General features: G+C 60.6%; 118 protein-coding genes and 1 tRNA gene (2 of these 119 running past the window's edge). 57 read left to right on the top strand and 62 right to left on the bottom strand.

The features are described from left to right. On the bottom strand, positions 1-67 hold the beginning of the coding sequence (locus K3166_RS03915) for an MBL fold metallo-hydrolase (RefSeq protein ID WP_221423949.1). Its footprint begins 575 nt before the window's first position; the window shows 67 of its 642 coding nt (coding positions 1-67); its start codon is at positions 65-67; its stop codon lies beyond the left edge, outside the window. 120 nt (positions 68-187) lie between these two features. Here K3166_RS03915 and K3166_RS03910 point away from each other — a divergent pair, with 120 nt between their 5' ends. Next, the gene (locus K3166_RS03910) at positions 188-559 is read left to right on the top strand and encodes a c-type cytochrome (RefSeq protein WP_221423384.1); all 372 of its coding nucleotides are present in this window, start codon (positions 188-190) and stop codon (positions 557-559) included. Positions 560-571: 12 nt separating this feature from the next. Here K3166_RS03910 and K3166_RS03905 read toward each other — a convergent pair whose 3' ends face one another. Further along, positions 572-1,213, bottom strand: coding sequence for a S24 family peptidase (locus K3166_RS03905; RefSeq protein ID WP_247714722.1), 642 nt, complete (start codon positions 1,211-1,213; stop codon positions 572-574). A 178-nt stretch (positions 1,214-1,391) separates the two neighbouring features. Between K3166_RS03905 and K3166_RS03900 the strand changes: the two genes are divergently transcribed. Beyond that, positions 1,392-1,604: a hypothetical protein gene (locus K3166_RS03900; RefSeq protein WP_221423382.1), complete on the top strand. Its 213-nt coding sequence runs from the start codon at positions 1,392-1,394 to the stop codon at positions 1,602-1,604. Between the two features lie 103 nt (positions 1,605-1,707). Next, entirely contained in the window at positions 1,708-1,959 is a 252-nt protein-coding gene (locus K3166_RS03895; RefSeq protein WP_247714721.1) for a hypothetical protein, read from the top strand. Here K3166_RS03895 and K3166_RS03890 read toward each other — a convergent pair whose 3' ends face one another. Further along, on the bottom strand, positions 1,960-2,898 hold the full coding sequence (locus K3166_RS03890) for a D-2-hydroxyacid dehydrogenase (protein WP_221423381.1): 939 nt from the start codon (positions 2,896-2,898) through the stop codon (positions 1,960-1,962). Between the two features lie 40 nt (positions 2,899-2,938). Further along, positions 2,939-4,384, bottom strand: coding sequence for a cysteine--tRNA ligase (cysS, locus tag K3166_RS03885; RefSeq protein ID WP_221423380.1), 1,446 nt, complete (start codon positions 4,382-4,384; stop codon positions 2,939-2,941). 47 nt (positions 4,385-4,431) lie between these two features. On the opposite strand from cysS, the gene K3166_RS03880 reads away from it, so the two are divergent. Continuing rightward, on the top strand, positions 4,432-4,803 hold the full coding sequence (locus K3166_RS03880; RefSeq protein ID WP_221423379.1) for a hypothetical protein: 372 nt from the start codon (positions 4,432-4,434) through the stop codon (positions 4,801-4,803). Between the two features lie 4 nt (positions 4,804-4,807). On the opposite strand, the gene K3166_RS03875 is transcribed toward K3166_RS03880, so the two are convergent. The 4 genes from K3166_RS03875 to ubiA all read right to left on the bottom strand — a co-directional run bounded on the left by K3166_RS03875 (position 4,808) and on the right by ubiA (position 9,253). Further along, positions 4,808-5,482: a nitroreductase gene (locus K3166_RS03875; protein WP_221423378.1), complete on the bottom strand. Its 675-nt coding sequence runs from the start codon at positions 5,480-5,482 to the stop codon at positions 4,808-4,810. Positions 5,483-5,753: 271 nt separating this feature from the next. Continuing rightward, a complete protein-coding gene (gene cobT / locus K3166_RS03870) occupies positions 5,754-7,580 on the bottom strand; it encodes a cobaltochelatase subunit CobT (RefSeq protein WP_221423377.1) in 1,827 nt (608 codons plus the stop codon). 10 nt (positions 7,581-7,590) lie between these two features. After that, a complete protein-coding gene (fsa, locus tag K3166_RS03865) occupies positions 7,591-8,250 on the bottom strand; it encodes a fructose-6-phosphate aldolase (protein WP_221423376.1) in 660 nt (219 codons plus the stop codon). Positions 8,251-8,335: 85 nt separating this feature from the next. Continuing rightward, complete coding sequence (ubiA, locus tag K3166_RS03860; RefSeq protein WP_221423375.1) at positions 8,336-9,253, bottom strand: 4-hydroxybenzoate octaprenyltransferase; 918 nt, start codon at positions 9,251-9,253, stop codon at positions 8,336-8,338. Between the two features lie 39 nt (positions 9,254-9,292). Here ubiA and K3166_RS03855 point away from each other — a divergent pair, with 39 nt between their 5' ends. From K3166_RS03855 to K3166_RS03845, 3 genes are read left to right on the top strand one after another with little or no spacing between them, the layout of a single operon-like run. Beyond that, positions 9,293-10,048, top strand: coding sequence for a 16S rRNA (uracil(1498)-N(3))-methyltransferase (locus K3166_RS03855; protein WP_221423374.1), 756 nt, complete (start codon positions 9,293-9,295; stop codon positions 10,046-10,048). 41 nt (positions 10,049-10,089) lie between these two features. Continuing rightward, positions 10,090-11,460: a glutamate--cysteine ligase gene (locus K3166_RS03850; protein WP_221423373.1), complete on the top strand. Its 1,371-nt coding sequence runs from the start codon at positions 10,090-10,092 to the stop codon at positions 11,458-11,460. A 12-nt stretch (positions 11,461-11,472) separates the two neighbouring features. Beyond that, entirely contained in the window at positions 11,473-11,775 is a 303-nt protein-coding gene (locus K3166_RS03845; protein ID WP_100260878.1) for a putative quinol monooxygenase, read from the top strand. Position 11,776: 1 nt separating this feature from the next. Here the strand turns inward: K3166_RS03845 and K3166_RS03840 are convergent, their stop codons facing one another. The 5 genes from K3166_RS03840 to K3166_RS03820 form a co-directional block, all read right to left on the bottom strand. Further along, positions 11,777-13,132 carry a methyltransferase family protein gene (locus K3166_RS03840; RefSeq protein WP_221423372.1) on the bottom strand — a complete coding sequence of 452 codons (1,356 nt, stop codon included), beginning with the start codon at positions 13,130-13,132 and terminating at the stop codon, positions 11,777-11,779. A gap of 52 nt (positions 13,133-13,184) precedes the next feature. Next, positions 13,185-14,537: an outer membrane protein assembly factor BamB family protein gene (locus tag K3166_RS03835; protein WP_221423371.1), complete on the bottom strand. Its 1,353-nt coding sequence runs from the start codon at positions 14,535-14,537 to the stop codon at positions 13,185-13,187. Between the two features lie 21 nt (positions 14,538-14,558). After that, entirely contained in the window at positions 14,559-15,338 is a 780-nt protein-coding gene (locus K3166_RS03830) for a tetratricopeptide repeat protein (RefSeq protein ID WP_221423370.1), read from the bottom strand. Positions 15,339-15,476: 138 nt separating this feature from the next. Beyond that, positions 15,477-16,625: a glycosyltransferase family 4 protein gene (locus K3166_RS03825; RefSeq protein WP_221423369.1), complete on the bottom strand. Its 1,149-nt coding sequence runs from the start codon at positions 16,623-16,625 to the stop codon at positions 15,477-15,479. Beyond that, positions 16,622-17,488, bottom strand: a complete 867-nt coding sequence (locus tag K3166_RS03820; protein ID WP_221423368.1) for an alpha/beta fold hydrolase — start codon at positions 17,486-17,488, stop codon at positions 16,622-16,624. Before K3166_RS03820 ends, K3166_RS03825 begins: the two co-directional genes overlap by 4 nt. A gap of 78 nt (positions 17,489-17,566) precedes the next feature. On the opposite strand from K3166_RS03820, the gene K3166_RS03815 reads away from it, so the two are divergent. Both K3166_RS03815 and astD read left to right on the top strand, forming a co-directional pair. Beyond that, positions 17,567-18,970 carry a protein adenylyltransferase SelO family protein gene (locus K3166_RS03815; RefSeq protein ID WP_221423367.1) on the top strand — a complete coding sequence of 468 codons (1,404 nt, stop codon included), beginning with the start codon at positions 17,567-17,569 and terminating at the stop codon, positions 18,968-18,970. A gap of 82 nt (positions 18,971-19,052) precedes the next feature. Next, positions 19,053-20,468 (top strand): succinylglutamate-semialdehyde dehydrogenase, encoded by a 1,416-nt coding sequence (gene astD / locus K3166_RS03810; RefSeq protein ID WP_345719140.1) that lies wholly within the window; start codon positions 19,053-19,055, stop codon positions 20,466-20,468. A 25-nt stretch (positions 20,469-20,493) separates the two neighbouring features. Here the strand turns inward: astD and K3166_RS03805 are convergent, their stop codons facing one another. Both K3166_RS03805 and K3166_RS03800 read right to left on the bottom strand, forming a co-directional pair. After that, positions 20,494-21,207 (bottom strand): hypothetical protein, encoded by a 714-nt coding sequence (locus K3166_RS03805; protein WP_221423365.1) that lies wholly within the window; start codon positions 21,205-21,207, stop codon positions 20,494-20,496. Positions 21,208-21,421: 214 nt separating this feature from the next. Further along, positions 21,422-21,943, bottom strand: coding sequence for a glycine zipper 2TM domain-containing protein (locus tag K3166_RS03800; protein ID WP_221423364.1), 522 nt, complete (start codon positions 21,941-21,943; stop codon positions 21,422-21,424). A gap of 180 nt (positions 21,944-22,123) precedes the next feature. Between K3166_RS03800 and rarD the strand changes: the two genes are divergently transcribed. Beyond that, positions 22,124-23,026 (top strand): EamA family transporter RarD, encoded by a 903-nt coding sequence (rarD, locus tag K3166_RS03795; RefSeq protein WP_221423363.1) that lies wholly within the window; start codon positions 22,124-22,126, stop codon positions 23,024-23,026. Here rarD and pyrC read toward each other — a convergent pair. Beyond that, positions 23,004-24,041, bottom strand: a complete 1,038-nt coding sequence (gene pyrC / locus K3166_RS03790) for a dihydroorotase (protein WP_221423362.1) — start codon at positions 24,039-24,041, stop codon at positions 23,004-23,006. The genes rarD and pyrC overlap by 23 nt on opposite strands. A gap of 13 nt (positions 24,042-24,054) precedes the next feature. Continuing rightward, a complete protein-coding gene (locus K3166_RS03785) occupies positions 24,055-24,879 on the bottom strand; it encodes a patatin-like phospholipase family protein (RefSeq protein WP_221423361.1) in 825 nt (274 codons plus the stop codon). A 38-nt stretch (positions 24,880-24,917) separates the two neighbouring features. Between K3166_RS03785 and ygfZ the strand changes: the two genes are divergently transcribed. Continuing rightward, positions 24,918-25,658 carry a CAF17-like 4Fe-4S cluster assembly/insertion protein YgfZ gene (gene ygfZ, locus K3166_RS03780; protein WP_221423360.1) on the top strand — a complete coding sequence of 247 codons (741 nt, stop codon included), beginning with the start codon at positions 24,918-24,920 and terminating at the stop codon, positions 25,656-25,658. On the opposite strand, the gene K3166_RS03775 is transcribed toward ygfZ, so the two are convergent. Continuing rightward, positions 25,642-26,241: a TetR/AcrR family transcriptional regulator gene (locus K3166_RS03775; protein ID WP_221423359.1), complete on the bottom strand. Its 600-nt coding sequence runs from the start codon at positions 26,239-26,241 to the stop codon at positions 25,642-25,644. The genes ygfZ and K3166_RS03775 overlap by 17 nt on opposite strands. Positions 26,242-26,355: 114 nt before the next feature. On the opposite strand from K3166_RS03775, the gene K3166_RS03770 reads away from it, so the two are divergent. Further along, a complete protein-coding gene (locus K3166_RS03770) occupies positions 26,356-27,234 on the top strand; it encodes a metal-dependent hydrolase (protein WP_221423358.1) in 879 nt (292 codons plus the stop codon). Positions 27,235-27,286: 52 nt separating this feature from the next. On the opposite strand, the gene K3166_RS03765 is transcribed toward K3166_RS03770, so the two are convergent. The 3 genes from K3166_RS03765 to rplU form a co-directional block, all read right to left on the bottom strand. Continuing rightward, positions 27,287-27,826 (bottom strand): GNAT family N-acetyltransferase, encoded by a 540-nt coding sequence (locus K3166_RS03765; RefSeq protein WP_221423357.1) that lies wholly within the window; start codon positions 27,824-27,826, stop codon positions 27,287-27,289. Between the two features lie 211 nt (positions 27,827-28,037). Beyond that, on the bottom strand, positions 28,038-28,307 hold the full coding sequence (gene rpmA / locus K3166_RS03760; protein ID WP_221423356.1) for a 50S ribosomal protein L27: 270 nt from the start codon (positions 28,305-28,307) through the stop codon (positions 28,038-28,040). Between the two features lie 12 nt (positions 28,308-28,319). After that, complete coding sequence (gene rplU / locus K3166_RS03755) at positions 28,320-28,829, bottom strand: 50S ribosomal protein L21 (protein ID WP_221423355.1); 510 nt, start codon at positions 28,827-28,829, stop codon at positions 28,320-28,322. Between the two features lie 190 nt (positions 28,830-29,019). Between rplU and K3166_RS03750 the strand changes: the two genes are divergently transcribed. Beyond that, positions 29,020-29,532 carry a hypothetical protein gene (locus K3166_RS03750; RefSeq protein ID WP_221423354.1) on the top strand — a complete coding sequence of 171 codons (513 nt, stop codon included), beginning with the start codon at positions 29,020-29,022 and terminating at the stop codon, positions 29,530-29,532. Positions 29,533-29,588: 56 nt separating this feature from the next. Here K3166_RS03750 and K3166_RS03745 read toward each other — a convergent pair whose 3' ends face one another. The 15 genes from K3166_RS03745 to coxB all read right to left on the bottom strand — a co-directional run bounded on the left by K3166_RS03745 (position 29,589) and on the right by coxB (position 41,188). Beyond that, positions 29,589-30,014, bottom strand: a complete 426-nt coding sequence (locus K3166_RS03745; protein ID WP_221423353.1) for a hypothetical protein — start codon at positions 30,012-30,014, stop codon at positions 29,589-29,591. Positions 30,015-30,089: 75 nt separating this feature from the next. After that, a complete protein-coding gene (locus tag K3166_RS03740; protein ID WP_247714720.1) occupies positions 30,090-30,557 on the bottom strand; it encodes a molybdenum cofactor biosynthesis protein MoaE in 468 nt (155 codons plus the stop codon). Then, the gene (locus tag K3166_RS03735; RefSeq protein ID WP_221423352.1) at positions 30,550-30,792 is read right to left on the bottom strand and encodes a MoaD/ThiS family protein; all 243 of its coding nucleotides are present in this window, start codon (positions 30,790-30,792) and stop codon (positions 30,550-30,552) included. Before K3166_RS03735 ends, K3166_RS03740 begins: the two co-directional genes overlap by 8 nt. Continuing rightward, a complete protein-coding gene (locus K3166_RS03730) occupies positions 30,792-31,094 on the bottom strand; it encodes a Rossmann fold domain-containing protein (protein WP_221423351.1) in 303 nt (100 codons plus the stop codon). The genes K3166_RS03735 and K3166_RS03730 overlap by 1 nt, the downstream gene beginning before the upstream one ends. Further along, the gene (locus K3166_RS03725) at positions 31,091-31,465 is read right to left on the bottom strand and encodes a dihydroneopterin aldolase (RefSeq protein ID WP_221423350.1); all 375 of its coding nucleotides are present in this window, start codon (positions 31,463-31,465) and stop codon (positions 31,091-31,093) included. The genes K3166_RS03730 and K3166_RS03725 overlap by 4 nt, the downstream gene beginning before the upstream one ends. Positions 31,466-31,473: 8 nt before the next feature. Beyond that, the gene (locus tag K3166_RS03720) at positions 31,474-32,367 is read right to left on the bottom strand and encodes an RsmD family RNA methyltransferase (protein ID WP_221423349.1); all 894 of its coding nucleotides are present in this window, start codon (positions 32,365-32,367) and stop codon (positions 31,474-31,476) included. Next, entirely contained in the window at positions 32,367-33,758 is a 1,392-nt protein-coding gene (gene thrC / locus K3166_RS03715) for a threonine synthase (RefSeq protein ID WP_221423348.1), read from the bottom strand. Before thrC ends, K3166_RS03720 begins: the two co-directional genes overlap by 1 nt. A 51-nt stretch (positions 33,759-33,809) precedes the next feature. After that, the gene (locus K3166_RS03710; RefSeq protein ID WP_247714719.1) at positions 33,810-34,385 is read right to left on the bottom strand and encodes an SURF1 family protein; all 576 of its coding nucleotides are present in this window, start codon (positions 34,383-34,385) and stop codon (positions 33,810-33,812) included. Continuing rightward, a complete protein-coding gene (locus K3166_RS03705; protein WP_221423347.1) occupies positions 34,382-34,771 on the bottom strand; it encodes a DUF983 domain-containing protein in 390 nt (129 codons plus the stop codon). The genes K3166_RS03710 and K3166_RS03705 overlap by 4 nt, the downstream gene beginning before the upstream one ends. Then, entirely contained in the window at positions 34,771-35,592 is an 822-nt protein-coding gene (locus tag K3166_RS03700) for a cytochrome c oxidase subunit 3 (protein ID WP_221423346.1), read from the bottom strand. The genes K3166_RS03705 and K3166_RS03700 overlap by 1 nt, the downstream gene beginning before the upstream one ends. Positions 35,593-35,658: 66 nt before the next feature. Continuing rightward, positions 35,659-36,231, bottom strand: a complete 573-nt coding sequence (locus K3166_RS03695; RefSeq protein WP_221423345.1) for a cytochrome c oxidase assembly protein — start codon at positions 36,229-36,231, stop codon at positions 35,659-35,661. 124 nt (positions 36,232-36,355) lie between these two features. Further along, a complete protein-coding gene (locus K3166_RS03690) occupies positions 36,356-37,273 on the bottom strand; it encodes a heme o synthase (protein ID WP_221423344.1) in 918 nt (305 codons plus the stop codon). A 47-nt stretch (positions 37,274-37,320) separates the two neighbouring features. After that, on the bottom strand, positions 37,321-38,280 hold the full coding sequence (locus K3166_RS03685) for an alpha/beta fold hydrolase (protein ID WP_247714718.1): 960 nt from the start codon (positions 38,278-38,280) through the stop codon (positions 37,321-37,323). A gap of 79 nt (positions 38,281-38,359) precedes the next feature. Next, positions 38,360-40,078 carry a cytochrome c oxidase subunit I gene (gene ctaD / locus K3166_RS03680; RefSeq protein ID WP_221423343.1) on the bottom strand — a complete coding sequence of 573 codons (1,719 nt, stop codon included), beginning with the start codon at positions 40,076-40,078 and terminating at the stop codon, positions 38,360-38,362. Positions 40,079-40,132: 54 nt separating this feature from the next. Continuing rightward, a complete protein-coding gene (coxB, locus tag K3166_RS03675; protein ID WP_247714717.1) occupies positions 40,133-41,188 on the bottom strand; it encodes a cytochrome c oxidase subunit II in 1,056 nt (351 codons plus the stop codon). A 224-nt stretch (positions 41,189-41,412) separates the two neighbouring features. Between coxB and pyrE the strand changes: the two genes are divergently transcribed. From pyrE to ruvX, 8 genes are read left to right on the top strand one after another with little or no spacing between them, the layout of a single operon-like run. Continuing rightward, a complete protein-coding gene (gene pyrE / locus K3166_RS03670) occupies positions 41,413-41,994 on the top strand; it encodes an orotate phosphoribosyltransferase (protein WP_221423342.1) in 582 nt (193 codons plus the stop codon). After that, a complete protein-coding gene (locus K3166_RS03665; protein ID WP_247714716.1) occupies positions 41,991-42,746 on the top strand; it encodes a pyridoxine 5'-phosphate synthase in 756 nt (251 codons plus the stop codon). Before pyrE ends, K3166_RS03665 begins: the two co-directional genes overlap by 4 nt. After that, positions 42,743-43,015, top strand: coding sequence for a pyridoxal phosphate biosynthetic protein (locus tag K3166_RS03660; RefSeq protein WP_221423341.1), 273 nt, complete (start codon positions 42,743-42,745; stop codon positions 43,013-43,015). Before K3166_RS03665 ends, K3166_RS03660 begins: the two co-directional genes overlap by 4 nt. Then, positions 43,012-43,413, top strand: coding sequence for a holo-ACP synthase (gene acpS / locus K3166_RS03655; RefSeq protein WP_221423340.1), 402 nt, complete (start codon positions 43,012-43,014; stop codon positions 43,411-43,413). Before K3166_RS03660 ends, acpS begins: the two co-directional genes overlap by 4 nt. Further along, positions 43,410-44,282 carry a signal peptidase I gene (gene lepB / locus K3166_RS03650; protein ID WP_247714715.1) on the top strand — a complete coding sequence of 291 codons (873 nt, stop codon included), beginning with the start codon at positions 43,410-43,412 and terminating at the stop codon, positions 44,280-44,282. Before acpS ends, lepB begins: the two co-directional genes overlap by 4 nt. Next, on the top strand, positions 44,283-45,410 hold the full coding sequence (locus tag K3166_RS03645) for an AI-2E family transporter (protein ID WP_221423338.1): 1,128 nt from the start codon (positions 44,283-44,285) through the stop codon (positions 45,408-45,410). Between the two features lies 1 nt (position 45,411). Then, positions 45,412-46,653: a DUF3089 domain-containing protein gene (locus K3166_RS03640; protein ID WP_221423337.1), complete on the top strand. Its 1,242-nt coding sequence runs from the start codon at positions 45,412-45,414 to the stop codon at positions 46,651-46,653. Continuing rightward, positions 46,632-47,117, top strand: a complete 486-nt coding sequence (ruvX, locus tag K3166_RS03635) for a Holliday junction resolvase RuvX (RefSeq protein WP_221423336.1) — start codon at positions 46,632-46,634, stop codon at positions 47,115-47,117. Before K3166_RS03640 ends, ruvX begins: the two co-directional genes overlap by 22 nt. A gap of 163 nt (positions 47,118-47,280) precedes the next feature. On the opposite strand, the gene K3166_RS03630 is transcribed toward ruvX, so the two are convergent. Genes K3166_RS03630 through K3166_RS03620 form a run of 3 tightly spaced genes read right to left on the bottom strand, consistent with a single transcriptional unit; the run spans position 47,281 to position 49,295 of the window. Next, positions 47,281-48,168, bottom strand: a complete 888-nt coding sequence (locus tag K3166_RS03630; protein ID WP_221423335.1) for a transposase — start codon at positions 48,166-48,168, stop codon at positions 47,281-47,283. Further along, entirely contained in the window at positions 48,156-49,118 is a 963-nt protein-coding gene (locus K3166_RS03625) for a hypothetical protein (RefSeq protein ID WP_221423334.1), read from the bottom strand. The genes K3166_RS03630 and K3166_RS03625 overlap by 13 nt, the downstream gene beginning before the upstream one ends. A 15-nt stretch (positions 49,119-49,133) precedes the next feature. Then, positions 49,134-49,295, bottom strand: coding sequence for a hypothetical protein (locus tag K3166_RS03620; protein WP_221423333.1), 162 nt, complete (start codon positions 49,293-49,295; stop codon positions 49,134-49,136). Positions 49,296-49,434: 139 nt separating this feature from the next. Between K3166_RS03620 and K3166_RS03615 the strand changes: the two genes are divergently transcribed. Together K3166_RS03615 and K3166_RS03610 are read left to right on the top strand one after the other, a co-directional pair. Further along, entirely contained in the window at positions 49,435-49,893 is a 459-nt protein-coding gene (locus K3166_RS03615) for a PaaI family thioesterase (RefSeq protein WP_221423332.1), read from the top strand. Beyond that, positions 49,886-50,302 carry a PaaI family thioesterase gene (locus K3166_RS03610; RefSeq protein ID WP_247714714.1) on the top strand — a complete coding sequence of 139 codons (417 nt, stop codon included), beginning with the start codon at positions 49,886-49,888 and terminating at the stop codon, positions 50,300-50,302. The genes K3166_RS03615 and K3166_RS03610 overlap by 8 nt, the downstream gene beginning before the upstream one ends. Here the strand turns inward: K3166_RS03610 and K3166_RS03605 are convergent. Continuing rightward, a complete protein-coding gene (locus K3166_RS03605; RefSeq protein ID WP_221423331.1) occupies positions 50,299-52,485 on the bottom strand; it encodes a transglycosylase domain-containing protein in 2,187 nt (728 codons plus the stop codon). The two genes, K3166_RS03610 and K3166_RS03605, sit on opposite strands and share 4 nt — an antisense overlap. 50 nt (positions 52,486-52,535) lie before the next feature. Next, positions 52,536-53,528, bottom strand: a complete 993-nt coding sequence (cobS, locus tag K3166_RS03600) for a cobaltochelatase subunit CobS (protein ID WP_221423330.1) — start codon at positions 53,526-53,528, stop codon at positions 52,536-52,538. 55 nt (positions 53,529-53,583) lie between these two features. Between cobS and K3166_RS03595 the strand changes: the two genes are divergently transcribed. The 4 genes from K3166_RS03595 (at position 53,584) to K3166_RS03580 (ending at position 55,953) form a co-directional block, all read left to right on the top strand. Further along, entirely contained in the window at positions 53,584-54,441 is an 858-nt protein-coding gene (locus K3166_RS03595) for an oxygenase MpaB family protein (protein WP_221423329.1), read from the top strand. Between the two features lie 52 nt (positions 54,442-54,493). Then, positions 54,494-54,850 carry a DUF1428 domain-containing protein gene (locus tag K3166_RS03590; protein WP_221423328.1) on the top strand — a complete coding sequence of 119 codons (357 nt, stop codon included), beginning with the start codon at positions 54,494-54,496 and terminating at the stop codon, positions 54,848-54,850. A 12-nt stretch (positions 54,851-54,862) separates the two neighbouring features. Then, the gene (locus K3166_RS03585; RefSeq protein ID WP_221423327.1) at positions 54,863-55,498 is read left to right on the top strand and encodes a glutathione S-transferase family protein; all 636 of its coding nucleotides are present in this window, start codon (positions 54,863-54,865) and stop codon (positions 55,496-55,498) included. Between the two features lie 62 nt (positions 55,499-55,560). Then, positions 55,561-55,953: a DUF302 domain-containing protein gene (locus K3166_RS03580; RefSeq protein ID WP_221423326.1), complete on the top strand. Its 393-nt coding sequence runs from the start codon at positions 55,561-55,563 to the stop codon at positions 55,951-55,953. Here the strand turns inward: K3166_RS03580 and K3166_RS03575 are convergent. After that, positions 55,950-56,543, bottom strand: a complete 594-nt coding sequence (locus tag K3166_RS03575) for a J domain-containing protein (RefSeq protein WP_221423325.1) — start codon at positions 56,541-56,543, stop codon at positions 55,950-55,952. The two genes, K3166_RS03580 and K3166_RS03575, sit on opposite strands and share 4 nt — an antisense overlap. Before the next feature lie 60 nt (positions 56,544-56,603). Here K3166_RS03575 and K3166_RS03570 point away from each other — a divergent pair, with 60 nt between their 5' ends. From K3166_RS03570 to K3166_RS03555, 4 genes are read left to right on the top strand one after another with little or no spacing between them, the layout of a single operon-like run. Continuing rightward, positions 56,604-56,876: a BolA family protein gene (locus tag K3166_RS03570; RefSeq protein WP_221423324.1), complete on the top strand. Its 273-nt coding sequence runs from the start codon at positions 56,604-56,606 to the stop codon at positions 56,874-56,876. A 10-nt stretch (positions 56,877-56,886) separates the two neighbouring features. Beyond that, entirely contained in the window at positions 56,887-57,777 is an 891-nt protein-coding gene (locus tag K3166_RS03565; RefSeq protein ID WP_221423323.1) for a pirin family protein, read from the top strand. A 12-nt stretch (positions 57,778-57,789) separates the two neighbouring features. Further along, positions 57,790-58,605: an SDR family NAD(P)-dependent oxidoreductase gene (locus tag K3166_RS03560; protein ID WP_221423322.1), complete on the top strand. Its 816-nt coding sequence runs from the start codon at positions 57,790-57,792 to the stop codon at positions 58,603-58,605. Next, positions 58,605-59,507: an alpha/beta fold hydrolase gene (locus K3166_RS03555; RefSeq protein WP_221423321.1), complete on the top strand. Its 903-nt coding sequence runs from the start codon at positions 58,605-58,607 to the stop codon at positions 59,505-59,507. The genes K3166_RS03560 and K3166_RS03555 overlap by 1 nt, the downstream gene beginning before the upstream one ends. Here K3166_RS03555 and K3166_RS03550 read toward each other — a convergent pair. Continuing rightward, positions 59,504-60,571: a DUF2332 domain-containing protein gene (locus tag K3166_RS03550; RefSeq protein WP_221423320.1), complete on the bottom strand. Its 1,068-nt coding sequence runs from the start codon at positions 60,569-60,571 to the stop codon at positions 59,504-59,506. The genes K3166_RS03555 and K3166_RS03550 overlap by 4 nt on opposite strands. A 44-nt stretch (positions 60,572-60,615) precedes the next feature. On the opposite strand from K3166_RS03550, the gene hisG reads away from it, so the two are divergent. The 7 genes from hisG (at position 60,616) to K3166_RS03515 (ending at position 69,286) form a co-directional block, all read left to right on the top strand. Further along, positions 60,616-61,269: an ATP phosphoribosyltransferase gene (hisG, locus tag K3166_RS03545; protein ID WP_221423319.1), complete on the top strand. Its 654-nt coding sequence runs from the start codon at positions 60,616-60,618 to the stop codon at positions 61,267-61,269. Continuing rightward, positions 61,269-62,558 carry a histidinol dehydrogenase gene (hisD, locus tag K3166_RS03540; RefSeq protein ID WP_221423318.1) on the top strand — a complete coding sequence of 430 codons (1,290 nt, stop codon included), beginning with the start codon at positions 61,269-61,271 and terminating at the stop codon, positions 62,556-62,558. Before hisG ends, hisD begins: the two co-directional genes overlap by 1 nt. Further along, the gene (gene nusB / locus K3166_RS03535; protein WP_221423317.1) at positions 62,555-63,007 is read left to right on the top strand and encodes a transcription antitermination factor NusB; all 453 of its coding nucleotides are present in this window, start codon (positions 62,555-62,557) and stop codon (positions 63,005-63,007) included. The genes hisD and nusB overlap by 4 nt, the downstream gene beginning before the upstream one ends. Beyond that, positions 63,004-63,867, top strand: a complete 864-nt coding sequence (thiL, locus tag K3166_RS03530; RefSeq protein ID WP_221423941.1) for a thiamine-phosphate kinase — start codon at positions 63,004-63,006, stop codon at positions 63,865-63,867. The genes nusB and thiL overlap by 4 nt, the downstream gene beginning before the upstream one ends. A gap of 146 nt (positions 63,868-64,013) precedes the next feature. Then, the gene (locus K3166_RS03525) at positions 64,014-66,125 is read left to right on the top strand and encodes a sodium-translocating pyrophosphatase (RefSeq protein ID WP_221423316.1); all 2,112 of its coding nucleotides are present in this window, start codon (positions 64,014-64,016) and stop codon (positions 66,123-66,125) included. A gap of 143 nt (positions 66,126-66,268) precedes the next feature. Beyond that, positions 66,269-67,186 carry an acyl-CoA thioesterase gene (locus K3166_RS03520; RefSeq protein WP_221423315.1) on the top strand — a complete coding sequence of 306 codons (918 nt, stop codon included), beginning with the start codon at positions 66,269-66,271 and terminating at the stop codon, positions 67,184-67,186. Between the two features lie 270 nt (positions 67,187-67,456). Next, the gene (locus K3166_RS03515) at positions 67,457-69,286 is read left to right on the top strand and encodes a DEAD/DEAH box helicase (RefSeq protein WP_221423314.1); all 1,830 of its coding nucleotides are present in this window, start codon (positions 67,457-67,459) and stop codon (positions 69,284-69,286) included. Positions 69,287-69,348: 62 nt separating this feature from the next. Here the strand turns inward: K3166_RS03515 and K3166_RS03510 are convergent, their stop codons facing one another. Together K3166_RS03510 and uvrC are read right to left on the bottom strand one after the other, a co-directional pair. Then, the gene (locus K3166_RS03510; RefSeq protein WP_221423313.1) at positions 69,349-70,167 is read right to left on the bottom strand and encodes a universal stress protein; all 819 of its coding nucleotides are present in this window, start codon (positions 70,165-70,167) and stop codon (positions 69,349-69,351) included. A gap of 119 nt (positions 70,168-70,286) precedes the next feature. Beyond that, positions 70,287-72,230 (bottom strand): excinuclease ABC subunit UvrC, encoded by a 1,944-nt coding sequence (gene uvrC, locus K3166_RS03505; RefSeq protein WP_221423940.1) that lies wholly within the window; start codon positions 72,228-72,230, stop codon positions 70,287-70,289. 63 nt (positions 72,231-72,293) lie between these two features. Here uvrC and K3166_RS03500 point away from each other — a divergent pair, with 63 nt between their 5' ends. The 4 genes from K3166_RS03500 (at position 72,294) to K3166_RS03485 (ending at position 77,322) form a co-directional block, all read left to right on the top strand. Beyond that, complete coding sequence (locus K3166_RS03500; RefSeq protein ID WP_221423312.1) at positions 72,294-73,574, top strand: APC family permease; 1,281 nt, start codon at positions 72,294-72,296, stop codon at positions 73,572-73,574. A gap of 51 nt (positions 73,575-73,625) precedes the next feature. Then, the gene (locus K3166_RS03495; protein WP_247714772.1) at positions 73,626-74,747 is read left to right on the top strand and encodes a BaiN/RdsA family NAD(P)/FAD-dependent oxidoreductase; all 1,122 of its coding nucleotides are present in this window, start codon (positions 73,626-73,628) and stop codon (positions 74,745-74,747) included. 122 nt (positions 74,748-74,869) lie between these two features. Continuing rightward, positions 74,870-76,537, top strand: a complete 1,668-nt coding sequence (locus K3166_RS03490) for a WS/DGAT/MGAT family O-acyltransferase (protein WP_247714713.1) — start codon at positions 74,870-74,872, stop codon at positions 76,535-76,537. Next, positions 76,534-77,322 carry an esterase/lipase family protein gene (locus K3166_RS03485; protein ID WP_221423310.1) on the top strand — a complete coding sequence of 263 codons (789 nt, stop codon included), beginning with the start codon at positions 76,534-76,536 and terminating at the stop codon, positions 77,320-77,322. The genes K3166_RS03490 and K3166_RS03485 overlap by 4 nt, the downstream gene beginning before the upstream one ends. A gap of 16 nt (positions 77,323-77,338) precedes the next feature. Here K3166_RS03485 and K3166_RS03480 read toward each other — a convergent pair whose 3' ends face one another. Continuing rightward, a complete protein-coding gene (locus tag K3166_RS03480; RefSeq protein WP_221423309.1) occupies positions 77,339-80,083 on the bottom strand; it encodes a TonB-dependent receptor in 2,745 nt (914 codons plus the stop codon). Between the two features lie 203 nt (positions 80,084-80,286). On the opposite strand from K3166_RS03480, the gene infA reads away from it, so the two are divergent. From infA to K3166_RS03455, 5 genes are all read left to right on the top strand, one after another. Then, a complete protein-coding gene (gene infA, locus K3166_RS03475; protein WP_006833527.1) occupies positions 80,287-80,544 on the top strand; it encodes a translation initiation factor IF-1 in 258 nt (85 codons plus the stop codon). Between the two features lie 6 nt (positions 80,545-80,550). Then, positions 80,551-81,126: a Maf family protein gene (locus K3166_RS03470; protein ID WP_221423308.1), complete on the top strand. Its 576-nt coding sequence runs from the start codon at positions 80,551-80,553 to the stop codon at positions 81,124-81,126. Between the two features lie 4 nt (positions 81,127-81,130). After that, positions 81,131-82,069: an Rne/Rng family ribonuclease gene (locus K3166_RS03465; protein ID WP_345719139.1), complete on the top strand. Its 939-nt coding sequence runs from the start codon at positions 81,131-81,133 to the stop codon at positions 82,067-82,069. Then, positions 82,062-82,250, top strand: a complete 189-nt coding sequence (yacG, locus tag K3166_RS03460; RefSeq protein WP_221423306.1) for a DNA gyrase inhibitor YacG — start codon at positions 82,062-82,064, stop codon at positions 82,248-82,250. The genes K3166_RS03465 and yacG overlap by 8 nt, the downstream gene beginning before the upstream one ends. 88 nt (positions 82,251-82,338) lie before the next feature. Then, positions 82,339-82,414: transfer RNA gene (locus tag K3166_RS03455), tRNA-Phe, on the top strand. 10 nt (positions 82,415-82,424) lie between these two features. Here K3166_RS03455 and K3166_RS03450 read toward each other — a convergent pair. Next, complete coding sequence (locus K3166_RS03450) at positions 82,425-83,321, bottom strand: phosphoenolpyruvate carboxykinase (ATP) (protein WP_221423305.1); 897 nt, start codon at positions 83,319-83,321, stop codon at positions 82,425-82,427. Between the two features lie 60 nt (positions 83,322-83,381). Here K3166_RS03450 and wrbA point away from each other — a divergent pair, with 60 nt between their 5' ends. The 3 genes from wrbA to purC all read left to right on the top strand — a co-directional run bounded on the left by wrbA (position 83,382) and on the right by purC (position 86,263). Beyond that, positions 83,382-83,984, top strand: a complete 603-nt coding sequence (wrbA, locus tag K3166_RS03445) for an NAD(P)H:quinone oxidoreductase (RefSeq protein ID WP_221423304.1) — start codon at positions 83,382-83,384, stop codon at positions 83,982-83,984. Between the two features lie 42 nt (positions 83,985-84,026). Next, entirely contained in the window at positions 84,027-85,343 is a 1,317-nt protein-coding gene (locus K3166_RS03440) for a cation:proton antiporter (RefSeq protein ID WP_221423303.1), read from the top strand. Between the two features lie 113 nt (positions 85,344-85,456). After that, entirely contained in the window at positions 85,457-86,263 is an 807-nt protein-coding gene (gene purC, locus K3166_RS03435; RefSeq protein ID WP_221423302.1) for a phosphoribosylaminoimidazolesuccinocarboxamide synthase, read from the top strand. Positions 86,264-86,266: 3 nt separating this feature from the next. Here the strand turns inward: purC and K3166_RS03430 are convergent, their stop codons facing one another. Both K3166_RS03430 and K3166_RS03425 read right to left on the bottom strand, forming a co-directional pair. Continuing rightward, the gene (locus K3166_RS03430; protein WP_221423301.1) at positions 86,267-87,148 is read right to left on the bottom strand and encodes a diacylglycerol/lipid kinase family protein; all 882 of its coding nucleotides are present in this window, start codon (positions 87,146-87,148) and stop codon (positions 86,267-86,269) included. A 95-nt stretch (positions 87,149-87,243) separates the two neighbouring features. Beyond that, positions 87,244-89,490 (bottom strand): TonB-dependent receptor, encoded by a 2,247-nt coding sequence (locus K3166_RS03425; RefSeq protein ID WP_221423300.1) that lies wholly within the window; start codon positions 89,488-89,490, stop codon positions 87,244-87,246. A 284-nt stretch (positions 89,491-89,774) separates the two neighbouring features. Between K3166_RS03425 and purS the strand changes: the two genes are divergently transcribed. Next, positions 89,775-90,008, top strand: coding sequence for a phosphoribosylformylglycinamidine synthase subunit PurS (gene purS / locus K3166_RS03420; protein WP_221423299.1), 234 nt, complete (start codon positions 89,775-89,777; stop codon positions 90,006-90,008). After that, a complete protein-coding gene (purQ, locus tag K3166_RS03415; protein WP_221423298.1) occupies positions 90,008-90,685 on the top strand; it encodes a phosphoribosylformylglycinamidine synthase subunit PurQ in 678 nt (225 codons plus the stop codon). Before purS ends, purQ begins: the two co-directional genes overlap by 1 nt. Here purQ and K3166_RS03410 read toward each other — a convergent pair whose 3' ends face one another. From K3166_RS03410 to K3166_RS03400, 3 genes are all read right to left on the bottom strand, one after another. Then, a complete protein-coding gene (locus tag K3166_RS03410) occupies positions 90,686-93,040 on the bottom strand; it encodes a putative bifunctional diguanylate cyclase/phosphodiesterase (protein WP_221423297.1) in 2,355 nt (784 codons plus the stop codon). A gap of 179 nt (positions 93,041-93,219) precedes the next feature. Further along, on the bottom strand, positions 93,220-95,043 hold the full coding sequence (gene glmS / locus K3166_RS03405; RefSeq protein WP_221423296.1) for a glutamine--fructose-6-phosphate transaminase (isomerizing): 1,824 nt from the start codon (positions 95,041-95,043) through the stop codon (positions 93,220-93,222). Positions 95,044-95,101: 58 nt separating this feature from the next. Beyond that, a complete protein-coding gene (locus tag K3166_RS03400) occupies positions 95,102-96,001 on the bottom strand; it encodes a DMT family transporter (RefSeq protein WP_221423295.1) in 900 nt (299 codons plus the stop codon). 144 nt (positions 96,002-96,145) lie between these two features. Here K3166_RS03400 and K3166_RS03395 point away from each other — a divergent pair, with 144 nt between their 5' ends. From K3166_RS03395 to K3166_RS03385, 3 genes are read left to right on the top strand one after another with little or no spacing between them, the layout of a single operon-like run. Then, positions 96,146-97,372: a glycosyltransferase family 2 protein gene (locus tag K3166_RS03395; protein ID WP_221423294.1), complete on the top strand. Its 1,227-nt coding sequence runs from the start codon at positions 96,146-96,148 to the stop codon at positions 97,370-97,372. A gap of 14 nt (positions 97,373-97,386) precedes the next feature. After that, complete coding sequence (locus K3166_RS03390) at positions 97,387-98,220, top strand: sulfotransferase family protein (protein WP_221423293.1); 834 nt, start codon at positions 97,387-97,389, stop codon at positions 98,218-98,220. Positions 98,221-98,224: 4 nt separating this feature from the next. Continuing rightward, positions 98,225-99,202, top strand: a complete 978-nt coding sequence (locus K3166_RS03385) for a lysylphosphatidylglycerol synthase domain-containing protein (protein WP_221423292.1) — start codon at positions 98,225-98,227, stop codon at positions 99,200-99,202. Positions 99,203-99,207: 5 nt separating this feature from the next. On the opposite strand, the gene K3166_RS03380 is transcribed toward K3166_RS03385, so the two are convergent. Both K3166_RS03380 and K3166_RS03375 read right to left on the bottom strand, forming a co-directional pair. Continuing rightward, a complete protein-coding gene (locus K3166_RS03380; protein ID WP_221423291.1) occupies positions 99,208-99,903 on the bottom strand; it encodes a class I SAM-dependent methyltransferase in 696 nt (231 codons plus the stop codon). Beyond that, on the bottom strand, positions 99,903-101,597 hold the full coding sequence (locus K3166_RS03375; protein WP_221423290.1) for a hypothetical protein: 1,695 nt from the start codon (positions 101,595-101,597) through the stop codon (positions 99,903-99,905). The genes K3166_RS03380 and K3166_RS03375 overlap by 1 nt, the downstream gene beginning before the upstream one ends. Before the next feature lie 205 nt (positions 101,598-101,802). Between K3166_RS03375 and K3166_RS03370 the strand changes: the two genes are divergently transcribed. Then, entirely contained in the window at positions 101,803-103,332 is a 1,530-nt protein-coding gene (locus K3166_RS03370) for a TadA family conjugal transfer-associated ATPase (protein ID WP_221423289.1), read from the top strand. 9 nt (positions 103,333-103,341) lie between these two features. Here K3166_RS03370 and K3166_RS03365 read toward each other — a convergent pair whose 3' ends face one another. Continuing rightward, positions 103,342-103,566 (bottom strand): hypothetical protein, encoded by a 225-nt coding sequence (locus K3166_RS03365; RefSeq protein WP_247714712.1) that lies wholly within the window; start codon positions 103,564-103,566, stop codon positions 103,342-103,344. 121 nt (positions 103,567-103,687) lie between these two features. Here K3166_RS03365 and K3166_RS13505 point away from each other — a divergent pair, with 121 nt between their 5' ends. Then, positions 103,688-103,816 carry a hypothetical protein gene (locus K3166_RS13505; RefSeq protein ID WP_282098806.1) on the top strand — a complete coding sequence of 43 codons (129 nt, stop codon included), beginning with the start codon at positions 103,688-103,690 and terminating at the stop codon, positions 103,814-103,816. Positions 103,817-103,879: 63 nt separating this feature from the next. Here K3166_RS13505 and K3166_RS03360 read toward each other — a convergent pair whose 3' ends face one another. From K3166_RS03360 to K3166_RS03330, 7 genes are all read right to left on the bottom strand, one after another. Further along, a complete protein-coding gene (locus K3166_RS03360) occupies positions 103,880-104,473 on the bottom strand; it encodes a DUF938 domain-containing protein (RefSeq protein ID WP_221423287.1) in 594 nt (197 codons plus the stop codon). A gap of 10 nt (positions 104,474-104,483) precedes the next feature. Then, the gene (locus tag K3166_RS03355; RefSeq protein ID WP_221423286.1) at positions 104,484-106,040 is read right to left on the bottom strand and encodes a fatty acid--CoA ligase; all 1,557 of its coding nucleotides are present in this window, start codon (positions 106,038-106,040) and stop codon (positions 104,484-104,486) included. Between the two features lie 54 nt (positions 106,041-106,094). After that, on the bottom strand, positions 106,095-106,541 hold the full coding sequence (locus tag K3166_RS03350; RefSeq protein ID WP_221423285.1) for an ABA4-like family protein: 447 nt from the start codon (positions 106,539-106,541) through the stop codon (positions 106,095-106,097). A gap of 2 nt (positions 106,542-106,543) precedes the next feature. Beyond that, entirely contained in the window at positions 106,544-107,242 is a 699-nt protein-coding gene (locus K3166_RS03345; protein WP_221423284.1) for an NAD(P)H-binding protein, read from the bottom strand. Next, positions 107,235-108,395: a deoxyguanosinetriphosphate triphosphohydrolase gene (locus K3166_RS03340; RefSeq protein WP_221423283.1), complete on the bottom strand. Its 1,161-nt coding sequence runs from the start codon at positions 108,393-108,395 to the stop codon at positions 107,235-107,237. The genes K3166_RS03345 and K3166_RS03340 overlap by 8 nt, the downstream gene beginning before the upstream one ends. Positions 108,396-108,508: 113 nt before the next feature. Then, positions 108,509-109,204 (bottom strand): aspartate/glutamate racemase family protein, encoded by a 696-nt coding sequence (locus K3166_RS03335; protein ID WP_221423282.1) that lies wholly within the window; start codon positions 109,202-109,204, stop codon positions 108,509-108,511. Positions 109,205-109,279: 75 nt separating this feature from the next. Next, positions 109,280-110,064 carry the 3' portion of an alpha/beta fold hydrolase gene (locus K3166_RS03330; protein WP_221423281.1) on the bottom strand. 193 nt of this gene lie beyond the right edge of the window, so 785 of the gene's 978 nt are visible here — the last part of the coding sequence; its start codon lies beyond the right edge, outside the window; its stop codon occupies positions 109,280-109,282.

Below are 110,064 nucleotides of genomic sequence, written 5' to 3'. Positions count from 1 at the left end.
TCTTCGTGCACCAGATGAGCGAGCAATTCTGCTGCAGGGGCGTGACCGGGACAATTCCGGCTTTCATGGGAGGGGTGGCGGGTGTCTGGTCGGAATTTGTCATTGATGAGAAAATGGTCGGGTTGTTGATCGAAAACAAGCAGCATTTGCGCAGAGATGCTATGCTGCCGAAAATGGGAGGAAGACGATGAAGCTTTTCGGAGTGACCGTTGCAGCCGCAATTTCGCTGACCGCTTGCCAAACCTACTCGGCAGAACCTGCTCAGGATGCAGTTCCGGTTTCAGCCAGCGCAGAAGCCATTCCCGTCTATGTCACCGCCATTTGCGGAGATTGTCACGCCTTGACCGGCAACGCCGTCTCGCCAAACCCTGAGGCACCCGGTTTTGCAGACGTCGCCAATAGTCCGGGCCTGACCCACGACACGCTGGTCGCATTCCTGTCGGATGCGCACAATTACCCGATGCAGATGGATGTCGACCTCGACGAAGCGGATATCGAGGACATCGCTGATTACATGATGACCCTGAAATCGGACGATTACGTCACGCCGCCATCTTGAAGGAAGTCGGGATTAAATTCTCCCACCCTTCCAGACGACCCGCCCGATGATTTCGACCTCCTCGCCGCCGAGTTCGATCGGCGCATAAGCGTCGTTCGCGCTGATCAATTTGATGCGCCCCGGCGCGCTGGCCTGAACCTGCTTCACATGAAGTGCGTCGCCGATGCGGACCACATGGATACCCTCGCCCGCGCGCTTGTTGCGGTCGACGAAAATCTCGTCACCGCTGCGCAAAAGCGGCTCCATACTGTCACCTTCGACACGGATCGCGGATAGCCTTGCCCCGTCCAAACCCATCTCCCGCAGCCAGCGCCGCGAAAAGCGGAAGCTGTCGAAGGAAATTTCCTCGGCTGAAACGGCACCCGGCCCCGCCGAAGCGTCCAGAGCAAGGCGGGGCACGGCCAGGAAATCCTCCGATTCGCGCGGACGGCCGATATCAGGATCAGCTCCCAGTTCGACCTCGTTCACCCCGAAGAATTCGGCGAGACGGCGGCGGTCCTTTTCCTCCAGCCGCCGCGGACTTCCCTTGCGCACGAACTGCTGCAAGTAACTGGGATTACGGCCCAACATCGACGACAGCGCAGAAAGGCTGGTGCGATTTTCGTCTGTCAACTGAACCAGCCGGGCGCGGTCTTCGCTGATTGTTTTCGCCATCGGCCATTCCTTTCCAACCTTCGTCATCAACGCAAATCTGCGGCTCCCTAGAGCAGTGATGAGAGAAAATTCCTATAGCATAGGATTTTTCCTAGACAAGTAGGATTTCGGCAGGAACACATAGGGAACACGGCGAGCGATTCGCCATTGCGCACAACCATTTGGGGAGCACCGAACCATGTTGATCCGATCCGTCGAGAAATTCCTCCGGACACACGAAATGCCGCCGACGAAATTCGGCCGTCTTGCCGCTCACGACCCGCGCTTCGTGCTGGACCTGCGCATGGGCCGCGAACCGCGCACCGCCACCGAGGCGCGCATTCGCGGTTTCATGATGGGCTTCGAAGCTGCGCGCGGAGAAGGCGACAAGGAGTTGGTGCATGTCGGTTGAGTGCACGCCCCCCGCCCGCCAGGCACGCAGACCACGCGTGAGGCGCACTTCCTCCGATCGGCTACGTGATGCATTGCTGACGTTGTGCGATCACCGCGGGCAAGTGCTTTCCCACACAGAGAAAGCTTGGGCGAGCATCACTTTTGCCGGCACGCGGCATAGTGTGTCCCTGCTGTTTGCCGGCGAGGAAGCCGTCGAAGCAGGAGAAGTGTTTATTGCCGCCCTGCCCGATCACGAGTTTGCGATTGCAGGCCAGCTCGTTGCCGATGCAGGGGTCAGTGAAGTGGACCACCGCATCCTGCCCGATCCGCGATTGGTCGTGCACTGCGAATTGCTGCTGCTGGAGGACGCGTAGCTAGTAGCCTGCGGCAAGATCCATTTGCGGCTGGACACTCTCACCCTTGTGCCATTTCTCGAGGTTCTCGATGAACCTGTCGGCGCTGCGCTGGAACATCTTGGTTTGCGCGCGGCCCGACAGGTGCATCGTTACCTGCGCATTCTCGATATCCCACAATGGATGATCTTCCGGCAGCGGTTCGGGATCGGTAACGTCCAGCAGCGCGGCTTCGATCGACTTGGCTTGGAGCGCCTCGACCAAAGCGTCCTGATCCACCACGTCGCCGCGCGCGATATTCACGAGCACCGCATTGGGCCGCATCGCCGCCAGTTCCGCAGCACCGATCATGCCCTTGGTCTCGTCGGTCGAGGGGACGGCCAACACTACCCAGTCGAATTCGCCGAGCTTCTCGCGCCATTCGCCGGGCCGCAGCGTGCCTTCCCCGCCCGAACGCCGGACCGGCACAACGGTCATGTCGAAGGCTTCGAGTCGCGACTTGACCAAGGCACCGATCGCCCCGAGACCGAGCAGTAACACGCGCTCGCCCGACAATTCGCGCTTGCCGGGACTGTCCAGCAACCACTCGTGCCGCTCTTGCGCCTTCACGACCTCGCGATAGCCCTTGGCATGGGCCAGCATCAGCATGACGACGTATTCGGCAATCGTGATGGCGTTGATACCGACACCGTTGGTCACCACGGTGCCGCGTTCGGCCAGCAGGTCCAGCGGCATGAAATCGAGGCCCGCATAAATCGAGTTGAGCCATTTGAGATTGGTCGCTGCTTGCGCAATCTCCATCATCGGTTCTTTTTCGTTGAGATCGAACCAGCCAATCTCGGCCTCCGGCGCCATTTCCAGCGCCTGCTCCTTGGTCATGAACCACAGCGGCTCGACCCAGTCAGGCAGGCGCGGCTCCACCAACGGGCGAATCAGGGCGGACATCACGGCTTTGGTCATACGGGGACTCTCCTCTTGCGATTAAGTCCCTAACCGCAACTCAGCCCAGCTTCCACTCCCAGCCGAGCGAATCGCCATCCATGACCTCGACGCCCTTGGCGGCCAGCGTTTCGCGGATGGCGTCGCTGGTTGCGTAATCTTTGGCGACCTTCGCATCCTTTCGGCGGATCAGTTCGGCTTCGATTTCGGCTTCGGTGATCTCGGCGGAGACAGGACGGATGCGCAGGGCTTCGCGGGTCAGCTCGAACAGGTCCAAGCCGAGCACCCGGTCCATGTCCTCGATCACGGCACGTTTTACGCCAGCATCCACCTTCTTGACTGCCAGTGCCTCTTCAAGCGCAACCAGCGCTACAGACGTATTGAGGTCGTCGGCGATTGCGGCCGCAAACTTATCGCGCATGGGCGCAAATTTCTGGTGGGAAGGAGCGCCCGGGATGGCGTCGTTCAGCCGCTCGACCTGCATGACGATCCGCTTGAGCCGCGTGAGTGCGGCAAGCAGACCTTCCCAGCTAAACTCAAGCTCACTGCGGTAGTGCGCCTGCAGGCACATCATCCGGTAGGCAAGCGGGTGGTAGCCCTTGTCGACCAGCAATTGCAGGCGGAGGAATTCGCCTGAGCTCTTCGACATTTTGCCGCTGCGCTCGACGAGGAAGTTGTTGTGCATCCAGATGCGCGCGCCGCTGTTCTCGGCGTTGTCGAGGCCATTGGTGCAGCAATAGGCCTGGTTCTGCGCGATTTCGTTCGGATGGTGGATCTCGCGGTGGTCGATGCCGCCGGTGTGGATGTCGAAGGGGAAGCCCAGCAGCGCTTCGCCCATGACGGAGCATTCCAAGTGCCAGCCGGGCGCGCCCTTGCCCCACGGCGAATCCCATTCCATCTGCCGCGTCTCACCCTCGGGCGTCTTGCGCCAGATCGCGAAGTCAGCCGCGTTGCGCTTGCCTTCAAGCCGTTCGATCCGGCCTTCGCCCTCCTCGGTGACTGCACGAGCAAGGCGGCCGTAATCATCCACGGTCGTGACATCGAAATAGAGGCCGCTATCGAGCTCGTAGCAGTGCTTCTCAGCGATCCGCTTGCCCCATTCGATCATCGCCTCGACATATTCGGTGGCGCGCGGGTGCTGCTTGCCGGTTATGTTGAGCCGCGCCAGGTCGCGCTCGAAATCTTCCTGGTAGAATTTGGCGATGTCCCAGGCGGATTTGCCCGCCTTGGCCGCCATCTTCTCCATCTTGTCCTCGCCCTCGTCCGCATCGGAGGTGAGGTGGCCGACATCGGTGATGTTGATCACATGGGTGAGGTCATAGCCCTTCCAGCGCAGCACGCGGCCCAGCGTGTCAGAGAACACGTATGCGCGCATATTGCCGATGTGCTGGTAATTATAGACCGTCGGCCCGCAGGAGTAGACGCGCGCCTCGCCCGGATGGACGGGGGTAAAGGTTTCGATCTCGCGCGTGAGCGAGTTGAACAGCTTGAGCGGCGTTTCGGTCATGCGCGCGGCCTTGCCAATCGCGGCCCGCCTGCGCAAGAGTGCGCGCAATGTCGCACCGCCTGTCATTGCCTATCCTGGCCCTCGCCTCCCTGCTCCCCATGACCGCCTGTTCGCAAGATCCGAGTGCGAATGTCGGCGTTGCCGCCGAGCGTTGCGTGGTGAGCCGCGAGGGCGAAACCTATGACGGCCCCTGCCGCGCCGATGGCGAACCGGCCATTGGTCTCGGCATGGTACTTCCCGACCAGAGCGAGTTCGTACCGGGCATCATCGCCGTTACGCTCACGCAAACTGCTCCCGGATTGGGCGAAGCCTACGCGCTCGGGCAGACGGGCAATGAAATACACCTGGGGTCCGTGCAACAGGAAGCGGGCGAACCTGCCTGCTGGAAAGGCGGCAGCCTTCGCATCTGCCGCTATTGAGAGGTCAGTTCCAGCCTTCCCAGCGCACTGTTTCGTCCAAGGATGCGCGTTTCACATCAAACTGGTTCACCGCCGCATCGGGATCGCGGTAGCCGATGGCCATGCCGCAGAAGAAGATGTGGTCCTCGGGAATGTCGACCATTTCGCGCACTTGCGGGCTGTAGGCGGCCCAGGCTTCCTGCGCGCAGCTATCCAGCCCTTCCTCGCGCAGCAGCAGCATGATGGTTTGCAGCCACATGCCGATATCGCTCCACTGCGGCGGGCCCATGTATTTGGGCGTGTGGACCAGCATCAGCACCGGCGCCCCGAAGGCGCGGAAATTCTGCGCGAACCACATGAGCCGCTTCGCCTTGTCCTCGCGGCTGATATCCAGCGCAGCATACATACCCTCGCCCACGCCGAAGCGGCGCTCCTCGTAAACCCCGTCGAGGCCCTTGGGATAGATATCGTATTCGGGCTTCAGCGCCGCGCGCCCCTTGGGAAATTCCTGCGCCACCCGGTCGAACAGCGCCTGCATCGGCTCGCCGGTGAGCATGACCGCATTCCACGGCTGGACATTGCCACCCGAAGGCGAGCGCTGCGCCTTTTCGAGCACGCGGGTGAGCGTCTCGCGTTCAACCGGCTGGCCGGTAAAGGCGCGAACAGATCGGCGGGTTTGGACGGCTTCAGTTGGGGTCATCCGATCATCGACCAAAGTGCTAGCCCAACTCCGACGGTAAGCGAGACCAACCCCAGTTGGCGGATCGTTCGTTTGCTGAAGTCAGTCGTTGGTGGATAAGCCTCTAATTCGCGACGCTCCTCGAAATGCCTCTCAGGAGCGCCAGCTTCTAAATCAGCCAAGCGCGCATTCCGATTGCTGAGAGAATCTCGATATCGTCTTTCGGGTCGAAATATTGCGCCAAGAGATGTGACAACCAAAACCAACCCGACTGTAAATGTTAGCCAGTCCATCACCCCTCCACCTCGAACAATCCCGCAAGCTGCTCGATAATCGTGCCGCCGAGCTGTTCCACATCCATGATCGTGACCGACTTTTTGTAGTACCGCGTCACGTCATGGCCGATGCCGATGGCGGCGAGCTGGACCGGGCTTTGCTTCTCGATCCATTCGATCACCTTGCGCAGGTGCCCTTCGAGATAGCCCGCCTGGTTCACCGACAGCGTGCTGTCGTCAACCGGAGCACCGTCGGAAATCACCATCAGGATGCGGCGGTCTTCGGGACGGGCGAGCAGGCGGCTATGCGCCCATAGCAGCGCTTCGCCGTCGATGTTTTCCTTCAGCAGCCCTTCGCGCATCATCAGGCCGAGATTCCGGCGTGCGCGGCGCCACGGTTCGTCGGCTTTTTTGTAGATGATGTGGCGCAGGTCGTTCAGGCGGCCCGGATCGGCGGGGCGACCATCGGCAAGCCATGCCTCGCGGCTCTGTCCGCCTTTCCACGCTCGGGTGGTGAAGCCGAGGATTTCAGTCTTCACGCCGCAGCGTTCCAGCGTGCGCGCCATAATGTCGGCGCTGATCGCGGCGATGGAGATCGGCCGCCCGCGCATGGAGCCAGAATTGTCGATCAGCAGGGTGACGACCGTGTCCTTGAACTCGGTATCGCGCTCCATCTTGTAAGACAGCGCATGGCCGGGGCTGACGACGACGCGGGTCAGGCGCGCGGCATCCAGCAAGCCTTCTTCCTGGTCGAAATCCCAGCTGCGGTTCTGCTGCGCCATCAGACGGCGCTGGAGGCGGTTCGCCAGCCGGGTCACGATGCCCTGCAATCCGGCAAGCTGGCTGTCGAGATAGGCGCGAAGCCGGTCCAGTTCGTCGTGATCGCACAACTCGGGCGCTTCGATCACTTCGTCGAACTTGTCGGTATAGGCGCGGTAATCGAAATCTTCGGGAAGATCGGTCCACGGGCGGTTCGGGCGGACGGGTTGCATCCCCTCCCCGTCATCATCCGACGGATCACCATCGGACATTTCCTGCTCGCCTTCAGCGTCCTGATCGGCGTCGCCATCCGCCTCGCCTTCGGACATCTCGCCGCGAGCGTCGGTTTCCTGCGGCTGGGCGTCGCCCTGGTCTTCTTCGTCGGTGTCGTCCTGATCCTCGGGGTTTTCGCCGTCTTCGTCGTTGCCGTCATCGCTGCCCTCGTCTTCGGGCATTTCGGGCAGCGTGAGTTCAAGATGACGGAGCATATCGAGCGTCAGGTCCTGAAACGCGCGCTGATCGTCGAGCGCACCGGCGAGATCGTCCATGTCCCCGCCGATCTTGGCGAGGATATCGCCGCGCACCAGATCCACGCCCGCTTTGGCGCGCTCCGGAATGGCCTCACCTGTCAAAGCTTCGCGCAGCATGAGCGAAAGCGCGGTCGGCAGCGGGACGTCGTTCGCATCATCCGCGCGCACAATCGGATCACTTGCGGTCCGCAATTCGACCGCCGCATCCAGATTTTCACGAATGCCGTCGAAGCGCGTGCTGCCGATCGCTTCGTAGCGAACTTGCTCGATCGCATCGTAGCACGCCCGCGCGATGGGTTCGGGCGGAGCACCCTTCGCATGCAGCCGCTCGTTATGGTGGCGCAGCCGCAGTGCAAAACTGTCGGCAAAGCCGCGCGCTTCGGTGGCTTGGTCCTTGGGCAAGTTCCGACCGGGCAGCGGAACGCGGAAGTTCTTGCCAGCCTGGCTGGGCTGGTCCGCGCTCCACGCCACCTCGATCTCCGGCTCGTGCGCCAGAGCGCGCGCGGTGCCGGTCAATACCTGCTTGAAACGGTCGAGGGGTGTCTGGTCGGTCACTTGAAGCTAGTTAGGACGTCGGGATGCTTTGGCCAGTCTTTTCCCAGTCAGCCAGGAAGCCTTCAATGCCTTTTTCAGTCAGGATGTGCTTGAAAAGGCCCTTGATGACGGAAGGCGGCATCGTGGCGACATCGGCGCCGATCCGTGCGCTTTCCAGCACGTGGACCGGATTGCGGATCGAAGCGACGAGGATTTCGGTGTTGAAATCGTAATTGTCGTAGATGCGGCGGATATCGGCGATGAGATCCATGCCGTCGAAGCCGTTATCGTCATGACGGCCGACGAAGGGCGAGATAAATGTTGCGCCCGTCTTGGCGGCCAGCAACGCCTGATTGGCAGAGAAGCACAGCGTGACATTGACCATAGTTCCGTCGCTGGTCAGCTTCTTGCAGGTCTTCAGGCCGTCAATCGTCAGCGGCACCTTGATGCAGACATTGTCAGCGATCTTGCGGAGGGTTTCGGCCTCTTTCATCATTGTCTCATGATCGAGGGCGACGACTTCGGCACTGACCGGGCCATCAGTAAGCCCGCAAATTTCCTTGGTCACTTCCATGAAATCACGGCCGGACTTGGCGATCAGGGACGGGTTGGTAGTGACCCCGTCCAGCAGGCCGGTATCGGCCATTTCCTTGATGTCAGCGATATCGGCGGTGTCGACGAAGAATTTCATGAGTGCGCGCTCCGGAAGGCGAAAATTGGTGTTACCCGCTGCAAGGCGATTGCGGGCTTCGAGTCAAGGTTTCGGCCATGCTCATTCACGCATTGCCAACGACGAAGCAGGCCGCTGCAACCAGCGCGCCGGTCCAGCGATTGGCACGGAAGCGGTCGAGCGGGTTGTCCGGATCGTCGTTATCGAGGGTGATGACTTGCCACATCAGGTGAGCTGCGGCGGGCAATAATGCCAGCAGCGCCACCCAGTCTTCGCGGTAAAGCCAGAAAGCCAGCGTCCACAGCGCAATTGCGCCTGCATAGAACAATGCGACACCGCCTTTGACCATGCCGCCCAGCCGCAAGGCCGAGGAGCGAATGCCGACCAGCGCATCATCCTCGCGGTCCTGTAGCGCGTAGATCGTGTCGAAGCCGATGACCCACAGCGCGGCACCCGCATACATTGCGGCCAGCGCATCCAGATTGTCGGCGCGAAAATGCGTCCATCCGACAAGCAGTCCCCACGAGAAAACCATGCCGAGCCAAGCCTGCGGCCACCAAGTAATGCGTTTCATGAAGGGATATGCGGCGACCAGAACCACGCTGGCCAGTGCGACCATCTGGGCGAGCGGTTCGAGTCTCAGCAGGACGAACAGGCCCACGAGGCTCAACGCAACGAGCCAGATCCACGCCAATTTCTTCGACACGCGGCCGCTTGCGACAGGCCGGCTGGCAGTACGCGCGACCTGCTGATCCAGCTTGGCATCCACGATATCATTGTAGACGCAGCCCGCCCCGCGCATCGCGATCGAACCCAGCAATAGCCAGCCGAGCAATGGCAGCTGCCAGCCCGCGCCTGCCAGCCACACGCCCCAGACGCATGGCCAGAACAACAGCCACCAGCCGATCGGCCTGTCGAACCGGGCAAGCATCGCAAGGTCACGCGGCAATTGCGGCAAGCGCTCGACAAGACCGCGATGCTCGCTGTCGGGGACGATGTCCGGGTTGGTGAAGGTCTTGCTCATCCCTTGCTTCCTAGTGGGAGACGGGCCAACAGGCTAGCCATGCCTGCAACCCCAAATTGGCCGCCCAAAAGCGCACCGCGCCTGTTCGTCGAGCAGGAATTGTCCGGCGATATGCTGGTCGCCCTTGAGGGCAATCACGCGCACTATCTCGGCAAGGTGATGCGGGTTTCGCCCGGTGATGCTGTGATCCTGTGCGACAATGTGACCGGCGAATGGGCAGCAGAGGTTATCCAGGCGGAGAAGCGTCAGGTCACAGTGCAAACCCAGCAGCACCTGCGCCCGCGCGAACCGGTCCCAGATTTCTGGTTGTGCGCGGCATTACTCAAGAAAGACCGCTTCGATCTGATTCTCGAAAAGGCGACCGAGCTGGGCGTGGCCAAGATCGCCCCGGTCGTGACGCGCCGCTGTGTGGCGGACAAATTGAACCTCGAACGCGCGGGAGCGATTGTGACCGAAGCAGCCGAACAATGCGCGCGCACTGCCCTCCCCGAATTGGCCCAGCCGGTCAAACTCGAAGCCCTGCTGCGCGACTGGCCAGAAGACCGGGCGCTGTTCTTCGCCGATGAAGAAGGCGGCGAGCCGGCCGCGGACGCGTTTTGCTATGCCGATGGCCCCGCCGCATTGCTCACGGGGCCCGAGGGCGGGTTTGACGATGCCGAACGCGAAGCGATCCGCGCGCATCCCGCTGCCCGCGCAATCAGCCTCGGCCCCCGCATTCTGCGCGGCGAAACTGCGGCCATTGCGGGCATTGCAGTATGGATGGCTGAAGCTGGCGATTGGATCGACGAGGAATAATTTCCTTTGCGCGCGGGGGTTCGGTTTCCTAACGCCACTTAATGAGCACGCGCGACACCTCCGCTAAGGAAGATCCGATCATCGAATCGCGCGACCAATTGGTCGCCCCGATGCAACTTGGCGAAAAGCCGAAGGCCAACTGGCGTATCGGTACCGAGCACGAAAAGCTCGTCTTCCGCCGCGAAGATTTCCGCGCACCGTCTTACGATGAGCCCGGCGGCATTCGTGACATCCTGTTGTCATTGCGGCAATTCGGCTGGGAACCGGTAGAAGAGGGCGGCAAAGTCATTGCCATGCGCGGCGATGACGGGACAGTGAGTCTCGAACCTGCCGGGCAGCTCGAACTTTCCGGAGCACCGCTGGAAACCCTGCACGAGACCTGCGCCGAAACCGGCCGTCACCTCGACCAGGTCAAACGTGTGGGCGAAGATTGCGGCGTCGGTTTCCTCGGCCTCGGAATGTGGCCCGACAAAACCCGCGAAGAACTGCCGATCATGCCCAAGGGCCGCTACGAGATCATGATGCGGCACATGCCGCGGGTCGGCACCATGGGACTCGACATGATGCTGCGCACCTGCACAATTCAGGTCAATCTCGACTATTCGAGCGAAGCGGACATGGCGCAGAAATTCCGCACAGGTCTTGCGCTGCAACCGCTTGCCACTGCGCTGTTCGCCAACTCGCCCTTCACCGAAGGCAAGCCCAACGGTTACCTGTCATATCGCAGCCATATCTGGAGCGATACCGATCCGCAGCGCACCGGCATGCTGCCCTTCGTGTTCGAAGATGGTTTCGGATACGAACGCTGGGTCGACTACATGCTCGATGTGCCGATGTATTTTGTGTTCCGTGACGGGAAATACCTCGACGCGGCAGGGCTCAGTTTCCGGGATTTCCTCGACGGCAAGCTGTCGATCCTGCCCGGCGAAAAACCTACCGAAAGCGACTGGTGGGATCACCTCTCGACCGCATTCCCCGAGGTTCGGCTGAAAAGCTTCCTGGAAATGCGCGGTGCTGATGGCGGACCATGGAGCCGCATTTGCGCCCTTCCCGCATTCTGGGTCGGCCTGCTGTACGATCAAGGCGCGCTGGATGCCGCCTGGGACCTCGTGAAAGGCTGGAGCGTCGAGGAACGTGAAGACTTGCGCAATGCCGTTCCCAAGCTGGCGCTCGACGCACCAATCCCTGGCGGCCACAAACTGCGCGATCTGGCCAAGGATGTCCTCAAGGTCGCCCGCTCTGGTCTGGCAGCGCGCGGCAAGCTCAACACATCAGGCGACAACGAGACCGGATTCCTGGAAACGCTCGACGAGATTGTCGCCAGCGGCAAGGTCCCCGCGCAGGTGATGCTCGACCGCTATAACGGCGAATGGGGCGGCGACATCAAGCGGATCTATAAATACAGCTTTTGACAGGAGACGGCGATGATCCAGATAAACGGTACGATCCGCTTGGCGGAAGGCATCGACAGCAACACGCTGGATGCGATCATCACCATGGTACGCGCAAGCCGCGCCGAGGACGGGTGCCTCGATTACACTTTCGCACGCGACCTGGCTGATCCCAATACGCTGGTCCTGTTCGAGCGGTGGCGGGACAAGGCCGCGCTGGATGCTCATGGCAAGTCTGCCCATATGGCGGCATTTCAGGAAGTCATGGCGAACAATCCGCCCGTTTCGCGCGATTTGCGAATTTACGAGACTGACGACGGCCAGCCGCTGGGCTGAGCTACTCGGCTGGTTGCGGGGCACCGTTCGATGGTGGAGTGAGCTTTCCAAGCAATCTGCTTAACGGCGCGGTGATCAAGCCGTGCGCACCCATCCACGCGTGATATTCGCGGTACTTGGAATCTTCGGCGATCAGATGCGCTTCTTCCGTGCGCGCGCGCCAGTAATATATACCGTTGACGCAGAGCAGGAAGAAGGTGTTGCGAATAGCGTCGACCGGGTTCTCGTTCACCACGAGAAACGGCATTACGCTGCACCACCAGAACAGGTTCTTCGACAAATATGCCGGATGGCGTGTGAAACGGTACGGTCCGTTCGTGAGAACGCCGCGATATGTGAGGTTGGAGAAGCGGATGCCGAACGCGAAGGTCGCCCAGGCATATACGCCCGTCAGGAATACCAGCAGACCCGCCCAAAGCCACAATAGGACCTGATTCCCGGCCATCCAGTAATGCCACTGCGCAACGTGATGCTCGTAGCTCATCACCTGCCCATTGCCGAGGATGCCCCAGACAAAGGGCGGATAGCAGATGAGCGCAGCCAGCCAGCCGCTCAGGAATGGGTTGCCTGACCGGATATGCGCATCGAGCGGACGCAGCGTGACGATATAGCCCACCGCGCCGACCATTACGTCGATCAGGAACAGCAGGTTAATCATGACCACGGCAAAGATCACCGGGTTCGACAGGAATTCGTAGTGATCGGCATTCACGACATTGGCGAAATTCACCGGCACGATCGAGATCATGAAAGCGCCGAAGAACGCTTTGATGATCCACGCGCGCCAATGCTTGAGAACCTCGTCCTTGTCCCAGTCATCGCGCATGAACAGCAACGCGCCGAAATGCCACGCATGATCGCGCGGATTCTTCATCACGCGGTCGAGCCACAGCACATAGGGGACGGAAAGCACGACCATGGCGATGCCCATCACGCCCAGCACCTTGAGCGCGTAGAGGTAATTCCCGCTCCAGTACCATCGGCACAGGCAGTAGAGGGCGACGAGGATGGCCCATGTCGCCCACAGGCCGGCTATTTTGGTAAGGGAAGCCTCTAGGTCCGGCTTGCGCGAACGGGCCAGCGACCAGTCGATGCCGGTCGACTGCCGCAGATGCACCTTGTCGACGAATATCGACCACAGCACCATCGGCACGGTAATGAACGCCAGGCCAGCGATGGCCGCGTTCGGACCCACTAGCGGCTCGCGCGGGCCGGGAAGGCCCCAGAAATCCGCTATTCCCGCCCAATCGCGCGCTATCCACACCCACGCGATGAGTGCAGCGAGCCCCACCAGCCCCACGGCCGGTGAAACATCGCTTGTCGGACGGCGGTCCGGAATGGTGAAATCCTGTCCCATCGCCGCGCCCTATAGCGCGGCAATGGTAAACGACGCGAAAACTATCGTAATCTTAGCGAAATGCGGTGATCGTACCGCTGTCATCAAGGATGTAGAGCGTGTTGTTCGCGACAATGGGCGGAAGGCTGATCGATTCGTCTAGCTCCGTGTATATCTCTGCCGAACCTTCAGCGGTGCTGATCCGCCAGACTTCGCCCTCGGAATTGACAGCCCACAGCTGCCCGCCCGCAAGTACCGGCCCTTGCCAGAAAATCGGGCCCTTCTTGTCTTCTTCCTTGCGATAGCGCGGCATCTGCGTGAGCCACCGCACCTTGCCGGTCGAACGCTGGATCGCGATCAGGCGCGCATCGTCGGTCAGGGCGAAAATCCACTCACCCGCAATCGCCGGGGTCGAAATGCCTGCAACGTTGAGTTCCCAGATACGCTGGCCGGACACGAGCTCGTAAGCTGCCATGCGGCCACCCTGACCCAGTGCGTACACGCGGCCATTGTCGATGATCGGGTCGGCGTCGATGTCGGACAATGCGCCGACCTGCGTCGAAATCGAGGTCCGCGCCAGAGCGTCAGCCCAGAGGCTGCGGCCATTCTCGTAGCGATAGGCAATGAGTTCGCCCGAGGTATATCCGGCGACCACGGTGCCCTGCCCGGCAGCAGGTGCAGCCACACCGAACACGCCCGCCATGGTGGTCGAACCGGATTCGTCCCATTGCAAGCTGCCATCGCTGGCGTTGAGCGCATATAGCAGGTTGTCCTGCGTCATAACGAAGACGTTGTCGAACGCCAGCGTGGGTGATCCGCGCAGCGGTCCGCCCGGCTTCACTTTCCAGATTTCTGCACCGGTCTGCGCATTCAGAGCGAAGACGTTCCCCGCACCGTCGGTGCCGTAAACGATGCCACTGGCATAGCTCACACCGCCGCCGAAAGCCGAAGGACGCGAATCGTCGGTAAGCTGTGTTTGGTAGGACCAGCTGCGTGCACCGGTGGCGGCATCTACTGCAGTAACGCGGCCATCGGTACCGACTGCAAACAATTTGCCTTCGCCGATAACCGGTGCAGAGCCAAGACGCCTGCGATTGTCGGAACCAGCCACTTCCACCGTGAATGCGCGGACGGGTGCCTGCGCCAGGGCGACATGGCCGTAGCTCTTGCTTGCCGAACCGCCAGCCTGACCCCACTCGGCATTCGTCTGCGCCGGAGGAAGCACCACCGCAACACCTGCAAGCGCCGGATCGACTTTCGCACCAGTCTGGATGCGTGAGAGGATGGGCTCGCGATCACCGATGGTGGGCGTCGTCTTCTTGCTGTCGCCTCCGCCAAACAGGCCGCCACTGCAGGCTCCGAGGCCAAGGGCGAGAACGGCGGCGAACGTGCCGCGCAAAAGGGTTTTAGCGTTGGTCTGGCTCATACTTGGTCCGTTATCCGTCGGTTATTCGCTAGCCGTTTCAGCATCGTCCGGCTGAACGCGCTGTGTCTCGAGCAATGCATCGACATCATCTACTGCATCGACACCCAGCACACCGGCCATGTTGAGCACCCGCGCGCGGGTTCCCTCTGGTGTGCCGTCATCACGTGCGATCTGGCCGAAAAGCGCTCCGGCCTCGTCGCGCTTGCCCTGCTTGAGGTATGCATGCGCGACGATTTCGCCCGCGCTCGCGAAAAGGGGTTCACCCGGCGTTGCAAGCGGTTGAAGCGCTGCAATCACGTCGGCTGGTTTCATCTGGTCATACTGCAAGGTCACCCGGCGGAGCGTGGCCATGTCGCGCAGCAGCTTGGGAGCATTTTCGTCAGCCGCAACTTCGCCGAACAGCTTGGCCGCTTCTTCCGAGTTGCCAGCTTCCGAAGCCATTCCGGCGCGCAGGAGCTTGGCGCTGATTGCAGGTGTTGTGTCGCCCTCGATGCCTTCCAGCCCTTCGAGCGCAGACGCATTATTGCCGTTTTCGAGTTGGTCCAGAGCAACCACAAGCGCTTCGGACTGGCCTTCAAGCGTCTTTTCTTGCTGGTTATCCCACCAGATGTAGCCGCCGAACGCTGCCAGGGCGACAATCACGACTCCCATCAGGGGCTTGCCGTAAGTGGTCGCAAAGCTTTCGAAATCGCCTTGCCGAACGGCATCGTCGACCTCGCGCAGCAAGGCCTCCTGTTCGGCCGCTTCGGCGCGGGCCTTCTTGTCGTCGCGGCTCAATTCGTTCTTCGGTTTACGGGCCACTGTGGCTCGGGCTCCATGCTAGGCAAACTGTGTGGGCGGGTCTTTAGGCATAGCGCGGTTCAAGGGCAATGCTTGGCGAGTATTACTGCAATGCCTGTCCCCCGGCGGGTGAACCCGCGATGAAATGTTCGCGGGACGTCAGAATTCGCGCCGCATGGCGCTGGTGTACAGACGGCGGTAGGTCGCGATCATCTTGTCACGGTCGAACTGGGCCTGCGCTTTATTGCGATTTGCCAATCCGATCTGTTTCTGCGCGGCCTCGTTATCGGCCAATGCCCGCATGAGGACGGAGAGATCGTCTTCATTGCCGGGCTTGCTGAGGAATTCGCGATTTTCCTCGGCAACGATACCGTCGATGTCGCCAACTGCGGGCGCGACCACCGGCAATCCGGCTGCCATGGCCTCGATCATGGACAGAGGGAATTGTTCTGAATCGCTCGATAGCGCGAAGATGTCGAACAGGCCGATGACGCGCGACGGGTCCTTGACCGCGCCCGGCAAGTGGACGCGGTGATTGATTTCCAGCCGGTCGATTTCGGCCTCGATGGCGGCACGCTCAGTGCCTTCACCCAAGATAACAAGGTGCCATTCCTCCCGCATCTGGGCGAATGCCCGCACCAGCCGCGGCAGGTTTTTCACCGCGCGCAGGCCCGCGAGGGTGCCGATCCATTTCTCGCCCTTGTGCTTGATAAGGCGGAACGCTTCCGGCTTTGGCGGCATCGCGAACGCCTTGGTGTCGATGCCGTTAGGGATGCGTTTCACGCGGCCCAGCGGCTGTTGCCAGTCGACCAGCGCGATTTCTTCAAGCGTTTCGGAAGGCACGACAAGGCCCGATGCCTTGCCAAGGGCAATCCGGCGATACCATGTCCGGCGGCGCTTGCGCTTGTGAAGCTCGCTCTCGTCGAAGCCGTCCTCGTGATGCACCAGCGGCGGCAGGCCCAGCGCGTCCGAAAACATGGTGTGCGCCATGACCGCATCCATTGCGCCCCAATTATATGTCAGGACCAGGTCGAACGGCTTCATGGCCTTGGCGATCTTCATCAAGCGGCCCGGCAGCGGCGCGCCTTTCAGGCTCGGGAAGTCCGGCTGAAGGTCAACCGTAATGCCTTTTGCAATTCCCTCCGCTGCATCCAGGCGTTCAGGCTCTGCCGACACGATTGTATGCGACAAGCCGCGACCGAACGCGTTGATCAGCTCGACCGTTCGGCGTTCCTTGCCGCCAGCAGCAAAGGTCGATTGCAAATGAAGAACACGCGGCACGGCGCCACCACCGGGTTTTGCGCTCATTTGATACCTGCGAGCAGCGAATCGATAGCCGCCCGCACTTCGGGTTCGTCCAGCGTGGGCGCATGGCCCGCGTCCGCGACCGTTACCGTGTCCGCATTTGGCGCTCGGCGCTGCATTTCGGCAAAGCTTTCTTCGCTCAGCAAGGTCGAAAGGCCGCCGCGCACCAGTACCAGTGGCTTGCCGGCAAGCGCTTCGAAGCCGGGCCACAGATCAGGTGGCACCGCGTTTTCGTCGGCGTTGTTGAAAGGTTCGGCGATTTTCATGTCATAATCGAACGCGATGCGGCCGTTATTGCACAGGGTCATCCCGCGCTTGGCCATCGCAATCCAGTCATCGGTATCGAATGACGGGTGCATTTCGCCGTGCACCTCTTCCAGCGCGCGCGCGGCATGCATCCATGTGGGGAAGCTGCGTCCCTGCCCCAGATAGGTGCGGATTTTCTGGATTCCGGTCGGATCGACGACCGGCCCGATATCGTTGAGCAGCGCCCCTGCAATGCGGTCCGGCATTCCCTGTGCGATCAGCATGGTCATCAGCCCGCCCATCGATGTGCCGACCGAAACAAACCGTTCAATGCCCTCTTGCGCCAACAGGCCAAGCACATCGCCGATATAGTTAGGCACGGCGTAGGTCGCGCTGTCGTCGGCGTAATCGCTTTTCCCGCGCCCGCGCATGTCGGGCACGATCACACGCCACCCCTGGCTGGCGATATGCGCCGCGACATCCTCGAAATCGCGGCTGTTGCGGGTGAGGCCGTGGAGGCACACTACTGGAGGGCGATCGTTCGCCTCGCCATAATCGCGGAAATAGAGGGTCAGGCCCTCCGCACTTTGCCAGCTGCGCTCGCTAAAATCGGTGTTCATGGATGCGCGGTAGCGCCTCGCGCAGCAAATTTCGAGAGACACTTGCACCTGTGCCTCGGCAAGCACATCTGAAGTGTGATGCCCAGATCCCCTGAACCAGCCGCCTATCGTCCCGCTACACCCATTGCGCAGCTCGCCGAATGGATTGCGGATCCGGTCGCTCCGGCAGATTTTCCCGAGACAAAACTACGTTACAGAAACGATCGCTGGGCTGCTGCCACCGGATTGGCGCACCTGTCTGACGAGGATTGGCTGCGACACTTTGGCCGGTTCGAACCGCTGCCTGAAAACCTGCCCCAGCCGCTGGCGATGCGTTATCACGGCCACCAGTTTCGCGTGTACAATCCCGAAATCGGGGACGGACGCGGCTTCCTTTACGCGCAGCTGCGCGGCGGCGATGACCGGCTGCTGGACCTCGGCACCAAGGGGTCGGGTCAGACGCCGTGGAGCCGCGACGGTGATGGCCGCCTGACGCTGAAGGGCGGAGTTCGCGAGATCCTGGCCACTGAAATGCTCGAAACATTGGGCGTCTATACCTCGAAAACCTTCAGCATCGTGGAGACCGGAGAACAGCTCCAGCGCGGCGACGAGCCTTCGCCGACGCGGTCTGCCGTGATGACCCGGCTCAGCCACGGACACATTCGCATCGGCACCTTCCAGCGCCTCCTCGCCCTTGAGGAAAAGGAGCAAATGGCAGAGTTGGTCAATTACTGCCTGAACCAGTTCCCCGGACCGCAGTCCCCGGAAGATGCTCCGGGCCGGGACGATCCGGCAGTCCGCCTCATGCACCAGGTCGTCGAGCGGATGGCTGACCTTGCTGCCAGCTGGATGGTCGCCGGTTTCGTCCACGGCGTGCTCAACACCGACAACATGAATGTGACGGGTGAAAGCTTCGACTATGGTCCGTGGCGCTTCCTGCCCGCATGGCAGCCAGATTTTACGGCCGCCTATTTTGACCATTCGGGCCTGTACGCATTCGGGCGACAACCCGAGGCGTTGCATTGGAACTGCGGACAATTCGCCATCGCGCTGCGTCTAATTACCGATGCCCCTCCCCTGATTGCGGCGATGGAGCGGTTCGGACCGCTCTACATGGAAGCGGCCGCACGGCGCTGGTGCTGGAGGTTGGGCGTGCAAAGCCGCGGAGCCGAAGCGGATGCAAGGCTGGTGGGGACGTGCGAAGCGATCATGAGCGCCACTGGCGAACAGCCCGATGCGTTCTTCTTCCGCCATCGTGGCGGGCGCAATGCTCAAGGCGAACTGGCGCAGGCTCTTGAGGGGTACGAACCCGTTGAGGATACACATGTTTACTGGTCCGGCGACGCCCCTCAAACGATGCTGATCGAGGAGGTCGAAAGCATCTGGTCGGCCATTGCCGACAAGGACGACTGGCAGCCCCTCGAACGCAAGGTTGCGGCCTTGCGCAGCATGGGCGAGGCACATGGTGAAGCGCCTCGTCCCGCGGGACATTCGATTGTATAAGTACACCCGGCGGGTTTGACGTGCTCGCGCCGGTGTCACATAGGCCCGGTAAGAACCTTAAAATGCGCAAGAAAGGCAAAATGTGTCGCAGGATGATATGATCTCCACCGAACCGGCTACCGGCAAGGAACTGTGGCGCGGCGCACCGGGCAATGTCGAACAGGCGATGGAAATCGCGGTCGCGGCGAAAACCGACTGGGCGCGCCAGCCTGTCGGACAGCGCGTGGAACTAATGCGCCGCTTTGCCAATGAAGTGCGCAAGGAACTGGACGCCTTCGCCGAATTGATCGCGCGCGAAACCGGGAAACCGTTTTGGGAAGCCAAGACCGAAGTCGAAGCCGTTATCGGCAAGGTAGAGATCTCGGTCACCGCATTTGCGGAGCGTACCGGTCAAAAGAAGCTCAACAGCGCGCTACAGGGAACGGCGGCACTGCGGCACAAGCCCCACGGCGTCATGGCGGTGCTCGGACCGTATAATTTCCCGGCTCACCTGCCCAACGGCCACATTGTACCTGCCTTGATTGCCGGCAATGTCGTTATCTTCAAGCCGAGCGAAAAAACGCCTGCGGTCGGCGAATTCCTGGTCAAATGCTTTCATCAGGCCGGCATTTCCGCAGGCGTTGTGCAATGTCTTCAGGGTGGCCCTGACACTGGTAAGGCACTGGTCGAACACGAGATGGTCGACGGCGTGCTGTTCACAGGTTCGGCGCGCGGCGGCATCGCGATCAACCGCAAGCTAGCCAGCAATCCGTCCAAGATCGTCGCGCTGGAAATGGGCGGCAATAATCCGATCGTCATCCTCGACACGCCAAAGATCGAAGATGCGGCGGCGACGATTATCCAGTCCGCTTTCACCACAGCAGGGCAGCGCTGCACCGCAGCCCGCAGGTTGGTGGTGGTCGACAGCATGTACGACCAGATCGTCCCGGCCGTGAAGCAGCTTGCGGAAAAGCTGATCGTGGGCGAACCATTCGCCGATCCGCAGCCCTTCATGGGCACGGTGATCGATAACCAGACCGCCGACCTCCTCTCCGAAAGCTTCGTCGCGCTCATCAGCCGTGGCGGCAAGCCGATCATGCACATGAAGCGGCCCGACGAGAACTTGCCCTTTCTCTCGCCGGCCATCATCGATTCCACGGACATGAAGGACCGGCCCGATATCGAGCTGTTCGGACCGCTTTTGCAGGTTATCCGCGTGCCGGATTTCGACGCGGCAATCGCAGAGGCCAACAATACCCGATACGGACTTGCGGCAAGCCTAGTTGGCGGCATGCCCGAAGACTTCGAGCGTTTCTGGTTCGAAGCGCGTGCCGGTATCCTCAACTGGAACCGCCCCACCAACGGTGCGTCATCAGCCGCACCGTTCGGCGGCATCGGCCTGTCCGGCAACCATCGTCCCGCAGCCTATTATGCAGCAGATTATTGCGCTTATCCGGTGGCCAGCACCGAGATGGAGCAGCCGCGCGCCAGCATCGGCATTGGGCTTAAGGAAGGCTGAGGCGCGAAGCTAGCGCCCCACGGTCTCAGCGCTTGCTGGTGACGAGGTCGATTTCGGTCACATTGCCGGGCAATTCGCGGGCATAAATCACCATCGCGCTGTTGCCCTTGATGCTTGAAAGCACGCTTTCGCCGCCCTTCATCACGTGTTCCACCGTGTAGCCCGCATCGTCTGCGCGAGTAGCATAGAAGGCAAGCACATCGCTTTTCGGCACGCCGGTGCGGAAGGTAATCGCGCGGACCGAGCACGCGCCTTGGTCATTGCCGGCAGCTTCCAAGGTATTGCCGCGCGGATAAACGGGGAATTCTGAAGGCAGCTTGGCTGCCCATGCCGAGGAATAGCTCACCGCTTCGAAGCAATTGCCGCCGTTACCCGATTGCATGATTCGCGCTGCCTGGACCATGGCCGGGGTATCGGGCGCGTCGTCCGCGAGGCGGCGCGGGCTCGGCACGGCGTCCATGTTAGCGCTGCCGCCGACCAGTTCGGATGCGCGCGCACGCGCAGCTTCGATGGCGCGGGTCGAGGTATCGATTTCCGGCACGTTCTGGTTGCCAGTGCCAGACAGGGCGGCACCCGCTTCATTGCTGCCTGCAAGATCGGGGTCGGTGGCAAGATTGTCGTTCAGCGCGGCTTCGCTGGCCGCGTTCATATCGCCATCGGCTTCGCTGTCGGAATCGTTACTGCCGCAGGCTGCAAGCAGGGCGATCGGGGCGGCATAGGCGATAAGGCGCAATTTCATCTCGGCATCTCCGGCACGTATTTCAGCGTATAATGCCCTGCCCTCCCAAGAAAAGCCACATCCCGCGGCAACCTGCGCCATTGCGGGACAATCGGCATTGCCACGAAAAAGGGCGCCGCCCGTCTCTCTTGTAGAGAGATCGGACGACGCCCATCACGACCCGGAAGGTCGCGCCTTCAGCCGCGGGTGGGCACGGCCTCTAGCTGGTTAAAAATTACCCGCAGCGAGTATTCGAGCGGTCGATCGAGCGGCCGAGCAGAGCGCCTGCGGCCCCGCCAAGCAATGCGCCAAGCGTGCGGTCGCCCCTGCCGGCAACTTCATGGCCAATCAGTGCACCTACGCCCGCGCCAACCAGGAGACCGGTCGTGCCGTTGTCACGCTGGCAATAATAGCGTCCGTCACGGCCGCGCCAAACGCGGGTCTCACGGTAAACCGGCTCGCCATAATTGCGGTCATACTGCATGTAATAGGGACGAGCTTCGCGGTAGCGGCGATCCCGGTAATCATCGCGATATCCGCGATCGCCCCGATATTCGTAATGTTCGCGGTGGCCGCGCTTCCAATGCTTGCGCTTGTGCTTCTTGCCATGCTCGAAGGTCATGTCAGCAACCACCGATGTGGACGCAGTTTGCGCCTGGGGTGCGGCATGAGAAGGCACAGCCGCGGCTGCCGGAACAGCGAGAGTAAGGCCGGTAGCTGCCAGAGCCAGCGATGCAGTTTTCAGAAGCGTTGCCATAGTTTAATTCCTTGGTCGTATTTCGACTCGGTGAGATTGATGTGTTCAGGTTTAGGGCTTACTACCTGAACGGAATGCAACGGCGCGGTCAGGTTTAGCCAGTTTCGACAAGCCGAGTGATTTGGCGCGACGAATTGATGCTTGCCGCATCAAACCGAGGCCAGTACGCGCTGTTCGTTCATGGCGACGACAGAAACCGAACCCGGCTCATCGGGCTTGCTCCCTGCACTGGGCGCCTATGTGATCTGGGGCTTGATGCCGCTCTACCTGATCCTCGTACGCGAGGTTCCGGCGTTCGAATTTGTCGGCTGGCGGATACTATGGACGCTGCCGCTGTGCCTCTTGATCGTGGCCATTCGCAAGCAAATGCCCCAACTTCGCGCCGCTTTCGCAACGCCAAAGGTCATGCTGTTGCTGCTGGTCAGCGCGACACTGATCGCAGTGAACTGGGTGGTCTATGTCTGGGCGATCCAACAGGGCAATGTCTATGCGGCCAGCCTGGGATATTACATCAACCCGCTAATCAATGTGCTGCTGGGGACGCTTTTGCTGCGCGAAAAGCTGAGCAAGGCGCAGTGGGTAGCGGTTGCCTTGGCCGGGCTGGGGGTTTCCCTATTGGCCGCAGGCGCACTCACAACGCTCTGGATCAGCCTGACACTTGCGCTGAGCTTTGGCACCTACGGAATAATCCGCAAGCAGGTCGATGTAGGCGCCCTGCCCGGACTGACGATCGAATCCATCCTGCTTACCGTGCCGGCTGCTGCGGTGGTCTGGTACTATGCTGGGCTGCCGGAAGGTTCCTCGTTCGGATCTTCGGTCGGGCTAAGCACTGCAATCATGCTGGGCGGCGCGCTGACCGCGTTTCCGCTGCTGCTGTTCGCAATCGCGGCGCGCAAGCTGCCTTATTCGATCCTCGGCTTCATCCAGTTCCTTGCCCCGAGCATTGTCTTCATCCTGGGCCTCACCGTGTTTGGCGAGGAACTCCTGTGGGCGCAGGCGGCATGTTTCGCCTGCATCTGGATAGCCGCGGCAATCTTCGTCTGGGACCTCTGGTCGCGCTCTAGGGCACCAGCCGCCAGTTGAGTGTCTCACCGGCGTGGAAGGGCACGATCTCTGCCGCGCCGCCGTTGACGTGGGCCGGAACATTCACCGGCGCTTTTTCCAGCGTTACTGACCCTTCGTTTACGGGCAAGCCATAAAACGCTGGCCCATTGAGGCTGGCGAACGCTTCGAAGTGGTCCAGCGCATCCTCTTCGTCGAACACGGTGATGTAGCTTTCGAGCGCGAAGGGTGCGTTGAAAATACCCGCGCAGCCGCAATCGGATTCCTTGTCATGGCGGTGGTGCGGTGCACTGTCCGTTCCGAGGAAATACTTGGCCGAACCGGACGTCGCCGCTTTGCGCAGGGCCAATCTGTGTTCTTCGCGCTTGGCCACGGGCAGGCAGAACATATGCGGCCTGATACCGCCGACAAGGATGGCATTGCGATTAATGTGCAGGTGCTGCGGCGTGATCGTGGCGGCAATATTGGGACCTGCTGCGTCCACGAATTCGACGGCCTGCCTGGTAGTGATATGTTCGAATATGACCTTGAGCGCGGGGAGCCGGTCAACCAGCGGGACAAGGACCTGCTCGATGAACACCGCTTCTCGGTCGAAGATGTCGATATCGGCATGGGTTACCTCGCCGTGTACGCACAGCGGCATGCCAATCTCTCCCATCCGCTCCAGCACTCCGGCGATGTTCGCCACATCGGTGACGCCATGCGCGGAATTGGTCGTCGCGCCTGCCGGATAAAGCTTCGCTGCCGTCAGCACCCCATCTGCAAAGCCGGCCGCCAGATCGTCTGCGTCGGTTTCGTCGGTAAGATAGGCGGTCATCAGCGGTGTGAAATCGACACCTTGCGGCACCGCAGCCGTAATGCGGTCCCGGTACCCTGCCGCCAGCGCAGCAGTGGTCACTGGCGGCGAAAGGTTCGGCATCACGATAGCGCGTGCAAACTGGCGCGCAGTATACGGCACGACAGCGCGCATGGTCTCGCCATCGCGAAAGTGGAGATGCCAGTCATCGGGGCGGCGGATCGTGAGTGTCTGTGTCATGGCTGCGCTTCCCTTAGCTCCGGTCGCCCTGCTCCGCCAGCCATGTGCGCGCATCAGCCTCGCCCTGTTCCCAGGTCCGCGTGACCTTGCTCGCATCCGAGAAATCGATCTTGTCTGCTGCCACTTCGCGCGATGGCTGGACGTATGCTAGGCGCGTGTCCTGCGGCAGATTGTCATAGCGGCTGGTCAGCAGCACGAATGTCCGGCCTTGATCCGGCTCCGGCAATGGCGCCTTGTCGAGCATGCCGCCGTCCAGAACCCGGTCCCCTTGCCAGCAAGGCACATTGAACACCGGCGGTATCGTGGCCGCCGCGCAGATCAGGTCGATAAGCTGGCCATCGCGTGCTGCTTGCCGCGCATCCACGCACAAACGCTGCAATCCCCACTTTTTAGGCCATGCAAGGTGGGGGCTGGACCGCACGGCCTGATCGAGTTTGTAGAGCACACCGTAGAGAAACGCCGACGTTCCCGGCGTAAGATGCGGCGGCGGGCAGGACAGGAAAATCTGATAGTCGGGCCCTTGCGCGATTTGCTCGATCGCCGCCTTGTCCAAAGTCGTTTCCACAACCGCGCGGTATATTTCCTGGTGCGGGGTGAAATTGCTTCTCCCGGCGGCATAGTTTGCGTCGTTGATGCGAAACGCCTCGCTCATCAACATCAGCAGGTCGCGTTCGCGCCTGCCAATCCATGCCGCGGCGCTGAGGGCACCACCAGAGACGCCGCTGATACGCTGTGGCGAGAGCGCCAACGTATCGCCCGCCTCGCTCAGAAATCCGCCGTGCCAGAAGCAGCGAATGCCACCGCCCGAAAACACCAGCTGGTCGAAGTCAAAATCCATGCCATTGCCTATGGCTTGCAGGTGCCTATCTGTCACCCATGACTGCAACCCGACTGTTCGACCGCGCCGTGATCCGCCTCAGCCCGCATGACGGAAGTGAGGATGTGGCCGCATTCCTTCAGGGGCTCCTGACCAACGACGTCAAAGGTGCGCTGCCAGTTTATGCGGCATTGCTCACTCCGCAAGGCAAGACGCTGTTCGACATGTTCGTCTGGCCTGCCGGCGATGGGCAGATCCTGCTCGATTGCGAAGCCGGTCTTGCAGGTGAACTTGTTAAACGCCTCTCGCTTTACCGTCTGCGCCGCAAGATCGACATTGCAGTTGATCCCGGTCTCGCGGTGCACTGGCAGGAGCAACCTGGAACCGGCGGCGCTGTCGATCCTCGTCTGGCCTCTCTCGGCCAGCGCTGGATTGCACCGGTCTCGAATGACGATCAGCCAGCGGACGATGCGTACCGGGCTCACCGCTTATCGCTCGGAGTGCCTGAAGGCCGGAGCGAATTGGGAGACGTATTGTGGCTCGAGACCAACGCGGTCGAACTCGGCGGCGTCGCTTTCGACAAGGGCTGTTACATCGGACAGGAAAACACGGCGCGCATGAACTGGCGGCAGAAAGTCAACCGCCGGCTGGTTGTCGTGCCGCTGGACCGGTCAGAAGAGAAACGCCGGAAGACAAGTTATCCGGAGCTTGGATTGGCCATCGATCACCTGCGCATTGCCGATATCGATGCCGATGTGGCGCCGCAGTGGATGCGCGGTTCGCTCAGTCCGGCTGAGTGACGAGATCAAGCGAGCGGACCAGCATCCGCTCCGCCCGGTCACGCGCGGCTGTCGGCGGCAAGCCCAGTGAGCGCGAGAGCGCATTGCCGATCAACGCATCGCCCATCGCCATGAGTACAAGCGCCAGCGTCTCCTCGTGGACTTGGGCGGCATTTCCCTCATGCGTGGCTTCTTCAGGAGCGATTTCGTCCACCAGTTTGTGAATGGCTTCGACAATCGGAGTGAGTGCATCCTCGTTTCCGGTCAGGATCATCCAGCTGGCGAGCGCGCCTGCGCCTTCCTTGTCGAAGGCATCGAAAGCCAGGTCCACGACTTCGCGCGGGCTGCCGAGTCCGGCGCGGCTGGCACGAACGGCGTCCGCGATCGTCGAGCAGACCGTCTCTGCCAGATGCCCGGCAAGCGCCTTTTGCAATCCGGCGGCAGATCCGAAGTGGTGCAGCAAATTGGCATGGGTGCGGCCGATCCGTCCTGAGACGGCTTTCAAGGTGACTGACTGCGGCCCTGTTTCGATCAGCAACCCACGCGCAGCCTCCAAGGCTGCAAGGCGGGATTCTTGGGGCGAAAGTCGTTTTCTGGTTGCCATTGCAGCATGTCGGTAAACCATTGCGACCCGGAGGGGAAGCGGCTGACAGGCCTTATTGACATCTATGTCAGTAGTGGCTACTTACACTGATGTAAGTTAATAATGGAGCAGGACATGAACGCCCCCGTCCCGATCGATACCATTACCGCCAGAACAGCGCCTACTCCGGAAGGTCTGACGATTACCGTTCGTGACGAACGTTTCAATCGCGGCACCAACCCTCGCCGCTGGTGGGCGGGTGAACCCTTCGGCACCGCTTGGCACAATGCCCTTTCGGCAACTTTCCCGCGCGGTGAAGCTTTCTTCATCGAAGCCGTGAAGGCGCACCGGGAAGGGGCGGATCCCAAGCTCGAAGCTGAAATCCGTGCTTTCGTGAAGCAGGAAATCAACCACACTCGCGAGCATATCGCCTTCAACCGCCTGGCCGAAAATGCCGGATACGACATCAAGGCGATCGACAAGCGCGTTGCGGAGATGCTGGAACTCACCAAGGGCCGTCCGGCAATTGCGAACCTCGCCGTCACGATGGCGCTGGAACACTACACTGCCATGATGGCTGCGGAGTTCCTTGCGAATCCTAACCATTTCAAGGATGCCGACCCGGAAGTTCGCGACATGTGGCGCTGGCACGCGGCCGAAGAAATCGAACACAAGGGCGTTGCCTACGACACCTGGAACCATGCGACTAAGGATTGGACTGCATGGCGCCGCTGGAAAGTGCGTTCGCTCGTCATGCTGACCGTGACCGCGCGTTTCTTCAAAAACCGCTGGGTCGACTCGCTCAATTTGCTCGAGCAGGACGGCATCACCGGCTTCAAGGCGAAATGGGGCCTGTTCAAATATCTCATCGTCTCGCCAGGGGTTGTGCGCCGCATATTCCCCGCTTGGCTGAGCTATTTCAAGCCCGGCTTCCATCCGTGGGACCACGACGACCGCGAATTGATCGGTCTCTACGAAGGCGAGTTCAAGGACGCGCTCATGCCCGCCGAATAAGCTGGCGCATTAAACAGAAAAGGCCCCGCAGCAATGCGGGGCCTTTCTCGTTTCAGGCTGCTTGAAGCGAGCCGGCTGGATCGTCCGCAAGCTCAAGCTGATACATGACGCAATCAACTTCCTCGCCCCGCCCGCAGCTATGTCTGGGAGCCGTCTGGCCTGTCGGCCTGAAGCCAAGCTTCCGCAGAACTTTGCCCGAAGCCGGATTGTCCACGAAGTGGCCAGCCTGAACTCGGTCATGGCCGAGCAGTCTGGCGATCTGCAGGATTCCTCGGGCAGCTTCGGTGGCAAAGCCCTGGCCCCAGAACGGGCGGGCAATCCAGTAACCGAGATCTACGCCGCCATCGGTGGCATCGAGGCCGATACAACCGATGAGGTCCGAGCCCTTGGCACCTGGTTTGGTGATGAGGAATACCGGAAACCGCTGGTCTTGCTTGCGCATGACGAAATCACGGGCGTGCTCGGGGAGATATGGCCACGGCGCTCGGGCAAGATTGCGGACAACACCCTTGTCGGCGATTCCACCAAACAGTGCGTCTGCATCTTCGGGCCATGCGGGCCGCAGCAGCAGCCTCTCGGTAATATGGAACATCGGTATTCTCCCCGTCAGGTCCACGCTCCGGGCTCCTAGGCCGGACACGTGACAGTTGCATGATGACGAAAGGTCTTTTCGTCAGTCGGTTTGCGAAGAGGGAGAAACGACAAGAGGGAGACGGGTCGGCCCCATCTCCCTCTTCGTCTGCCAGATCGTTAGCCTGGCTGGGACCGTTCCGTTTGGACGATCCCGTTATCGGATAGTCCGGTTATTCGGCGGCTTCCGCCATTTGGTCGACCGATACGTATTTGCGGCCGAGCTTGCCCGAGTGGAATCGGACAGTGCCGTCGGTAAGCGCGAACAGCGTGTGGTCCTTGCCCATGCCGACGTTGACAGCCGGATAGAACTTGGTGCCGCGCTGACGCACGATAATGTTGCCGGCGATCACGTTCTCGCTGCCGAACTTCTTTACACCGAGGCGACGGCCAGCTGAATCGCGACCGTTACGCGACGAACCGCCTGCTTTTTTATGTGCCATGGTTCGGTTTCCTTACTTCTTGGATTCGGTCTTTTTGGCGGCGGCCTTCTTGGGCGCTGCCTTCTTGGCCGGAGCAGCCTTGGTAGCAGCAGCCTTCACAGGTGCAGCCTTCTTGGCCTTGGGCGCAGCCTTCTCTTCAGAAGTGTCCTTCGTCGGAGCGGCCTTCTTCGTTTCAGCCTTGGGAGCAGCTTCCTTCTTGGGAGCAGCCTTCTTCTCAGCCTTCGAATCGCCAACCGCAGTAATACGGAGCAGCGTCATCATCTGACGGTGACCGTTCTTGCGGCGATAGTTGTGACGGCGACGCTTTTTGAAAACGATGACCTTTTCGCTCTTCGCCTGGGCGATGATCTCTGCCGAAACAGTGACCTTGCCGGCATCCGAAAGCTTGTCGCCTTCGCCTGCGAGCAGGACATCGCCCAGCGTGATGGTATCGCCGGCTTCGCCAGCCAGTTTCTCAACCGCGATCTTGTCTCCGGCGGCAACCCGGTACTGCTTGCCGCCCGTGCGCACTACTGCGAACATCGTCGTTATCTCTCGTTCAAATTGCTGTGCCGCGTCCTTGCGAATCTACGGCGCGCCCGTCGACCAACCCAAGGGAAGGCCCGGAAAGAAGCGTGCCGTTAGGCGAATCACGCCACCAAGTCAACGATGACTGGTGGCATTTTTTGCCTTTCCCGCTGGCACGCAGGCATGTGCGTGCTATGTGAGCGCCATGCCGAGATTTGCAAGCCTTTGCCTTCCCCTCACCCTTGTTCTTGGTGCCTGCGCCGGGACCACCAGCGATTACCCCTCTCTCGCAATCAGGGATGTGGAGCGGGTTGAAGGCAGCTTCGCGGCACCGACGCGCGAGACAATCGACGTCCCGCCGGTTGATATCGACATGACCGCTCCGCTCGGAGAGACGCTCGACCGGCTCGTCGGTGAAGCACGGTCGGGGAATGAAATTTTCCTGGAAGTGGCCCCTCGGGCGCAGCGCTTGGTAGGTGCCGCAGCAAATAGCGATACCGAAAGCCGGGCGTGGGCCTCTGCGCAAGTCGCCCTGTCCGAGCTGGAATCGGCACGCAGCGTCAGCGCGGTGCCGCTGGCCGATATCGATATCCTTTACACGGCCGCCCGCGCTGCAGCGCAGGATGCAAGCCAGATCGAAACAACACGCGACGAAATCGTTTCAATCATTGCGGCACAAGACGAAACGCTCGCACAGCTGCGCGGGCGTATCCGGTAAACATTTTCAGGGAAACGCGGGAGGCCTCTCGATCGAGCCCTTCCCGCGCCCCTCTCCTATCGCACCACAGATGCGATGGTAACTGCAACGATTCCCCAGCAGAACACCACGACCGGCAGGATCAGGACCTGGATCGCCGCGTCCCTGGCTGGAAGCCGGCCTGTCAGCGTGGAAATCCCCTGAGAGCGAAGCTTGCCATATGTCATGGGCTTCGACTTCGTAGCAGGTGCCAGCCTGGTCCAGATCGCCGGAACACCGAAGCCGGCGAGCACCAGTAGCGTGAAGATCACCATGGGAATGATCAAGCCGGCGCTTGGCAAGCCAGTCGCCATGATTGCAAAAAAGCCAAGGTAAAGCGCAACGGTCATCCCGTAGATCGCTTTGGGCAATTCGAACGTGCGATCGACTTCGTGATGCTTGACCGGGGAGTCGACGATGCGGGCCTGCTCGGTGATCAGTTCGCGGCTGAAGTGCTTAACCATTCTGGATCTCCTTTGTTGGAGACTTGATGGCCCTCGGTCAGCGGCATTTCCTTGATCGAGATCAAATGCCTTGGATTATTTCCATCTTTCCAGATCGCGGTAGTCGTCGCTGCGCGGTTCGATCCAGTGCCAGCCGTCTTCACGGCGCTCCCGTTTCCAGAACCAGGCTGCAGATTTCAGGTGGTCCATCGCGCAGTCGGCGGCATCGAAAGCGGCGCGTCTGTGCGGTGCGGCAGCTGCGACCAGCACGATTGGCTGGCCCGGCGTCATGACGCCGACGCGGTGCCACATCAGGAGTCCGTCCAGAACGAACCGCTCGGCGATGGTCTCGGCCAGAGCTTGCATCCCGGCAAGAGTCAGCGGTTCGTAGTGGCTGAGTTCGAGCGCCTCCACGCCCCCGTCAGGGCGAACTTTGCCGATAAAGGAGGTCGATGCCCCCGCTTGGGAATAGGCAGCATCGAAAGCGGCCAGTCCTTCGCCGATCGACATGCCCTTTTCCAGCAGCCGCACATCCAGGGGCCGTGAGATTGTGAGCCTAGCCACCGCTTACCGGCGGCAGCAAGGCCACCTCGTCTCCGTCTTTCGCCATAAGAGACTGCTTGTCCTGCAGGACAAGGCCAGCGCAGGCGACATTCACGCGCTCTTCGCGCAATTGTTCGGCTACCCGTGGCCCCACAGCCGCCAGCAAGCCGTGCCAGTCGAGCGGACCGTCTACCTCGAGCATCGTCTTTCCCGCGATGTCGCGCAGCGGACCCAGGAAGAGAATACCGACCGCCATCAATCAGCCTTTAGATAATGTCCGGTGACCCCCGGCGCCCTCGCCAGGTATTCAACCACCGAGTCGAGAGCTTTCCCTTCGCCCGCCACCAGGTTCACGCGCAACGGGGTGTGTTTTCGTGCCAGCATGGCGGCTGCCGCGCTGCGCCACTCGTCATGCGTGTGATCGGCTGTCGGCAAAGTAACGACGGCGTGCTGGCCGCTGACAAGCGCGCGTTCGATCGGATCGAGCCAGTTCTGGTGAAACAGTCCCGCCGCGGCGAGTGGTTCGTCCGGAAGCCCTTCGACCGTGATGCACTTCATTCGCGCCGTTCCCGGTGGAGAGTGATGCCGATCTTCTCGCCTGCCTCGGCGATGGCCAGTTTCACGATCTTGACCGTAACCGCCTCGACCCGCTTGTCCTGCAGGAACAGGGTTTCGCAAACGTGGTCCGCTACCGCCTCGATAAGCTTGAAGTGCACGCCCTCTGGCAGCGCGCCGGAGGCTGCGAACTTGAGGTCCATGTAGTTCTTGGAATCCTCAAGCGAAGTATCTGCATCGTAATGGGGGAGCGGTTTCATCCTTACCTTGATCGTGAAGCGCAATGGCTGCGGCTTGCCTGTCTCCTCGGAATATATCCCGGTGAGCACGTCGTGTTCGAAGTCTGCAACTTCGAGAATCAGCGAATCGTCCATTGCTCTCCCTAACCCGGATTGGACCAGCGCGCGAAGATCGCGGTGGGCAGGTGCCGTCCGTTTTCGCCGGTCTCGCGCACTGCGAGGTCGCCGTGTTCAATGGTGCCCGGAAGCCCGCTGAATACTTCTTCGAGCAATCCGCCAAGTGCCAGGCTGCTCATGCGCACAGCATAGACTGTCAGAAACATGAAGCGGCTGTTCTCGTCGAGAAGCTCGCGGCAGTCCTGAATGAGTTCGGGCAGGCTCTGCTCGAGACGCCAGGTTTCGTTTTTCGGTCCGCGCCCGAATTTGGGCGGGTCGAGGATGATACCGTCATAGCGGTTTTCGCGGCGGACTTCGCGGGCGGCGAACTTGCTCGCATCGTCGACCAGCCAGCGTATCGGGCGATCGCCGACGCTGGAAAGGGCAGCATTCTCGCGTGCCTGGGCTACAGATTTCTTGCTCGCATCGACATGGGTCACGGGCCCATAGCGGCTCAGGGCCTGCGTCCCGACACCGGTGTAGCCAAACAGGTTGAGTGTTTCGGCATCAGTGCGGCCGTCCAGTTTCTCGCCCATCCAGTCCCAGACCGGAGCCATGTCGGGGAAAAACCCAAGGTGGCGAAAAGGTGTGCAGTGCGCAGTGAAGCGCACTTCGTCACCCCAACCCAGTTGCCAGCCATCGCGCGGGACCTCGCGGAAATATTGCCAGCGCCCGCCGCCGTCCTCATCACTGCCGGGTACGAACTCGGCATGAGCATCCCATTCCTCCATCCGCGGCGTCCACATGGCCTGTGGTTCAGGGCGGATGAAGCGGTAGTCGCCATAGGCTTCGAACTTTCGCCCATGTCCGCTGTCGAGCAGGCGGTAGGATTCCCACCCGTCGCCAATCATGAGCATGGGATCGCGGATCAACTCAGCCATCAGCTTGCTTGCTCCAGGATATGCCGGCGGACCGCTTCATAGGTTCCGGGTAGTTCGACGTAGCTCTCCTCTCGCGCAAACAGGTCGCCGACCCGGGCAGGAAGCGGCGGGCGGAGGCCCGTGGCTCTTTCGACCGCGTCAGGGAATTTGGCAGGGTGCGCAGTGGCGAGTGTGACGACCGGGATATCCGCCGCGATACCGGCGCGTCGCGCAGCATGCAGTCCGATGGCAGTATGCGGATCGAGCAATTCGCCGCATTGTTCGAATGCCCAACGCATGGTCTGAGCCATTTCATCCGCATCGGTTCTGGCACTGGCAAACAGCGCGGATGAGCCTTCGCGCTGCGCATTGGTCAGGCGCATGGCCTTTGCTGCATCGAAGCCGCGCATCTGCTCGGCCATGGCCGAGCCGTCGCGTCCCCCCACATCGAACAGCAAGCGTTCAAAATTGGAGCTGACCTGTATGTCCATGCTGGGCGCGGCGGTCGGGGTTACCGTGCCGGTCGAATAATCGCCCTGGCTCAGCGCGCGGTGCAGGATATCGTTGATATTGGTGGCAACCAGCAGCTTTTCGATTGGCAGGCCCATGCGCGCCGCCACGTGACCTGCGAAGACATCGCCGAAATTGCCGGTCGGCACGCTGAAAGCCACTTTGCGTTCCGGTCCGCCGAGCTGGAGAGCCGAGGTGAAGTAATACACCACCTGCGCCATCAGCCGCGCCCAGTTGATTGAATTGACCGCGCCGATCCGGTGCTTCGCCGTTACACCTTCGTCAGCAAAGATGCGTTTCACCATCGCCTGCGCATCATCGAAGCTGCCATCGATCGCGATGTTGTGCACGTTGGGCGCGCGCACCGTGGTCATCTGGCGGCGCTGAACGTCGCTCACCCGCCCTTTGGGATGGAGCATGAATATCTCGACATTATCGAGACCCGCCACGGCATCGATTGCTGCGCTGCCGGTATCGCCGCTGGTGGCGCCCACAATGGTCAGGCTACCCTGTTCCCGCGAGAGGAACTCCTCGAACAGCAAGCCCAGCATCTGCAACGCCACGTCCTTGAAGGCGAGCGTTGGGCCGTGAAAAAGCTCCAGCAGCCATTGTTGCTCGTCGAGCTGGACGAGCGGTGTCACTGCCGTATGCGCGAAGCGGCCGTAAGCCTTGTCCGTCAATTCGCGCAGTCTGTCCGGCGTCAGGCCATCGCCGACGAATGGCTCCATGACGCGCGCCGCGACTTCCGCGTAAGGCAGGCCGCGCATTGCAGCGATTTCATCGGCCGAGAATTGCGGCCATGCTTCAGGTACGTAGAGGCCGCCATCATTTGCGAGGCCGGCCAGCGTGACGCCGGCAAAGTCGAGCGCCGGAGCGCTGCCGCGGGTGGAGACATATTTCATTGCGCGAAAGCGGTTAGACGCGGCGATGCTGCCAAGCAAGCAAGCGGGTCTTTATTCGTCCTTAGCCCGAGTGCCCGGTCGGCGCAGTGCAAGCAAGTATATCACCAGGGCCGTAAGGGCGAAAAAGAACCACTGCCCAGCATAGGCAAGGTGGTTGTTCGGCAAGTTGCGCGGATCAGGTGCCGCGAGAGGCTCAAGACCAGCCAGACCGGTGGTTGCGACAATTCGGCCGCCCGGTGCGATCACACCGCTGACTTCGCCGCCAGCCCATTCGACTGGTGCGGGATCGCGGGACCATCCGATATCGACGGTAAGCGGCTCGGCATCGGGGCGTTGGCACGATACCCTCTGAGCCACGCCCTTCTCGCCGCGGGCGCTTGTCCCGGCGACGGTTGTCCACCCGCTGGCGCTCTCACAGGTGACACTGGTCCTGCGGTAGATAACGTCGTCAATCGACGCGGGATCGGAAGGGTATTCGACCTCAGCAGACATTTTCAGGGCCTGCTCGGCCCGGACGATAAGCGCTTCCTTCTCGTCCATCCGGCCAAGCTGCCAGAAGCCCAATGCGATCATGACCGCAATCGCCGCGCCCACGATTATCGACGGAATGACGGGAATGCTTTTCACGGGTCTATTCTTCCTGCCTCACCGGCCTGGTTCTGGTATTCACTGGCAAGCAAACCAGCCTTGGTTACGCGCAGCATCCCGATAACCAGCACCAGCGTCAGCGGGATCCAGAGGACAGCGTGTACCCATAGTGGCGGCTCGACCGATAGTTGAAGCCAGATCGCCAGCGCCACGGTGATCGTGCCCACTGCGAGCGTTACCAGCGCGGCTGGTCCGTCACCCACATTGAACCGCGAGAAGTCGAGGCTGCAAACGCGGCACCGATCTGCGAACGCCAGCATTCCTGCGAACATCGTTTTCGATCCGCACTTGGGACACAAACCGAAAAGGGCAGCCTGGCCAATGCCCGGCTGCCCCTTTTCATGTTCCGGCGAACCGGACGGCATCAGTGGAATTCGGCGCCCCATCCGCCCCAGACGTAGACGACGGCGAAGAGGAACAACCACACCACATCGACGAAGTGCCAGTACCATGCAGCCGCTTCGAAACCGAAGTGCTGGCGCGGGGTAAAGTGGCCCTTGTAGGTGCGGACAAGGCAGACGATCAGGAAGATCGTACCGACCAGAACGTGGAAGCCGTGGAACCCGGTCGCCATATAGAAGGCCGAGCTGTAGGTGTTGCCGCCAAATGCGAACGGCGCAACGCCGTACTCATAGGCCTGGATGCAGGTGAACACCGCGCCAAGCAGGATCGTAAGCCACAGGCCCTTCTTCAGCCCCTCACGATCGCCATGGATCAGCGAATGGTGCGCCCACGTAACCGTGGTACCCGAACACAGCAGGATCATGGTGTTGAGCAGCGGAAGGCTGAAGGGGTTGATAACTTCTTCGATGGCTGCAGGCGGCCAGACGCCGCCGACCACCTCGGAGATTTCCGAGGGGAACAGCGAAAAGTCGAACCAGCTCCAGAACCAGCCAACGAAAAACATGACTTCCGAAGCGATGAACAGGATCATGCCGTAACGCATGTGCAGCTGGACAACTGGTGTATGGTCACCCCGCTGGGCTTCCTTCACGATGTTGCTGAACCACGCGAAGAACGTGGCGATCAGACCGGCAATGCCGAGGCCAAGCACAAGGTGCGCGCTCGACATATCGTGCATGAACAGCACCATGCCGCTGGTGAAAGTAAGCGCCGACAACGAGCCGATGAACGGCCAGATATCGGGTTCGAGAATGTGATATTCGTGATTGACGTTGCCAGCCATTTTACTCGCGTCCTGTATTCGCGTTGCGCGCTGCCCTTAAAGCGCCTCGGCGCGCGGGTCTAGGGTCTACTCCCCAGAATCTATAGCGCGGTGGAAAGTGTACGAGAGGGTGATCTGTTCGACACCCTCCATATTGGGATCGTCCAGCGCCTTGGGATCGACGAAGTACAGCACGGGCATGCGCACTTCCTGCCCGGCCTGCAGCGTCTGTTCCGTAAAGCAGAAACACTGGATCTTGTTGAAATAGGCACCCGCCTGAACCGGGGTAACATTGAATGTCGCCGTTCCGGTCACCGGCTCCGTACCGTTATTCTTCGCGACATAAATCGCCATGTCGCGCTGTCCGATCGTGACCGTGTCGGTCAACTGTTCGGGGCGGAAGGTCCAGCCAAGGCCCGGCGCTACCGAACCGTCGAAGCGGATGGAAATTTGCTTGCCGCCGGCTGCCTGGCCCATGCGCTCGGCAAGGCTGGCTTCGCTTTCAGTGGCGCGCTGGGTGGTTCCGCCAAAACCCGTGACCTGGCAGAACAATTCATACAGCGGCACCGCCGCATAACCGAGACCGAGCATCGCGCAAGCGCCAAGCAGGGCCAGCATCGCGGTGCGGGTCTTGCGTTGTTCGAGCGTGGCAGCAGTCATTTACGTCCTCACATCCTAGCGATTGTGATCATGTAGAAAAGCACGGCGAGGAAGAGAAGGATACCGCCTAGCACAAGGTTGCGGCTTTTCTGGCGGCGCTTAAATTCGGCTTCTTCCTCGGGGGTCATGCGAATGCTCCGTATTGGGCGGCGAACCGGTCGGCGACCAGCGCGGCAAAAAGGGCGAAGAGGTAAAGGATGCTAAAACCGAACAGGCGTTTTTCGGGCAGCATCTTGTCGCCTTCCACAGGTTCGCGAAACGCGACCGGGAAAGACAGTAGCAGGAAAGCAAGCGACAAGACGATGGCTGCAATCCCGTAAACCGGTCCGGTCCCGCCGATGAGCCACGGAGCAACCGCGACCGGCACCAAGATGACCGAATAGGCCAGTATCTGGCGGCGGGTGGATTTGGCACCTTTGACCACGGGCATCATGGGGATGCCCACCTTGGCGTAATCGCTCTGCACGAACAGGGCGAGCGCCCAGAAATGCGGCGGTGTCCAGGTGAAGATAATCGCAAACAGCAGAACCGGCATCAGGGTGATGTCGCCTGTCACTGCGACCCAACCGATCAACGGGGGAAACGCGCCTGCGCCGCCGCCGATCACGATATTCTGGGGCGTGCGGGGTTTGAGCCAGATCGTGTAGATCACGGCGTAATAGAAAATCGAGAACGCCAGGATCGCTGCGGAAAGCCAGTTCACGGCCAGCCCCATGATCATCACAGAAGCTGCCGAAATCAGGATGCCGAAATCACGCGCATCGGTACGCTGCATCTTGCCGGTCGGCAGCGGACGCTGCGCGGTACGCTTCATCCCTGCATCGAGATCCGCTTCCCACCACTGATTGAGCGCTGCGGCCCCGCCCGCGCCCAGTGCAATGCACAGGATCGCGGTAAAGCCGATTACGGGATTGATGCTCCCCGGCGCGGCGAGCAAGCCGCACAGGCCGGTGAAGATCACGAGGCTCATCACGCGCGGCTTGGTGAGCGCGTAAAAATCGCGCCAATCCGCTGGGAGCTGGGTGGGAACAGCCTGGGTCATGGGAATCGATTGCGCATATAGGGTGAAACGACCTTCCGATAAAGGGCTCAGAGGCGCCCTAGCCAATCCAATAGCAAGCGATTGACTTCCTCGGGCCTTTCCTGCTGCGTCCAATGGCCGACACCTTCGAGGATATGCCCCTCAACCTTGGGTGCGAACATGCGCATCATGGCGATCGGATCAGTCACTGCACCGAACAGGTAGGTGGCAGGATCACGCGTCCCGCCGATGAACAGGGCGGGCTGTTCGATCCGCTTTCCCTGCCACGCCTTGAGCCATTCAAAATCCCGTTCGTGATTGCGATACCGGTTAAGCGGTCCGCGAAAACCGGATTGGCGGAATTCGCCCTCGTAATAATCCATGTCGGCTTCGGTCAGCCACGGAACCGGCTGCGGGTCGGGCAATCCCTCGAGGAAGGTTGCGCCATATTCCTTGTCCCAATAAGCGCCGGCAGGAACGTCGCCGCTGATCGAATACATCATGCGGTGTACCCAATCGCGCGGGTCCGCCTCCGCTTCCGCTTCAGCGACGCCTTCGGCTTGGAAATATTCCTGGTAAAAGTATTTGCCCTGTGACGTGAAATGTTCGCGGAACACTTCGGAAAAGGGGCGCGCGGGCACACCCGCAAACGGGACGGACAGGCCAGCCACCGCGCGGAAATGTTCGGGATGGGTGAGCGCGCTGTTCCATACGATAGGAGCGCCCCAATCGTGCCCGACAAGGATCGCTGGCCGGTCAGGCTGGAGCGCCATCCTCAGGCCGACCAGGTCACCGACGATCCGTTCCATCGAATACGCTTCGACCGGATCCGGTTTGCCTGAGCCGCCATAGCCGCGCACATCGATTGCGCAGGCGGTGAAACCGGCATCCGCAACCGGTCCGATCTGGTGGCGCCAACTGTACCAGCTCTCGGGAAAGCCGTGGACCATGATTACCAGCGGTCCCTCGCCCTCGACAGCGCACCGCAGGGTCAGTTCACCGACATCGATATTCTGCATTGCGGGCATCGCTGGAATCCTTTCACGCAAAACAAAGCGGCCGATCCCTCATGGGACCGGCCGCTTGTTATTGTCCAGTATCAGACGATCAAGCTTCTGCGGGCTTCGCACCGCGCGGCGTGTGATCGTGATAGTCGTGATGTTCTTCGATCACGGGAAGTTCGCTGAACTGGTGGAACGGCGGCGGGCTGGACAGCGTCCATTCGAGCGTTGTCGCGCCTTCGCCCCAATAGTTCGCTTCAGCCTTCTTGCCGGCAACGAATGCGTAGAAGATGTTCACAAAGAACACGAGCATCGAAGCAGCCATGATCATGTAACCGAACGTACTGATCTCGTTCCAGTAGGTGTATGCTTCCGCGTAGTCCGGATAGCGACGCGGCATACCCTGCCAGCCCAAGAAGTGCTGCGGGAAGAAGATCACGTTCACGCCGATGAAGAAGCCCCAGAAGTGCAGGTGCGCGAGGAATTCGCTGTGCATGCGGCCGCTCATCTTGGGGAACCAGTAATAGAACCCGGCGAAGAGCGAGAACACGGCACCCATCGAAAGCACGTAGTGGAAGTGGGCAACCACGAAGTAGGTGTCGTGCACCACATCGTCCACGCCGCCATTGGCGAGGTACACGCCGGTGACGCCGCCGACGGTGAACAGGAAGATGAAGCCGAGCGCCCAGACCATCGGGGATTTGAACTCGATAGAGCCGCCCCACATCGTGGCAATCCAGCTGAAGATCTTAACGCCGGTCGGCACTGCGATGACCATCGTCGCCGCGGTGAAGTACATCTTCGTGTTAACGTCGAGACCGACGGTGTACATGTGGTGCGCCCACACGACGAAGCCGACGACACCGATCGCAACCATGGCATAGGCCATACCGAGATAGCCGAAGACCGGCTTGCGGCTGAAGGTTGCCACGATCTGCGAGACCATGCCGAAGCCCGGCAGGATCATGATGTACACTTCGGGGTGACCGAAGAACCAGAACAGGTGCTGGTAAAGGACGGGATCGCCGCCGCCTGCCGGGTCGAAGAAGGTCGTGCCGAAGTTACGGTCGGTAATCAGCATGGTGATCGCGGCCGCGAGTACCGGCAGGGCCAGCAGCAGCAGGAATGCGGTTACAAGCACCGACCATACGAACAGCGGCATCTTGTGCAGGGTCATGCCCGGCGCACGCATGTTGAAGATGGTGGTGATGAAGTTGGTCGCACCCAAGATCGAGCCTGCGCCCGCGAGGTGGAGCGAGAAGATCGCGAAATCGACTGCCGGACCGGTCGAACCGGAAGTCGAAAGCGGTGCGTAAACTGTCCAGCCAACGCCTGCGCCCGGGCCAATACCGCCAGGTACGAACAGCGAGAACAACAGCGAGAAGAAGCCCGCCACCGTCAGCCAGAACGAGATGTTGTTCATGCGCGGGAACGCCATGTCAGGCGCACCGATCATCAACGGGACGAACCAGTTGCCGAAGCCGCCGATCATTGCCGGCATGACCATGAAGAACACCATGATCAGGCCGTGTGCGGTGATGAACACGTTCCACATATGGAGCGCGCTATCGATGTCCGACGTGCCGCCCATCAAATTGGCCCAGTACTGGAGGTACTGGATGCCAGGTTCGGCCAGCTCCATGCGCATGATGCCGGAAATGGCACCACCCACGATGCCCGCGATGATCGCGAAGATCAGGTAGAGTGTGCCGATGTCCTTGTGGTTAGTGGACATGAACCAGCGCGCGAAGAAGCCGGGCTTGTGGTCGGCATCATGTGCGTGGTCATCGGCGTGAGCCTGGAAGCTGTCGGCAGTAGTGGCCATCTTGCTATACTCTCGAATGCGTGTTCGTCAGTCGGACTGAAATCTAAACGTTAATCAGGTCGTCGGGTTTTCAACCGGGAATTCACCCGCACCCGCAGCACCTTCAACAGTGCTTTCCGGCTCCTGCATGGGAGCGGCTTCGGGATTGGCTTCGATACCGGCTTCTGAGGCACCAGCGATACTACCGCCCTGCGCCAGAACCCATGCATTGTATTTGTCCATCGGCAAAGCTTCGACGGTGATGGGCATGTAGGCATGCCGTGCACCGCAGAGTTCCGAACACTGACCGTAATAGACACCGGGCTTGTCGACGATGAGGATTTTCTCATTGAGACGTCCGGGCACCGCGTCATGCTTGAACCAGAGGCTCGGCACCGCGAATGAATGGATTACGTCGGCGGCAGTAGTCTGCAAGCGGATCGGCACGCCGACCGGGACAACCATGCGGTTGTCGACTGCAAGCTGGCGCGGCTCGCCCCTGGCATCAGCTTCCTTGTCATCAAGCATGTTCGAGATGATCTCGAAATCGCCGTTGTCCGGATAGGTGTAGCCCCAATACCACTGGTAGCCGGTGGCCTTGATCGTGATCGCGTCCTTCGGGATCGGTTCGTACTGCTTGGCAAGCAGCGTGATCGATGGGATCGCGATGCCGAGCAGGATAAGCGCCGGAACGACAGTCCAGATGACTTCGATTGTCGTATTGTGGCTCGTCTTGGACGGGACTGGGTTTGCGCTCCTGCGGAAGCGGAACATCGTATAAAGCATCAGGCCAAGTACGAAGAGGCTGATGATCGCCATTACCCAGATCAGGCCGATGTGGAGGCCGTAGGCATATTCGCCAGTCTCGGAAAACTGCTGCTGGATATCCAGTCCGCGATCCACCGGCATGCCGATCCCTTCGGTCGGAGCCATCGGGGTATAACCGCTGCTGCCGTCTACGACCGCATCCGCGTCTGCAACGTCTGCAGCCTGCGCCGGATCAACGGATTCGAGCTGTTCTGTCGAAGTCGCTTCTGCAGCGTCCTGCGCCAGCGCAGCTTGCGAACCGAAAATCAGCGCGAAAGCCATCGCGATGCTGGCAACAATACGGTGGAAACCGAGAGTTTTCATTATCTTGGCACTCTTTCGTGTCGTGTCATCATCCGGACATTCCTGACGCTAATATGCCGATCGTCTTAAATCGGCGCAGGCGCAATCGACCCATTAGCAGAGGGTCCGGTTGGGCCGCCCTATAGGCAGACTAAACGTATGCCTCAAGCGTTAGGAGGATAAAAATGTGCAAGTCGCATTGCCTCTTGCGCAATCGGCCTCAAGGCGCTTTGTGCCGAATCCATATGAACGATGACGAAATCCTTTCCGAATTCCGCGCCAGCGAAGCTCTGCTCGAAGGGCATTTCATGCTCTCCAGCGGGCGGCACAGTGGACATTACCTGCAATGCGCGCGCGTGCTGATGAACCCGGAGAGGGCTGGCCGACTGGCCTTTGCCCTCGCCCAGAAAATCCCGCGCGAAATCCGTAACGAGATCGACGTAGTGATCAGTCCAGCCATGGGCGGGATTATCATCGGCCAGGAAATGGGCCGCGCACTTGGCAAGGATGCAATGTTCCTCGAGCGGCCCGACGGTGAATTTCACCTGCGCCGAGGTTTTCGCATCGACAAGGGTGCCAAAGTGCTCATGGTCGAAGATGTCGTCACCACCGGACTTTCCAGCCGCGAAGCGATCGCGGCCGTCGGACGCGAAGGCGGGGAAGTGATCGCCGAAGTCGCGCTGGTCGACCGCAGCAATGGCGCGGCCGATCTGGGCGTTCCCTTTTTCCCATTGGTCGACATCACCTTCCCGACCTACGCTGACGATGAAATTCCAGATGAACTGGCCGCCATCGAGGTGACCAAGCCGGGGAGCCGCAAGGATTGACCGGTCTACTGCGCCACAATCCGCTCAGGTTGGGCGTCAACATCGACCACGTCGCGACCATCCGCAATGCGCGCGGCGGCGACCATCCCGATCCCGTTCGTGCCGCACAGATCGTCGCGCAGGTTGGCGGCGACGGTATCACAGCCCATTTGCGCGAAGACCGGCGCCATATCCGCGATGACGATCTCAAGCGCATCCAGGAGGCGACCGACCTCCCGCTCAATCTCGAGATGGCTGCCACCGAGGAAATGCTCGCAATCGCGCTAAGGCACATGCCACATGCGGCCTGCATCGTGCCTGAAAAGCGCGAAGAGCGAACAACCGAAGGCGGCCTAGACGCGGCGGGCCAGCACAATACGCTCGCGCCAATCGTGTGGAAACTGAAGGACAACGGCATTCGCGTGTCCCTGTTCATCGAGGCCGACGAACGCCAGCTGGATGCCGCCTTACGACTCGGCGTTCCTGTGGTCGAATTCCATACCGGTGAATACGCTCATGCTCACCTAGACGGCGACAGCGAGCGAATGTCTCGTGAACTGAAACGGATCGCCGACATTGCTGCGCTCGCTGCCAAGAACGGGATCGAGCCTCACGCGGGCCACGGCCTGACCTACGAAAATGTGCAGCCGATCGCAGCGATCCCGCAGATCGCCGAACTCAACATTGGCCACTATCTCGTTGGCGAAGCGGTGTTCGTAGGCCTCGAGGAAGCGGTTCGGCATATGCGTGAATTGATGGACGACGCGCGGTGAGCGAAGGCGGCCTGACCCGCGCCGAGAAATTCTGGGCACTGGCGGCTATCATTCCATTTCTCTTGAGCATTGCGCTGCTCGGCATTGCCTTTTCGCGGCAAGTCTTGCTGGCGTTCGCAATCGGTTGGCCCATCATCCAGATTATCGGCTATGCTGGATCGTTCAAAAGGTCTGGCGGTCAGATCAATCACCCCTTGGTGAAGGCACAAGTCTTTTTGCACTGGATGATGGCCGCCATGCTGGTTCTCATAGTCATGGGGGTAACATGATCATCGGAATGGGTTCTGACCTGTGCAATATCGAGCGGATCCAGAACTCGCTCGACCGCTATGGCGAGCGGTTCGAAAACCGGGTTTTTACCGAGATCGAGCGTGCCAAGGCGCGGCGCCGGCCCTTCACCATCGCCGGAACCTATGCAAAGCGATTTGCGGCTAAGGAAGCTTTCTCCAAGGCGGTGGGCACCGGCTTCAGGCGCGGCGTATTCATGAAGCACATCGGCGTGGTCAATGCCCCCTCAGGTGCTCCGACACTGGCCCTCGAGGGCGGCGCTGCACAAAGGCTTGCCGAAATGATCCCGCACGGCCATGAGCCGCGCATTCATCTCACCCTCACCGACGATCATCCATGGGCGCAAGCCTTCGTCATCATCGAGGCCCATCCCGCTTGAGTATCGACAACCCGGCTGTGACCGAAACCAAACCCACGAAAACCAAGGACGAGAAAGTCGATTGGATCGCGGAAATTCGCGGCCTCGCTCTAATGCTGCTCGCCGTCTTCGCGTTTCACAGTTTTATCGCAAAGCCGTTCTACATTCCTTCGGAATCGATGCTGCCGAACCTGTTGGTCGGTGACCGACTGGTGGTGAGCAAATATCCTTACGGCTGGAACTGGTCTTCGGTCAGTTTCCATCTCGCGCCTCGCGGAGACTGGAGGCTGGCAGGCTCTACCCCGGAATATGGCGACATCGTCATTCCGGTCCATCCCGAACGCGACGAAGATTACATCAAACGCGTCGTAGCCCTGCCCGGTGACACAATCGCTGTGCGCAATGGCCAGATCGTCTTGAACGGCGAGCGGATCCCTCAGCAGGTCGAACCCGCTCGCGACCTGCCGATCGATGCCAACTCGGACTGCCTGGGGTTTGGCGATCCTGCTTTCTTCGCCACCGCTCCATTAGGCGAGGAAGTGTGCCGGGTTCCGGTCCTGAGGGAAACCATGCCCAACGGAGCGAACTATCTGGTGATCGATCATACGCGCTCGGCGCTAGACAACTTCGCCGAGATGAAAATTCCCGAAGGCCACGTCTTCGTGATGGGCGATAACCGCGACCATTCCTCCGATAGCCGCGAATTGAACTCCTCACGCGGATTACTGGGGCCTGTTCCGCTCGAGAATATCGGCGGCCGCGCGGAATTTATCACCTTCTCGCTCGATGGCACGACCAGCCTCAATCCCGTCACCTGGTTTACCAGCTTGCGCGATGATCGTGCCTGGACCACTCTGCGCCCGGCAATTGCGCAGGGGAACACAGAATAGATGGTCGAGCAAACCACTGACAAACAAGATAACACCGTGAACCAAAGCGATCTCGCTCATCACGGAGAGCCCGGTCGCAGCCCTGCACACATCCACGACCCCCGCCTGCGCCATGAAGCGGGCCGCGCACTCGTTTGGGGTCTCGTCATCGGCCTGATCGCTCTCGCCGTGCACCTGTCCCAATCGCTGCTGGTGATCTTCGGCGCGATGGTGTTCGGCTGTATGATCGATGGCGGTGCCCGCCTGCTTGCAAAGGTTTTGCCCATCGGGCGCGGCTGGCGTGTTGCGATCGTCTTGATCTTCGCCGCAGCATTCCTGATCTGGCTCGGAATGTTTGCAGGGTCGCAGATCTCCCAGCAAGCTGCCGAGTTCCCGGCCATCATCAATGAACAGCTGGGACGACTGGCAGCGTGGTTGAGCGATCAGGGCTTTGCCATCAACATGGACAATATCGAGAATTTCGTTGGCAGCATGGCCAGCGGTGTCGGCACCGTGACCCGCGCGATCGGCGGGATTTTCGGTGGTCTGACGACGCTTGTCCTGATCATGATCATCGGGGTCTATTTCGCCATCGACCCCCGTATCTACGAGCGCGGCGTGGCCTGGATGGTGCCCGCGAACCGGCGCGAGGCTTTTTATGACACGCTGAGCCACCAGGCCTATACCCTGCGCCGTCTGCTGGCAGGACGTTTGGTTGGCATGGTTGCGGAGGGCATTTTCACTTGGGCGCTGCTGGCGCTTTACGGTGTTCCGATGGCTGCACTGCTTGGTCTGCTCACCGGATTGCTTGCCTTCATTCCCAACATCGGCGCGATCGTTTCCGGCGTGCTGATGGTCTTGGTCGGTTTTTCGGGCGGCGTCGACATGGGTCTCTACACGATCTTCGTCTACTTCCTCGTCCAGAACTTCGATGGCTACATCCTCGTCCCGATGATCGCGAAGAAAACAGTCGACCTGGCCCCCGGGCTTGTCCTGTCGGCGCAGCTTATTTTCGGAGTGCTATTCGGCATCCTCGGCCTTGCCCTCGCGGATCCCATGCTCGCCATGATCAAGGTTGCCTTGGAGAGAAGGTCGAACCGCCTGGATAATGGGGACGAGGCCGGTACTCAACAGGAGGCTACCGCCTGATATGGCACGCAAGTTTCTTTATATTATCTCGACGATAATCGTGATTGTCATCGTCGGCGCCATCGGCCTCGCGATGTATGGCCGCGAGCTGACCGACATGGCTTTCGTCCCGCGCGGCGAATTTATCGAGCAGGAAGCGCTTGCCGCCAATGCCTACGAAGATCCTTCCATGTGGTATTCCCGCCCAGGCATCGGGACGAGCGATCCGGCCCGTTATCAGCCTGCCATTGCAGAAGCCGCGCCAGATCCGGCAAATCGTGCTCCTTCGCCCGAGGCCCCCGCTGCCGAACAGAGCGTGGGTGCCCCTGCCCCACTGGAAACCGTGGGTTCTCGCCGCGGGGAAATGGTGGATGCCGACGCGGTTCCAGACTTCGCAGTCTTCTTCGTGCCGCCCACCAGCTACACGAAAGGCGCGCTGGGCGAATGGAACGCACCCCTCAATGATCCCGAGACGGACAATCTGGCGCGAACCTTCCTCCGCGGCCTCGCCAGCCCCTTTAACCGGGCGGATGAAATCTGGGCTCCGAAATACCGGCAGGCATCGGTCGGTGCATTCCTGAGTGACAAGGCGGACGCAGAAATGGCGATAAATGCGGCCTATGCCGATGTCGCGCAGGCCTTCGCATATTTCGTGGCCAGCATCGATGCGGACAAGCCCATCGTGCTTGCAGGGCATAGCCAAGGCTCGCTCCACGTCCTTAAACTCTTGCAAGAAAGTGTCGCCGGAACCCCGATCGAGCAGCGGATAGCTGCCGTCTATGCTCCGGGGTGGCCTATTTCCGTTGAGCATGACCTGCCGGCCTTGCCGATACCGGCCTGCGCAGCGCCCTCCCAATCCGGTTGCCTTGTTTCCTTTGCCAGCTTTGCAGACGATGGCGATCCGGGCCAATTGCTTCAGCGGTACAGCGCTTTGCCCGGCCTCGATGGCCAGCCCAGAGGCGCGAGCGATCCGATCTTGTGCGTCAATCCTGTCACCGGAATGACCGGCGGATCAGCCGAGGCTGCGGAAAACCTCGGCACGCTCAAGCCGACGGCGGACATGAGCTCTGCGGAGCTTGTGGCCGGAGCGGTTCCTGCACGCTGCGACGTTGCCGGCATCTTGAGGATCGGCGATCCCCCCGACCTTGGACCGGGCGTCCTGCCCGGCGGCAATTACCATGTCTATGACATCCCGCTGTTCTGGAAGAACCTGCAGGAAGACGTACTGGAACGGGTGAAGGCGTGGACGACAAGCCGCTCGTAACTGACAGCAAGCTAGGGTTTGAGGATGCCTTGCCTGACGGCGGGGCGCTGCTCGGGCTCGACTTGGGCACCAAGACGATTGGGGTCGCCAGCTGCGATGCTGGATGGCGCTTTGCAACGGCGGGCAAGACACTCCCGCGCGGCAAATTCACGCAAGATTGCGGCAAGCTGCGCGAAATCGTGACGGAGCGCTCTATCAAGGGGATCGTCATCGGACTGCCTCGCAATATGGACGGAAGCGAAGGTCCCCGGGCGCAGGCCAGCCGTGCTTATGCCCGGAATATCTCTGCTGCGCTGGACTTACCCGTTTTGCTGTGGGACGAACGCTGGTCGACCGCGAGTGCGGAGGCCGCGATGATCGGGCAGGACATGAGCCGATCCAAGCGTGCCACCCGCATCGATGCCCATGCGGCAGCGGTCATCCTGCAAGGCGCCATAGACGCGCTGGCGGGAGGCGGGTTTTAAGAGGGGGAGTGGGTCGCTTTGCTTGGTTTCACGGATGTTTTCGACGTTTACAAGGGTGGTAACTGCAAACGGCAGAGCCGCTTGAACAGACTGGGCAGGCTTGCAGGCTTCCTGATCCTCACGGTGCTTTTCTTCCTTACGATCCGAACCCTCTGGTAAGCCGTCACAGCAAAGCGCGCTGGGCTGCGGCCTCTTTTGCGACCATCAGGCTTCCGGACATTTCGGCTTTGCGCCACAGGGCATCGCGGCCCTGTTTGCCGTGCAGACAGCTGCGCGCTTCGAAGCTTGCCAGACGCATGCGGTCGCTTGGATGAGCCTTGCCTACCCATTCTGCGAAATCGAGCGCGGCATCGATGCCCAAGCCTACGGCGCAGCGCATGAAACACTCTGTCGAGGTAGGGTTCAGGACACCGGTGACGGCACTGCTGTCGAGATCGAATCCATATTGGTCGCACCAGCTTTCCGCTGGATCGATGCGCATGATGTTGAGCGAGACAGACAGGCTTTCCGGCGGCAATTGCGAATGCACATCGCGGTGCGCGCGGTAGAGCATTAGCTTGCCTTCGCTCAGCGCGCTTCGTTCCACGAACCGCAAATCCGCCACTTCCCCGCGGTATCCGGCGACCTCCTCGTAATAATATTCGAAATAGTCGCTACCATAGCCCGGACCGAAGTAACCCGCAGTCAGGAAGCTGAAATTGTGATCGTGCGGGACGCCGTAAACAAAGGTCTTCGCGCCGCTCGCCTGGAAACAGGCCTCGTCCTCGCTAGGCCAGATGTTTGCGCGCAGGAAACTGCCGCCGCGATTGGGCGAGAGGACGATTGATTGCGGTCCATATCCGCTTTCAAGTCCGCCCTCGCGGTGTCGGTCGGTGAGCTGAGCGATCAGGATATCGCCTAGAAAGCGCCTGTTGTTGGCGAGCTTCTTCAGGGCCGAGGCAGCATTGGAAAGGCTCCCCTCATCAGCGGGATCGAAGCCGCCCTGCAACTGGCCGAGGCACTCGTCGATACCATGCTCTGCGCTCTCGTCACTGTTGATCAAGCGGGGCATTTTTGCGTCTCCAAGCGGGCCAGCTGCGGGTAAGTTTCTATAAGCTGGGCGTGCAGTGCGCCGGCCGTAGCAGCTAGGGGATCGCCGGCATTGCGGGCCATATCGCCCAGCGCGGCAAACCCCGTCACCGTGTCCAGAGCAAGGCATTCGCGCATTGCCTGCCAGCGAATATGATCGCTGCCCTCGCAGGTCATCTCGGCAATAAGCGGTGCAGCATCGCTGCGCCCCATCCGGCCAAGTAGGGCCAGCATCATCTCTTGGCGGCTTTCCGCGCGTGAGCCGCTGGCACGGTGCAGCAGGCGGCCATCATCCAGCGCAAATTCACGCGCATCGCACGGGGCTGCGTCGCTTCTTGCGAGACGCAGGACCACCATGCGCCCATGCACACGTTCGATCGATTTGGTTTGTGCAAATCCGCTGAACCGCATGACCTCGCCATCGACGACGCGGCGCGCCGTGCAGTCGATTGCAGCGCTCGTCCCGCGATCCTCGAGGAGTTCGAGGAAACGAACGTCGGCAGCACCGGCGAGTACCGCCTCGATCCGGTCACCGCCCGAGAAACAGGCAGATGCCGGGGCCTCGTGACCGGTATCGGAATAGAGCAGCAGGGTGAGCGCGGCGCGGCCGGAATGGGCAAGCTGGAGGACACTGAGGCCTTCGCTGTGCTGGTGCCGAAAGGGTACCTGTCCCAAGGGATTGCCGCGCAATGCCTCAAGAGTGCCAGCGACAAGGGTCTCGGCCATACTCTTCGCTCTGCTTCCCTCGAAAAGTGCCGTCAGAGCGGGACACTGATCCAGCGGCATGCCTGCCCCATAGCGCTCCAGCTCCTCGATTTCTTTTGATGCCGAGACGTCGCGCCACTCGTCACGCGCATCTTCCAGGGCCTGCTGCGCGTTGCGCTGCGAGGCAGTGTTGCCCCGCAGCGCGCGCAATTGCGGATCGATCCTCATCGCGCCGTGCCGCCTTCAGACCAGCGCTTCTGGCGGAATCATCTCGTAGACATAGACCATGATTACAACGACGCGGTCGTCCACGGTCGGGCCGCCAGCTGCCGAAAGACTCCCGAACAGACCGGTCACGGTGTCCAGAGCAGGCAAGCTAGTGATATCGATATCGGGTAGTTCCATTGTGCGTTCCCTGACGCGCCGGGAGCGACATTATTGCCGTGCCCTGCAACGCGCCGGGGGCTGCTGACGGTTTGATCGAGCGGGATCGAATTAAAACATTGTAATAATCGGGAACCCGGCGCTATCGCCGCCCCGATCCATGTCCGACACAGCAAATTTCGACCCCAAGGCGGCCACGCCATTCTTGACCAGCAGAGGCCATTCGGGCTGGCTTGGTCTAAAATACTCAGACCACGGTGAAGATTGGGTTGAGCTCGAGCTACCGTGGCGTACGGACTTGCTTGGTGAAGACGGGCAGCACGTGCTGGCATCGGGCCCGATCCTGAGCCTCATGGACATGGCCAGCGGCCTCGCGATCTGGAAAGCGATGGATAAATTCCAGGCCATCGCGACGCTGGATCTGAGGGTCGATTACGTACGCCCTGCCCGCGACGGTGCAGCCGTGTTCGGCCGCTCCCAATGCTACCGCATCACGCGAAGCGCGGCCTTCGTACGCGGATTGGCTCATGACGGCGATGCGAACGATCCTGTCGCACATATCCAGGGTGTCTTCATGAAGATCGGCGGCGCGGACCCGCGCGAGGTGCCCGGTGCCTGATAAACGCGATGATATCGCCCTGACGCCTTACGCACGCTCGCTCGGCATCAAGCTGTCGGAATGGGACGGCGACACCCCGATCATCCGCGTGGACTTCATCGAGGCTGTCGAAGGCCGTCCAGAACATTACCACGGCGGCGCCACCGGAGGCCTGCTGGAGACAGCAGGCTATGCCGTTTTGCGCTCCATGCTCGCGCTGAAACAGCGCCAAGCAATCCTCAAGCCGATCAATATCACAGTGCAGTATCTGGCAGCTGGCAAGAGCCGCGAGACCTACGCCCGTGGCCGCGTGACCAAACTTGGCCGGCGCAGTGCCAACATAACCGTAGAAGCGTGGCAGGATGATCCCGACCGGCCCATCGCGACAGCCGTGATGAATGTGCTCGTGGCAGAACCTCCAGCGAGCTAGTTCGGTTCGAGCTGGCCCTGTCGTTCCATTTCCTCGCGCACCGCTTCATAGCGCCGCTCTTCAGCGCGGCGGCGCGCTTCCTCGATCGCTTCCTCGGAAATCGACACTCCGTCATCGCCGACCCTGATATCGACCGGGATGCCCTCGATCTCGGTGGAGAAGACCGCCTCGCCGTCGCGTATGCGAAGGCGCGAATTGCCATCACCCAGTGGAATGTCTTCAAGATCGGGCACGTCGAGCGGCTCGACCGGCCCGCCGGGATCTTCATTGGAGCGCGGGCCTGACCGGTCAGGCGCCGCGTTGACACCAAGAGCCTGCACCATGAAATCGCGCCAGATCCGAGCCGGCAGGCCGCCTCCGGAAATGCCATCGAGCGGTGAATTGTCATCATTGCCGATCCACACACCGACCACCAGGTCTCCTGCGTAGCCGACGAACAATGCATCGCGGTTGTCCTGGCTGGTCCCGGTCTTGCCGAAATTGGGTCCTGAAAGCATCGCGCGGCGGCCGGTTCCGTTGTTGATGACACCGCGGAGCATGTCTTCAATTTCGGAATGCGTGGACCTGCTCAGGCTGTCGCCGCCGTTCCACAGACGCTCGAACCAGCCCTGTTCTTCGCGCGCGATGGCGTGGGGTTCGACCGGGAATGAGTTGGCCGCAATCCCTGCATATGCCGCAGTCAGTTCCAGCAAGGTCATGCTGGTCGATCCCAGCGCGATGCTCGGATCGCCCTTCACGAACTCCGCCGAAATTCCGAAATCCCGGGCGGTATCGATGACTTTCTGCGAACCAACTTCATTGAACAGGCGGAGGGTCGCCACATTGCTGGACCGCGCCAGCGCATCGCGCAGCGTGATCGTGGGTGAGTAGCGGCCGTCGGAATTACGCGGACGATAACTGCCTTCAGTAATTTCGGTATTCTCGATGGTGTCGTCCGGGCTCCATCCATCACGCAGGGCCGCCAGGTAGACGAAGGTCTTGATGGTCGATCCCGGTTGTCGCCGCGCCTGCGTGGTGCGGTTGAAGGGTGATTTCTGGTAATCCTTCCCGCCGATCATGGCGACCACTTCGCCATTGGTGCGCATCGCCACCAAGGCGATCTGAGCTTTGCCCAGAGGCGCGCGATTGGTGACGTTGCGCGCGATATTCTGAAGGCGGCTGTCGAGCGTCGTGGTCAGCGTCTGCCGGGCATAACCGCTATCGGACAGCCCCCGCGCCTGAGGCAGGGCCCAGTCCGCGAAATAGGTGCCGGTCGGAAGATCGCTCTTCATTCGGACATCAAGCGTCGGCGGCCGCATCGCGCGCGCTTCGGCCTCGGTAATGTACCCGGCTGCCACCATTGACGTTATGACCAGCCGCATCCGCTTTTCGGCGCGCTCGTAATGCCTCGTAGGAGCATAGGCGCTGGGGGCCTGGAGCAATCCGGCGAGCATGGCGGCCTGGTTCGGCCTCAGGTTTTCCGGTTGGCGATAGAAATAATGCAGGCTGGCGGCGCGCAGTCCGTAAACATTGTCTCCGAAATAAGCATTGGAGAGATATCGTTCGAGTATCTCGTCCTTGGTCAGCCAGCTTTCGAGCCAGAACGCGATCATGGCCTCGCGCGCCTTGCGGGTCAGCGTGCGCTCCGGAGTGAGAAATGTGAATTTGGCGAGTTGCTGCGTGATCGTGCTGCCGCCGCCGGTACCGGTGAAGGCAGCGCGGGCAATGCCCCGCGGGTCCACGCCCCAATGACTGTAGAACCGGCGATCCTCGATCGCGAGAAACGCCCCAACCACGTGAGGGGGCAATCGTGACACGTCGACCGGCTCGTCGGTTATCGCACCGTTGCGTGCAATGGGCGTCCCGTCGGCGGCAAGCAGGGTTATCTGCGGCGGTGCAATGGGCTCCAGCGATTTCGAAAGCGGAGCGGTAACCGCGAGCCAGCCGACAAGCACGATAAACAGGGCGAGCAGGCCTGCAATAATGTGGGCAAACCACCAGCGCTTGCGGCGGTCACGCCAATAGCTGAGCTGCCAGAACCGCAGGCGGCTTTTTTCCTCGCGCGCCATTGCGCTGTCGAGATCGTCGAGGCGTGCATCCCACGCGTCATCGTCGAAGCCGTCGTGCAGCGAATAAAACCCGCGATGCGATTGCACCGGTGCTTCGGCCTTGCGGCGGCGGAATATGGAATCGAAAACGCCCATGGACCTACTGTGCTACACAAATAACACAGTCATTCATAGAGGGCGAAACCTTAACTCTTCCCGACCACACTTTCGGGAAGGTCTTCGCCGAACACGCGCTGGTAATATTCGGCAACCAGCATACGTTCTTCCTCGTCGCATTTGTTGAGGAACGAGAGGCGGAATGCAAAGCCCACGTTCTTGAAGATTTCGTAGTTTTGAGCCCAGGTGATCACGGTACGCGGGCTCATCACGGTGGAAATATCGCCGTTGATAAAGCCTTGGCGCGAAAGGTCGGCGACCTTGATCATGTCGGCGAGGATCTTGGGATCGGTTTCCGGGCTTTTCGCCTCGACGATCTTTTGCTCGGTCTCGGCGGGGAGATAGTTAAGCGCCGTCACGATGTTCCAGCGATCCATCTGGCCCTGGTTGATCGCCTGAGTACCATGATAAAGCCCGCTGGTGTCGCCCAGGCCCACCGTGTTCGCAGTGGCAAACAGTCGGAAATGCGGATCGGGACGGATCACGCGGTTCTGATCGAGCAGGGTCAGCTTGCCCTGCTGTTCCAGCACGCGCTGGATCACGAACATCACGTCCGGACGGCCTGCGTCATATTCGTCGAACACCAAGGCTACCGGATGCTGGAGCGCCCAGGGTAGCAGGCCTTCGCGAAATTCGGTGACCTGCAATCCGTCGCGCAGAACGATAGCATCGCGGCCCACAAGGTCGATACGGCTGATATGCGCATCGAGGTTGATGCGGATACACGGCCAGTTGAGGCGTGCCGCGACCTGTTCGATGTGGGTTGATTTACCCGTGCCGTGATAGCCCTGCACCATGACGCGCCGGTCATGCGCAAACCCGGCGAGAATCGCCAGCGTCGTGTCCGCATCGAAAACATAGCTTTCGTCGAGGTCGGGCGTACGCTCGTCGGGCTTGGAGAATGCGGGCACTTTCCAGTCGATATCGATCCCGAATGTCTCGCGTACATCGACTTCGATGTCGGGAGCGGGAAGGACGGTCTTGGAAGCCGCGTCGAAGGTCTTGTCGGTCATCTCGTTCATCTCATGCGCGGCCTAGGCATTTATCTTGGCTGCGCCAAGCCTATATTGGGCTGCAATGCCCCAAGCCCCTCTTTCCAGCCCCTTGGCAGAACGCCTCCGCCTCAAGCTCGTCGAGCGGGTGCGCGGCGTCTTCAACGATCAGGCCAACGGCGAAACGCCTGTGCCGATCTCCGACGATGCGCTGTTTGAGAAGAACACCCCGATCCGCATGGTGCATGCAGACCTGGTGGGCATGATGGTTGGCGGGATTCGCGGCCTGCTTTTGCAAATGCTCCACCCCCATGCATTGCAAGGTGTGCTGGATCATTCCAATTTCCGCAGCGATATGCACGGCCGCCTGCGCCGGACAGCGCGGTTTATTGCTGTCACAACTTTCGGACACAGGGACGATGCTCAAAGCGCGATCGAGCGGGTCAACCGTATCCATTCGGCAGTGGGAGGAACCTTGCCCGATGGTTCGCCCTATGCGGCCAGCGATCCGCGCACCCTGGCCTGGGTGCATGTGGCCGAGGCGACAAGTTTCCTCGCCGCCTATCTGCGCCATGTGCGCCCGGACATGCCCGGCAGCGAGCAGGACGAGTATTATCGGCAATTTGCCGTGATCGCGCGGGCGCTGGGCGCCGATCCGGTCCCAATCGACCGCCGGGAGGCAGAGACGATCTTTCGCGAACTGCGCAGCGACCTGTCGACCTCGCCGGCGGCCAAGGAAATCGCCGACCTCGTCCTTACACAGCGGCCAGAAGGCGCCCCGCCTGCGGTTCAATCCATTCTCGGCGCAGAAGCGGTTGCCCTGCTCCCGCCATTTGCAAGATCAATGCTCGATCTCGAGCGGCCCGGCCTGGGGGCCCTGCCTGCCCGGGCAGCGACCTGGGGCGTCGGCAAGACGCTGCGCTGGGCCTTTCGCCAGAATTGACACGCAATCGCCTCTTTATGATGGTAATTTCCACATAGTGAGGAGAGCCGCGATGTATATTCAGGGATTTCTTGTTCCCGTTCTGCCCGGCAAGAAAGACGCTTATGTCAAAATGGCGAACGAAGTGGGTGAAATGTTTGCGCGCTACGGTGCGTTGGAGATTGTCGAAGCGTTCGAGGAAGACGTGCCCAATGGTGAGAGCACCGACTTTCGTAAAGCAGTGAAGGCCGAAGAAGGCGAGAAGATCGTTTTTTCCTGGGTCATCTGGCCAGACAAAAAGACTTGCGACGAAGCTGCCGAGAAGATGATGGATGACGAGAGCATGAGCCCTCCAGAGGACATGCCGTTTGCGGGCAAACGCCTCGTCTACGGCGGCTTCTCACCGATTTACACCCACGGCCGCGATTGAGGACGGATTGATATGGCAACTTATACCTTTTTCACCAATCCGATGAGCCGCGGACAGATTGCCCGGTGGGCGCTGCACGAAGTCGGCGCAAACTATGATACCGAACTCGTCGAATGGGCGGCCAAGTCGGAAGCTTTCCTGAAAGCCAACCCGCTCGGCAAAGTGCCAACTCTGGTCCATCATCACGGCGATCATATTCACGTCGTAACGGAAGCAGCGGCCATCTGTCATTATCTGGCCGAGATGCATCCCGATGCCGGACTACTGCCTGAAAAACACGAGAAAGCATCCTATTTCCGCCGTCTCTTTTTCGCAGCCGGGCCAGTCGAGCAAGCAGTGGTTGCCCGCAGCATGGGTTGGGGGGCGGACGATCCCCAGAAGCAGGGGATGCTTGGCTTTGGCAGTTACGAACGCGCCATGGACACTTTCGACACGCTTTTATCGGACCGCGACTACGTCTGCGGCGACCGTTTCACGATGGCCGATGTGTATGTCGGCAGCCAGGTCGACTGGGGCCTGCAATTCGATACCATCCCGCGCCGGGCAGTGTTCGAAGACTATGCCGCGCGGCTCAGGGAACGCCCCGCGTACAAAGAAGCAAAAGCAATCGATATGAAGCTGATCACGGAAAGCCAGGAGGCTTCTTAACCCGCTCCCCACGAAGACCAACCCAAGACATCTCTCGCCTTGGGAATGGAAAGGAGACACTCATGTCCTACTATCTGTCGACCCACATGCACGAAACCTACGAAGATGCGATCCCGCAGGTGGAAAAGGCGCTTGCAGATCAGGGCTTTGGCATCATCACGCGGATCGACATGAGCGCGACGTTCAAGGAGAAGCTCGGCGTCGACTTCCGCCCCTACGTGATCCTCGGCGCTTGCAATCCGAAGGCCGCGCACGCAGCGCTCCATCTGGAAGACAAGGTCGGGACAATGCTGCCTTGCAACGTGATCGTCCAGCAGGTCCACGAAGGCCTCGTCGAAGTGGCCGCGATCGATCCGGTTGCATCCATGCAGGCAATCGACAATCCCGACCTTCACCGCGCAGCCGGCGAAATTCGCGATAAACTGGTGGCGGCGATCAATTCGCTCGGCGGTTAGGCTATCGCACGGCTCTTGCGCAGCATCTGGTAGGCGTCGACCACCTTGTTGAGACGCGATTCGTAGACCCTGTCCCCGCCGTTGCGATCCGGATGATAGCGCCGCACAAGTTCCGAATACCGCTGTCGCAAGATCTTGCGGTCGACATCCAGCCCCAGCCCCATCGTGTCGAGCGCTTCGGCCTCGTCCCGGCTGAAGCGCCCGTCCATGGCCATTTCAGCCTGCCGCCGCGCCTGGCTCTTGATGCCGTTTGCCCGCCCCGAAATCGCGTCGAGGGGATCATCGTAATCAGCCCAGCGCGGCATTCCGTCGACACCGGCAGTCGGGCGAAAACTGGGACTCTCGGTGCGCCAGCCGCTCACCGGGCCTTGCGCATCCAAAATCTCTTCGGCAGTCATGCCTTCGAACCAGTCGTAGCCCGCATTGAATTCGCGCACATGTTCCAGGCACATCCAGCGCCAGCTACCCGGCCCGTCAAAGCCATGCCCGGAGGTTCCGGGCGCGCGAAACTCGCCCGCTTCCTGGCAGGCCGGATGTTCGCACACCTTGCCTTGTTGCTCATGTCTTCCGTGAAACTTTGTCTGGCGCATTCGCACTAGGATGGGGAGCGAATCCCTGTATGGAAAGAGGTGAAGAGGAGAAACGACCGCATGGCAGGCCCGGTTCAACAAGAAATGGAGCAGCTCTTGACCAGTGCCTTTGCTCCTACTCGCCTGGAGGTTATCAACGATAGCGCCAAGCACAGTGGCCATTCGGGCGACGACGGTAGCGGTGAATCCCACTTTACCATCGTGATCGAAGCCCCGGCTTTTGCCGACAAGAGCCGGCTCGAACGCCAGCGCATGGTCAACCGCGCCCTTGGCGACATCCCGGGAGAGCGCGTCCACGCACTTTCAATTCAGGCATCTGCACCGACACCATAAGGGAACCGAAATGAGCCAGATCGACCTCACGCTTACGCCGACTACCCATGATCTCGGTCAGTTCGAGGTCCGACGGGTTCTTCCCGCAAAGCAACGTTCGATGGTCGGGCCGTTCATATTCGTCGACCAGTTTGGTCCGGCCCAGCTCGATCTTGGCACCGGGATGGACGTGCGCCCGCACCCGCACATCAATCTGGCGACCGTCACCTGGCTTTTCGAAGGCGCGATCGATCACCGCGACAGCCTGGGCAGTTTTTCGACTATCCGTCCGGGACAGGTCAACCTGATGACAGCGGGCAAAGGCATCGTCCATTCGGAGCGCTCGCCCGATGCCGAGCGCAAGGCCGGACCAAGGCTTTTCGGCATGCAGACATGGCTTGCCCTGCCCGATGGACGCGAGGAAATCGATCCGGCTTTCGAGGCGGTGGCCGAATTACCGCTGGTGGAAGATGGCCGCGCCAAAGCCGTGGTTATCATGGGCGAATTGTGGGGCGAGCGCGCGCCGACAACCACCTATGCCGATACAATCTACGCCGAGATCATGCTGGAGGCGGGCGGCGCGATTCCGATAGAAGAAGACGCTGACGAACGCGCGTTGATGCTGGTTGGCGGCGAAGCGAGCGTGGATGGTCACGCATTGGAAAAATACACGCTCAACGTGCTGCAACCGGGCCGAGACATGACGCTGGAAAGCAAGACCGGTGCACGGGTCATGCTGCTCGGAGGCGAAGCGTTCAACACCAAGCGTCACGCTTGGTGGAATTTCGTCAGTTCCAGCCGAGACCGGATCCAGCAGGCCAAGGAAGACTGGCGCGAACGGCGTTTTCCCGAAGTTCCGGGCGACGCCGAAGAACGGATCGAATTACCCGACGGAGAACCCAAGACCGTCACCTATCCCTAAGCCGGAGGACCTATGAGCTTCGAAGGAAAGACCGCCTGGATCACGGGCGCATCAAGCGGAATTGGCGCTGCGCTGGCGCGTGAATGGGGCAGCCGGGGCACGCGGATCATCTTGTCCGGCCGCGACGAGGCCAGACTCGCGGAAGTGGCTTCAGACATCGCGACACAGACCTTGGTTCTGCCGTTTGATGTGCGCGATGAAGACGCAATGCAGGCTGCTACCAAGACTGCGATCGGCTGGCATGATGGGGTGGACATCTTCGTTGCCAATGCGGGCATTTCGCAGCGGAGCCCTGCGGTGGAAACCTCCATGCAGGTTTACCGCGACATCATCGAAATCGACCTGACTGCACAGATCGCCGCAACGCAGGCATTGCTGCCGCATTTCGCCAAGCGCGGTAGCGGGCACCTGCTGTTCATCTCGTCCATCGCGGGCAAGGTAGGGGTCCCGATGCGCACCGCCTATTGCGCAGCAAAGCACGGCCTCATCGGTTACGCCGACGCATTGCGCGGAGAATTGTCACAATCAGGGGTCGGCGTCCATGTCGTGTGCCCTGGCTCTGTCGCCACCGATGTCAGCCGCAATGCGCTTACGTCCGATGGCACCAAACGGGGCCGCAGCGACAAGGTCATCGATAACGGAATTCGCCCGGAAGACGCGGCCAGACGCATCGTGGACGCGGTCGCTGGGGGCCAGCGGGAAATCATCGTCGCCGAAGGAATGGAAGAAGCGATGGGCGAAGGCCGCCGCACGCCCGACGCTCTCTTCGATCAGGTCGCAGCGATGGTTGCAGCGGGCTACATGGAAAAAATGCAGGCAGAAGACTGATGGACTGGGATCAAAAGCGCGTCGCCCTGGGCAATGGGATCGAACTGGATGTCGTCGATACCGGGCCCAAGGATGCCCCTGCCCTGATCTTCCTGCACGGTTTTCCGGAAAGCCACCGGACATGGCGCCACCAGATTGCCCATTTCGAAGACCGCTTTCGCTGCATCGCGCCCGATCAGCGCGGCTACCGCGGATCGTCAAAGCCTGAAGGTGTCGACAATTACACTCCTGACAAGCTGGTCGGCGATATCTTCTTGCTCGCCGCGGCTCTGGGCATCGGCAAGTTCACGATTGTCGGCCATGATTGGGGCGGCGCGATTGCGTGGGGGGTCGCGCTTGCAGGTCAGGAAACCGGAATGGTGACACGCGCTGTCATTGCGAATGCGCCCCATTATGCGGTTTTCCAGAAACTGCTCTACACCAGCCCAGTCCAGCGCGAAGCGAGCCAGTATATGCGCGGCTTCCGCGATCCTGCGAACAATGCACTGGTGCGCGAGAAGGGCCTGTTCGGCATCCTTGAAGCGCAGATCAACTGGGATGCGCCCGACAAGATGGAACCGGCGGAGCGTGCCAAGCTCCTCGAAGACTGGCAGCACCATGATGCTGCCTTCGCCATGCTCAACTGGTACCGCGCAAGCCCGATCGACATCCCGCCCCTGGATGCTCCCTACGAAGTGCCCGAGGGATGGGCTCCGCCGCCCTACCCAGCCTTGCGTATCCCGACCTTGGTCATCTGGGCACAGGATGACCTGGCGCTGCCTGCCGAAAATACCGACGAGCTTGACCAGCACGTTGACGATCTGGCGCTCGTGAAAGTGCCTGACTGTGGCCATTTCGTGCCATGGGAAGCCCCCGGCGCAGTGAATAACGCGATGGACGAGTTCCTGGGCCGCACCGGCTAGCCGCCCAACCACTCCACCCATGCCCCGTGGGGATGGGCGTTGGCGAGGTGATGCGCTTCCTCGCCTCCGGGCCAGTATCGCACATGCAGTTCATGCGCGAATGTCTCGCGGTTCGTTTCCAGCGAGATATGGGCGAACGGCTTATCCGGTGCCGCACGCGCACCTGCGTCTAGCATCGCCGTCTCGATCCTCTCCTGCGCCTCGTCGGACAAGTACTGCCACATGATCGAGTGTGCGATGACCCGGGTTACTCCGGGTTGTTGCTCGCGCTGCAGCTCTTTTTCCACCCAGTCTGCCGCGTCCATCCGCTCGAGTTCGGGCGTCGCTTGCCGGGCCAATGCAATCGCGGCATCGATCCGCGCCATGCGCCCTGTCGCTTCGGGCCAGACATAACTCTTGAGGCGCAGCGCCTGGTGTTCATCGGTCAGATCGACCGGGGCTATGTCGCTTCCCCGCGCTTCGGTGAATTCGATCTCTGATCCGGGCGGCTTTGCGCCTCTCCATTCGGGCTGGATGTGCATCGGACTTCTGCTCGGTCCGGTCGTCACGCCTCCCAGATCGTAGCGATACCGGCCGAGCATCGTGTTGATCCCCGCGCTGGCGCCAATTTCCAGCCATTCGAAGCGCGATGTTGTCCGCCCGTCGGCCAGCCACAGCAGGGCAGCCGCAAAATTGGCAGAACGCCCCGCCTCGTTGGTTTGCGGCGGCCCGTCCAGCCAAGGCATCAGGCGCGCATCATGCTTTTCGGTGATCTCCAGGATCATCGCGTCTACGGCCGTCTGCGCCGCCATGCGGCCCGCGTAGATGTCTTCGAGCCGCGGCTCTTCACCGGTCAGAAGCAAGTTGTGAATGCCGCCTGCAAAGCGCAGCGGCATGGCATCGCGCAGGCTGAGGCCCTGCCACGCAAAAATACGCCGCGCGGTGGCAGCTTCACTCTGTTGCAAGGCCAGCAATGCGCGAATGACCTGCGCAGTACCGGGCGCACCGTTCTTCTCGGCATGGCGCGCCTGCCATTCGATAGCTTCGGGAACGGAAACGATATCCATGATAGCGCCATCGGTCATATGCGTTGCCCTTTCCTGCCCATATCCCTATCTGCCGCCACGCCATGACAAACGCCCTGACCTTTGCCGTTCCCAAGGGACGGATCCTCGACGAGGCACTCCCCGTGATGGCACGCGCGGGTGTGGTGCCGGAAGACGGCTTTCACGACAAGAGCAACCGCTCCCTCACGTTCGCGACCACGCGGGACGATATGCGGCTGATCCGGGTGCGCGCTTTCGACGTGGCAACCTTCGTTGCGCACGGCGCAGCGCAGCTTGGTATCGTCGGCTCGGACGTGATCGAGGAATTCGACTATGACGAGCTTTACGCGCCGGTAGATCTCGATATCGGTCACTGCCACCTTGCCGTTGCAGAGCCCAAGGGCGCTGCGAATACCAACGGGGCGAGCCACCTGCGAGTCGCCACGAAGTATCCCAGCATCACCCGCCGCCATTTCGAGCGGATGGGTATTCAGGCCGAATGCGTAAAGCTCAACGGCGCAATGGAAATTGCGCCCGAACTTGGGCTGGCAGGACGGATCGTCGACCTCGTCTCGACTGGCACGACATTGCGCGAAAACGGCCTGGCTGAGACCAGCCGGATCATGGATATCTCCGCCCGCCTCATCGTCAACCGCGCTGCTCTCAAGACCGATCCGCGCGTAGCCGCACTGGTCGAAGCATTTCGCGCGGACAGCGAAGAACGGAGCGCTGCCTGATGCTCCTGCTGCGGACAACGGATAGCGATTTCGAAGCGAAGTTCGCCAAGGTCGTGCGTGACCGCCGCGAGAGCGACACGCAGGTCGGCCGCGATGTATCGGGCATCCTCAACGAGGTGCGCGAGCGCGGCGACAAGGCCCTGATCGATTTTACCAAGCGGTTCGATCAGCACAATCTGACCAGCGAGGACGACTGGTCGATTTCGAAAGCTGATTGCGAGAAAGCATATCACGCCATCGATGCCGAGTTGCGCGAAGCACTCGAGACCGCAGCGCAGCGCATTCGGGCCTATCACGAAGGCCAGTTGCCTGAAGACCGCGATTATATCGACGACATCGGCATGCGTCTCGGCGCACGCTGGACAGCTGTCGATGCGGCCGGCCTGTATGTCCCGGGAGGCCGTGCAGCCTATCCCTCCTCGCTGCTGATGAACGCTATTCCGGCCAAGGTGGCCGGGGTAGAGCGTCTCGTGGTCACTACTCCGACACCCAAGGGCGAAGTCAATGACCTCGTCCTTGCCGCTGCCCATGTTGCCGGCGTGGACGAAATCTACCGTGTCGGCGGAGCGCAGGCGATTGCGGCGCTCGCTTACGGCACCGAGCGGATCGAGCGGGTCGATGTTGTGACGGGTCCGGGCAATGCCTGGGTCGCCGAAGCCAAGCGCCAGCTTTACGGTGTGGTCGGTATCGACATGGTTGCCGGACCGAGCGAAATTCTGGTTATTGCAGACGGGCAGAACGACCCGGAGTGGATCGCCGCCGACCTGCTCAGCCAAGCCGAGCACGATCCGACCAGCCAGTCGATCCTGATTACCGACGATGCCGGTTTCGCCGCGCAGGTCAGCGATGCCATCGATTTGGCGTTCATGACCCTGCCCACGGCCAAGACCGCAAAAGCCAGCTGGGATGCGCACGGCCTCGTCGTAATTGTCGACAAGCTGGAGGACGCAATACCCCTGACGGACCGGCTGGCCGCCGAACACGTCGAGCTCGCCGTGGATGATGCCGAACCGCTGTTCGCCAAGCTGCGCCATGCTGGCAGTGTTTTTCTGGGCCGCAACACTCCTGAGGCGGTCGGCGACTATATTGCCGGCCCCAATCATGTCCTTCCCACGGGCCGCCGTGCGCGTTTCGCCAGCGGATTGTCTGTCCTCGATTTCATGAAGCGCACCAGCTTCATCGGGGCGACAGATGCTGCCCTGCGCGCTATTGGCCCAGCCGCCGTGCGACTTGCCGAGGCTGAAGGCCTTCCGGCCCACGCCCTTTCGATTTCCAAGAGATTGTCATGAACCAGTCCCCCCGCTCCCAATCCCGCAGTGCAGCTCGTCTTGGCGCAGTCCAGGCGCTTTATCAGCAGCACATGGAAGGTACGGCTACCATTCGCCTGCTGGACGAATTTCACCAGCACCGCCTCGGCAAAGTCATCGAAGACGATGAATATGCTGATGCCGATGTCGAGTTCTTCGATGATGTGGTGAAGGGCGTCGATGCCCGCCGCGATGAAATCGACGATCTGCTGACCGCGCGCCTTGCGTCCGGCTGGACACTCGCGCGGCTCGACAAGACCATGCTGCAGATCCTCAGGGCAGGCACATACGAACTGATTGCGCGCACCGATGTGCCCAAGCCTGCATCGATCAGCGAATATGTCGATGTCGCGAAAGCCTTCTTCGACGACCGCGAAGCGAAATTCGTCAACGGCATCCTTGACGCTGTCGCCAAAGAAGCGGGCCGCTGAACGAACGCGGCTTCATCGAGGCGCTTCGCGCGCTTGCGACATCGCCCGCTGCCCGCGGGCTGAAAGACGATGCTGCAGTTATCGAGTTCGGGTCGGAAACGCTGATCCTCACCCATGACACAATGGTTGAAGGCGTTCACACCCTTGAAGGCCAGGATCCGGCGGATGTCGCGTGGAAACTGGTGGCGGTAAACCTGTCCGACCTCGCTGCCAAAGGGGCGCAGCCAGAAGGCGTCCTGATATCCCACATGCTGGGCGACGATGATCACCGATTTATCGAAGGCCTGCGGTCAATCCTCGCGAAGTACGACGTTCCCTTGCTCGGCGGTGACACGGTGCGCGGCGAAGGACGACGCGTCTGGGGCTGCACGGCAATCGGGCGTGCGACGCATATTCCGGTTCCATCCCGATCCGGTGCTGAGGCGGGCGACGCGGTCTATCTTGGCGGCCCTATCGGGCAGGCATTGGTCGGTTTCGAGGCGCTACGCGACGGTACCCCAGGTGATCAGGCACCCTATTGCCGCCCTCTCCCACAAATCGATCTGGGCAGGGATATTGCCCCCCATGTCACGGCGATGATGGACGTGTCCGACGGTCTGCTGCTCGACGCCTCTCGCCTTGCCGAAGCGAGCCACGTAACGCTCCGGCTCGATAGCGAGCTAATTTCCGTTCTGGCGCCCCAGGAAAGGCTCGATGATGCGATGCGTTGGGGCGATGACTATGTGCTCTTGTGCACTGGCCCTCACGGACTGGACCAGCATCATGCGCTCACAAGAGTAGGCTCGGTGGCGGCATTCAAGGGCGACCGGTTGCTTGTCGACGGTACGCCACCCACAGGCGATCTGGGCTACACGCACTGATATTGCGCGATAGCGGGGCAAAAACCGCTGATCGCCGCCTTTTCGGGCCTTGTCAGGCAAGACACGGTCCTTATACCTCTCGCCCATGTGCTCCGACGTCTCCCAAGGTCGAGAAGCATAAACATAAAACGGGAGGGGATATTTTCGTGGACTTAGTTCTCATAGCCATTGTGCTGGGGCTGCTCGCCGTCGTGTACGGCGTCATCACCAGCCGCCAGGTGCTCAATTCGGGTGCCGGTAATGTAAAAATGCAGGAAATCGCAGGCGCCATCCAGGAGGGTGCGCAAGCCTATCTGAAGCGTCAGTACACCACCATCGCCTTCGTCGGCGTGGTCGTTGCAGTCATCGTATACTTCTTCCTTGGGCCGATTCTTACGACCGGCTTTGTCATCGGCGCAGTGCTTTCGGGCGTAGCTGGCTTCATCGGAATGAACATCTCGGTGCGCGCGAACGTGCGTACTGCGGCAGCTGCACAAAGCGGCCTGCAGCAGGGACTGACCGTCGCATTCCGCGCCGGTGCGGTTACCGGAATGCTGGTTGCAGGCCTCGCCCTGCTGGCCATCGCGGGCTTCTTCTACGTGCTCACCACGCAGATGGGTCTCGACCTCACCGTGCTCGAAGAAAAGCGTGAAGTCATTGACGCGCTCGTGGGCCTTGCCTTCGGTGCCTCGCTGATTTCGATCTTCGCGCGTCTGGGCGGCGGTATCTTCACCAAGGCCGCAGACGTCGGTGCCGATCTCGTCGGCAAGGTCGAAGCGGGCATCCCCGAAGACGATCCACGCAACCCTGCGACCATCGCCGATAACGTGGGCGACAATGTCGGCGACTGTGCCGGCATGGCTGCCGACCTTTTCGAAACTTATGTCGTGACCGTCGGCGCCACCATGGTGCTGACTGCCCTGCTGTTCACCGGCCTCGCGTCGGATGAACTCAAGGCGCTGATGAGCTTGCCGCTGCTGGTTGGCGGTGTCTGCATCGTGACTTCGATCATCGGCACCTACATGGTCCGTCTGGGCAGCTCGAACAACATCATGGGCGCGCTCTACAAGGGCTTCATCACGACTGCGGTATTGTCGATCCCGGCCATCTGGTGGGCGACCGACTATGCCGTCGGCATGGGTACATCGTTCACAGTTGACGACATGACCTTTACCGGCATGAGCCTGTTCTGGTCGATGATGGTTGGTTTGGCCATAACCGGCCTGATTATCTGGATCACCGAGTATTACACCGGCACCCAGTTTCGTCCGGTTCGCTCAATCGCCAAGTCATCGGAAACCGGCCACGGTACCAACGTCATCCAGGGCCTTGCGATTTCACTTGAATCAACTGCCCTGCCTACGCTGGTCATCGTTGTCGGCATCATCGTGACCTACCAGCTGGCAGGTCTGATGGGCATCGCCTTTGCGGCAACCGCGATGTTGGCACTTGCCGGCATGGTCGTCGCTCTCGACGCTTACGGTCCGGTCACCGACAATGCTGGCGGCATCGCCGAAATGTCGGATCTCGATCAAAGCGTTCGCGACAAGACCGATGCGCTCGACGCTGTTGGCAATACCACCAAGGCTGTGACCAAGGGTTACGCCATCGGTTCGGCGGGTCTCGCTGCGCTGGTGCTGTTCTCGGCTTACACTGCCGACCTCAAGGAGTTCTTCCCGAACCTCGAGGTCAGCTTCAGCCTTGAAAACCCGTATGTCATCGTTGGCCTGCTGCTCGGCGCGCTGCTCCCGTACCTGTTCGGTGCGATGGGCATGACCGCCGTTGGCCGTGCCGCTGGTGATGTGGTTGTCGATGTGCGCGACCAGTTCGCCAATGACGCAGGCATCATGGCCGGCACCAGCCGTCCGGATTATGCCCGCACGGTCGACCTCGTGACCAAGGCCGCGATCAAGGAAATGATCATACCTTCGATGCTTCCGGTGTTCGCGCCGATCGTCGTCTACTTTGCAATCTACTGGGCAACCGGTAGCCAGGCTGAAGGCTTCGCGGCCCTTGGCGCATTGCTGCTGGGCGTGATCGTTTCGGGTATCTTCGTGGCTCTTTCCATGACTGCCGGCGGCGGTGCATGGGACAACGCGAAAAAGTACATCGAGGACGGCAACCACGGCGGCAAGGGCTCGGAGGCTCACAAGGCTGCCGTGACCGGCGATACCGTTGGGGATCCTTACAAGGATACCGCGGGTCCGGCCGTGAACCCGATGATCAAGATCACCAACATCGTTGCACTGCTGCTGCTCGCAGCGCTCGCAGCCGGCTGATCTTAACCTTCAAGACGCCAGAGGGCGGCGGCATCCAAGGGTGCCGCCGTCCTTTTTTCTTGGCGTTCAACAACCGGTTTTGCTTTTCGGGCAGCTAGCCCTACTCGCTTGACGCTGCGAATTGTGCATCGCAAAGCCTGCGCGTGACCCAGACCAAGACACCTGAACAGCTGATCGCCGGACTTGTCCGCCTGCTGACCGTAGCGCCCGCTGGCGAAAGCCGCTTTGCGGGACGCCAGCAACCGGGGGGAGTCGGGCGCGTCTTCGGTGGACAGGTTGTCGCGCAGGCCCTGCAAGCCGCACAGGCCACCGCGCCCGAAGGGATGGAGGCACATTCGCTCCACGCCTACTTCCTGCGCGGCGGGCGCGAAGGCGTCGATATCGACTATACCGTCGCCGCAGACTTCGATGGACGCAGCTTCGCCAATCGCCGGGTGGTTGCCCGCCAACAGGTCGGCGACGGCGAGCCTTCGGCCATCCTCAACCTAACTGCCAGTTTCCAGCGGCCCGAAGAGGGGCTGGAGCATGTGGACAGCCCCATGCCCGACGTGCCGCCGCCCGAGGACCTCGTTTCAGACAGCGAACTGCGCCGCCGCTTCCTCGAAAAAATGGGCGAAGTTTCCGAGGTCCAGCGCACGCTGATGCTCCGCCCGCGCCCGATCGAAATGCGCACCTCCGGCAAGTTGCACTGGATGAATGCAGAGCCGCGCGAACCGCTTGCCCATAGCTGGTTCCGCACTGTCGCCCCGCTGCCCGCCATCGAGGACGAACCGGCCCTGCACCGCGCGGTCATAGCCTACGCCAGCGACTTCACGCTGCTGGGCACTAGCGCCCTGCCCCACGGTCTCAGTTGGGCGCGCGGCGAGCTTAAAGGTGCCAGCCTCGATCACACGATCTGGTTCCACCGCCCTGCTCGCGCCGACGAGTGGCTGCTTTACTCCACCGACAGCCCCTGGTCCGGCGGTGGCAGAGGCTTCAACCGCGGCCGCATCTTCAATCGTGCAGGCGAGCTGGTCGCCAGCGTAGCCCAGGAGGGCGTGATCCGCCGCGCTTTGAAATAGGCGGGTACTGACCCCTGCCTGCGCAAAATTATCCCCTCGCATGAAGGGGATCGGGCCAAAGTCGCCCCCTCCATTTCGCACATGCAAAAAAACTGCAAGCCAAGCGGGCGTTTTCGCGCTATAGGCGCTCGGAACGCAATGACGGCGCAGTGCGCCCAGCGTCCATTTTGCTCGCTCACACCTCTTCGGAACAAAGGGAATGGCGCGCATCTATTGCCCCAGTTTCCCCCCTTCGCCGCAATGCGGCGCGGCTTTCACACGTGAGTTACCATGTCTTTCGAAAATCTCCCGCCGTTGATCGGCGAAGCGCTGACTGAGCGCGGCTATACCGACCTTACCCCCGTTCAGGCGGCAACCATTGCGCCCGATGCGCACGGACGCGACCTTCTGGTGTCCGCACAGACCGGGAGCGGCAAGACGGTCGCATTCGGCCTTGCACTGGCTGAAGCCCTGCTGGCGGAAACCACCGATCTTGCGCTGGTTGAAAAGCCGCTGGCGCTGGTCATCGCACCGACGCGCGAGCTGGCGTTGCAGGTCAGCCGCGAACTTGGCTGGCTTTACGCCAAGGCAGGTCTTCGGATTGCTACATGTGTTGGCGGCATGGACGCCAGCAAGGAACGCCGCGCGCTACGGACTGGCCCCGCCATCGTGGTCGGAACGCCGGGCCGCCTGCGCGACCATCTCGAACGCGGAGCGCTGGACCTGTCCGGCCTGATCGGTGCAGTCCTCGATGAAGCGGACGAAATGCTCGACATGGGTTTCCGCGACGATCTGGAAGAAATTCTCGACGCATCGCCCGAAACCCGCCGCACGCTGCTGTTTTCTGCCACTATCCCCCGTCAGATCGAACGGCTTGCCGAACGCTATCAGCAAAAGGCCCTGCGCCTTTCGCTGCGCGGCGAAGATCGCGGACACGGCGATATCAGCTATCAGGCGATCACCGTTTCTCCTGCCGAAATCGAGAACGCCGTGGTCAATCTGCTGCGCTTCCACGAGGCCGAAACAGCCATCCTGTTCTGCGCAACCCGCGACAATGTGCGCCGCTTCCATTCGACCCTGCAGGAACGCGGCTTCACCGCCGTCGCGCTGTCTGGCGAACATTCACAGCAGGAACGCAACCAGGCACTTCAGGCCATGCGCGACCGCCGTGCCCGTGTCTGTGTTGCGACCGACGTCGCGGCACGCGGGCTGGACCTGCCTACACTCAGCCTGGTGATCCACGTCGAAATTCCGCGTGATGCCGAGACGCTTCAGCACCGTTCGGGTCGTACCGGCCGTGCAGGCAAGAAGGGCACCGCTGCCATTATTGTGCCTTACAACCGCCGCAAGCGGGTCGAAGGCATGCTGCGCGGCGCGAAGATCGCTGCTGAATGGATGGACGCCCCCTCGCCCGAGCAGATCCGCAAGAAGGATCGCACGCGCTTGATGGAAAAGCTGACCGAACCGCGCGAATTCAGCGAAGACGACCGCGAACTTGCCGCCGATCTGCTCAGCCGGATGGCGCCAGAAGATATCGCTGCTGCACTGGTCAATACGCATCGTATGCGGATGCCCCAGCCCGAAGAGCTGGTGGCGAACACGCCGGAGGCGCGCGACAAGGCTCAGGCCGAGCGTCATCGCCCCGGTTTCGAGGACATTGTCTGGTACAGGATCGGCGTCGGTCGCCGCCAGAATGCTGAGGCGCGCTGGATCCTGCCGCTGCTATGTCGTCGCGGACACATCACCCGTAATGAAATTGGTGCGATCCGGATCGGCCAGCATGAAACCTGGTTCCAGGTCCCCAAGGCCGCCGCAGGCAAGTTCTCCGACGCGATCGCGCGCACGGCAGATACCGACGACGAGCAGGATGCAATCCTGATTGAAGAAGCGCCTGACGGCCCCCGTATCGAAGCACGCCAGAACCGGCGTGAACACAGCGGCGGTGGCGGCGGCGGCGGCGGTAGCCACAAGGCTCGCCCCAAGCCCTTCGGCAAGGGTCCCGGCGGCAACAAGGGCGGCGCACCGTTCAAGAAGGGCAAGCCTGGCGGCTTTAAGGGCAAGCCGGGCGGTAAGCCTTTTGGCGGCAAACCCAAGTTCAAGGGCAAGCCGAAAGGCGACTGATTATTGTGACTGACAAAGGGGCTGCGGAGCGATCCGCGGCCCCTTTTTCGTCTGGCCTCTGCCTAATGCTTGAGCAGCAGCGGGACTTTCACATCCGACAGCATTGCCCGGGTCACTCCGCCAAACAGTCGTTCGGCCAGCCGCAGGCGCCCATAGGCTCCCATCACGATCAAACCGGCACCGCGTGCGTCGGCAGCAGACTGGATTGCGTGGGCGACGCCCTGCGCATCCTCCGCAATACTGACGATCTCACACGATATGCCATGCCGCGCGAGGTAGTCGGCGCCGCGTATGGGCGGGAGGTCGAACCTGTCCTGATCTTTCTTGCTCTTGGATACGGTCACAAGGAATACAGCGCTTACCTTTGCCAATAACGGCACTGCGGCCCGCAGCGCATGAGAGGATTCCGAAGAGCCATCCCACGCGACGATCGCCGGCTTGTCAAAGTCCAGCCGATTGCAATCATCGGGCACCACCAGAACCGGGCAATCTGTTCCGAGGGCAACCTCACCGGCCGTGAAAGATGGTGCCTTGCCGCCCCCTCTGGGCTCTTTTTCTCCCAGGATAACGAGATCGGAAAGCGTCGAATGTCGCAAAAGCGAGAGGGAGACTGGTCCAGCGGAATCTACCCAGTTCCACGGGACACCCTCGTTCTCCAGATCAGCTTCGGTATCGACTTTCAGCTGCTTGGCTTCTTTTTGCCAGATCGGGACCATCGCGGCGAAAGCTGCTCCATAGGGATCAATCGTGCCAGCCGCTTCGTAGGGCATAGCGTTGACGATCGTCAGATGGGCGTCGAATGCCCGCGCAAGGTCGAGCGCCACGTCGAGCCGCCGCGAATGGCCCGTGTCGGCATAGGCATTGAACAGGATCGATTTCATGGCATGTCTCCAAAGCTCGGTTGCGCCCGAAAACGGTTTTCGGGGCTTGGTGACAGCAATTGTATCGGATTTCAGACCCGCTTCATTGATCTAGCGCAATTTTGGATTCATCGCGCGACCTAGCCGCCAGCGTGGTAAAAATCGTAGATTTGCTGTGCGACGAGATGCGAAATTCCCGGCGCCCGCCTCAGATCATCGAGCGCGGCAGCCCGAACCTTCCCGGCCGTTCCGAAATGCAGCAAGAGCGCGCGTTTGCGTGCCGGCCCAATGCCAGGAATCTCATCAAGAGGTGACGCCGTGATGCCGCGGCTTCGCTTTGCGCGGTGGGCTCCGATGGCGAAGCGGTGCACTTCGTCGCGCAAATTCTGCAAGTGAAACAGCACCTGCGAATTGACCGGAAGCGTCTTTTCGCGGCCATCGGGGAAATGAAATACCTCGCGGCCTTCGCGGCCGTGATGCGGGCCCTTGGCGATCGCAATGAGGGGCACGTCTTCGATGCCCAGTTCTTCCAGCGTCTCGCGCACGGCAGTCATCTGTCCCTTGCCGCCATCGATGAGAACGAGATCCGGCCACACGCCCACTTTCTCGCGGTCGGGATCGTCTTTCATGGCGCGGCTGAAGCGGCGCCCCATGACTTCGCGCATCATGCCAAAATCATCATTGGTCTGCGCGGTTTTGATGTTGAACTTGCGGTACTGGCTTTTCTCGAACCCCTCGGGACTGGCGACGACCATCGCGCCGAGCGCGTTCTGGCCCTGGATATGGCTGTTATCGTAAATCTCGATACGCTGCGGCACTTCATCCAGCTCGAGAAATTCGGTCATTTCACGCAGTATTTTTGCCTTGGTCCCGCTTTCCGCCAATCTGCGCTCGAGTGATTCCACCGCATTGCGCTGCGCCTGGCTCATCAGCTTGCGCCGGTCGCCGCGCTGCGGGATAGAAATTGCGACCGCATGGCCCGCCTTTTCGGCGAGCGCTTCAGCCATCAGGTTCTGCTCTGCCAGTTCGCGGTCGACGAGGATATTCTTCGGCGGCGGAACTTCCTCGTAGAATTGGAGCAGCACGTCGGACAGCACCTCGTCCTCGCCGATGTCACCGGTATTCTTGGGGAAGAAAGCCTTGTGACCCCAGTTCTGGCCGCCGCGGATGAAAAACGCCTGCACGCCGATTTGCCCACCCTTGGCCGCAAGCGCGAAAACATCGGCATCACCCACCCCGCTGGCGTTGATGGCCTGCGAACCCTGAATGAAAGTCGCCGCGCGGAGGCGGTCGCGCAGGATGGCAGCGGTCTCGAAGTCGAGCTCCTCTGCGGCCTTTGCCATCTGCTTTTCGATGTTGGCCTGGACCGCACCGGATTTGCCCGACAGAAACTCCTTCGCCTCTGCCACCAGGCTGGCATAGCCCTCCTCGTCAATCCGACCGACGCACGGGGCCGAGCAGCGCTTGATCTGATAGAGCAGGCATGGGCGGTCGCGGTTGTTGAAGAAGCTGTCGGTGCAGCTTCTCAGCAAGAACAGTTTCTGCAGCGCGTTCAGCGTCTTGTTGACCGATCCGGCACTGGCGAACGGGCCGTAATAGTTGCCTTTGGCCCGCCGTGCACCGCGATGCTTGCTGATGCGGGGATAGGCATGGTCGGCGCGCAGCAGAATGAACGGGAAGCTCTTGTCATCACGCAGCAGCACGTTGAACGGCGGGCGGTACCGCTTGATCAACTGCGCCTCGAGCAGCAGCGCCTCGGCCTCCGAATTGGTGACCACGATTTCCATCGCGCGGCATTGGCTGACCATACGCTGGAGACGATTGGTCAGGCCGTTTACTTGCGTATAATTGGCGACCCGCGCCTTCAGGCTGCGCGCTTTGCCGACGTACAGAACATCGCCTCGCGTATCGAGCATCCGGTAAACGCCTGGCCGCGGTTTGAGCGTTTTCACCGTCTCACGAATGGCGGTAATGCCTGCCTCCAGATCGGGCTGCGCACTGGCGACCGTCTTCGTGGCGTTTCCTTCGTGGAACCGCTCCTTGCCTCGTGGGTCGTTCGGGGAACCTGCCTTGCTGCGCGACATGACATGGGAGATAGTGCGGGCCATGCGCTTGTGCAAAGTGCAGTTTAACGCCATCCCCCATCCATGAGTGAACAAAAGATTGCACCGCCGCGCACGGTTGGTTTCTGGGGCACCGCCCTTTTTCCGGTAAATGGCATGATCGGGGCCGGAATATTCGCCCTCCCGGCAGTGTTGGTCGCCGCGGTCGGAAGCTTCGCACCCTGGATGATGCTTGTGGGCGGCGTGCTGTTCATGCCGTTGATTTTGGTATTTGCGCGGCTGGCCAGCCGGTTCGATCACAGCGGCGGTCCCGTTCTTTACGGCAAGGCGGCCTTCGGGAGCTTCGTGGGGTTCCAGGCCGGCTGGGCCCGTCTCGCGTCGTCGATTGTCACACTCGCAGCCAACACGCACGTCATGGTGACTTATCTCGCGGCGATCTGGCCGGTCCTTGATCAGCCCGGCGTTCGTCCGGTTGCCGTCGGGCTTTTCATCGCGGCGACAGTGGCCATCAACCTGTTCGGAATGCGTCAGTCAGTCGGCACACTCGGCCTGATGACCATCGCCAAATTTGCCCCCTTGGTGCTTCTGTTCGGGGCCGCGCTGTGGACCGGAGCAAGCGGCGGACCCATCGTCCTGCCCCAGTTCGGCGAAACAGAGACCGTTGTTCTCCTCACCATCTATGCCTTCATCGGTTTCGAGGTGGTCACGTTTTCGGCTGGCGAAATGAAACGGCCCAAGCGGGATGTACCCCTGGCCCTGCTGACCGGCCTCGCCGTTGTCACCTTGCTGTATATGGCGGTAATCTGGGCCTATCTGGCAATCTCACCCGGTGAAAGCGACGCCCCGAATTCCTTGGCCGCGGCCGCTGGTGAGGTGATGGGCACGTTCGGTACGATGGTTATCGTTTTTGGCGCGGCGATTTCCATCGGGGCGAACACCTTCAATGGCGGGATCGGCACGCCGCGCATGATCTACGGCATGGCGGAACAAGGCATGCTGCCCGAATGGTTCATGCGGATCTCTCGCTGGGGCACGCCCGCCAATGCGATCATTTTTTACGGAGTGGGCGGCATTCTGTTCGGCTTCTGGGCCGGGTTCGAGGTGCTGGCAGTTGCCGGAACACTGAGCCGACTGATGACCTACTTTATCTGCTCTGCCGCCTTGCCGCTGATCGAACGGAGAGAAGGGCGCATTGGCCTCGTCGATATCGCGATCAGCATCGTGGCCTTGGCAAGCACGATATGGATCGCCTCGCATGCAGATGCGCAGGCCTGGACTACGCTGGCCGGCATTCTTGCGGCAGGAACGGTGCTGTACTTTTTTGCATCACGGCAAAAGTCCGGAACCGTGACAGACGAGGCCTGAGTGGCCGATATATTCGATGCGATAATCCTTGGCGGAGGCGCTGCCGGGCTGATGTGCGCGGCGCGCGCAGGGCAGCGCGGCAAGCGCGTGCTTGTGCTGGAAAAAGCCGAAAAGCCGGGCAAGAAGATCCTGATTTCAGGCGGCGGACGCTGCAACTTTACGAACATCGGTGCCGGTCCCGCGAATTACCTCTCAGGCAATCCGCACTTCGCCAAGAGCGCGCTGGCAAGGTACACGGCCCGCGATTTCCTCGATCTGGTCGAAAGCTACGACATCGCCTGGCACGAGAAGACCCTCGGCCAGCTTTTCTGCGATGGCTCTTCCAAGCAGATCGTTGAGATGCTGCTGGACGAATGCGACAAGGGCGATGTCACGATCCGCTGCGACGAAGAAGTGAGCGACGTCACGCACAATGAAGGTTTCATCGTCACTACGCAGGCCGGGGTCTACGGCGCCCACTCTCTGGTCATTGCAACCGGCGGGCCTTCAATCCCGAAAATGGGTGCCACCGGTTTTGCCTATGATCTTGCCCGCCAGTTCGGCCTAAAGATTGTCGAGCCGCGCCCTGCCCTCGTTCCTCTGACGCTGGGCGGAGAAGAGGTACTTTTCCGAGAAATATCGGGCGTCTCTGCGTCTGTGCTGGCCACCGCTGGGAAGGCAAGTTTTCCCGAAGCGGCGCTGTTCACCCACCGCGGCCTGTCGGGACCTGCGATCCTTCAGGCTTCTTCTTATTGGCAGCCGGGAGAGCCGGTTCTTATCGATTTTGTGCCGAATGAAGATCCTGACTGGCTGGTAGAGCAAAAGCAGCTTGCACCGCGCTCAAGCGTTCGCAGCTTGCTTCGCGAAGCGCTGCCCGCCCGTCTTGCGGATATCTTAACCGAGAAGCTGGGTGTCGAGACTGAGCTTGGCAATGCTCCGGACAAAGCACTGCGTGCTGCCGGACAGAAGCTTAAACGCTGGGAGTTCCGGCCCAATGGAACCGAGGGCTTCGCCAAGGCCGAAGTCACCGTCGGCGGCATCGCAACTGCGGAACTTTCGTCCAAAACCATGGAGTCCAAGTCCGTCCCCGGACTTTTCGCAATTGGCGAAGCGGTAGACGTAACTGGCTGGCTTGGCGGGTATAATTTCCAATGGGCCTGGGCCAGCGGCGTCGCTGCCGGGGACGCCCTCTAAGGACCTATTTGACGCACTGCACCAAAGTGCTAGCTTCCTCCTTTCGGACCCGCAAAAGCTGGCCGAGCAGGGGAGAGGTATCGCGGGACCGGATGGAACTGCGGTAGCTCGGAAAGGAACGCATGCAGCAACTCCAGGGTATGGACGCGAGTTTCGTCGCACTCGAGACACGCAATTCACCGATGCACATCGGTTCGATACTGATCTACAACCCCGAGACTGCGCCCGGCGGGTTCGTCCGTTTCAAAGATATCCTGAAATTCTTCGAAAGCCGCATGCAGCTGAGCAAGACGATCCGCCAGCGGCTCGTGCAAGTTCCCTTCGACCTCGACTATCCGTACTGGATCGAAGACCCCGATTTCGACCTCGAATACCATGTCCGGCACCTCGCCCTGCCCAAGCCGGGCGACTGGCGGCAGCTTTGCATACAAGCCGCTCGTATCTTTGCCCGCCCTCTCGACCTCACCCGGCCGCCGTGGGAATTCACCGTGGTGGAAGGCTTGGAGAATATTCCAGGAATTCCGCAAGGCAGCTTCGCCATGGTGACCAAGGTGCATCACGCGGCAATCGACGGTATGAGCGGCGTCGACCTGCTCGAAGCCATGCACACGCTGACGCCTGACGAACCGGCACCGGACACGCCCGATACCTGGAAGCCTGAAAAGGTGCCCAATCCCGTCGAGTTGCTCGGCAAAAGCTATTTCAATGCGATAACCAATCCGCTGAAACAGATTGAGGTGGCAGCCAAGGCCGCGCCCGGCCTCGCCAAGGCGCTGAAGGGCCTGGTCGCCAAGGAATTCGATGTCCCGCGCGAGATGATCGCGCCCAAGACGCTCTTCAATCGCAAGATTTCCGGCCACCGCGTGGTCGAAGGGCGCAGCGTACCGCTTGCCGACATCAAGGCGATCCGCACGGCGGTTCCCGGTGCCAAGGTCAACGATGTTTTCCTCGCCATCGTCGGCGGTGCGATGCGCAAATACCTGCTTGCCAAAGACGATCTTCCGAAGAAAACACTGACCGCGATGGCGCCCATTTCGGTGCGGGCCAAGAACGAGAAGGGCGCCATGGGCAACCAGGTTGCCGCGATGGTAGCCCCGCTTGGCACACATATCGATGACCCGCTCGAACGGCTGGAATATTGCCATGCGCGCACCAGCAATTCCAAGGCGATGACCGACGCGATGGGCGCGCGCAACATGACCGAGATGAGCAAGGTCAGCCCTGCCTTGTGGATGAGCCTCGGCGCGCAGCTTTATACCCGTCTTGGCCTCGCGGATCGCGGAGTTGGCCCGATGTTCACCACGGTCGTCACCAACGTGCCCGGCCCGCCTGTGCCAATTTATTCTTGCGGTGCGCGGCTCGAAAGCCAGATGGGTCTCGTCTGCCTGACCGACGGAATGGGCCTCGGCCATGTGGTCCAGTCCTATACCGACGAAGCGACGATTTCCTTCACCGCATGCCGCGAATTGCTGCCCGATCCGGAGTTCTACATCCAGTGCATCGAGGATAGCTTCAACGAACTGCGCGATGCGGCGAAGAACGCGCCAGCAGATAGCAAGCCGAAGGAAGCGCCCCAATCCAAGGCGAAGGCTCCGGCGAAGAAGCCTGCTGCCAAGAAAACTGCCGCGAAGAAAACAACAGCAACAAAGCCCGCCGCAAAGAAGCGGGCACCGGCCAAGAAGGCCACCGCCAATAAGAACACGCCCGCGAAAAGCACATCGAAGGGCACCAAGGGGGTCGCCAGCCGTTCAAAGGCTGCCCCGAAAGGGAAAGGAACACCTAAATCGTGACCACAGCTACTGCCGCGCAGATTGATGCGCGCCCGCCCAGCCGGTTCTGGACGCTGGCCGAACCCAGCCGCGCCATGTCCGAATTAGCCAGCTTTTATGCGCTGCGCCCGTTCATGAGCATGTTGCCGCGCGGCGATGGACACGGCGTCCTTGTGCTGCCCGGCTTCATGGCCTCGGATCACTCCACCGGCCCGCTTCGCCGCCTGTTATGCGATCTCGGGTACCAGTGCGCCGGCTGGAACCTTGGTCGCAATATAAAGGTCGACGAAGCACGCATCGAAGCGATGATGAACTGCGTCGATGAATTGTACGAGCGCACTGGGCGGCCGATCAGCATTGTCGGGTGGAGCCTTGGCGGCGTGTTCGCACGCGAACTGGCGAAACTGGCACCGGAGAAAATCCGTCTCGTCATCAGCCTCGGCAGCCCGATCTCCGACGATCGCAATCACACCAATGCCCGCCGTCTGTTCGAATATCTCAACGGCAAGGAGCCGGAGGTCATGAAGGTCGGCAATTTCCAGAAACTCGCCGAAGCGCCGCCGGTGCCCACCACCTCGGTTCTCACGCGCAGCGACGGAGTGGTGCATTGGCGCGGGTCCGTTCAGAAGGGCGGCCGCAAAGACTGCGAAAACATCGAAGTTCTTGCCAGCCATTGCGGGCTCGGCGTGAACCCGGCAGCCGTATTTGCAATCGCCGACCGGCTTTCGCAGGCGGAAGGCGAATGGAAGCCCTTCACCGCTCCGGCCTGGGCGAAGCTGCTCTATCCGCAGCGCGCGCTACACTGAGCGCGCCTGCGGGGCGTCAGAACGCCTTGCGGATGTCGATACCGAGATAGCGGCCAACCGGATCGATCCGGAACGGCTCGAATGCGGCTGGCGTTTCGCCATTTTCGTCCACGACCGAGCGGCGGGCATCAAAGACGTTGTCGGCCACAAGCGATAGGCGAAGGCCCTTGAACCAGCCTTCTTCCTTGTCGAGCACCTCGCCGAGGTCGGCGAACAAGCGGACATCGAAGGTGGCGAGGTCGCCAAAGAACAGGTCGCTCGATCCGGGAAGATCACCGCCTAGAAGAGTCGCTTCCCCGGTATACCGACCCGACAGCCTCATGCCGTAGCCCTGCCAGAAAAGACCGGCTTCGAGCCGCGAGGTATTTTCGGAAATAGCACCGCCACTCAGCACGTTCCCCGCCAACTGGTCGAACAACGGACCGTCCTGCGCCAGGAGAACCTCGTTCTCGAGCACGATATTGTGATTGAAGCTCAGGAAGTAACGCGGGCGAGTATCCTGCTCGTCTCCGCCTCCGAACATCCGGCCAAAGCCGCCTCCACCGCGCTGGCCGCCCTGCTGGTTCTCACCGCCGGATGCTGAACACATGCGCTCTCGCATGGCCTTGAGCTTCTCTGGATCAATTTCCCCGTTCTCGTCTTTAAGGCGAGCGAGCATTTCTTCGGGCAGACCGTCCAGCTTGGGCGGATCGGCACAGATCGCTTCGCGCATTGCGGCAAATCGTTCGCCGCGCTGCTCGGCTTCTTCGCCGCAAAAACGCTGGCGCGCCGCAGCGATCTTTTCGGGATCAGGATTGCCATCCGCATCAAGCAGGCGAGCGCGGAACATCTCCGGGATTTTCGTCAGGTCGGGCATTTCGCCTTCTGGGGTGCTGCAGAAAGTTTCGCGCACCGCCTGCATCTGGGCCGGATCAAACCTGCCGCCAGCGCCCCGCGACCTTTCACCTCCACCCTGCGGCGGGCCTCTGCGGCCTTCGGACCCGCGTTCCTCACGCTCTGGCGCCTTGCCGATTTGACCGCGCGTATTCAGACCGAAGGATAGAACCCTGCTGCGTGTTTCGAACAGGGTCAGCGGGCGCCGATCTAACGCGAGCAGTTCGCCCGCGCCGCTGCGAATAACGCGGTCGGGAAAGGCCTCTTCAAATGCCGCGCTAAAACCCGGTGACGCCGTGACGTCGCGCGAACGGTTGATGCCGTAATCCACCTGGAACCGGGCATTTTCCCAGAAAGGTAGCTCCCAATTTCCGCTAAATTTCCAGTCGGCCTGCGTTTCGGCCAAAAGGTCGGAATTTCCGCCTGTGATCAGGGTGGCGAGCACCGTGTCGCCGGTTGAATAGTCGAAGATCGGCACGTTGAACTCGTCAATCCGCGGATCGCCGAGACTGCTGAGGCCAGGCGCAACTTCGCGCCATATCCGCGTTGCACTGAAGCCCAGAGTGTCCGTCGGACGCCAGTTTGCCCCGGCGCTCCAGTTAGCGAGCGTTCCGAAGTCTGAAAGATCCTCGAAACCCGAGCTGAAATTCAGGCTGAGCCCGCCGATAGCGCCCCAATGCCCGCCGACCTCGGAAATGGGCACCGAAAGGTTCGTGCGCCCATTGAAGCGCCGCCTTGTCAGCTCTGTTTCCAGGCTTGAGCGTGTATCGTCGCTGGATATCCGGACCCAGTCGAGGCCATAATCTACCGTGACGCTTACATCACCGGCAGGCAACGCAATCGGATATCCTGTCAGCGTGATCGCATTGTCCAGCCGCCAGGTTTGGCTGTTGGCGATGTCGAACCCGCTACCGTTGAAACTGTCGATTTCGGTCCGGCTGTCCGTGTAGACAGAGTTGTTCGTGAAGACCGCATTCCAGTCGCCAACCGGTTTGGAGAACGTCGCCCCGACGGATGCCGTATCCACGTCGCCGCGCCGTTCCAACGGTACGAGTCCGTCGTTCGACAGGCCGGATAGGCTGCGACTTTCAGAGTGATTGAAGGTCCCGTTCAGGCTCATCGAGAGGCCCGAATCGATGAATGCGCGGGCGTAGTTCACCGTTCCTTCGGCACTCATGGTGTCGGCACGCAAGCTGCGGAACTGCGCTTCGCCCGGCTGTCCGCTTTCGACGATCAGATCGCGCTCGGCCTCGGTCAGCAGGCTGGAATCTTCGATGTCGAGATTGAAATTGAGACGGCCCTTGTCACCAATCCTCAGGAAGGTGAGTTCCTGTTCGTTGCGAGTGAAGCCACCCCGGTCCGGGCCCTCGACTTCGACTTCGGCGGTAACGCTTCGGAAGTTCGGTTTGAGCAGGATATTCACGACGCGCTGATCAGCAGAATAGCCGAACCTTTGGGCCGTTTCTTCCGGGAAAACTTCCACTTTGCGGATAGCTTCGGGCGGATAGCTGCGAAATTCGCGCCAGCTCGATACTCGGATGCCATTGATCAGGAAAACCGGGCGTCCGCCTCCCCGAGAACCGCGCGCGCCGCTACCCGTTGCAGGTTCGATGGCAGCGATTACATCGGCGATACTGCTGGCACCGAATGCCGCGATGTCTTCTTCGTTGAATTCGGCGATGGGTTTTTCTTCAACGAACAGTTGGCCGCGAATGCGCGTACCCTCGACGACAATCAGGTCGGTCGTAGCCGGCGGAACCGTCATTTCTTCCGCTTCAGGATCCTGGGTGACGGAAGAATCCTGCTCTTCCGCAAAGACGGGCGCAGAGGTGCACAGAAATGCGAACGACAGCGCGATCGCGGAGGTCCGGGAACGTAGATTTTTCAACGCATAATCCTAGTTACAGTTCGTGTACGCCCACCGCCGAACCGCATTTAGGTGGCTCTTGATATGGTTGATACGAACATCGTGTAATGGAATGTCGCAGGGAAGCTTCACAAGGCTCAATGCCTAAAGCTTCCCTTTTATCCCGCCTCCCGCTATGGGCGCGCGACACAAGTCGATGAACAACATTTTTGCTAAGGATACGAATGGCCAAAGAAGAACTTCTCGAAATGCGCGGGCGCGTTGTGGAGCTGCTGCCCAATGCAATGTTCCGTGTCGAGCTCGAGAACGGCCATGAGGTACTCGGCCACACAGCTGGCAAGATGCGCAAGAACCGCATCCGCGTGCTCGTGGGCGACGAAGTGCTGTGCGAACTGACGCCCTATGATTTGACCAAGGCGCGCATCACCTATCGCTTCATGCCTGGTCGCGGCGGCCCTGGTCAGGGTCCGGGCCCGCAATAAGCTGCCGTGGGCCAGCCCACCCTTATACTAGCATCCGCCAGCCCGCGCCGCCGCGAATTGATCGCGCGGCTCGGCCTGACGCCGGATGGAATCGCTCCTGCAGATATCGACGAGACGCCTGCCAAGGGCGAGCTTCCGCGCGACTATGCCAAGCGCATGGCACGCGAAAAGGCCGAAGCAGCCGCGTCCAGTGATAGCTTTGTTCTGGCCGGCGACACGGTGGTCGCTGCCGGACGGCGCATCCTGCCAAAGGCGGAAGACGAGACGACTGCTCGCAAGTGTCTGGAACTGCTTTCCGGCCGCAGGCACCGCGTGCTGTCGGCAATTGCCCTGCGCGATCCCGATGGCAAAATGCGTGAACGGCTGAGCGAGACTGTGGTCATGTTCAAACGCCTCTCTCTCGAAGAAATCGACGCCTATATCGCCAGCGGCGAATGGGACGGAAAGGCAGGAGGCTATGCTATCCAGGGCCTTGCAGAGGGTCTGATCAGCCGCATCCAGGGTAGCCACAGCGCAGTAATCGGACTGCCGCTCTACGAGACACGTGCGCTGCTGAAGGCCGCCGGGTTCGACATTGCCTGACTGGTTGATCGAACGCGGCATCGGTGAGGATCGCGCGCTACTGATTGAAAACGATCGCGTCCTGGCAGCAAAATGCCGCTGGCACGGCGAACTTCACGCAGGCCAACAGGTCGAGGCCAAGCTCACGACCAAGCGCGGTTCGCGCGGGACCGGCGAACTCGCAGACGGCCGCGAAATCCTGCTCGACAAGCTACCCCGTGAACTTACCGAGGGTGCGAACCTGCCCGTCGTCATCACGCGCGGCGCAATTGCCGAACGTGGACGGCTGAAGCTGCCTTCTGCCAGGCCCGCCGACACTGTGCGCACTGGCGCCGCGGATGTGTTTGAGACTGGCAAAACCGTACACCGGTTTCCATCAGGTTCCTGGGAAGATGTCTGGGAAGAGGCATCTCGCGGGCAAGTCGATTTTGCTGGCGGCTCGCTCCTGTTTGCGGTCACTCCGGCGATGACATTGATCGATATCGACGGCGATCTTGGCCCCGGGGAGCTCGGCGCAAAGGCTGTTCACGTCATCGGCGATAGGCTGGGACGATTTGACCTTGGTGGGTCGATCGGGATCGACTTTCCCACATTGGAGGCGAAAGCAGACCGAAAGGCAGTCGACGCTGCGCTGGACGAAGCGCTCGACCATTGGCCGCACGAACGCACCGCAATGAACGGCTTCGGCTTTGTTCAGCTGGTCGCGCGGCTCGAAGGGCCTTCGCTGCTCCACCGCATGGCGACTTCTCGTGTGGGTGCAGCAGCCCGGATGGCATTGCGGCGTGCGGAAAGGGTCGAAGGTGCGGGAATTACCCTGCTGACCGTCCATCCCGCGTTGAAGGCAAAGCTCAAGCCCGAGTGGCTTGAGGAGCTGGAGAAGCGCACGGGGCGCCAAGTGAGGATAGAGACCGATCCGGGCCTTGCCATCGAAGCGGCCGCTGCCCAAATCATCAGTCATGACTAGTAAGCTACGTACCTGCCCGATCTGCAAGAAACCGCGCTCGGAAGAGCACACGCCGTTCTGTTCCACCCGCTGCCGCGACCGCGACCTGTCGAAATGGTTCGGGGATGGATATGCAGTGCCGGGGCGCCCCGCCATGCCCGAAGAAATCGCGGCAGAGGTGATTGGCGGCGACAAGGACTGAATTAGGGCCTTGCCAAGACCGCGCGCCTTCGCCATAGGCGCGCACTCCAACCGCTGGAGCGGCCCTTGAGTGGCCCCAGCGAAGGAGCGCCCGGGTAGCTCAGTTGGTAGAGCATGCGACTGAAAATCGCAGTGTCGGCGGTTCGAATCCGTCCCCGGGCACCACTTTCCCCACCTATTGGTCCCACAGCGCCTCGGTAGCGGCACACACTTTGCCGAGCGCGCTGTAATCCTTGGGCCTGCGGAGGCGCCAAACCGGGGTCTTCGCGACAATTTGCGCGGCCAGCGCTCCCTGCTCGGACCAGCGGTTCATCGCCTGCAACATTTCAGGCCGATAGGTCGTGCCCCGCATGACTTGGCTGAGCGCTTCGCCGCCATTCAAACGGTCAAGAGCAGTGTCCTCGCTATTTTCGAGGACAACGATGCCGGATAGTCGGACGGGTTCCTTGCCCGCTGCATGGGACGGAACCGAGCAATGGTATTTATCATCGCGGAAATAGTCCTGCTGGAGCACGCGGTCGCTCCAACCGAACCTGTCGATTGCCGCGCGCCATAATTTGATGCGCGCGCTGGAAGGATAGATGATTGCACCGTCCCCGCCGCAATCGATCCGGCTAAGATCGTCCGCGACCAGCTTCGCCCCGCGCGCCAGCATACCGCCCGCCATCGTGCTCTTGCCGGCACCTGCATCGCCGCAGAACAGGAACGCCCTTCCCTTCCGCGCAACCGCGCTGCCGTGCCACATTGCAAGGCCGCGCTGATAGCCTAGAGCGCCCCACGCGCTACCCAAGGTAAACAGGCGCAGTTCGCGCGGGTTAGTCGCGGGCCCGGGATAAAGGCCGATCGTGTGGCCGCCCTCTATCTGCCATCCGCCAATGCCATCAATTGCGAAGCGCACATTTGCTCCATCCACAATTGTCGAACCATCGCGTGGGCAGTCTGCAATGCGCCCGTCATCGATCACAATCTTGATATCTAGCTCGGAGAATTCACTCGCAAACTCGGCCCACTCAGGCAGTTCCAGCTGCGATGCGACCGACAAGCCCGAGTGTCTGTATTGAAACAAAGTCATTCGGAACTCCGCAGGGTGCGAGGGCATTCAGAAGCCGAACCACATTCCCAGGAGAATACCATGACCCGCATACTGATCCTCTTCTATTCCTCATACGGCCACACTGCCAAGATGGCTGAAGCGATTGCCGAGGGAGTGCGCGAAACAGGGGCCGAGGCCGTCTTGCGTCATGTGCCGGAAACTGCCCCCCAAGAAGTGGTAAAGAGCGCAGGTTTCCAGGAAATGGAAGGCCACACCTGTATCGGCGGTCCCGACGAACTGGCCGAATACGACGGCATCATCGTGGGATCGCCCACGCGGTATGGCCGGATGACCAGCCAGATGGCCAGTTTCTGGGACACTACTGGCGGGCTATGGCAGAAAGGCGCGCTGATTGGAAAAGTCGGCGCCGCCTTCACTTCGACAGCCAGCCAGCATGGCGGTCAGGAAACCACCTTGTGGTCGATCCTCAACAATCTTCTGCACATGGGCATGACCGTGGTTGGTCTCGACTACGGATTCCAGGGCCAGATGGGCGTGGACGAAGTCAAGGGCGGCGCACCTTATGGCGCGACCACCATTGCCGACGGCGACGGATCGCGCCAGCCGAGCGAGGTCGAACTTGACGGAGCGCGTTATCTCGGCCGCCGCGTAGCCAATACGGCGGCAAAACTGAAAGATTGACGGGGCTTGCGATAGCGCGGCCACGCGCTATCGCTCGTCACCATGCACGAAACAGCCAGCACCGCGCTCAATCCGTTCGAAATCGCAGCCCTGCTCGTCGTCGCGAGTGCGTTGCTTGGCTGGTTCAACCATCACTTCATAAAATTGCCGCACGTCATCGGCCTTACGGTTATGGGTGCATTGGCAGCGATCGGATTGATGGTCGTAGACGCATTTATCCCCGGCATCACGCTGGATGACTGGGTCGCGCAGACGCTGCGTCAGCTGAATTTCACCGATACATTGTTGCAGGGGATGCTGAGTTTCCTGCTGTTTGCAGGCGCGCTCCACGTCGATCTCGACAGGTTGAAGGTTGCATGGCTACCAGTCCTGCTGCTGTCCACGGTCGGGGTCATCATCTCGACGGTGCTGGTTGGTCTTGCGATGTGGGGCGTAGGCATGCTGCTGGCCCTGCCCATCGCACCAATCTGGTATTTCGTCTTCGGCGCACTGATCGCGCCCACCGACCCGGTGTCGGTCCTCGGCGTGCTGAGGGAAGAGAATGTCCCGCTATCGCTGCAGAGCGCGGTGGCGGGCGAAAGCCTGTTCAATGACGGCGTGGGCATCGTGATCTTCATCATCCTGCTCGGTGCGGCGGTCACGGGCACGGATTTCAGCCTCGCCGAAGGCGCCCGCCTGTTCGCCATCGAAGCTGGCGGCGGTGTCCTGGTCGGCCTTGTCGCGGGGTTCGTGGGTTACCGGGCGCTTGCAGGGATGGACGAATACACGCTGGAAGTTCTCATCACGCTTGCCGTGGTCATGGGCAGCTATGCGCTGTGCAGCTACCTCCACATCTCGGGACCGCTGGCGATGGCGGTTGCAGGGCTGTTGATCGGCAATCACGGCGTTACCTACGCCATGAGCGACGTCACGCGGGACTACCTGCTCAAGTTCTGGGAACTGGTGGACGAACTCCTCAACTCGGTACTGTTCCTGCTGATCGGGCTGGAGATGATCGTCCTTGTTGCGGGCACCGATGCCCTGATCTTCGGCTTGCTCGCCATCCCGCTGTCGCTCGCCGCGCGTGCCGTGGGCATTTTCGTTTCGACCAAGACCATTCCGGCAACGCGCCTGGCCGACAAGGGGGCCGGGCGGGTCCTGTGGTGGGGCGGCCTCAGAGGCGGCATCTCCATCGCCCTCGCCCTGTCGCTGCCTGCCGGAGAGACCCGCGACCTGATCCTCGCGGCCACCTTCGCTGCTGTGCTGTTCAGCGTATTGGTCCAGCGCGCCACGCTTGGCCGCCTCATCGACAAGCTCAAGCATGACCACGCACCGGCCGTGGAAGATGCACCTGCCGGCAAGGTACCGCCACCGGCATGATTGCCTCGCACTCGCATTCACGATAAAGCGCGCGGCAAGACGCCCCGGATCAAGCGGAAGCCAGCCGATTCCGCTGCCGGGGCGACAGTTTTTGAGCGTGAAGGAATATCGCCATGGCACGTCGCCGCCAGATTTACGAAGGCAAGGCCAAGATCCTCTATGAGGGCCCCGAACCGGGCACGATCATCCAGTATTTCAAGGATGACGCCACGGCGTTCAACAACGAGAAAAAAGGCACGATCAACGGCAAGGGCGTGATCAATAATCGCATCAGCGAATATGTGTTCACGCGGCTGTCGCACATCGGCATTCCGACGCACTTCATCCGCCGCCTCAACATGCGCGAACAGCTCGTCCGTCAGGTCGAGATTATTCCCTTGGAAGTGGTGGTCCGCAACGTGGCCGCAGGCTCGCTCACGAAGCGCCTGAATATCGAAGAAGGCGAGGTGCTGCCGCACACGCTGATCGAATATTGCTACAAGGACGACAGCCTCGGCGACCCGAAGGTCTCCGAAGAGGAAATCGCCTGCTTCAACTGGTGCAGCCACGAAGAAATGCAGGACATGTCCAGCATGGCGATCCGCATCAACGATTTCCTGTCCGGGATGTTTGCCGCCATCGACATCCGCCTGGTGGATTTCAAACTGGAATTCGGCCGCATCTATGACGGCGATTTCAGCCGCGTGATCCTGGCCGACGAGATCAGCCCTGATGGCTGCCGCCTGTGGGACATCAACACCGGTGAAAAGCTCGACAAGGACCGGTTCCGCCGCGATCTTGGCGGCGAAAGCGAAGCCTATCAGGAAGTCGCCCGCCGCCTTGGACTGCTCCAGAACGAAGACAATGGCCCCGGTGAAGTGCTCGACATGAACGCCCACCGCGGGCGCCTCAGAACACCTGCGAAACCTGCCAAGAAATAAGGTTCAGGTGATGTAGCGCAATGTCATCCCGCTCGGCGCGATGGCAAATGCGCAGTCCGGCATGTGGTCGCCGTCCACCTGGACGGGTGTGACGCAGCGGTCGAATTCGACCCTGCGGCATGACCTGATTTCCGCAATGCCCAGCCGCGCAACCGGCAGACGCAGCATAACCGCCAGGCTGAGCGCCATGGTGCCCAGCCGGGTCGAACGGGTCAGGGTGATAAGCTCGACCGAATCTGCCGCCAATGCGGCCTCCGGGCTCACCTTGAACGGTCCCGCATACAGCGCAGCATGGCTGACGATCGCAGCCTCTGCTTCATATTCGAACGGCTCGCCATTCGCCAACTCGCCGCGGATCGTCATCGTGCTCCTCGGCCAATCGCGCATCTGCTGGGCCAGCGCGACGACATAGGCATAGCGCCCGATGCGCTTTTTCAGCTTGCCATCGACACGGGCCACCGCATGGCTGTCCGGTCCGATCGACAGGCATGAGACGATCGGCATATCGCCGAGGCGGTACAGGGGCGAAGGCGTCCAGCTGCCCTCCCCGCGATCCCATGCAGCCCGCAGGTCGGCTGCGAATGATCGGGGCTTTCGCCGGTAACCCAGTTCGCGAGCGACAAGGTTGATCGTGCCGGACGGTGCAACGCATAGCGCCACGTCGCCAGCCTGATCGCCCAAGGCCTGAACGGTATCACGCAGGGTTCCGTCACCGCCATGAACGCAGACGATTTGAGCAGTACCGGACAACCGGGCGCCTTCGGCAGTGGTTGGCAACAACGTCACTGAAAACCCGTGATCGACCAGCGCATTCCTCAACGCATCGAGATGCGACTGACTGAAGCTGCCGGACACAGGGTTATAAACGAGGTCGAGTGCGGTCATCGCATTCGGCTTACCGGCGAACGCCCTGTCATTCCATGAAAAAGGGGCCGGAAAGGTTTCCCCTTCCGGCCCCGATTTCTTTTCGTTTAGTGCAATCAGTAGTCGATTCGAACCGACAGACCGATCACACGCGGATCGTTCACGAACGCCGTATTGTTGTTGAAGTCGATACCGCCCTTCACATTGTCCGCATTGGTGATGTTGCGGGCAAACGCTGCAATCTCGAAGCTTCCGTCGCGCTTGGCGTAACCGACACGCAGACCGCCTTCGATCTGGTTGTCGACGACATATTCAGCGCTGTCATAAAGGAAGAAGCTCGTCTCGCCCTGGTAGGTCCAGTCGGTGTAGGCGAAGAGTTCGCCAACCGCACCCATCGGGATGGCGTAACGCGCAGTCATGTCGGCAATCCATTCCGGAGCGTTGGGGAACGGATTGCCGTCCACCAGCGCACGGTCGGTGCCACTCAGGTTCACGATCGGATCGAGCACGGTGCACTGCGCACAAATGCCGACCGCGAGGTTCTCGTCACGGATTTCGGTGTTGTTATAGCTGGCACCGGCAGTGATCAGGAAGTTCGGCGTGATCTGGAAGGCGCTGTCCAGTTCGAAGCCATAACCCCGGCCATCCGCTGCGTTGACCAGCTGCACGAGGTTACCCGCACCACCAACCGCCGAGAACTGCGGATCTTCGATGTTGTAGAAGTATGCTGCACCGTTCAGGCGAATGCGGCGATCCGCAAATTCCGACTTGAAACCGACTTCATAGCTCATGATCTTTTCGCTGGTCGCGATTGAAGGCGGTGCGAAGAACGCCACGTCACGGCCCTGGATCGTCGGAGCGCGGAAACCGCTCGCCACGCGGGCATAAACGCTGGCGTCAGCGGTTACGTCGACAAATGCCGCCACGTCCCAGCTGATACGCTCGTCAGAAACCGAACGTGCCTGAGGATCGAGCGCATCACGGACGAAGAACTCTTTCTCGTCTTCCGTGTAGCGGAGGCCGCCGGTCAGCTTGATGATGTCCGTCACCTGTGCCGAAACCTGGCCGAACAGCGCCCAGCTTTCATTGGTGTGGTTCACGGTTACCGATGGCGGGAAGTCGAAGCCGACCGTGGTCACATCGAAATCGCTGTCGAAGTAGAACCCACCGACCTGCCAATCGAGGAAGTTGCCGCCGTTGCTGGCGATGCGCACTTCCTGGGTGAACTGGTCGAGCGTGATCGAATCCTGCGTGTCCGACGGGAACGGAATGAAGCCCGGGCCCATGATCGGCAGGAAGCTGGCGCCGAAGCCGCCATCGATATCGCCGCGGCTCGAACCTTCGCTTTCAGCAAAGCTGGTGATCGAGGTGAAAGTAGCGAAATCGGCTTCGTAGTCGACCTTGCCGGTGTAGATTTCAGCCTTGTACTGGGCCTGGTTTCCAGCGCCGGCATCGTAGAACACGGTGTCACGGTCGTAGTTTTCGTTGAGGTCGTTGTTGCCCGGGCCAAGGATATTGGCGCGGAACAGCGTCGAAGTACCGTCGAGATCGCGGATCGAGTAGGAGCCGAGGATCGACAGGCGATCCGTCGGCGTGATCAGCAATTGCGCGCGGCCTGCGATGTCGGTGTATGCACCATAGGCGTCTTCTTCACCGGTAAAGCCGTTGTCGACCCAGTTGTCGCGCTGCTGCCACATGCCCGAAAGGCGCACGGATGCGAGGCCGGGAGCCAGCGGGATGGTCACACCGCCATCGATCGCGACCGAGCCGAAGCTGCCAACGCTGGCCGAACCGGTGACGGCAAATTCGTCGCCCGGCTTAACGGTGTCGATCTTCACGATACCGGCCGGCGTATTGCGGCCGAACAAGGTACCCTGAGGTCCGCGAAGAACCTCGACGCGTTCCACGTCGAAGATCGGGAAGCTCTTGAGCGTGACGTTTTCGAGGACGACGTCATCCATCACGACCGAAACCGGCTGCGAGGCAGCAAGGTCGAAATCGGTGTTGCCCAAACCGCGGATATAGAAACGCGGAGCGGCGCGGCCGTTCGAGCTTTCCACGAAGAGGCCGGGGACATGAGCGGACAATGCCGTGATGTCGGCGCCGGCATCAAAAATGCTGCGGGTGGCGTCTGCCGACAACGTGGCGGCAGAAACCGGCACGTCCTGCAGGTTTTCTTCGCGGCGGTTGGCGGTAACCACGATCATGTCGAGCTGGCCGTTACCGGCTTCTTCGGCACCGGTCATTTCGGTGTCAGAGCTATCGACATCTTCGGGTACTTCCTGAGCCATTGCCGGCTGCGCGAAAGCGAGTGCCAGCGTGCTGGCGGAAAGGAGGCGGAGAGTAAGGGAGCGGTCAACCATGAGATAATCCTTTTGGCCCTGCGTCGATTTCAAGCGCGGGTTGGTTGGATGGGAGAGGGGAATTGACCCGCGCCCTCTAGCCGATCTGTCACGAATCTCGACTCTGAAAACCCCGGAACTGCGCGGTTCTGACACAATGTTGCATTGCGGTAACATAGAGTTTCGCGGGGAATCCGGCGCAAGTCATTGTCCCCGCTGTGGATTCGCGCACCGCTTGCCCTTCGCGCTCTCTCGCGGCATAGGCGCGCAGGAATCCAAATCTCCATGCGAGCAAAGGCCAGCCCATGAAAGTCCGCGTTCTTGTCAGCCTCAAGCCCGGCGTGCTCGACCCGCAAGGTCGCGCAGTCCACCATGCCCTGGAAGGACTCGGCTTTACCGGCGTGAAAGATGCGCGGGTCGGCCGCACGATCGACCTCGACGTCGCCGATGGCACCAGCGATGAAGCGCTGACCGACATGTGCGAAAAATTGCTCGCGAACACGGTGATCGAAAACTACCGTATCGAGAAGCTCGACTGATGGCTTTCCGCGCGGCCGTCGTCACTTTTCCCGGCTCCAATTGCGACCGCGACATGGCGGTGGCGATCGAGCAGGTTTCCGGGGTTGCGCCCGAACGGGTTTGGCACGGCGATGCATCATTGCCCGACAGTCTCGACTTCATCGCCCTGCCCGGCGGTTTTTCCTATGGAGATTACCTGCGGTCCGGCGCGATGGCCGCCAATAGTCCGATCATGCGTGAAGTGGTCCGTGCCGCGGAACGCGGCGTACCGGTTCTAGGTGTGTGCAACGGCTTCCAGGTTTTGACCGAAGCGCGGCTGTTGCCCGGGGCGCTGATGCGCAATGCCCAGCAGAACTTCATCTGCCGCACCGTGAACCTCAGGGTCGAAAATGCGCAGTCGCTGTTCACCAGCGGATACGAGGCGGGCCAGGAAATCGCGATCCCGGTCGCGCACCATGATGGCAATTACTTTGCCGATGCCGAAACACTCGACCAGCTCGAAGGCGATGGCCGAGTTGCCTTCCGCTACACCGAAAACTGCAATGGGTCACAGCGCGACATCGCAGGCGTGCTCAATGCAGCCGGGAACGTGCTGGGTATGATGCCGCACCCTGAACGCGCAGTCGAACCTGCACACGGCGGGACCGACGGGCGCGCACTTTTCGAAGCCGCTATTCGCAGCCTCGCACAAGCCTGATCAGGCCGTCTGGCGTTGGTCGCGCGCGAATATCTTGCGCGCATCAGAAGCCGGCATCGGCCTGCCAAAGTGGTAGCCCTGGATCTTGGTGCAGCCGAGGCGGCGGATGAGCTCAGCCTCTTCCTCGTTTTCGACGCCCTCTGCGGTCGTGGTCATATCAAGGCTGTCGGCCATGGCGACCACGGCGCGGATGATTGCGAGACTTTCCGGACTGTTTTGTCCGGCACCCTGAACAAAAGTACGGTCGACCTTGATGGTGGTGAAATCCAGCTTGCGCAGATACCCGAGCGAAGAATAGCCGGTTCCGAAGTCATCCAGTGCAACCGAGCAGCCCAGCGCAATGCACTGTTCCAGCGCTTTGCGCACTATACCTGCATCACGCAGGAAAATGCTTTCGGTCACCTCGATCTCAAGGCGGTGGGCTGCCAAACCGCTATGCGATAGCGCGCGAACCACCGTACCTGCGAAATCGGGCTCAAGCAGCTGCTCGGGCGACACATTGACATTGACCTTAACGTGTTCGGGCCAATGCGTTGCGGCTTCGCGGCACGCTTCGTTCATGATCCACGTACCGATCGGAACGATCAACCGCGTATCTTCGGCAATCGGGATGAACTTGCCCGGGCTGACGAAACCATGTTCCTTGCTGTTCCAGCGCACTAGCGCTTCAAAGCTGACGACAGCTTCTGAATTTGCATCGACAACCGGCTGGTAGTGCAGCGTGAGTTCGTCATTCTCGAGCGCATTGCGGAGCGAGAATTCCAGCTGGCGGCTCTCTTCTGCTATCGCGTGGAGCGATGGTTCATACTCGAAATGAACCCCGCCGCCCTCGCCCTTCGCGCGATAGAGGGCCAGATCGGCATTGCGGAGGATTTCCTCCACCTTGCTGCCATCGCGCGGGCCAATCGCGGAGCCGACACTGGCACCGACATACAGCACGTGGTTTTCGACATGATACGGGGCGGACAGAGCAGCGATCACGGTCTTCGCCAGTGTGTCCACTCTGCGGCGGTCCGATGCATCGGGCAGCACAATCGCGAACTCGTCGCCGCCCAACCTTCCGCATACCTCGCCCTCGTCAAGCAGCGGCTTCAGACGAAGGGCGACCTCACCGAGCATCTTGTCGCCAACGAGATGGCCGAGAGAGTCGTTCACCGATTTGAAGCGGTCGAGATCGATCATCAGGAAGGCGCAGCGCGAGCGCCACTTCGCCGCATACTCAAGCGCATTGCCGAGCGCTTCATTAAGCATCAGCCGGTTCGGCAACTGCGTGAGAGTGTCGTAGCGTGCAAGATGAGCGATTTTTTCGCTGCTTTCGTGCCGTACGGTCACGTCGGACCCGACCCCGCGAAATCCCTTCCACGCTCCATTTTCATCCAGAATCGGGGTGCCCGACAACTCCCAATAGCGCACCTCGCCATTGATGCTGGCTCTGACTGTGAGGTTTGAGAAACTCTCACGCTGTTTCAGCTTCTCGGCCAGTTCATGCATGCTTGCCGGAAATTTGCCAGTCTTCCAGCCGTCGCCTGAGATGAGCTGAAGAAAGGATGCGCCCTCGATTTCGGAGGTTTCCCGGCCCATCGCGTAGGCCAGACGGGGGCTCACGCCGCGCAACTTGCGATTGGTATCAATCTGCCACAGCCAGTCCGCCCCGCCTTCCTCGAATTCACGCAGCAGCATCGAAACGACTTCACTCTTTTCCTGCATCGCCAGCTCGGAAATCCGCGCGCCCACGCGCATCCTTGCCATCTCGAAAGTGCCAAGAGAGCCGAAGACGATGGTCAAGGCGATCAGCGAAGCGAGCATCGTCGAGCCGTTCAGCAAGGACACGAGCAGTGGACCGACTGACGCAGCGAGAAGAAATGCAATAGTACTTAGTGGAACCGAATACCGGCTGCTGGTCGTGCAGACCACGAGCAGGCAGAACACGATCCATATGCTCGCGATGTGCTCCTTCGCGCCGAGCGCTGCCAAGGCCACCACCCCAAGCGACCAGACGGCCCCCTTGGTGGCAGAAGTCATTGCGTGGGCGCGCACATCGTCCGCCCCGAACCGCGAGATCTCCGCTTGGCGCAACCTGATATCCAGCGTGAAGGCATGGGCCACCGAAAGCGCAAGCGCGCAGCCCCATGCTACGAGGATCAACGGAGTGACAGAAGAAAAGCTGAGCACTGCGACCAGCATGAAAGCTACGGTATGGAGCACTGCCCGCACACCCGCTCGCTTCGATACCAGCGAATACTGGTGACCATGGACGCGCGACCAGTCGACGCCTTCGACGCTCGCCAGGCCCAATACCTGGCGCGCGGTCAGCGTTTCCGCATCCACATTGAGATTGTTTGTCGTTTGGCTCACCCAGACACGATTAACCGGCAAAGGTTATTCACGCGTAAACTGCGAGCATCATTTCAAAAATAAAATGTAACGGGCTCTTCCGGTAGAGAACCTTGAATTATCGGCGGAATTTTTCCGGCCAATCATCAGCCGCGATGGTGAACCGCAGTCCTTAAATCAGCGATAACCACAAGCCCCGATCATTCGACAGTAACGGACTTCGCCAAGTTGCGCGGCTGATCGACATCAGTGCCTTTCACGCACGCCACATGGTAAGCGAGCAGCTGGACCGGAACGGCGTAAACCAGCGGTGCGATCAGCGGATGGACCTTGGGCATTTCGATAGTGGCCATGCAGCCTTCACCTGCCTCCTCAAGTCCCTTGGCATCCGAAATGAGCACAATCTGGCCGCCGCGCGCGCGCACCTCTTCCATGTTTGAAACGGTCTTCTCGAACAGTGGTCCGGACGGCGCCAGGACAATGACAGGCACGTCATCGTCGATCAGTGCGATCGGGCCATGCTTCATCTCGCCGCTGGCATAGCCTTCTGCATGGATATAGCTGATTTCCTTGAGCTTCAGCGCTCCTTCCAGTGCCATCGGGTAATCGGGTCCGCGGCCCAGATAGAGAACATCGCGCGCCGGTGCGATCAGGTGCGCCATCGAAGCAATATCGTCGTCATGATCCAGGGCTGCGTTGAGACAGGCAGGCGCTTCGAGCAGGTGCCCGACGACCTCTTGCTCTTCTTCGCGGCTCATCAAGCCCTTGGTGACCGCCATATGGGCCGCCAGCGCTGCCAGAACCGCTAGTTGGCAGGTGAACGCCTTGGTCGACGCGACGCCAATTTCGGGTCCGGCGTGGGTCGGCAGCAGCAAATCTGCTTCGCGGGCCATCGAGCTGGTTGGCACATTTACCACGGCAGCAATGGTCTGGCCCTGCTCCTTGCAGTGCCGAAGCGCGGCCAGCGTGTCGGCCGTCTCCCCGCTTTGCGAGATGAACAGCGAAAGGCCGCCATCCTCCAGCACCGGATCACGGTAACGAAATTCGCTCGCCACATCGATATCGACCGGGACCCGGGCAAACTGTTCGAACCAGTATTTGGCGACCATCCCGGCATAGTACGAGGTACCGCAGGCAACGATGGTAACTCGGCGAATGCTGGAAATGTCGAAATCGAACTGAGGCAAGGCAACCGAATTGTCCGACTGACGCAGGTATGATCCCAGGGTCTGCGCTACGACAGTGGGCTGTTCGAAAATCTCTTTCTGCATGAAATGGCGATAATTGCCCTTTTCTACAGCAGCCGCAGAAGCTCCGGACGGACGTACTTCACGCTCGACGATTTCGCCTTCCTCGTCGTGGATTTCAGCGCCTTCACGGGTAACGACAACCCAATCGCCCTCTTCCAGATAAGTGATCTGCTGGGTCAGCGGAGCAAGCGCCAGCGCATCGGAGCCGATATAGGTTTCTCCGTCGCCGTAGCCGACGACCAGCGGCGAACCGCGCCGCGCACCAATCAGCATATCGGGATAATCGCGAAACGCGATTGCCAGCGCAAACGCACCGCGCAGGCGGGGAAGCACATTGGCGACAGCTTCACGCGGAGTTTCTCCGTCTTCGACCCTGCGCGAGATCAGGTGGGCAACCACTTCGCTGTCGGTGTCGCTTTCCAGCTTGCGGCCGTCGGCTGTCAGTTCGGCCTTGAGTTCCTTGAAATTCTCGATGATCCCATTGTGCACCAAGGCGACCTGATCGGTGGCATGAGGATGCGCATTCTTGGCCGTCGGTGCGCCGTGCGTTGCCCATCGCGTGTGTGCGATCCCGACATCGCCGGGCGCATCATTGCCTTCCAGCACGGCTACCAGATTGGCGAGCTTGCCTTCTGCCCGCCGGCGCACGAGCGCGCCATCGTTGATCGTGCAAATCCCGGCACTGTCATAACCGCGATATTCCATGCGCTTGAGACCATCGACCAGCCGGTCTGCCACTGGCTGATTGCCGACGATCCCGATAATTCCGCACATAGATTTCGCTCCGGTGTTAAAACGCGATGAGGCTCACTTAGCGGTTATTGCCCAAGGTTCAATTAGGCGTTTGAACGGGAGCGCGCGGGGTGCTCCACCAAAGCAGCAAGCCCGCACCAATTATGATCGACGCTCCGACCAAAGTGAGCAGGTCGGGCACATCGTCGAACCACCACCAGCCCATGAATGTCGCGATCAGCATCTGGACATAGGTTGTCGGGGCAATGGTGGCGGCCCCTGCGCGCTGCGTTCCCATGTAGGCGAGCCAGTGAGCCGTGCTGGCCGTGATAGCGACCACAATGCAGCGGGCAACAATGGTCCAGTCAGGCATGTCCACCTGCAAAGCCTCTAAACCTGAAAAATGTCCGGTGAGCGCCGCGATCAGCAGGACCGGCATCGCCCCGACCTGGATGAACACCTGCATCGACAGGGCAGTTCCCTGCCCCGCGCTCGCCCGATTGGCGATGACCATCAATGCGAAGAACAGCGCAGAGCCAAGTGGCAGCAAGGCGACCAATCCCAGCTCGGCCAGATTGGGCCGCAGGACCAGCGCCACACCGATCAGGGCCGCAAAAGATGCCGCCCAGACGGCCGGACGCACTTTCTCGCCAAGCAAAGGCCCAGACAGCAGAGCAACGATCACGGGCGACACAAACGCCAGCGCCATTGCGGTGGCCAGTGGCATGACGAATATGGCAGAAAAGAACATCAGGGAGGCCGCAGCCAGGCAAATACCGCGCGCAAGCTGCAGCTTCGGGTTTGTTGGGCTAAATGCCGGTGCCCCCTCGCTCATCGCCAACAGTGCCGAAAGGCCAACCGCCCCGATAGCAAACCGCAGTGTCGCGACGGCCAATGGCGACCATTCCCCGGCCATCGTCTTGATGACCGCATCGCCAACACTCAGCAGCGCGAACCCACACAGGGCGAACAATATGCCGCTACGTTCGCTCTGCTGCATGCTGGAAATATCCGATAATTGGTGAAAGCACGCGCGCTAGACCGCTCGCCTCCACTTGGCCAGCACCGCGCGTTCTTTACCGTCTGTTTACCAAACTTCTTCAAGGGTGAACCAAGTCAGAGACAAGGTGTTTGGGGGTTCTTAATGTCGCATGCGGTCCAGAATACGGTATTCGCCGTTTCATCAGAAGATGAATGCCCCGATGTGACCGTGGTTATGCCGTGCCTCAACGAGGTAGATTCCCTGCCTCATTGCATCGGCAATGCGCTCGATGCCCTCGCCCGGATCAGAAGTGATCTTGGCCTTTCGGGCGAGATCGTCATTGCAGACAATGGATCGACCGACGGAAGCCAGGCGCTGGCAACCGAGCTTGGCGCGCGCGTCGTACCGGTTGCCGACAAGGGTTATGGCGCTGCCCTGATCGGCGGCTGCCGCGGAGCGTGGGGCCGCTACATCGTGATGGGCGATTGCGACGGAAGCTACAATTTTACCGAGGGCGTGGCGATGATTGCCGAGCTCGAGAAAGGCCACGACGTCTGCATGGGCAACCGCTTTCGCGGCGGCATCGCGTCAGGCGCCATGCCGTGGAAGAACCGCTATATCGGCAACCCTGCCTTGAGCGGCATCCTCAACCTGTTTTTCCGCACCGGGATGGGCGATGCTCATTGCGGACTGCGCGCCATTACCAAGGACGCGTTCGACCGCCTGAAGTTGACCGGCACAGGCATGGAATTTGCGAGCGAAATGGTCATCAAGGCCTCGCTTCTCAAACTCGACATGGTTGAAGTTCCAGCCACGCTCAGCCCCGACCTGCGCGACCGCGAACCCCATTTGCGCCCGTGGCGAGATGGCTGGCGGCACCTGCGCTACCTGTTCATGCTGAGCCCGACCTGGGTGTTCGGAATTCCGGGGCTGGCAGCCCTTGGAACCGGCCTGTTTATCCTGGTCGCCGCAGCTCTTCATGCATTGGGCGTCTTGCCGTGGATCCCCTTTGGCGAGAGCTTTATCGCCATCGGCGCCATGTTGACGCTCGTGGGGCACATTGCCACGATCATGGCCGCTGCATCGCACCTTTACGGCGTTCGGCAAGGTTTTCGCAAACCGCGGCCCTGGCTGGAAGGCAATCGTTTCGCGACGCTCGAAGCTTGCGCGATTGCAGGCATCTGCATGATCCTTGGCTCGATCTGCAGCCTGATCGCCGTTGGCTTCTATTGGGAAGCGTCTAGTTTTTCAGCCCTGCCCTCGATCCTGCCAGTGACGCTGGCTGCCTTGTTGGGCGCGATGGGGCTGCAGACCCTGCTGGCAGGGTTCCTGTTTGCCATCCTCGGCGGCAACGAGGCACAATTCTACCCTTCGCTTAGCAAAGAGTGATCTGCAGGTAGGCCATGACCGCCAAGCTCGACTTTATTTACATCGGTACGCCCAAGGCTGGTTCGACCTGGCTATTCGAAGCCTTGAGGCACCATCCGGACGTTCAGCTCTTTCCGGGAAAAGCATCCAAGTTCTTCGAAACTGAGACGCCGCGCCCGATTGCCGAATACGATCAGCAGCTGAACCGCTTCGAAGGATCGGGCAAAATCGGCGAGATATCGCACGATGCCTATCTCTATCCGCACAATGCAGCCCTGCTGCGCGAACATAATCCCGACTTGAAGATTCTCGTCTGCCTGCGCGAGCCGGGTGATTTTGCGCGCTCCCTGATCCTTTGGCTGCACGCCCATACACGCGATTACGGTGATTGTGCGCAAGACATGCTGAAACACCCCAAGATACGGTCCTGGATGAATTATGCGGCGGGATTGCAGCCATTCTTCGCCGAGTTTCCTGCAGACCAGATCAAAGTGCTGTTTTTCGAGGACTTCAAGGCAAACCCGGCAAAGTTCTACCGCGACGTGTGCGACCATGTCGGCATCAGCCATGAATGGCAGCCCGCCAGCCTGCAAGAGGTCGTGAACCCTGCGCGCGCACCCCGTTTCGACCTGCTTACACAGATCGTGTTCAAGATCGGTGTAGTCACGCGGCTCCTTGGTTTCGGCGGCATCGTCGAAGCGGCGAAACGCTGGAAACTTCTCGAGAAACTGCTCTACGCTCCGAGCAAGGCTGTCGAGATCGGCCAGCATGAGGCAGCACGGATTGAACGTGCTCTCGCCCGCAATTCTTACGATCAGTTGGAGCGGACCATCGGTGTCGACGTACCCGCAGCCTGGCGCGAGAATTGACGCCATGAGATCGCCTCCTCGACATTTCCTGATCGCTACGCTGCTTGGTTTCGCAGCTGCGTTGATTGTCGCCCTTTTCATTGTCACCGGCATTACCCTTGCCGATGTTTTCGCGATCATTGGCAGGACGCCGATCGAGGTACTCATCGGGGTGATTTTGCTCACGCTCTGCAATCAGTTGATCAGCGTTTTTCGCTGGCGTCTACTGAGCGGATGGTTCGACCCTGCAACTGCGCCGCCCGGGTGGCTGGCCGCGACAAGATCGACGTTGAGGGGCTCGTTCGTTGGGCAATTCGTCCCGCTCCAACTGGCCATGCCATTGGCGCGGTGGGCCAGTCACCGGGAAGCGGCAAGCGTGAATGCCACGCTTTACGAGCAATTGTTCGACTTCATTCTGCTCGGAACTGCCGCGCTGGCCGCCATGGCGCTGCTCTATTTCAAAGTGGACATGTCCCTGGCTATTATAGGTTTCGCGGCAGCGGTGGCAGTCACCGTTTTGACCATCCCCGCGATGCTTCAGGTCACAGCGCGCCTGGGCGCGATTTTCGTTTCCAATCAAAAAACCTCGGACATCCGCGCCAACCAGGCAGTGGCCATTCTCACACGCGCCTCTCACCTTCCCATGACCGAGCTGTTCATCCTGGCTGCGCTCTCGGCGCTCCGGCTGATCGTGCTGAGCGTAAGGACCGTCATCGTAATCGCGATCGGAGCGAGTACTGCCAGCCTTGCGATGGTCGCCATTGGATATCCGATCGTTGGCCTCGCTCTTGGCGTGCCCTTCTTGCCAGCGGGCCTGGGTGTGGCCGACTGGTCGATTGCCGGCCTGGTAATGATCGCCGGAGGCTCAGTAACTGCCGGTGCAGCAGCCGCAGTGGCGATACGCGTACTCAACATTGCCGCCCTAGGCCTGCTACTGGCGTGCGCTGAACTTTTGCCAATGCAGAAGATCGCGATCACCGGCGACTCCGCGCCGACCGGATAGGCCGTTCAGCTTTTTCCTTTGCCAACCAGCAAGAGGTTGCTGGGCCAACCGAGAAGGCTGACGCTCTTTACAGCAACGTCAAATTGCCGCGTGACATTCGCGTGCCTTGCCGCTGCCATTAGCGACGATCTGGACATGAGGTTGAGGTTGGATTCCTGTGCAAAAAACTCCCTGCCGGTCGCCCTCATAACCGCTCTGAATGTGCGCGGCGGCAGCCAATGGACGAGCGGCACCACCGTATGAAATTCCACCGGAAACCACCGATTGGGTGTGGTCACGAAGAACCCCTTGCGCGCAACTCTTGCACATTCGGACACCATTCGGGCCTGCGAAGATGCATCGCCGACATGCTCGATTACCGCTGAACTGTGCACGTAGTCGAATGACTTGTCGTCAAATGGCAGATCGAGGGCGTTCGCATTTACAAATTTCAGTCCGGGAAACTCGGTCTCGAGAAAGCTCGCATCGTCCAGCCCGGCTGCCGTGATGCAGGCCTTGTGGGGATACCATTTTTCGAAATAGTTCGAGCTTGGATAACTCTGTTCGGAGGTCACCCCGATATCGAGGATCGTGTCTGCCTCGCCCGGCGCCAATTCATCAAGAAAGCGCTCGAACATATTGCGCCGCTGGTAGCCGGCGAGCTTGACCGCAAGGCTGTCTGCTGAGGCGACATTGTACTGCTCGTTGGGTCTGATAGCCATCAGAACGCGCCTCTCGTCTTTTGTGCAGGGGAACACCCGCTACCCCCTGGATTGGAGGCATCGCGAGTGGCAATCGTTGGCAGCCCCGCCGCTGCTGCTTCCTCGGGGCCGAATACAGCTACTGAATAGCGTGAGCATAGCTCGGCGATTTGGCTTTCGGTCAAAAGCTCTTTCGTCATCCGCACCGGTCCTTCGCGGCCTTGCGGAATGTTTCGCACCAGATCGACCGAAAACAGGTGGTCGGGCGCATCCACGATCACGATGTCGCTATCGAGCGCCTCGATCTTCTGGTCGGCCACCGCCCAAGGCTCCACAAACGCGTGGGCCTGCACAAATCGGAGCGGGACGAGGGCCAGCGACACAGCGCAGCACAAAACGAACACTGCACGCGCCGGGGCCTTTTCTGACAGACCAAGCCTATACCATGCAAGGCAGGCGAGGAGCGTCATGTTGCCGAGGACGTGGTGGAGATAGCGGTAACCCCAGCCATGCCCCTGATAAGGGATGACAATCGCCATGAATGCGAGCGTGGCCAGACTGCTCAGGACTGCAGCGCGCCAGAACCCCGCCAGTTTCCAAGCGACGGGAATAGCCGCAACGAACAGGGGTAGCAGCAGGGGGTTCTGCCACATCTGGAACCGGACGAGATTCATGCCCATCATGCCAACGGCGGAAATGTCATTGCGCGTCAAAAGCATGAAGATCTTGTCGGCGAGCGAAGCAGAACCTGCCCCGCGTGCGGCCGGTGGCAGTGTACCGAGGATATCGTAGGACAAACCGTCCCACATGCTCCAGAAAATGACTGCCCCTGCAATAACGAAGCCCTGCCAGATCGCAGTGGAGCGGCGGCCCTGCAGGAACAGCTCGAGGACGAAGAAGCCTGCGAACACCGGGAAAAATGCAAACTGGTGAAGCCCCACCGCCAGGAAAGCCATTATTCCGGCGGCGATCTGCCATCGGAAACCGCGCATGTGCACCAGTACCAGCCAGGCAAGATTGAAGAACAGATGCCCAGACATCGAGTAGGTTGTCATGCCGGTAATGATCCATTGTGCGGACGTCGCCGCGAGAATCAGGCATACGATGGGTGCAGCTTTCGCATCGGGCAGTTGCTGCCTGACGACCAGGACCATCATCACCATGGCTCCGGCTGCGAAGATCGGGCTGGCAAATGGGCCCAGTAACCCTTGGAATAGCGCATTCACTGGCAAATAGGTCGATGCCCAGAAAGCGCTGTCGCCGCTGATGCGGGTGAAGATCGGCTGCATCGCAGCGGCATATTCCTGAAACTGTGCGGGGATTTCGGCCATCGGCTTGCCGGATATCAACGCGTAACCATCCGCCCTCGCCCAATATTCATCCATGGAAAGCGGATAGGTGCCCAGGATGCTGAATGCCCCGGCCAGCGCAGCAATGAAAACGAAACCCACCGGAACCCACGATGGCAGACAGGTAATGCGCTCATAAAAGCGGTTGAGGGTCGTGAGGAGCCCCTTGGGTGGACTGACGAGGCGTGCAAGCAACAGTAGCGCCATCAGCGCAATGATGACGGGGAGATCCTGGCTGCGGAAAAATTCCATCGGCAGGTAGGAGACGTTGCCCGCCAGCACGCTTGTCGTGGCCAGGCCGGAGAATATCAGCAGGATCACGGAAAAGAGCGACCCGATGCGCGAAATATCCGCTGCACGCTCCATAGCTGCGATCCCCCTAAAGTCCTGAAACCCGCAGTTTGCCTAGGTTCACCGGTCCTCCCAAGCAAGTCGTAACGCAACGTTATCAGCGTTTGAAATTAGGAAAAAATCAAGGTTTCCAAATTATTCACCACAACTGCAAAGGCGTGATTTGCCACACATATGGCAGATCCCGCAGTCACTGAGGTAATACAGCCGGGGGTTTGGCATGAGTGCATTCGGACGGAAGAACGGCATCGCCGGAGGGGGAGCGGGAGCTCGTCCCAAATTCGGCGTTGCACGTCCCATGAAGGGTGGCGGCGGTGCTGCCGGTTCCGATGCCGACAGGGACGAGGGCGGCGAGCAGTTTCCGCCCCTTCCCGACGAAGGTGCCCCGGCCCCGGGTTCTGGCGGCAATCCAGCCAATGACGAGGCGATGGCGCGCCTTTCGGAGCGCATGAATGCAACACATTCATCGGATAGCGAAGTCGGCGGGTTCGAAGCCAGCGTCCACAAGATCAAGGAACAGGTCCTCCCCCGCCTGCTCGAACGCGTCGATCCGGAAGCCGCAGCTACCCTGAGCAAGGATGAGCTGTCGGAGGAATTCCGTCCGATCATCATGGAAGTGCTGGCCGAACTGAAGGTCACGCTGAATCGCCGCGAACAGTTCGCACTCGAAAAGGTCCTGGTCGACGAATTGCTCGGCTTTGGTCCGCTCGAGGAACTGCTCAATGATCCGGACGTGACCGACATCATGGTCAATGGTCCGGACCAGACCTACATCGAAAAAGGCGGCAAGCTGATCATTGCCCCGATCCGGTTCCGCGACGAACAGCACCTTTTCCAGATCGCCCAGCGTATCGTGAACCAGGTTGGCCGCCGCGTCGACCAGACCACGCCGCTTGCCGATGCCCGCTTGAAAGACGGCAGCCGTGTGAACGTGATCGTTCCGCCGCTTTCACTGCGCGGTACCGCGATCTCAATTCGTAAGTTCTCCGAGAAGCCCATCACTCTCGATATGCTCCAGGGTTTCGGCTCGATGAGCGAGAAGATGTGCACCGCCCTCAAGATTGCGGGCGCCTGCCGGATGAACGTCGTTATTTCTGGCGGTACGGGTTCCGGTAAAACGACCATGCTCAACGCCCTGTCGAAAATGATCGATCCGGGCGAGCGCGTTCTCACCATCGAGGATGCGGCCGAACTTCGTCTGCAACAGCCGCACTGGCTGCCACTGGAAACGCGTCCGCCGAACCTTGAAGGCCAGGGCGCCATCACCATCGGCGATCTCGTGAAGAACGCCCTGCGTATGCGTCCCGACCGCATCATCTTGGGCGAAATTCGTGGCGCGGAATGTTTCGACCTTCTCGCTGCCATGAACACGGGCCACGATGGTTCGATGTGTACGCTTCACGCAAACAGCCCGCGCGAATGCCTTGGCCGTATGGAAAACATGATCCTGATGGGTGACATCAAGATTCCCAAGGAGGCTATCAGCCGCCAGATTGCGGAATCGGTCGATCTGATCGTTCAGGTGAAACGTTTGCGCGACGGTTCTCGCCGAACGACAAACATCACCGAAGTGATCGGGATGGAAGGCGACGTCATCGTTACCCAGGAACTCTTCAAGTTCGAGTATCTGGACGAGAGCGAAGACGGCAAGATTCTTGGCGAATTCCGTTCCAGCGGCCTGCGTCCCTACACGCTTGAAAAGGCCCGCCAGTTCGGGTTCGATCAGGCGTACCTGGAAGCTTGCCTCTGAGGTCCCTCGCTATCCCCGCAAAACACCGGGGATGGCGACCACCAGCAAGGCACCGCCGAGCACGGCGAACGTCAGGAAAATGCCGGTCCACGGCATCCAGCCGACATTGTCGATGCGGGTTCTTTTCGCGCGCCTGCGCTCCATGGCCAAGGCAGCGACTGCAACCACTATGCTGGCAGCGCCCCACATAGCCACGATGTCGGCTTCGCTCGCAAAGGTCAGGAAGGCTATCATCGCGCGCATATGGGAAACGGTTTGGCGAACGCCAAGGTTTGGATGGGAACCAGCTCTTACTTTGATAGTTTTGCCGCCTAGAAGCTCAATTTTTCAGAGCCTTTCGGGAAGGATGATAAACATGATCAAGAAACTGATCCTCGCACTGGGCATCACCACGATGTCGCTGACGGCTGCGGCTTGCAACACCGTTCGCGGCGTGAGCGACGACCTTGAATCTGCTGCAAACGCAGTCGACGACGAAACCTGAGCCTTCGTGACGGCTTGAAAACAAAGGGCTCGCCAAAAGGCGGGCCCTTTGTCTTTTGCGCACCTACCGACGGCGGTAGACGAGCGTAAGGTTGTTTGCCGGCATCTCGTAGCGAGCCGTCCGTCGCAGCCCGTGGCCCTTCGCCAGCTCATCGACGAATTCCAGCTGCCTCAGACCCCATTCCGGATTGCGCTGTTTCAGGCTTGCATCGAAAGCCAGGTTAGAAGGTGCAGGGTCCACCCCAGCCTCAAGATATGGACCGTAAAGGATTAGCGGCCCGCCCTGTTCAAGAACGGTCTCGGAACCCGCAAAGAGACCTTCGGTCGCGCAAATCGGACTGATATGCACCATGTTGACGCACAGTATCGCGTCAGCGCGTTTGATCGGCCATTCCGCTTCACTCGCATCCAGCGCCAGCGATGGGCGGATATTGATGAGCCCGGCTTCCTCGGCCCAGGCATCGATCGATGACAGCGCTTCGGTATCCAGATCGGTCGGCTGCCAATTCAACGCGGGAAAGCGCCTTGCCATGAACACCGCATGCTCACCTGATCCGCTGGCGATTTCGAGCACAGTGCCGCCGCCGGGCAGTTCGCGTTGCAGCACGTCTGCGAGCGGCGATGAATTGCGCGCAGTTGCCGGAGCGTGACGCTTCATGGCGCTGGCCTCAATTGACCTGCCGTTCGCGTCCTTCCCAGTAGGGCGCCCGCAAGTCCTTGCGAAGGATCTTGCCGCTGGCGTTGCGCGGCATGACGTCGATCACGTCCACGCTTTTCGGGACCTTGAATTTTGCCAAGCGCTCGCTCGTCCAGGCGATGATCTGGTCTGGATCAATATCGGCACCGGGCTTGGGCACGATGCAGGCTTTCACCGCCTCGCCCCAGCGTTCGTCGGGAACACCGATTACCGCTACCTCGCCGACACTGGGATGGCCATAGATCGCGCTTTCCACCTGCGCCGGATAGACGTTTTCGCCGCCCGTGATGATCATGTCCTTGATCCTGTCCTGGATGAACACATAGCCGTCATCATCCATGTATGCTGCATCGCCGGTGTGCATCCAGCCATCTCTCAGCGAACTTTCGGTCGCGTCCGGCAAGTTCCAGTAACAGGCCATGTTTGACGGGCTTTTGCAGACCAGCTCGCCCACTTCGCCGCGCGGCAGTTCCTCACCATCTTCGCCGATGATTTTCAGCTCGGCACCGGGAACAGCCTTGCCGGCCGATTTCATCCGCTCATTCCCCTCGAGCGAGTGGTCTTCCGGCGGCAGCGCGGCGATCGTGCCCGTGGTTTCGGTCATCCCGTAACATTGCAGAAAACCTGCATCGGGGATCGTCCTCACCGCTTCGCGAAGCAGTTCGAGGGGGATCGGGGCTGCGCCATACAGCACGTATTTGACCGCCGACATATCGGTGTCTTTGGCACGCGGGTGCTGGACGACCATTTGCAGCGCGGCAGGAACGATGAACAAGCGTGTTATGCCTTGCTCGAACGCGTCGAGTACGCCGTCGGGCGTAAACTCTGCCTGCACGATCGAGCGGATGCCCGCTCCCATTGCCATGATGCCCAGTCCAGTCCCGCCAATATGCGCGCATGGCATGCACACGAGGATCGCTTCTTCCTCGTCGAACACTGACCAGGGCTGTTGCTCTACCTCGCTGGGCACGCGCAGTGAAAACAAATTGGCGTTCGTCAGGACCGCACCCTTGGGATTGCCAGTGGTGCCCGAGGTATAAAGCTGGAGGACAGCGTCGTGGGGCCCGGCAGCTTCGAAGCCATCCGCCGGTGCCTGCTCGATCGCAGCCAGTGCTTCCGATTGACCCATGACCCGGGGCGGCGCGTCGAGCTGAGAGCATGACTTGCTGGCAAGTTCTCCGAAGCCTTCTCCGGTGAAAAGGATCTTCGCGCCGGTGTCTTGCAAGATGTATGCGATTTCGGGCGCAGCGAGCCGCCAGCCGATAGGAACAGTCACCACGCCTACTCGCGCGGCAGAATAGAACAGTTCGAAATAGTGGCGGGCGTTCTTGCCGAGCCAAGCGATGCGGTCACCCTTGAGGGCACCATTTGCCTTCAACATGGCGATAATCTGGCGGCTGCGCTGGTCTAGCTGGCCGAAGGTGAGCGCGTCATCGCCCTCTTCCAAGGCAACATTGTCGCCGCGTTCCTGCGCCCAGTGGCGGATGAACTGATCGAATGTCAGCTTGGGCGCGCTCGCTTGGTCCATATTGGCTCTCCTCTGCCGCGCATCATGCCACGCGTATGATGGAGAGCAAGCTCCCTATGTCCAGCGGCCAGCTTCACGAGCGCGTTTCTCGCGCACCAGCAACCAGACGGCCAAGCCCAGGGGACCTGCAAGGAATGTGGCCAGCAGGATTGGCACCTGCAGCAAGCGGGAGAACCCCTTGGCGTCAGCATCGCGCGCAATCCAGAGGCCGACGAACAGGTCGAACGCGAGATAATGGATCCATCCTATCGTCACACCTGCATCGCTGGCAAAGATCGCCCGAATGCCCTCGATAGTGGTGAAATTCGCGCCGCCTTCAGATCCTGAAGGGATCAGGCCGCCGAGAACGCTCAGCAGCAAAACGGCATAAGTCAGGCTGAGAAGCCCTACCCCGATATAGAGTATCGCCGCGAGCAAAGCGGGTTTGCGCGGCAATACAATCAGGCACAGCCACATGACCATGGCGAGTGCATTTGCGACGCTGAAAAGCGTGTCCCACATTTCTATTCCTCCACCAGCAATGGCAGCCGCTTCGATGCCCGAATTATACCGTCATTGTCGTGGACGAACCGCCCCCTCGCGGCGCTTTTGGCCAGTGCCAAGGCGGCCTGCGCAACGGTTTCAGCCTTGATGGCGCGATATTGGCGATACTTGCCGTGCATCAGCATATTGGCGAGCGGCGCTGCGGCAATACCCAGGCGTTCCGCCGTGCGCCGATCATTTTCGCGTTTGCCGCGCAGTAGTCCAGGACGCAGGATGTCGAGCCGGTCGAACCGAATCTTGGTGAGCTCACGCTCAGTCTCACCCTTCACGCGCAGGTAGAAGGTTTTCGACATCGGGTCGGCCCCGGCCGAGCTGACCACGACAAAGCGGTCGACACCGTGTTCTTTCGCCGCGCGCGCGGTTTGCAACACGAGGTCTTGATCCACGGCGCGGAAAGCCGCCTCATCCTCGCCAGCTTTCTTCCACGTCGTGCCGAGCGCACAAATCACCGCCTTGGGCCGCATTGCTTCAAGCACCTCGCCCCATTTGTCGGGTTCCGCAACGAAGAGCTCCATCCGGATGCCCTTGGGCAGTTGGGCTTCGCGCCGGGCGATGGCGGACAGGCGCACGTCCTCGCGGCCAATGCACTCGGCCATCACCTTGCCGCCAATCAGTCCGGTGGCACCAATCAGGCAGATGCGCGTCGCGTCGTCAGACATTGGATAACCCCTGCGGTGCCCGACCAAAGATCTGCGTGCATTGATCGATGGCAAAGCGATCCGTCATTCCGGCGATAAAATCGGCGATATGGCGGCTCTTGCCCGGCTCATCGGAAGGAAGACGGTCCAGCCAGTCGTCCGGCATGGTGGTGGGGTCCTGCTGATAAGCTACGAAGAGCCGCGCGATCACATCCCGCGCACGCTCTGCAGTCTGGATCTGTTCGGGATGGTAGTACAGCCGCTGATACATGAACTTCTTCAACGCCCGCTCCTGATCTGCCAATTCGGGCGAAAACCCGGCCAGTTGCTTGCCCGCTTCACGCACTTCATCAGCACTGGAGAGCCCTCTCGCCTGTTCCCGCGTGTGCTCGAGCACGTCGTTTACCATCAATCCTATCTGCGAACGCACAAGTTCACGCAGGCGCAAATCGAGTGATGCGTGCGGGAAACGTTTCTCGACGCGGCGATACTGATCGGCGAGGAAGTCGACCTCCATCAGATCGTCGAGTGACAGGAAGCCGGCGCGCAGGCCGTCGTCGATGTCGTGATTGTCGTAAGCGATATCGTCAGCCACTGCGGCGACCTGCGCTTCCAGTGAAGGCCACTGACCCAGCTCGAGCGGGTAGGCCTTGTCGATGTCCGCCAGCGCCCAGTTCGGCGCGTGGATCGGGCCGTTATGCTTGGCGAAACCTTCCAGCGTTTCCCAGGTCAGGTTGAGACCCGGGTGGTCGGGATAATTGCACTCGAGCCGGGCAAGCATGCGAATGCCTTGCGCATTATGATCGTAGCCCCCGGCCTGGACCATCGCCTCTTCCAGCGCCTTTTCCCCGGCGTGACCGAAAGGCGGATGGCCGATGTCGTGAGCCAGGCAGAGCGCTTCTGTCAGGTCCTCATCAAGACCAAGTTCGCGTGCAATCACGCGGCCAATCTGTGCCACTTCGATGCTGTGCGTCAGCCGCGTGCGGTAGTGATCGCCGTCCGGTGCAACGAACACCTGCGTCTTCGATCGCAGGCGCCTAAACGCAATCGAGTGAATGATCCGGTCGCGGTCACGCTGGAATTCGCTGCGCGGACCACGCGCACCTTTTCGGTCTTCGGAAAACTCCCGTCCGCGCGAAGCGGCAGGATCAGCGGCGTAAGGGGCTCTTTGCATGCAGCCGCAAGGCTTAGGTCAGCCGATTCCTCGCGACAACGTGAACGAAATGGGAACGTCGCCGCTTATCGGCGAAAAGCAGGTCAGAGCGCGATAAAACACGCTGAACGGCCTCAGGCTTCTCCCATGATCCATTTGGCTGCGTCGCGGCAGTGAATGGCCGTGGAATCGAAAACAGGCAGCACATTTGCGTCCGTGTCGACCACCAGTTCCAGTTCCGTGCACGCCAGCACAATCGCCTTGGCGCCTTCCTTGTCCTTGTTGGTGATGATGGTCTTGAGGGCACGTTCGGCAGACCGGGTCACACGGCCCAGCATGAGCTCTTTGTAAATAATGCCATCGACCAGTTCGACATCGTTCGGATCGGGAGGAAGGAGATCAACTCCGTGAGCCACCAACCGCTGACGATAGAAGCTTTCGGTCATGATGTAGCGCGTGCCCAGAACCGCTGCGCTCTCGCATCCGGCTTCTTTCATTGCCGCGCCCACGCTGTCGGCAATGTGGAGCACGGGGATCGAGATACCCTCGACCACGCGGTCGTAGACCTTGTGCATGGTATTGGCGGCGATGATAATGCCTTCTGCGCCGGCAGATTCGAGCCTGCGCGCACTTTCAAGGATAAGGGATGCCACCTGATCCCAGTCATCAGCCTGCTTGGCTTTGGCGATCAGCGAATAATCCAGGCTTTCGATCAGCATCGGCGCACTGGCCAAGAAATTCGAACTGCGTTGGATTTCCTTGTTGATACGCTCGTAATACGCGCGGGTAGAGATCCAGCTCATGCCCCCGATGAGACCCAGTTTGCGCAAAGGTGCGCTCCTTCCTGATACCCTGTCCCGGCCACCCCTCGTAGCCGTGTTTCAAGGCATTAGAACGGGCATGTCCTATTGGGGTTCCGCGACTTCGGCAGGTTCCGTCAAAGTGACTTCGGAAAGCCACACTGCAAGGTCGGACGCGCTACGTTCGGCGACCTCTTCCATGGGAATGTGGCCAATGCCCTCATATTCGACCAGCGTGGAGTTGGGCAGGTGCTCCGCATACCATTTACCCGCTTCGAACGGGACGAGCGCATCTTCTGTCCCCCACATTACGAGCGTCGGCACCTTCATGCTGGTGGCCTGATCCGCGGAGAAGGTTTCGCGCGGTGTCTGAAAGCGTTTGCGCGTGGCATCGCGGTTGCCCGGATAGCGGGCCATTTCCCAATACCGGTCGATCGCCGCGTCGGTCACCACGTCCTGGTTGGACACGCTTTGCGACAGGCTCTTTGCCACGAGTGCACGAGGCAGAACTTGGCTCAGGCCTTCCCCGACAACCGGCATGGTCGCCAGAGTGAAAGCGAGGTTTCCGCCCCCCTCCCGCTCAATCGGCGCGCCAGACGCATCGACAAGCACCAGGGCTTCGAGCCGCTCCGGATGTTCGAGCGCATAGGCCATCGCAATCGAGCCCCCCATCGAATTGCCGATAAGCGTGAAGGTACTCAGTCCCATCGTGTCAGCGACAGCTCCGACATCGGCTACGAAACTATCGCGTGAATAGTCGGCATTGGCAGCGGGTCCGGTCAGGCCATGGCCGCGTTGATCATAACGGATCACGCGGTAATCCTCTCGCATGATTTCGGCCCACTTTTGCCAGGTCATCAGATCCGCATTCGACCCATGGAGCAACATGA

It is taken from the genome of Qipengyuania psychrotolerans (genome assembly GCF_019711355.1).
Taxonomy (GTDB): domain Bacteria; phylum Pseudomonadota; class Alphaproteobacteria; order Sphingomonadales; family Sphingomonadaceae; genus Qipengyuania; species Qipengyuania psychrotolerans.
Note: the sequence above shows the minus strand (reverse complement) of the source record. Positions and strands in the feature narration are given on the sequence as shown.

Excerpts from the sequence above, each read along its gene's own strand:
- K3166_RS03855 (WP_221423374.1), top strand. The coding sequence starts at position 9,293 with ATGCCTGCAACCCCAAATTGGCCGCCCAAAAGCGCACCGCGCCTGTTC.
- K3166_RS03580 (WP_221423326.1), top strand. The coding sequence starts at position 55,561 with ATGTCCTACTATCTGTCGACCCACATGCACGAAACCTACGAAGATGCG.
- K3166_RS03385 (WP_221423292.1), top strand. The coding sequence starts at position 98,225 with ATGAGATCGCCTCCTCGACATTTCCTGATCGCTACGCTGCTTGGTTTC.
- K3166_RS03515 (WP_221423314.1), top strand. The coding sequence starts at position 67,457 with ATGTCTTTCGAAAATCTCCCGCCGTTGATCGGCGAAGCGCTGACTGAG.
- K3166_RS03875 (WP_221423378.1), bottom strand. The coding sequence starts at position 5,482 with ATGACCCCAACTGAAGCCGTCCAAACCCGCCGATCTGTTCGCGCCTTT.
- K3166_RS03750 (WP_221423354.1), top strand. The coding sequence starts at position 29,020 with ATGCCGAGATTTGCAAGCCTTTGCCTTCCCCTCACCCTTGTTCTTGGT.
- K3166_RS03380 (WP_221423291.1), bottom strand. The coding sequence starts at position 99,903 with ATGGCTATCAGACCCAACGAGCAGTACAATGTCGCCTCAGCAGACAGC.
- K3166_RS03880 (WP_221423379.1), top strand. The coding sequence starts at position 4,432 with ATGTCGCACCGCCTGTCATTGCCTATCCTGGCCCTCGCCTCCCTGCTC.
- K3166_RS03735 (WP_221423352.1), bottom strand. The coding sequence starts at position 30,792 with ATGGCGGTCGGTATTCTCTTCCTGGGTCCGCTGCGCGACATCGCGGGA.
- K3166_RS03820 (WP_221423368.1), bottom strand. The coding sequence starts at position 17,488 with ATGAACACCGATTTTAGCGAGCGCAGCTGGCAAAGTGCGGAGGGCCTG.
- K3166_RS03590 (WP_221423328.1), top strand. The coding sequence starts at position 54,494 with ATGTATATTCAGGGATTTCTTGTTCCCGTTCTGCCCGGCAAGAAAGAC.
- pyrE (WP_221423342.1), top strand. The coding sequence starts at position 41,413 with ATGAACGATGACGAAATCCTTTCCGAATTCCGCGCCAGCGAAGCTCTG.
- K3166_RS03560 (WP_221423322.1), top strand. The coding sequence starts at position 57,790 with ATGAGCTTCGAAGGAAAGACCGCCTGGATCACGGGCGCATCAAGCGGA.
- K3166_RS03510 (WP_221423313.1), bottom strand. The coding sequence starts at position 70,167 with ATGAAATCGATCCTGTTCAATGCCTATGCCGACACGGGCCATTCGCGG.
- K3166_RS03785 (WP_221423361.1), bottom strand. The coding sequence starts at position 24,879 with ATGGATTTTGACTTCGACCAGCTGGTGTTTTCGGGCGGTGGCATTCGC.
- K3166_RS03700 (WP_221423346.1), bottom strand. The coding sequence starts at position 35,592 with ATGGCTGGCAACGTCAATCACGAATATCACATTCTCGAACCCGATATC.
- K3166_RS03395 (WP_221423294.1), top strand. The coding sequence starts at position 96,146 with ATGTCGCATGCGGTCCAGAATACGGTATTCGCCGTTTCATCAGAAGAT.
- K3166_RS03745 (WP_221423353.1), bottom strand. The coding sequence starts at position 30,014 with ATGGTTAAGCACTTCAGCCGCGAACTGATCACCGAGCAGGCCCGCATC.
- K3166_RS03900 (WP_221423382.1), top strand. The coding sequence starts at position 1,392 with ATGTTGATCCGATCCGTCGAGAAATTCCTCCGGACACACGAAATGCCG.
- rpmA (WP_221423356.1), bottom strand. The coding sequence starts at position 28,307 with ATGGCACATAAAAAAGCAGGCGGTTCGTCGCGTAACGGTCGCGATTCA.
- K3166_RS03565 (WP_221423323.1), top strand. The coding sequence starts at position 56,887 with ATGAGCCAGATCGACCTCACGCTTACGCCGACTACCCATGATCTCGGT.
- uvrC (WP_221423940.1), bottom strand. The coding sequence starts at position 72,230 with ATGTCGCGCAGCAAGGCAGGTTCCCCGAACGACCCACGAGGCAAGGAG.
- fsa (WP_221423376.1), bottom strand. The coding sequence starts at position 8,250 with ATGAAATTCTTCGTCGACACCGCCGATATCGCTGACATCAAGGAAATG.
- K3166_RS03775 (WP_221423359.1), bottom strand. The coding sequence starts at position 26,241 with ATGGCAACCAGAAAACGACTTTCGCCCCAAGAATCCCGCCTTGCAGCC.
- K3166_RS03645 (WP_221423338.1), top strand. The coding sequence starts at position 44,283 with ATGGTCGAGCAAACCACTGACAAACAAGATAACACCGTGAACCAAAGC.
- K3166_RS03555 (WP_221423321.1), top strand. The coding sequence starts at position 58,605 with ATGGACTGGGATCAAAAGCGCGTCGCCCTGGGCAATGGGATCGAACTG.
- purS (WP_221423299.1), top strand. The coding sequence starts at position 89,775 with ATGAAAGTCCGCGTTCTTGTCAGCCTCAAGCCCGGCGTGCTCGACCCG.
- K3166_RS03720 (WP_221423349.1), bottom strand. The coding sequence starts at position 32,367 with ATGGCTGAGTTGATCCGCGATCCCATGCTCATGATTGGCGACGGGTGG.
- K3166_RS03425 (WP_221423300.1), bottom strand. The coding sequence starts at position 89,490 with ATGGTTGACCGCTCCCTTACTCTCCGCCTCCTTTCCGCCAGCACGCTG.
- cobS (WP_221423330.1), bottom strand. The coding sequence starts at position 53,528 with ATGAACGAGATGACCGACAAGACCTTCGACGCGGCTTCCAAGACCGTC.
- K3166_RS03605 (WP_221423331.1), bottom strand. The coding sequence starts at position 52,485 with ATGGGCGTTTTCGATTCCATATTCCGCCGCCGCAAGGCCGAAGCACCG.
- K3166_RS03450 (WP_221423305.1), bottom strand. The coding sequence starts at position 83,321 with ATGACTTTGTTTCAATACAGACACTCGGGCTTGTCGGTCGCATCGCAG.
- acpS (WP_221423340.1), top strand. The coding sequence starts at position 43,012 with ATGATCATCGGAATGGGTTCTGACCTGTGCAATATCGAGCGGATCCAG.
- K3166_RS03360 (WP_221423287.1), bottom strand. The coding sequence starts at position 104,473 with ATGAAGCGTCACGCTCCGGCAACTGCGCGCAATTCATCGCCGCTCGCA.
- K3166_RS03575 (WP_221423325.1), bottom strand. The coding sequence starts at position 56,543 with ATGCGCCAGACAAAGTTTCACGGAAGACATGAGCAACAAGGCAAGGTG.
- K3166_RS03705 (WP_221423347.1), bottom strand. The coding sequence starts at position 34,771 with ATGCCGTCCGGTTCGCCGGAACATGAAAAGGGGCAGCCGGGCATTGGC.
- K3166_RS03350 (WP_221423285.1), bottom strand. The coding sequence starts at position 106,541 with ATGTGGGACACGCTTTTCAGCGTCGCAAATGCACTCGCCATGGTCATG.
- K3166_RS03835 (WP_221423371.1), bottom strand. The coding sequence starts at position 14,537 with ATGAGCCAGACCAACGCTAAAACCCTTTTGCGCGGCACGTTCGCCGCC.
- K3166_RS03815 (WP_221423367.1), top strand. The coding sequence starts at position 17,567 with ATGCCCAGATCCCCTGAACCAGCCGCCTATCGTCCCGCTACACCCATT.
- hisG (WP_221423319.1), top strand. The coding sequence starts at position 60,616 with ATGACAAACGCCCTGACCTTTGCCGTTCCCAAGGGACGGATCCTCGAC.
- purQ (WP_221423298.1), top strand. The coding sequence starts at position 90,008 with ATGGCTTTCCGCGCGGCCGTCGTCACTTTTCCCGGCTCCAATTGCGAC.
- pyrC (WP_221423362.1), bottom strand. The coding sequence starts at position 24,041 with ATGACACAGACACTCACGATCCGCCGCCCCGATGACTGGCATCTCCAC.
- K3166_RS03345 (WP_221423284.1), bottom strand. The coding sequence starts at position 107,242 with ATGTCTGACGACGCGACGCGCATCTGCCTGATTGGTGCCACCGGACTG.
- rarD (WP_221423363.1), top strand. The coding sequence starts at position 22,124 with ATGGCGACGACAGAAACCGAACCCGGCTCATCGGGCTTGCTCCCTGCA.
- K3166_RS03630 (WP_221423335.1), bottom strand. The coding sequence starts at position 48,168 with ATGCCCCGCTTGATCAACAGTGACGAGAGCGCAGAGCATGGTATCGAC.
- nusB (WP_221423317.1), top strand. The coding sequence starts at position 62,555 with ATGAACCAGTCCCCCCGCTCCCAATCCCGCAGTGCAGCTCGTCTTGGC.
- K3166_RS03730 (WP_221423351.1), bottom strand. The coding sequence starts at position 31,094 with ATGAAGTGCATCACGGTCGAAGGGCTTCCGGACGAACCACTCGCCGCG.
- K3166_RS03770 (WP_221423358.1), top strand. The coding sequence starts at position 26,356 with ATGAACGCCCCCGTCCCGATCGATACCATTACCGCCAGAACAGCGCCT.
- K3166_RS03400 (WP_221423295.1), bottom strand. The coding sequence starts at position 96,001 with ATGCAGCAGAGCGAACGTAGCGGCATATTGTTCGCCCTGTGTGGGTTC.
- K3166_RS03625 (WP_221423334.1), bottom strand. The coding sequence starts at position 49,118 with ATGAGGATCGATCCGCAATTGCGCGCGCTGCGGGGCAACACTGCCTCG.
- K3166_RS13505 (WP_282098806.1), top strand. The coding sequence starts at position 103,688 with ATGATCAAGAAACTGATCCTCGCACTGGGCATCACCACGATGTCGCTG.
- coxB (WP_247714717.1), bottom strand. The coding sequence starts at position 41,188 with ATGAAAACTCTCGGTTTCCACCGTATTGTTGCCAGCATCGCGATGGCT.
- purC (WP_221423302.1), top strand. The coding sequence starts at position 85,457 with ATGGCACGTCGCCGCCAGATTTACGAAGGCAAGGCCAAGATCCTCTAT.
- infA (WP_006833527.1), top strand. The coding sequence starts at position 80,287 with ATGGCCAAAGAAGAACTTCTCGAAATGCGCGGGCGCGTTGTGGAGCTG.
- K3166_RS03355 (WP_221423286.1), bottom strand. The coding sequence starts at position 106,040 with ATGGACCAAGCGAGCGCGCCCAAGCTGACATTCGATCAGTTCATCCGC.
- K3166_RS03825 (WP_221423369.1), bottom strand. The coding sequence starts at position 16,625 with ATGAGCGCAAAACCCGGTGGTGGCGCCGTGCCGCGTGTTCTTCATTTG.
- K3166_RS03850 (WP_221423373.1), top strand. The coding sequence starts at position 10,090 with ATGAGCACGCGCGACACCTCCGCTAAGGAAGATCCGATCATCGAATCG.
- K3166_RS03910 (WP_221423384.1), top strand. The coding sequence starts at position 188 with ATGAAGCTTTTCGGAGTGACCGTTGCAGCCGCAATTTCGCTGACCGCT.
- K3166_RS03840 (WP_221423372.1), bottom strand. The coding sequence starts at position 13,132 with ATGGGACAGGATTTCACCATTCCGGACCGCCGTCCGACAAGCGATGTT.
- K3166_RS03690 (WP_221423344.1), bottom strand. The coding sequence starts at position 37,273 with ATGACCCAGGCTGTTCCCACCCAGCTCCCAGCGGATTGGCGCGATTTT.
- K3166_RS03490 (WP_247714713.1), top strand. The coding sequence starts at position 74,870 with ATGCAGCAACTCCAGGGTATGGACGCGAGTTTCGTCGCACTCGAGACA.
- yacG (WP_221423306.1), top strand. The coding sequence starts at position 82,062 with ATGACTAGTAAGCTACGTACCTGCCCGATCTGCAAGAAACCGCGCTCG.
- K3166_RS03585 (WP_221423327.1), top strand. The coding sequence starts at position 54,863 with ATGGCAACTTATACCTTTTTCACCAATCCGATGAGCCGCGGACAGATT.
- K3166_RS03365 (WP_247714712.1), bottom strand. The coding sequence starts at position 103,566 with ATGATAGCCTTCCTGACCTTTGCGAGCGAAGCCGACATCGTGGCTATG.
- K3166_RS03695 (WP_221423345.1), bottom strand. The coding sequence starts at position 36,231 with ATGACTGCTGCCACGCTCGAACAACGCAAGACCCGCACCGCGATGCTG.
- K3166_RS03340 (WP_221423283.1), bottom strand. The coding sequence starts at position 108,395 with ATGCAAAGAGCCCCTTACGCCGCTGATCCTGCCGCTTCGCGCGGACGG.
- thrC (WP_221423348.1), bottom strand. The coding sequence starts at position 33,758 with ATGAAATATGTCTCCACCCGCGGCAGCGCTCCGGCGCTCGACTTTGCC.
- ygfZ (WP_221423360.1), top strand. The coding sequence starts at position 24,918 with ATGACTGCAACCCGACTGTTCGACCGCGCCGTGATCCGCCTCAGCCCG.
- K3166_RS03570 (WP_221423324.1), top strand. The coding sequence starts at position 56,604 with ATGGCAGGCCCGGTTCAACAAGAAATGGAGCAGCTCTTGACCAGTGCC.
- ctaD (WP_221423343.1), bottom strand. The coding sequence starts at position 40,078 with ATGGCCACTACTGCCGACAGCTTCCAGGCTCACGCCGATGACCACGCA.
- K3166_RS03845 (WP_100260878.1), top strand. The coding sequence starts at position 11,473 with ATGATCCAGATAAACGGTACGATCCGCTTGGCGGAAGGCATCGACAGC.
- K3166_RS03805 (WP_221423365.1), bottom strand. The coding sequence starts at position 21,207 with ATGAAATTGCGCCTTATCGCCTATGCCGCCCCGATCGCCCTGCTTGCA.
- glmS (WP_221423296.1), bottom strand. The coding sequence starts at position 95,043 with ATGTGCGGAATTATCGGGATCGTCGGCAATCAGCCAGTGGCAGACCGG.
- ubiA (WP_221423375.1), bottom strand. The coding sequence starts at position 9,253 with ATGAGCAAGACCTTCACCAACCCGGACATCGTCCCCGACAGCGAGCAT.
- K3166_RS03595 (WP_221423329.1), top strand. The coding sequence starts at position 53,584 with ATGCCCCAAGCCCCTCTTTCCAGCCCCTTGGCAGAACGCCTCCGCCTC.
- K3166_RS03495 (WP_247714772.1), top strand. The coding sequence starts at position 73,626 with ATGTGCGCGGCGCGCGCAGGGCAGCGCGGCAAGCGCGTGCTTGTGCTG.
- hisD (WP_221423318.1), top strand. The coding sequence starts at position 61,269 with ATGCTCCTGCTGCGGACAACGGATAGCGATTTCGAAGCGAAGTTCGCC.
- K3166_RS03765 (WP_221423357.1), bottom strand. The coding sequence starts at position 27,826 with ATGTTCCATATTACCGAGAGGCTGCTGCTGCGGCCCGCATGGCCCGAA.
- K3166_RS03430 (WP_221423301.1), bottom strand. The coding sequence starts at position 87,148 with ATGACCGCACTCGACCTCGTTTATAACCCTGTGTCCGGCAGCTTCAGT.
- K3166_RS03390 (WP_221423293.1), top strand. The coding sequence starts at position 97,387 with ATGACCGCCAAGCTCGACTTTATTTACATCGGTACGCCCAAGGCTGGT.
- K3166_RS03440 (WP_221423303.1), top strand. The coding sequence starts at position 84,027 with ATGCACGAAACAGCCAGCACCGCGCTCAATCCGTTCGAAATCGCAGCC.
- K3166_RS03550 (WP_221423320.1), bottom strand. The coding sequence starts at position 60,571 with ATGACCGATGGCGCTATCATGGATATCGTTTCCGTTCCCGAAGCTATC.
- K3166_RS03800 (WP_221423364.1), bottom strand. The coding sequence starts at position 21,943 with ATGGCAACGCTTCTGAAAACTGCATCGCTGGCTCTGGCAGCTACCGGC.
- K3166_RS03620 (WP_221423333.1), bottom strand. The coding sequence starts at position 49,295 with ATGGAACTACCCGATATCGATATCACTAGCTTGCCTGCTCTGGACACC.
- K3166_RS03640 (WP_221423337.1), top strand. The coding sequence starts at position 45,412 with ATGGCACGCAAGTTTCTTTATATTATCTCGACGATAATCGTGATTGTC.
- K3166_RS03375 (WP_221423290.1), bottom strand. The coding sequence starts at position 101,597 with ATGGAGCGTGCAGCGGATATTTCGCGCATCGGGTCGCTCTTTTCCGTG.
- rplU (WP_221423355.1), bottom strand. The coding sequence starts at position 28,829 with ATGTTCGCAGTAGTGCGCACGGGCGGCAAGCAGTACCGGGTTGCCGCC.
- K3166_RS03905 (WP_247714722.1), bottom strand. The coding sequence starts at position 1,213 with ATGGCGAAAACAATCAGCGAAGACCGCGCCCGGCTGGTTCAGTTGACA.
- K3166_RS03370 (WP_221423289.1), top strand. The coding sequence starts at position 101,803 with ATGAGTGCATTCGGACGGAAGAACGGCATCGCCGGAGGGGGAGCGGGA.
- K3166_RS03685 (WP_247714718.1), bottom strand. The coding sequence starts at position 38,280 with ATGCCCGCAATGCAGAATATCGATGTCGGTGAACTGACCCTGCGGTGC.
- K3166_RS03725 (WP_221423350.1), bottom strand. The coding sequence starts at position 31,465 with ATGGACGATTCGCTGATTCTCGAAGTTGCAGACTTCGAACACGACGTG.
- K3166_RS03615 (WP_221423332.1), top strand. The coding sequence starts at position 49,435 with ATGTCCGACACAGCAAATTTCGACCCCAAGGCGGCCACGCCATTCTTG.
- K3166_RS03890 (WP_221423381.1), bottom strand. The coding sequence starts at position 2,898 with ATGACCAAAGCCGTGATGTCCGCCCTGATTCGCCCGTTGGTGGAGCCG.
- cysS (WP_221423380.1), bottom strand. The coding sequence starts at position 4,384 with ATGACCGAAACGCCGCTCAAGCTGTTCAACTCGCTCACGCGCGAGATC.
- wrbA (WP_221423304.1), top strand. The coding sequence starts at position 83,382 with ATGACCCGCATACTGATCCTCTTCTATTCCTCATACGGCCACACTGCC.
- K3166_RS03500 (WP_221423312.1), top strand. The coding sequence starts at position 72,294 with ATGAGTGAACAAAAGATTGCACCGCCGCGCACGGTTGGTTTCTGGGGC.